This is a genomic window from Brevundimonas sp. VNH65 (assembly GCF_049445955.1).
In the GTDB taxonomy this organism is placed as follows: Bacteria; Pseudomonadota; Alphaproteobacteria; order Caulobacterales; family Caulobacteraceae; genus Brevundimonas.
Window position 1 is genome coordinate 164,640 of sequence record NZ_JBMSDX010000001.1, and the last position, 111,464, is coordinate 276,103.

Below are 111,464 nucleotides of genomic sequence, written 5' to 3' on the forward strand. Positions count from 1 at the left end.
CCGGTCGCAGAGGCGCACCTGACAGACGCCAGAAGCGGCTCGACCTGATATCGGCAAGCTCCATTGTCATTATGACAATGATACTTGACATTGCAGCGGCCTCGACCCAGTATTCCGGTCGTGGGGTTTGAGGAGCCTGTCGATGTCGCCGCGTGCGAGAAAACTGATCTTTCTGCTGGCGGCCAGTTTCGTCGGCATCCTGGGGCTCGGCTTCCTGGCCGGGATCGCCGCCGGTTTCTGGACCGCCCACACGGGCGGGTCCAAGGACATGGCGATGTTCTGGAGCATGGGCGTGTTCGTCGTCGCCGCCATGGTCATCGCCATGGTCGTCAGCGTCGTTTGGATGCGGTCGATCGACGAGGCCGCGCGCGAGGCCCACAAGGCGGCCTGGTTCTGGGGCGGCTCCGGCGGGATGTGCGTCGGCATGATCGCCCTGGTCCTGGCCTCGCTGCCGCCGGCCGAGACCTTCGTCTTCCCGTCCTGGTTCGACGGTCGCACGGACCCGGCCGCCTACGCCGCCACGGGCGCCTTCGGCATGCTGTTCCTGATGCTCATCGGCTACGCCATCGTCTGGGCGTGGTGGTGGCTGGCGCGGCGATAGGGGTGGCCGCATGAACAATCGTCTCAAGGTCCTGCGCGCCGAGCGCAACTGGAGCCAGGCCGAACTGGCCGAACACCTCGGCGTATCGCGCCAGACGGTCAATGCGCTGGAGACCGGCCGTTATGACCCGTCCCTGCCCCTGGCCTTCAAGATCGCCCGCGTCTTTGGCCAGCCCATCGAATCCATCTTCTCCGACGGAGAGTGAACATGAATTCCGACCTGAAATCCGCCCCGTCGCGCGGCTCCCTGCGCCTGTTGCGCTTCCTCGTGCCGGCGATCGTCGCCCTGCCGCTCGGCTATGGCTTCGGCGCCCTGATCGCGAAGTTCGGTCCCGATCTCGGTCCCCTCGACGCGGCGCTGGAAGGCGTGCGCTGGGCCGATGTCGTCGGTCTTTTGCTGGCCGCCGCCCTGGCCGTGGCCGCGCTGATCACCCTGTTCGCGTCACTCAGTCCCCGCCGCGCCGCACGCCTCGCCAATCTCGAGGGCGAGGCCGGCGCGGAGGACCTTTCGTCCCTGCGTCGCCAGTCGGCGGTCTGCGGGCTGTCGGCCGTGATCCTGACGCTGCCGGTGGTGCTGCCCGCCCTAGGCGTGAACCCCGTGGCGGCGATGCTGGCCGTCGGCGGCCTGCTGGTCCTCCATACGATGATGAACCTCGATCTGTGGCGTCGAAGCGACGAACTGATCCGGGCGGTGACGGTCGAGGCCGGGGCCGTGGTCTTCTGGCTGGGCCAGGGACTGCTGTTTCTCTGGGCCGCCGCCGAGCGACTCGGCGCAGCGCCCAGCCTGTCGGCCTGGGACGTCTATGTCGTGCTGATGGGCCTCTACCTCGTCGCCGCAGCCGTTGTGACAGCGCGTCGCGGCCTCGCCTGACCGCCATCCTGTAATGTCCATCCTCATGCATTCCCCGAAAGGTCCTGCCATGTCCCTCCGCCGTCTGGCTGCGTCCACCCGCCGCTTCTCCCTGACCGTCGCCGGCGTCGCCCTCGGGGCCGCCCTCGGCCTGTCGGCGATCGCCGCGCCGATCCAAGCCTTCGCCGCCGAGCCGCCCGTCGCGGCCGCGGCCGACGGTCCGGCGCTCTGGGTGATCCGTGATGCGGATTCGACCCTGTATCTGTTCGGCACTGTCCATGTGCTGAAGCCGTCCACCGAGTGGGACTCCGCCAAGGTGAACGCGGCGTTCGACAGCGCCTCGGACATCTGGTTCGAAATCTCCAATCCCGATGATCAGGCCGCGATCGTGCCTCTGATCCAGCAGCATGGGGTTTCGCCGCAGACGCCCCTGTCCAGCCTGCTGAGCGCCGAGGAGTTCGCCGACCTGGACCGTGCGGCCAAGACGATCGGCGCCTCCGGTCCGCAACTGGACGCCCTGCGGCCCTGGTTCGCCGGCCTGACCCTGGCCATGGCGCCGCTGGTCGCCGCCGGCTACGACCCTCAGTCGGGGGTGGAGCTCGTGCTGAAGGCGCGGGCTGAGGCCGGCGGCAAGTCGATCCATGGACTGGAGACGATCGACAAGCAGATCCGCATCCTGGCCGAGCTGCCGGAGGACCAGCAGCTCGAATTCCTCCGCTCCACGCTGAAGGAGTTCGACAACGCCGCTATCGAGCTGGACAAGATGGTCACCGCCTGGGCGACCGGCGATGTCGAGGGTCTGGATTCGGTGGCTGTCGCCAAGATGAAGGTCGAGGCGCCGCATATCCATGATGCCCTTCTGGTTCGGCGCAACACCGACTGGGCGAACCAGATCCAGACGATACTGGCCGGTTCCGGCGTCGGCTTCATCGCCGTCGGCGCCGCCCATCTGACGGGCGAGGACAGCGTTCAGGCCATTCTGGCCCAGCGCGGCGTGGTGGCCGAGCGGCAGTAGGGGCCGCTATCTTTGACTGCGTCCCGTCGGCCGGTACCAGCCGGGCGAAGCCGGCGGTGCGCAGTTCTGTTTCATGCCGAGCCCCTTGAGAAAGGCGCGGCGCAGTCGGCCGGCCTCGACCGCGTCCTGCACCTGTTTCGACCGCGCCTGTGCGCCGGTCAGGGCGCGGATCCAGCTGCGGTAGGGAATGAAGTCGGTGGTCGCATCGCGGATGGCGCGCAGGGCGGCCTCGGCGATCTCGTCCTGCATGCGCTCGTTCAGGGTAGAGCCGTTCGGCGCCGGCGGCTCGTCGCGATCGAGCCCCAGGGCGTCATCGAGGCGGCGCACCTCGGCGGCGATGGTCGAGCACCGGTTGAGGTTGCGCCCGTCATAGGGATTGGCCTGGGCCTGCAACAGGACGGTCGGGATCTGGTCGCGCCGGACGTTCAGATCGACCAGCGGCTGGGTCGCGGCGTCGGCGAAGCCCTCCCGCACCTGTCCCGCCGCCGAGCAACCGGCCAGGATCAGCAGCGCAGGCAGCGCGAAGGCGAGCTGACGGACGCGGGGCGAATGACGGATCATCCGCCCCTTGAAGCCCCTTCTGGGAAGGAAGGGAAGGGGCGTCAGCCCAGGCCCAGCACCGCCACCCGGTCCTTGGCCAGATAGGCCACGATATCGGCGGGGGTCGTCCTGGGATTGACGGTGTGAGGATAGGCGTGGGCCGTGCGCGCCTTCCGGTCGAACCAGATCTGGTCGGTGACCTCCGGCGGCCGGGTCGCGGCCACCCAGTCGATGGTGTCGCAGCCCTCGTCGGAATTGCGCAGCACCGAGGCCAGAACCTTGCGGAACTTGGGCAGGGAGGTCTTCACCCCATCGGTGTCCGCCCAGCCCGGATGGACGGCATAGGTGCGGACGCCGAGATCCTTCCAGGCCTCGCGCCAGTGCTCGCCCAGGCCGATCTGGGCGCGCTTGTGGGTGGAATAGGCCGCGAAGCCGTTGAAGTATTTTTCCGGCGCGTTCAGCGCCCGCGTATTCAGCGGCATGTTGTAGAGGCCGCCCGAGACCACGTTGATGATGGCCGAGCGCGGCTTCAGCATGCCGCGCGCCTGAAGGGCCTCGGTCAGCACATAGTGGCCCAGAAGATTGGTGGCGTAGGAGATCTCGAACCCCTCCGCCGTCTGGCCGAATTCGCGCATCAGCAGGCCGACATTGTTGACCAGGACGTCCAGCCGGATGTCGGCCATGTCCGGTCGGTCGGGCAGGGCGGCGACCGCCTTCATGGAGGACAGATCGCAGACGACGGGCACGACGGCGCCGCGCATGCGTGCGGTGTCTGATTTCAACTGCTCCAGAGCCGCGACGTTGCGACCGACCGCCAGCACCCTGGCGCCCTTGGCGACGGCGCGCAGAACCGTCGCGCGGCCGAGGCCGCCGGTCGCCCCCGTCACCAGCCAGGTCTGACCCGCATAGTCAGCGCGAACCGGCTTGAATGGCAGGCCGCGCGCGACATAGCCGATGCGGGTGAAGGACGGCGCGAACCGACCATAGAAGTTGATCGACTTCATCAGAGCCTGGAGCGGCGGCGGTTCGGCCATGGACGTGTCTCCTCGATCCGCCGGCGCGGTCGCTTGCGTAAGCACACTAAACACAATCTCGGTCGTGACAACCCGCTTGCGTTTCTGGACTGAAAGCGGGACGGTCTGAACTCGCAAGGGAGGGCGATGCGAGATGGGCGAACCCATTCGCGTGATTCAGTGGGCCACGGGATCCATGGGGAAAGCTTGCCTTCGGGCCGTGCTGGACGACCCCCGGTTTCGTCTCGTCGGCCTGTTCGTCTATGGCTCCGGCAAGGCGGGCCGGGACGCCGGGGACATCGCGCGTCGCCCGGCGACAGGCGTGATCGCGACGCGTGACATCGAAGAGATTCTGGCGCTGGACGCCGACGTGGTGCTGCATTGCCCCATGCTGGCGGCGCCCTATGACGGTCATGACGCCGATGTCCGTCGCCTGCTGGAGTCGGGCAAGAACGTCATTTCGATCAACAACTACTTCGAGCCGGCCGCGCTCGGGGCGGACCACGCGGCCGTGCTGGAGGCCAGCGCGCGCAGGGGCGGGGTGACCCTGGCCGGGACGGGCGTGAATCCGGGATGGATCGCCGAGCGAATGGCGGCCAATGCGGTCGCGCTTTGCCTTGAGCATCGCAACATCCTGACCCGGGAGATCATCGACTGCACCTCGGTTCCGAACCCTGACTATGTGTTCGGCGTCCTGGGATTCGGCGCCGACCCGGTGACGATCGATCTGCAAGACGGGGCATTGGCGAGGACGTTCAACGCCATGTTCAGCCAGGCGGCGGGTGGCCTGGCGGCGCGCATCGGCCTGAGCCTGGACGCGTTCGAGCCGGACCATGCGCTGCATCCTGCGCGCGAGGATCTGCAGGTGGCGGCGGGGCTGATCCCGGCGGGAACGGTGGCCGCGACCACCTGGCGCGTTCACGGTATCGCGGGCGGCGTCCGGCGGATCACCCATGAGGTCAACTGGATCATGGACCCGACCGATCCCGCCTTCGCCGGCAAGCCGCACTGGGAGATCGCCATAGACGGCCTGCCCGGACTTCGGATGTCGGCCGACCTGATCGACACGGCGCCGGAAGGCCTGCGCACCAAGCCCGAGCAGTTTGCGGTCGCCGCCATGGTCAGGGAGGCGATCCCGCGTGTCGTGGCCGGCGAACCGGGACTGATGAGGCTGTGACGCGGTTCGAACTTGCCCGCTAACGCAAGCCATGTCACTTTCGTTTAAAGACTAAAAGACGACCGGGGTGGAGGACGCCGATGGACGCTCGCGATCCCGAGCTTCAGGGCCTGCTGGACAAGAAGGCGATCGAGGAAGCCCTGCTGAGGTTTCTGCGCGGCTGCGACCGCGCCGACGCGGACCTGATCGAACGCACCTACTGGCCGGACGGCTGGGAGGACCACGGCGGCACCTTCGATGGCCCGGCCAGTGACTGGATCGCGACGATCAAGGCGCGTCTGCCGGCCGCCGGCCTGATGAACCATCTGCTGACCAATCTGCTGATCGAGTTGGAGGGGCCGAACCGGGCGACGGCGGAAAGCTACATCCTCACAGCGACCCGGCCGACCGTTGACGGTCAGACCTTCGAGAACCGCGTGCTGGCCCGCTGCGTCGATCAGATGGAGAAGCGCGGCGGCGAATGGCGCATCCTCCGCCGGACGATGTGCTGGGAATGGAACGAGACGCGCGAGGTTTCCGAGACCTGGGCGCGGGGCGCCATCGCGACCGACCCCTCGACCCTGCGTCGCGGGGCCAAGAAGCCGGACGACATCATCTACACCGCCCGCGCGGCGGCGAACTGAGGAGACGGCAATGGACGTCAAGGGATGCGTGGCCATCGTCACCGGCGGCAATCGAGGCATCGGCGAGGCTTTCGTCCGCGTGCTGATCGAACAGGGTGCGGCCAAGGTCTATGTGGGATCTCGGGCCAAGTCCGCCGCCGCCCATCTGGAGACGGAGTTTCCCGGCAAGGCGGTGGCGGTCGAGCTGGATGTGTCGAAGCCGGATCAGATCATCGCGGCGGCCGCCGCCTGTCCCGACGTGTCGGTGGTGGTGAACAACGCCGGCGCCTTCCACAATCAGTTGCTGATCGGGGCTGACGACATTTCCGCCGCACGGGACGAGATGGAGGTCAACTATTTCGGCCCACTGCAGATGGCGCGCGCCTTCGCACCCATCCTCAAGGCCAACGGGGGCGGGGCGATCCTGAACGTCCTGTCGGTCGGCGGCATCGTCGCCGTACCCAATATGGGCGGATACAGCCCGTCCAAGTTCGCAATGCGCGCGGCCGGAACCTGCATCCGGGCGGAACTGGCCGAACAGGGCACGACGGTGACCTCGCTGATCGTGGGGTCGGTCGACACACGGATGGCCTCGCACGTCGCGGGCGCCAAGGAGAAGCCCGAGGACATCGCACGCGCCGCCATGAAGGGCATCACCCGCGGCACGGACGAGATCGACACCGACATCTTCGCGGTCGAGAGCCGCGCCGCCCTGGCCCGCGATCCCAAGGGGATGGAGCGGGGCATGGCCAAGATGCTTCACGTCAAGAATCCATCCACCGGCCGCTAGACGCCGTACAGAACAAGACCTTCAGGGGGAAACCACACCATGCCGCCCATTCTCGACATCCTGCAGATACTGGCCATCAACTTCGGCCTCTGCATCGCTTCCTTCGTCCTGCTGTGGGCGCTGGGCGTGGCCATCAGGGACGTGACCTTCGTCGACGCCTGGTGGGCCCTGGGGCTGGCCTCCATGGGGGTCGCGACCTTCTTCCAGGCGGAAGGTTCGCCGCAGCGGATGCAGTTGATGCTGATCCTTGCGTGTATCTGGGGCGTGCGGCTGGGCGGCTACATGCTGTGGCGTTGGCGCGACCATGGCCCGGACCGGCGCTATGTGAAGATGCTGGATCGCGCTCAGGAAAAGGGCATGAGCTATCCCAAGGCGGCCTGGACCATGGTGTTCCAGCTGCAGGGACCGATCCTGTTCGTGGTCAGCCTGCCGGTGCAGATCGGTCAGATGTCGGCGACGCCGGCCATGGTGGGAACCATCGGCATGATCGGCGCCGGTCTGGCGATCTTTGGCATCCTGTTCGAGAGCACGGCCGACTGGCAGATGGTGCGGTTCAAGAAGAACCCCGCCAATCAGGGCAAGGTCATGGATCGGGGGCTGTGGCGCTACACCCAGCATCCGAACTATTTCGGCGACCTGTGCGTCTGGTTCGGTCTGTGGCTGATCGCCGCCGAGACCGGTCTGTGGGGCATGGCCTCGATCGTGGGGCCGCTGCTGCTGGTGGTGATGTTCATCAAGTACAGCGGCGGCGTCTCTTACGAAAAGCGGCTGAAGCACACGCGACCGGGCTATGCCGACTATATGGCCCGTACGAGCCCCATGATTCCCTGGTTCCCGAAGAAGGGCTGAGTTCGGAACATGACGCGCGTCCGCCGACCCCGCCTCATGTCCACGCCCGGGATCGCCATGGCCGATCCTCGGGCGGTCGGGGCCTTGTTGAACATTCATGCCGAACGTGATCCGGACCGGCCTGCGCTGACGTTCGAAGGCGTGACCCTGAGCCGGGGAGAACTGGCCGCGCGGGTCAACCGGCGCGCCAGAGCCCTGGCGCGGGCCGGCGTGGGAGAGGGGGACTTCGTCGCCATCGCCCTGCCCAACAGTCCGGCGTTCCTTGAGTTGGCCTACGCCGCCTGGGCTCTCGGGGCGACGCCGGCGCCGCTGTCGCACAGGCTGCCGGCGGCGGAACTGGCGGGCATCCTCGATCTGTTGCAGCCCAGGATCGTCGTTATCGAGGACGTCTCGCGGGCGACGGGGCGTGCGGTGATGACCGAGGCGGCGACCTATGACCCTGCCTTGGACCCCTCGCCCCTGCCCGCGATCTCCTCCCGGCATCTGAAAGCCATCGCCAGCGGCGGCAGCACCGGCCGGCCCAAGGTGATCGTGGACATGGCCCCGGCCATCGCCGATCCCATGGCGCCGCTGCTGGGCATGGAGGAGGGAGACGTCCTTCTGAACCCGGGTCCGCTGTATCATGCGGCGCCGTTCGGCATGACCTGTCTGGCCATGGGGTGGGGCCTGCACGTCGTGCTGATGCCGCGTTTCGACGCGGAGGAGACCCTGCGTCTGACCGACCGGCACAAGGTCAGCTGGCTGTTCCAGGTGCCGACAATGATGCACCGCATCTGGTCACTGCCCGAAGAGGTGAAGGCGCGATACGACATGGGGTCGATCGACGTCGTCATGCATATCGCCGCCGCGTGTCCGCCCTGGTTGAAGGAGAAGTGGATCGAGTGGGTCGGCGCCGAGACGGTGTGGGAGATCTACACCGGCACCGAGGCCCTGGGCGGCACGGGGATCCGGGGCGTGGAGTGGCTGACCAAGCGCGGCTCGGTCGGCAAGGTCCTGCCCGGATACGAGATGCGGATTCTGGACGGCGACGGCCGCGACTGTCCGCCGGATGTCGTGGGCGAAATCTTCTTCAAACCCTTGCGAGGGCAGGGCACGACCTACCGTTACCTCGGGGCTGAACCCAGGGCGCAGGGCGAGTTCGAGACGCTGGGCGATATGGGGTATGTCGACGAGGACGGGTATCTGTTCCTGGCCGACCGGCGCGTGGACATGATCGTGTCCGGCGGCGCCAACGTCTATCCGGCCGAGGTCGAGGCGGCGATCGACGCCTGGCCCGGAGTTCAGTGCAGCGTGGTGGTGGGCCTGCCTGATGCGGACCTTGGGCAGAGGGTGCACGCCATCGTCGAGACAGCGGACGGGGCTCTGGATCGGGAGGGCCTGATGGCCTTCCTCGCCGAGCGGATCGCCCGCTACAAACAGCCGCGCACGATCGAGGTCACCACCGAACGGCTGCGCGACGACGCCGGCAAGGTACGGCGCAGCGCCTTGCGTGAGGCGCGTATGGCCGCCGCCGCCTGACGTTCAGCGGCTCTCGACAGGCTGAGCCGAGGTCAGGCGGATTTGACCTCGGGTTTGGCGGGGGCGTGGACCTGGCTGGTGTCGTAGTAGTCGCGCATGCGGGCGATCTTCCCGTCGCGGATCTCGAACACCTGCACAAAGGGATTGTCGATCTTCACGCCGGTCGAGCGGTCCACGAGCACCTCCATGCCCTCGACGAAGAGCACGCCGCCCGTCTCGGCCGTGTGGCGGATGTTCCATTCCTGCTGGTCAAAGCCGGCCTCGTAGTTGGAGAGGAACTTCCGCATCTTCTCCTTGCCGACCGCCGGCCGCTTCGTGGGGTGCCAGTGGTATTCGATGTCGTCGGTCAGGGTGTCGATGAAGCCCTCGACGTCGCGTCGCTTCCAGGCCGCCATCATCGCTTCGACGACCTTCATGTTCTCGCCCATGGCGCTTCTCCCTGTTCCGACGGGGATGACGCTAGGTTCATAAGTCCGTTTATGCAAGCCGAAGGATCAGCTGATCGTATGGCCCTTGCCGGCCTTCAGCAGGACATCCTGCATGGTCAGTCGGCCGCGACAGGCCCCGCACGCGACCTGCGGTTCGACCGGCGCGCCGCACTTGTGGGTGATGACCACTTCCGGCCCAGCCTTGTCCCGCAACCAGCGATCGGCCCAGGCCAGGATGAGCAGGGCGTGAGGGTAGAGGTCCATCCCTTTTTTGGTCATCCGGTATTCATAGCGCGGCGGGCTGATCTCGTAGAGCCGGCGTTCGAAGATGCCGGACAGTTCGAGGGTGCGCAGGCGGTCGGTCAGGATGTTCGACGCGATGCCCAGCATGTTCTGCATCTCGTCGAACCGGTGGATGCCGAAATACTGGGTGGAGACGACCAGGCCGGTCCAGCGATCGCCGAGCAGGTCGACGAGTTCGATGGTGGGGTTCTCGCCGGTCGCACGCCGGCGATGCATGCGCTGGACGGGCAGCCGCTCCCACCCCTGACCCGGCCCCGGCGTGAAGGTGCAGGAATGCAGGGTCAGGGCTCCGCCGCAGGCGCCGCAGACCGGTTCCGGCAGCATCGGCTTGCCGCAGGTTTCATGCACGAACACGGTCGGCGCGCGTCGGCCCGACACGCCCCAGCGGACGCCCCAGGCCCACATGGCCAGTATGCTGTCGAACAGGTCGGCGCCGCGTGGGCTGAGATGATAGCTCATCCGGGCGCCGTCTTCGCGGTGCGGCTTCTTCTTCAGGATGCCGTGGCGTTCCAACGCCTGCAGGCGGCTGGAGAGGGTGCTGCGCGCTCCGCCCAGCCGTTCATGAAACTCCTCGAACCGCGTGGCGCCCAGAAAGGCCTCCTGGATCACCAGCAGGCTCCATCGATCGCCGAGCGCATTCAGCGCGCGGTTCAGCGAGCTCTTTGGAACCAGTCGGGTTTTCGGCGCGCCGCGAGATGCCATGTCCCCTCATAACGACGGTTCGGAAAACGGATCAAGCCGACGATAGTTTCGTCCGCTTCACCGTCAGTCCCGCAGTCTCGCGATCAAAGGTGTCTGCGGTGACGCCCTCGGCCCTGAGGCCGGTCTTCTGGATCTTGTTGGTCGGGGTCTTGGGAAGCTCGGCCTCGACCCGGACGAAGCGCGGCACCATGAAATGGGTCATGCGCGGGATCAGCCATTCGATCAACGCGCGTGGGTCGATCACGGCGCCGGGAACGGGCGAGACACAGACCATCACCTCCTGTTCGCCGCCCGGCATGTCGACGCCATAGGCGGCGGCTTCCCGAACGTCGGGATGGGCAGAGACCTCCAGTTCGATCTCGAGCGAGGACATGTTCTCGCCGCGGCGGCGGATGGCGTCCTTCTTGCGGTCGATGAAAAAGAAGTTCCCCTCCGCGTCGCGTCGCATCAGGTCGCCGGTGTGGAACCAGCCGTTGCGCCAGGCCCTGGCCGTCGCTTCGGCGTCGCCGAGATAGCCCGGCGTCAGCACCCAGGGATTGTCGGCGCGGAGCACCAGTTCGCCGGGTTCGCCATGGGGGACCTCATTGTCGTAATCATCGACGATGCGGGCCTCCATGCCGTCTCGCACGCGGCCGCAGCTTCTGAGAACCGTGTCGTTGACCGCGCAGATCAGCGGTCCCGAGGCCTCGGTCATGTTGAAGCCGGACAGGTAGTCGAAACCGAACCGGCGGGCCAACGGCGCGGTTTCCTCGGTGATCGGCGCCAAGGTCACCATCCGCAGTGGGTTGTCGGCGTCGTTCGGGCGGACCGGCTCCTTGGTCAGGAAGGTGGTCAGGGCGCCGATCAGGCCGCTGCAGACGGTCGAACCCGTCTCGCGCACCAGATCCCAGAACCGGCGCGTGTCGAAGGCGTCGAACAGGGCCACCGAGCCGCCGCACTGGACCGCGGCGGTGATCGCCGCGACGCCGCCGACATGGAACATCGGCAGGTTCACCAGCATGCGGTCGTCGGCGGTCATATAGCCGTAGGTGACCGCCGCCGTGGTCCATTCCTGGACGTGGGAGGTGATGACGGCCTTGGATGGTCCCGTCGTGCCGGAGGTGAAGATGATGACCGGGCAGTCCCACGGATCGCTGTCGACCTGGACATAGGCCGCGGCGTCGCCCGCCAGGGTCTCCGCGCCTTCGACCGGAACGTCAGGGAGCGGCGCATCCGCAGCGACGGGCCCCGTCACGATCAGCCGCTCGACCGCGCCGAGGGACAGACCGTCGAGGCGATCCAGCAGTTCGGGATGGATGATCAGAAGGCGCGCCGTGCTGGTTCGGATCGCATGCTCCAGCAGCTTGCCGCGGAAGCTGGTGTTCAGAGGCGCCAGGGCCGCGCCGGCGTAGTTGGCGCCGAACCAGGCGCGCAGCAGGGCCGGGCCGTTCGGGGCCCAGGCGGCGACGATATCCCCCTTCTTAACCCCTCGCGCCTGGAGGGCGGCGGCGGTTTGTCGTGACCGGTCTCGCGTCTCCGCCCAGGTCCAGGTCTCGCCGGTTTCGAACCGAATGAAGACCTTGTCCGGGTGAAGGGCGGCGTAGCGGTCGATGAGGCGGGGAATGACGCACTGATCGGCGGTGGGCGGCGCGGGGTCGAACCAGGGAATCGAACGCTTCTGCATGGATGAACTCACTTCAGGCCTTCCGGCGGCTGCCAGGCGTCGGCCTCTTCGATACTGGCGCGATAGGACGGCAAGGCCCGCGCCAGGACGATGACGGCGATGACGATCGACGCGCCGCTGACGATGCCGAGGGCCTGGCCGATATGGGTGGGTCCGCCCAGCAGCCGGTCGCTGAGCGCGGCCACGATCGTCGGGCCGAGGCCCAGTGAAATCAGGTTGCCGATCAGGAAATAGATGGCGGTCACCTGGGCGCGGAGCTGGTTCGGCGCCACCGCCTGCAGCGAGGTGGCCGGCAGGCTGTTCATCACGCCGGCGAAGAAGCTGAAAATCGCCAGGCCTGCCACGGCCAGTTCGGCGCTGGGGGCGAAGGGGGTGGCCAGGGCGAAGGGCGCGGCGAGGGCCAGGGCCAGAACGGCGGCGTACAGCGGTGCGTCGCGTCGTCCGCGCGCCGCCAGCTTGTCCGTCAGCCAGCCCCCGACCAAGACACCCGGCGTTGCGGCGCAGAGCAGGATCAGGCCGTAGGTGAACCCGACCTGGGGCGCCGTCCAGCCGTACTGCCGGATGAAGACGGCCGGCATCCAGGCCAGGTAGGAGATGCCGGCGATGCCGAACACCGAATAGCCCATGATCAGGGCGTAGTAGGTCGAGCGGCGGCTCCACATGTATCTGAGCACCCCGTCCTGAGCGGCGGCCCTGGCCACCCCATGCCGGGGCGGCTCGCGCACGATGAGGAACAGCAGGGCGATCAGCAGGCCGGGAGCGCCGACGAGGACGAAGGTCTGCTGCCAGGGCTCGAGATGGCCTAGGAGGGGCAGATCGGCGGCGCCGGACCGTGCGATCATGTCGATCACCCCGCCGCCGATCATCAGGGCCAGGCCGGCGCCGATGTACGGCCCCATCGAATAGACCGCCAGCGCCCGGGCGCGACGGCTGGGCGGGAAGTAGTCGGAGATCATCGAATAGGCGGCGGGCGACAGCGCCGCCTCGCCGATGCCGACGCCGATCCGGGCCGCGAACAGGGCCCAGAAACTGTTGGCCAGGCCGCAGGCCACGGTCATCAGACTCCAGACCACGATCCCGAAGAAGATGATCAGCCGGCGCGATCCCCTGTCGGCCAGCTTGGCCAGGGGCACGCCCATCAGGGTGTAGAAAAGGGAGAAGGCCAGGCCCGCCAGCAGGCTGAACTGGGTGTCGGTGATTCCAAGGTCAGCCCGGATCGGCTGAACCAGCAGGCTGAGAATCTGCCGGTCGATGAAGCTGGAGGTGTAGGCCACCATCAGGGCCGCCACGGCGAACCAGCCCCAGGCGGCGGACGGCCATAGTCGTGGCGCGACGGCGGTGGGCGGATCGAGCGGCGCGCTCATGGCAAGACCACCTCGTTTGATCTCAAGTTGAAAGTCACTTTGAGATCAAAGGGAAGCCGAATTTCACGCCTGTCTCTGGATACGACGGGCCTGTGACCTGTCGTCGCCGCCGTGAACGCGCTCGGTCGGATCATGGTGTCCGTTCTCCTACACAAGCCCGCCTGTGCGGGTCTTCATATGTAATCAGCGGTCACCCAGGAGGGGTCGAGACGGGCTTCGTTCCGCCTCCCGGAATCCCAAGGGCACACCCAAGCACAGATGTTGGTCTGATTACAAAAGCTATTTGACAGTCTCAATATGCCAGTGACATTGTGACGGTGAAGCACCTCGGCGAACGAGGGCTCATGGGAGGATACGAGGCATGACCGTCAAAGGTTCGATCAGTGTAACCGCATTGGTGTTCGCCGGCGTTCTCGGGGCGACGCCGGCCCTGGCACAGCAAGCCGATCCCGGCGCGACCCAGGTCGAAGACATCATCGTCACGGCCACCAAGCGCGAGGAGCGGTTGATCGACGTGCCTGTCGCCGTCACCGCGGTCGGTGGCGAACAGCTGGAAAATTCCGGCGTGACGGATATCCGCGAGCTGACGGGTCTGGCGCCGAGCGTTCAGTTCCAGACGCCGGGCGGCGGGTCCGACTCCTCGGTGCGCATTCGCGGCGTAGGCACGACCTCCACCAATCCAGGTCTGGAATCCTCTGTCGGCGTGGTGATCGACGGCGTCGCCCGGGCGCGGACCGGGGTCGCCCTGTCCGAGCTCGGCGATCTGGAGCGGATCGAGGTGCTGCGTGGCCCGCAAGGCACCCTGTTCGGCCGCAACACCTCATCGGGCCTCATCAACGTCGTGACGCGCGCGCCCGACCCTTCTGCGGCGGCGGGACGGATCGAGGCGACCTACGGGGCGTTCAACAACGTCCGCTTCGGCGGCTACTACAATCTGCCTCTGTCTGACGACGCGGCGCTTCGGATCGAGGCGAGCCGTGAGACGCGCGACGGCTTCTATTCGGACGCCAACAGCGATGAAACGTTGGACAACATCGATCGCAGCTTCATTCGCGGCAAGCTGCTCTACGCGCCGAGCGAAAACGTGCGTTGGCTGTTCAGCGCCGACTACACCAAGCGGGAAGAGAACTGCTGCGTCGCCTTGCTGGCGATCGCCGGGCCGACATTCAATCTCGTCAACAGCCTGGCCGCCGCGCGCGGCGGCGGCATCGGATATCCGTCAACCGATCCCTTTGACCGCCAGGCGTCGAAGAACAACAATCGTCGCAATCAGGAAGACGTCACCGACTATGGCGTCTCGGCCCAAGGCGACTTCAACCTCGGGTGGGCGCAGCTGACCAGCATCACGGCGTTCCGGAGCTGGGAGGCCTGGCGGTCGCAGGACTTCGATCACTCGGGCGTCGATCTGGGCTTCTTTGCGCCGAACGGCCTGCATCAGGGATTTGACGTCTTCACCCAGGAATTCCGCCTGGCCGGAACCGCCGGTTCGCTCGACTGGCTGGTCGGCGCCTATTACTCGGACGAGAAGGTGCTCAACGACTCCGCGTACCGGATCGGCGCCGACCTGCCGCTGATGTATGGCGCCGCCAGCTTCAAGCCGGCGACCCTGGCCGCCTTCACGCCCGGGGACGGCGCCCGCGGCATCGGCAACCAGGACGGAACCGATCTGTCGATCTTCACCCACAACATCTGGCGGGTAACGGACAAGCTCAGCCTGACGGCTGGTCTGCGGTACACCAACAACGAAAAGTCGATCACCTATCGTGGTGAGAACTTCAATCCGGCCTGCGGCGTGGCGGTCGCCGGCGCCGACGCCCTCGGGACGGCGATCTTCTGCGCGGCGTTCTGGGACACGCGATTCAACGTCGCCGGCGACAGCGACTCGCGCTCGGAATCGGCAGTCACCGGCACCTTCAACGCGGGCTACAAGTTCAACGAAACTCTGAACTCCTATTTCTCGTATTCGCGAGGCTACAAGTCCGGCGGCTATAATTTCGACCGCGCCGGCTTCACCACGCCGGCGACCCCCAACGCCCGCGACCTGGCGTTCGTCGAGGAGACGGTGGACGCCTATGAACTTGGACTGAAGGGGGAGTTCTTCGACCGCTCCCTGCGCGCCAACTTCGCCGTCTTCCATCAGACGTTCGAGGGCTTTCAGCTGATCGAATACACCGGCGTCAGCTTCGTGGTGCGGAGCCTGTCCGAGGTGATCTCCAAGGGGGCGGAGCTGGAGTTGACATGGCGTCCTGTCGAAGGGCTGACGCTGACCAACGGCACGACCTACACCGACGCCTACTATCCCAACGTCACGGGCAACCGCACCTATGCCGGCAAGGAGATGGAGCAGTCTCCGGACTGGGTGAACGTCTCGTCCGCCACATGGGAGTTTCCGATCGGCGCCAGTCTGACGGGGGTCGCGTACATCGACGCGAGATACTCGTCGGAGTTCTTCACGGGCGGGTTTGATCCCAACCGGATCCAGAAGGCCTTCACCACCGCCAATGCCCGCTTCTCCCTGCGGTCGGTCGATGGAGGCTGGCAGGTCGACGTCTGGGGCCGAAACATCACCGACGAGGGCTACTACCGGCGCGTCATTCCCGCGACCTTCCAGGCCGGGTCCTATTCCGCCTTCCTCGGGGATCCGCGCACCTATGGCGTGACGCTGCGCAAGAATTTCTGAGACCGCAAAGATCCGTTCCTGGATCCACCTGCCCCGTCGCGAAAGCGGCGGGGCCTTCTTTTTCCCGTGTGCGCCGCTGGAAAAGAAAAAGGGCCGCTCCGAAGAGCGGCCCTCAGTCGTCGGGGAAGAACCGAATTCAGAGACCCATCTGGCGTCCGGCCAAGTCGCGAAGGATCTCCTCCGACCCGCCGCCGATGACGAAGATGCGGGCCTCGCGATAGATGCGTTCGACGCGGTTGCCGCCGGTGTAGGCGCGACCGCCCAGCACCTGAAGGCTTTCGCGGGCGCAATGCTCGAGCGTGGTGGTGGCCTGGATCTTCAGCATGGCAAGGTCGGCGATGACGTTCTCGCCGCGCTCGAAGCGCCAGACCAGAATGTCGAGGAAGGCATAGGCCGCTTTCAACCGCTGGATCATGTCGACGATCTTGTGCCGCATGGCCTGGTGGTCGACCAGCCGCTTGCCGAAGGTGTGGCGCTCGCGGGCGAAGGCGATGGCTTCGGCGACGCAGGTGCGTGTCATGGCCAGGGTGGCCGAGATGCCGCTGAACCGCTCGATGTTGAACTGGCCGGCCAAGCCGGCGAACCCGCGGTTCTCCTCGCCGATCAGGTTGGTGACCGGGACCTCGACGTTCTCGAACTTCAGCCAGCCGTTGTTCTTGTTGTACCATTGCAGGCCGGGCAGGGGGCCGCGGGTGACGCCCGCCCGATCGGTCTCGATCAACAGCATCGACAGACCGCCCATGCCGGGGCCGCCGGTGCGGACGGCCGTCAGCAGATAGTCGGCCTTCATGGCCCCCGAAATCAGGGTCTTGCCGCCATTGACCACGAACACGTCGCCGCGTCGTTCGGCCGTGGTGGTGAAGTTGGAAACGTCGGACCCGCCGCCGGGCTCGGTGACGGCGAAGGCGATCTTCTTCTCGCCGGCGAGAACGGGCCGGGCGACGCGGTCCAGCATCTCGGCCGTCCCGCCGTTGATGATCGGCGGCAGGGCGATCCAGGGGGTGGCCAGGTCGGCGAACACCACGCCGGAGCCCAGGCGGAAGAATTCCTCGGCGAAGAGGATCCGCTCATAAAGTCCGATGTCCTCGCCCGTGCCGCCGAGGTCCTCGCGGAACCCCATGCCCAGGATCCCGTCCTGGGCCGCCTGGACATACAGGCTGTCGGGGAAATCGGAGGCGGTATCCCAGTCGTCGAGATGCGGGGCGATATGGGTGTCGACGAAGTCGCGCAGCTTGGCGCGCCACGCGTCATGGGCCGGCGTCAGGAAGGGGCTGGGCGGTCGAAGCGCATCAAAATCCAGTGTGGTCGGCGTTCTGTCAGCCATGATCTATCCCCTGAGCGTTCCCTGTGCCCGCCGCTAACCGGCGTGGCTTGCGAAATGATACTAAAACCTCTCGCCAAGGGCTGCAATAATGGTATTCTAACGCAACCCACTATTTCTGTGCCGTCACAACAAGGAGCCTGACATGGGTTTCGAACGCACGGGCGCTGATCGCGCCGCCTTCTCCGCCGGCGCCGCCGAGGCGCCGATCCGCTATACGCTGGAAGCCAGCGACCATCCGTATCTGAACGGGGCGTGGACGCCGCAGCATGAAGAGCACACCGCCGAGGACATGCCGGTGATCGGGACCGTCCCGACCGACATCGACGGCGTTTATGTGCGCAACACCGAAAACCCGGTCCACACGCCGCTGGGTCGTTATCACCCGTTCGACGGCGACGGCATGATCCACGCGATCAGCTTCCGGGACGGCAAGGCGGCCTATCGCAACCGCTTCGTCCGCACCAAGGGCTTCCAGGCCGAGCAGGAGGCGGGTCGAGCCCTGTGGTCGGGCCTGGCCGAGCAGCCGTCGCGTTCGGAGAAGCCGGGCTGGGGGGCGCACGGCGGCCTGAAGGATTCGTCATCGACCGACGTCATCATCCACGCGGGATCGATCCTCTCGACCTTCTACCAGTGCGGCGAGGCCTATCGGCTGGATCCCTATACGCTGGAGCCGCTGGGCACGGACGACTGGTGCCCGCCCGAAGGCGTGTCGGCCCATCCCAAGGTGGACGAGAAGACCGGCGAACTGCTGTTCTTCAACTATTCGAAGCAGGCCCCCTACATGCATTATGGCGTGGTCGGGCCGGACAACCAGTTGAAGCATTTCACGCCCATCCCCCTGCCGGGGGCGCGCCTGCCGCACGACATGGCCTTCACGACCAACTGGTCGATCCTGAACGACTTCCCCCTGTTCTGGGAGGAGGAGCTGTTGCCCAAGGGCTATCATGTCGCGCGCTTCCATCCGGAGATGAAGTCGCGCTTCGGCCTGATCCCGCGCTATGGCACGGCCGATCAGATCCGCTGGTTCGAGGCCGAGCCGACCTATGTGCTGCACTTCCTGAACGCCTGGGAAGAGGGCGACGAGGTCGTGCTGGACGGGTATTTCCAGGACAACCCGGTGCCCAAGACCAGCCCGGACGCCTGGCCCGCCTATGAGCGGATCATGACCTTCCTCGACCAGAACATGCTGCAGCCCAAACTGCACCGCTGGCGCTTCAACCTGAAGACCGGCGAGACGAAGGAAGAGCGGCTGGACGACCGGGTGCTGGAGTTCGGCGTCATCAACAACCAGGTCGGCGGCACGCCCTATCGCTATGCCTACAGCGCCGTGTCCAAGCCGGGCTGGTTCCTGTTCACGGGCCTGGTCAAGCATGACCTGAAGACGGGTGATAGCCAGACGGTCGAGTTCGGACCGGAACGCTATGGCTCCGAGCCCTGTTTCGCGCCGCGTATCGGGGCGACGGATGAGGACGACGGCTATCTGATCACCTTCGTCACCGACATGAACGAGGACCGGTCTGAGTGCGTCATCTATGATGCGCAGAAGGCCGGCGATGGGCCGGTGGCGCGCATTATCCTGCCGGGGCGCATCTCCAGCGGGACCCACGCCACCTGGTCGCAGGGACCGACCATCCGGGCGGCGCGCGACGCCTCTCGTCCCGACCGGAACGCGGCCTGAAAGGAACACGCATGACCACCTATATCCTGGGCGGCTGGCAGTCTGACTTCGGGCGCAACTGGGCGCGCGAAGGCAAGGAGATCATCGACGGCTTCGGCGAGGCGGTGAACGGGACGCTGGCGGCGACGAACCTCGATCCCGAGGACATCGATGTCGGCCATGTCGGCAACTTCGTGGCCGACCTGTTCGTCGGCCAGGGGCTGCTGGGCGGCTTCTTCGCCCAGGCCGAGCCGAGGTTCCGCGATCTGCCGACGTCCCGGCATGAGGGCGCCTGCGCCTCGGGCAGTCTGGCTCTGCTGGCGGCCATGGCGGATATCGAGGCGGGCTACTACGGCACGGCCATGGTCCTGGGCATCGAGATGATGCGGAACGTGCCCGGCCAGACCGGAGCCGAGTATCTGGGCGCCGCCGCCTGGACCGGCCATGAGTTCGGCGAGGCCACCTATGTCTGGCCGCGCGCCTTCTCCAACCTGACCGAGGAATACGACCGGCGCTATGGGATCGACGAGGCGCACCTGCGCCGTATCGCCCAGATCAACTTCGACAACGCCAAGCGCAATCCGAACGCTCAGACCCGCAACTACGTCTTCTCGAACGCCAGCTTCACCGACGACGACGAGGCCAATCCGGTCATCGAAGGCCGGGTGCGCAAGACCGACTGCGGCCAGGTGACGGACGGCGCGGCCGGCATCGTCCTGGCGTCAGAGGAACGGGCGGCGGAATACGCCAGGGCGCGCGGGATCGCTCTGGAAAGCCTGCCGCGCATCAAGGGCTGGGGGCACCGGTCGGCGCCGATCCAGTATGCGACCAAGATCGAGAACAGCGCCGGTCAGGACTATGTCTTCCCGCATGTGAAGCGAGCCATAGACGAGGCGCGGACGCGGGCGGGCGTCGGCCTGTCGGACGTGGATGCGGTGGAGACCCACGACTGTTTCTCAATGACCGAATACATGGCCATCGACCATCTGGGTCTGACGGCGGCCGGCGAGAGCTGGAAGGCGGTCGAGGCGGGGGACATCGCCATGGGCGGGCGCCTGCCCATCAATCCGTCCGGCGGCCTGATCGGCCTGGGCCATCCGGTCGGCGCCACCGGCGTGCGGATGGCGCTGGACGCCTTCAAGCAGACGACGGGAACGGCCGGCGACTATCAGGTCGAGGGAGCGAAGCACGTCCAGACCCTCAACATCGGGGGATCGACGACGACGACGGTGAGCCTGCTGGTAGGGGTGTAGTCGTCGATTTCACTGAGGTTGAGCGACGCCGGGGAATTCGGAGACGAAATTTCGGCGACTTCGGCTAGGTCGGCGACTTCGGCGACCGGATCGACAGGCCCACGACCCCCATGGCGGCGATGCGTCCATCGGGCAGCACGACCCTGACATCGACCACGGCCTTGCGGGCGTCGCTGTAGGTCACGCGCCCCTCGGACGTCAGCCGGGCGCAGTCGCCCGGCACGGCGTTCAGATAGCGCATGGTGATGTCGGTCGAGAGCAGGGTCTCGCCTGGCTTCAGAATGGTCATCACGGCGCCGCCGCCGGCCATGTCGATCATGGCGGCGGTGACCCCGCCGTGCACCAGGCCGACGAAGTTGGAGTGGCCGGGATCGATGTCGCACACGACCCTGATCCAGCCGTCCCCGGCCTCGGCCACCACGCAGGACAGCCGGGTCAGGAAGCCGCCGACCGACAGTCCCATCTCGCGCCACTGTTCGACCATGTGACGGCCCGAGCGGGTCGCGTCGATGCGGAAGGCGACGGGCGCCACGACGCCGCCGGAGGCTTCGGCGTCACTCATGCGGCGCGGCGGGCGGCCACATCGGCGCGGGCGGCGAAGCGATCGAGGGCCATCGCATATTCGCCTTCCAGTCGCGCAACGATGTCGGCGACCGGTTCGATCCCGCGGACGGCGCCCAGGCCCTGGCCGGCGGCCCAGATGTCCTTCCAGCGCTTCTGATTCTGGCCGCCCGAATAGTCGCGGACAGCCGGGCCGCCGAGGTCGTCGGGGTCGAGACCGGCGGCGCGCAGGCTGGGCTTGAGCCAGGAGGCCGGGGTCCCGGTGACCGCCGCCGAGACCGTCAGGTCGTCAGGCCCGGCGTCCACCACCATCTGCTTGTACTCGGCCTGGGCCAGGCTTTCGGCGGCCGCCAGGAAACGGGTGCCCATGTAGACGAAGTCGGCGCCCGCCGCGACCGCACCGGCCACGCCCGCGCCGTCGCCGACGCCGCCGCCGACGGCGACATAGCCGTCGAAAAAGTCTCGCACGGCCGAGATGAAGGCGAAGGGCGACAGGTGTCCGGTGTGGCCGCCGGCGCCGGCGCTGACGCAGGCCAGACCGTCAACGCCGGCCTCGGCCGCCTTGCGCGCCAGGGTCATGTTGACGACGTCGGCGAAGACCAGGCCGCCGTAGGCCTTGACCGTCTCCATGACGGGGCGGGGCGACCCAAGGGCGGTGATCACCACGGGCGGCTTGTACTCGGCGACCAGGCGCAGGTCCTCGGCCAGGCGGACGTTGGTCGAGTGGGTGATCATGTTGGCGATCCACGGCCCGTCGCCGGGTTTCAGCGCGCCGGTGATCGTGCCCATCCACTGGTCCAGGTCGGCGCTGGTCCGGCAGTTGGGGGTGGGGAAGGCGCCGGCGATGCCCGCGCGGCAGGCGGCGATGACCATGTCCGGCCCGGAGACCAGGAACATGGGCGCGGCGAAAACCGGCAGGCGGAGGGAGGCGAACGGGGAGGCGGAGGCGGTCATGCGGACTCGGTCGTCTGGAACGTCTGGCGCAGATCCCGTTTCAGGATCTTGCCGACAGGATTGCGGGGGAGGGCGTCGATCGGCTCCAGCCGCTCGATCTGTTTGTAGACGGCCACCTGGCGCTCGCCGGTGAGGAAGGCGTTGAGCTCAGCCAGGGTGGCGCTCTGGTCGGGGCGGAAGACGACGAAGGCCGCCAGACGCTCGCCCAGGGTCGGATCGGGGGCGCCGACGACGGCGACCTCGGCCACGGCGGGATGGGCGGTCAAATGGCTCTCGATCTCTTCGGAGGAGATGTTCATGCCGCCGCGGATGATGATGTCCTTCAGGCGTCCGACGAAGCGGATGTGCTGCAGGCGGTCGCCGGCGTATTCGAACAGGTCGCCGGTGCGGAACCAGCCGTCGGCGTCGAAGGCCCGGGCGTTGATCTCGGGCGCGCGCCAGTAGCCGGAGAAGATGGTCGCGCCCTTGACCCGCAGCTCGCCGACGCGGCCGCCCTCGGTGATCTCCTGTTCCGTCTCGGGATCGACCAGGCGGGTGAAGATGCGGTCGTGCAGCTTGCAGGCCCATTTGAAGCCCTCGCCCAGACGGGGGAACAGGCTGGCGCGGTCGGCCGCCTCGGGCAGGTCCTTGAGGGCGGACGGAAAGGAGGCGCCCTCGTTCGAGCCGAAGTAGTTGACGATCTGCACGCCGTATTTCTCGTGGAAGCCGCGCACCATCCATTCGGACAGGGGGGCGGAGCCGGAGCCGATCGACTTCAGCCGCTGGAAGTCGATGCCCTGCAACATGGCCTCGTTCTGCAGCAGCAGGTTCAGCACGGCCGGCGGGGCGACGGTATAGTCGATCCGCTCCTCGCGGAGTTGTTGCAGCAGCACCTTGAGATCGAACGGGTGGTGCTGGATCAGGGCGCCGCCCAGCAGCAGCCAGCCGATCAGGGCGGTGGAGATGCCGCCCATATTAACCATCGGGAAGGGGTTCAAGAGGCGTGCGCCTGGCGCCAGGTCTGCGGCGTCGATGACCCCGTCGCCCATGATGATCCATTCATTGTGGCTGCGCGGCACCCCCTTGGGCTGGGCCTCGGTGCCGGAGGTCCAGCAGATGGTGACGATGTCGTCGGCGGTGACGGCCGCCTTCTTCCGGGCCTTCTGCGCGGCCATATGCTGGTCGCGGGTCACGCGATCCATCAGGGGTTCGAGGTCCAGCCCTCCCTCGGGACAGGTCTCGCCCAGGACGAAGACGTGCTTCAGGCTGGGGCAGCGGGTCTTGAGCCCGACCAGCATGTCGCCGTGCTTCTGCTTGCCGATGCGGTCGACCGTGATGGCGGCCACGGCGTCGGTCCTGTCGATGATGTAGGCAAGCTCGTGCTCGCGGTACTGGACGGGCGCGGGGCTAGAGATGATCCCCAGGCGCTGGCAGGCCAGATAGGCGATCGTCAGTTCGGCGATGTTGGGCAGCTGGATCACCACCACATCGTCCTTGCGGACGCCGTGGGCGGTCAGGACGGCGGCCAGCTGGCTGACGGCATGGCCGGTCTGGCGCCAGGTCAGGCGCTCGGCTTCGCCGCCGGTGATCTCCGGCATGTTCGGAGGGTCGATCAGGGCCTCGGCGTCGGGATGCGCCTTGAGGTGCTTCTGGAACAGGTCCTCCAGGGTGACGTCGCCCCACCACCCCCTGGCCTTCATTTCCCGGATGCGCGACTGCGGAACGACGATCATGGACGGTTCTCCCTGAAGGCGACGGACGATGGGGTCGACTGGTCGGGGAGAACCAGATCACGGACCTGGGTCCGCACCACCTTGCCTACCGGATTGCGGGGCAGGGCGTCGAGCAGGTGCAGACGTTTGGGGGTGCGGACGGGGCCGATGGCCTCGCGCACGAAGGCGCGGATCGAGGCGTCGTCGGCGAAGCCGGGGGTGACGGCCACAGCCGCCTCCAGACGTTCGCCCCAGACCTCGTCCTCGACCGCGAAGGCGCAGGCCTCGCGCACGGCCGGGTGGCGGTTCAGCGCCGCCTCGACCTCGCCCGGATAGACGTTGTAGCCGCCGGTGATGATCAGGTCTTTCGAGCGGCCGATCAGGGTCAGCAGACCGTCGGACGACAGGCGGCCGATGTCGCCGGTCTTGAGCCAGTCGCCGTGGCGCGAGGCGGCGGTCAGTTCGGGGGCGCCGAGATATTCGGTGCGGGCCAGGTCGCCGGCGACCACGATCTCGCCCTCGCCGTGGTCGTGTACAACGCCGGAGGCGTCCAGAACCGCCACCCGCGTGCCAGGAAAGGTGCGGCCGACCGAGGCGCGCAGGGCCGGGTCGGCCATCTCGGAGGGCGACAGACCGGCGATGGTCATGGGCGCTTCGGTCTGGCCGAACAGGGTGGAGATGACCGGACCGAAACGGGCGATGGCCTCGGCGATCCGGTCGGGCGACATGGGCGCCGCCGAATAGGTGATGTGGCGCAGGGCCGGGAAGTCGTCGGGCGCGAAGCTCGCCTCGGCCATCAGGAGGGCGATCAGGGTCGGGGGCATGAAGGCGACGCTGACCCGGCGTTTCAGCTCGGCCAGGATCGCCGCCCGGTCAGGCTCGGCCAGCAGGACATGGGCGCCGCCCGCCGCCAGCACCGGCAGGACATAGTGGGACGAACCGTGGGTCAGGGGGGCGACGGCCAGGTTCACGTCCTCGGCGGTGAAGCCGTAGAAGCCCGCCATCGAGTCCAGGGCGGCCCGGCCGCTGGCCTGGCTCTGGACCACCCCCTTGGGCACGCCGGTGGAGCCGCCGGTGAACTTCAGGGCGAAAGGGGCGGCAGGATCGTCGTGGATCGGCGGCAGGTCGGCGGCCCCTTCATCGAGATTTGGGGGCAGGTCGGCCAGCCAGTGCTCGAGCGGCAGGGGGCGGGCGCACACCCCGGCCGACGCGACCGAGGCGGCGTCATGGAGGGTCAGCACCGGCCTGGCCCGGGCCTGGAAGTCCGAGTTCAGCTGTGCGCCGTTGCGGGGATTGAGCGGGGTCCAGACGGCGCCGGCGCGCAGGATGGCCAGATAGGCGACGATGTGATCGGCGCTGTTGGCGGCGCACAGGCTGATGCGGTCGCCCCGACGGACGCCGCGCTGGATCAGGTCGGCGGCGGCGGCCTCGACCCGGTCGATCAGGTCGGCGTGGGTGAGGGTGGTGTCGCCGTCGATCAGGGCGGGGCGATCGGCCTTGGCGGCAAGGTTTTCGTAGACGGCGTGGATGGGGTGGGTCATGCGGCCCGCTCCAGAACCGTGACCACGGTCGCCGCCTCTTCAACACCGAGGAAGCCGCCGCCGTTCTCGGCCACGGCGATGCGGGCGTTCTCGACCTGACGCGGACCCGCCTCGCCGCGCAGTTGGGTGGTCAGTTCGTAGAGTTGCGCCAGTCCGGTGGCGCCGACCGGGTGACCCTTGGCGACCAGACCGCCCGAGGGATTGACCGGAGTGCGGCCGCCCAGGGCGAAGTCGCCGGTCGCCGCGCGGGCGCCGACGGTTCCCGGTTCGGCGAGGCCGAGGTTCTCGATCTGCTGCAACTCCGCGTAGCTGGTGGCGTCATGAACTTCGGCGACGTCGATGTCGGCGGGTGTGATCCCGGCCTGCTCATAGGCGGCGAGGGCGGCGCGGCGGCCGATGTGGTTCCCGAGGTCGGCCGGGGCGCGGGCGCCGGCGCTGACGAGGGCGCATCCCCGCACGCGAACGGCGCGGCCCGCGGCGCCCAGCTTCGCCAGACCGGCGGCTGAACACAGCACAACAGCAGAGGCGCCGTCGCTGACCGGGGCGCACATGGCGCGGGTGAAGGGGAAGACGACAGGCTTGTCGGCCAGCACCTGATCGACCGTCATCGGGGTGCGGTATTGGCTCAGCGGATTGTCGCGGGCGGCGGTGTGGTTCTTGGCCGCCAGTCGGGCGAAGTCGGCCTGGGTCGTGCCGTGGCGGGCCATGTGGGCGCGGGCCTGGGCGGCGTAGAGGTCCATGAAGAGGCTGCGACCGGGCCCGGGGTCCTCGCCGCCCATGGCCTTGATATAGGCGAGGACGCCCTCGCGGTCGTGGACGTCGGTTCCGCCCGCGAAGGCGGCGGCCACCCGGTCGGGCCGGTCGGGGAAGACCATCTTCTCGGCCCCGACGACCAGGGCGATGTCGCCCGCCCCGGCGCGCAGCCAGTGGATCGACTGAAGCAGGGCGGTCGAACCGGAGGCGCAGGCGTTCTCGACATTGACGACGGGTATGCCGGTCAGGCCGAGGGGACGCAGGGCGATCTGGCCGCGCACCGTGTTCTGGCCCTCCAGCATCGGTTGGCGGGTGTTGGAGAACCAGGCGGCCTGTATGTCGGCGACGCCGGCCCCGGCGTCGGCCAGGGCCGCCGTCACGGCCTCGGCCGTCAGGGATTTGACGCTGTCGGCCGGCCGCTTGCCGAAGGCGGTCATGGAGACCCCGGCGATGAAGACGTCCTGGCTCACCGGATCGGCCGTCGTCGCTGGACGATGCGGAAGCGCGAGGCGACGAAGGCCAGGTCGGCCAGACAGGCGTTGCCCGCCGGGTTCAGGCCTGTCACGTGATAGTCGCTGTAGGCGGCGGCGAAGTTGATCCACATCGCCCCGGTCAGATTGATCGACAGATTGGCGCCCGCCACCTCATAGGCCGGGGCGGCGCGGTCGATGAAATCGTCATCGGTCGAATAGAGGTAGGAGGAGATGGAGCCCTGCGTCCTGGCCAGCCAGGTCGCCTCGGTCACCGCGTCGTCGGAAGAGCGGCGGACCAGATAGAGGACGGGGCCGAACCGTTCCTCGGCATAGAGTTCGTAGTGGCCGTCGCTCTCCACCGCGATCACCAGAGGGGTCAGGGTGCGGGCGTCGGGGAATTGGGGGTGGGCGTAGGGGGCGGCCTCGCGCAGAACGCGGACGCCGGACCTGCCCTCGACCTCGGCGCGGGCGTCGCGCACGACCTTCAGACTGACCTCGCCCTGGATGGCGCCCATGATGCCCGCGGCCTGCGCCGGGTCGGCGGCGATGGCGTCGATCTGATCCACGATGGCGGCGGATATGGGCGCGAACAGGTCCGGGGCGATGTAGATGACCTGCGGGCTGGTGCACATCTGGGCCGAGAACAGGCTGGATGAGCGGGCCACGGCGCGGGCGACGGGCTGGACCTCGGCGACGCTGTCGATGACGACGGTGTTGACGCCGGCGGTCTCGGTGAACAGCAGCTTGTTCGTCACCGTCCGCTCCAGATGACCGCCGTAGCGGGGGCTGCCGGTGAAGTCGATGATCTGGACATCCGGGTGATCGACCAGCGTCTGGGCGACGGGCTCGGCCAGGGTGTCCACGGCCAGGGTCACGAGGTTGGGGTCGAAGCCGTGATCGGCCAGAACCTGACGGCAGGTCTCGACCACGATGGCCATCGGCAGGACGGCGATCGGGTGGGGTTTGACGATGACCGGATTGCCCGTCCCCAGACTGGCGAACATGGCCGGATAGGCGTTCCAGGTCGGGAAGGAGGCGCAGCAGATGACCAGACCGACGCCGCGCGGGACCAGGGTGTAGGTCTTCTCCAGCGCCACCGCCTCGCCGCCGAAGTCGCGGTGATACTGCGCGGTCGGGGCCACGTCGCGCATGGCCTTGGCGGCGTAGGCCAGGGCCTCGACGCCGCGATCCAGGGCATTGGGGCCGGAGCCGCTGAAGGCCTGGGTGTAGCTTTGTCCCGCGACGTGCATCACGGTGTGGACCATCTCGAAATTGCGGTCGTAGAGCCGCTGGCTCATCTCCAGACACAGGGCGAGCCGCAGCTCGGGATCGGCGACGCGCCAGTCGGTCCAGGCGGCGAGGGCGGCGTCGACCAGGACGTTCGGATCGCTGACGGTATAGCGAACGCCGAGGGGCTTGCCGGTGAAGGGCGAGACCTCCTCGCCCACCTCTCCGACCACGCCGGGCTGGCTGAGATCGAACAGGGTGTTCAGTCGCGCCTCGAAGGCGGCCTTGCCCTGCACCGGCTTGTCCGGGCCGTGGATCTTGGTCGAGGGGCTGTCGCGCCAGGGCGACCAGCTCTTGCGGGTCCGGACCGCCTCGATGGCGGCGTTCAAGGTCGCGGCGTGGCGGGCGACGACGTCCCTGCGGTCGTCCAGCTTGGTCGCGGAGCCCTCCATCACAATCCTCCGCGCACCCCGGCGAAGGCCGGGGTCCAGAATGCGAACACCAAGTCTTCAGCAACGGCCGGCACGGCGACCTCCCTGCGGTCCAGACCCTTGAGCTGGATCCCGGCCTTCGCCGGGATGCTCGGAGAGGGGGAGGAGCGATCCATCAGCCGAGCCGTTCGACGATCATGGCGGCGCCGACGCCTTGTGCGCCCGCGGCCGCGACCAGCCCATAGCGACCCTCGCAGGCGTCCAGGGCGTCGAGCAGGGAGGACAGCAGGATGCCGCCTGAGGCGCCCATGGGGTGCCCCTTGGCCATGTGACCGCCGCCGACATTGACCTTGTCCGGATCGATGTCCCGCTCGCGCAGGAACTTGACGATGGTGACGGCGAAGGCCTCCATGAATTCGATCCGGTCCATGTCGGCGAGCGTCAGCCCGGCCGTGGCCAGGGCCTTATCCATGGCCTCGAACCCGGCGGTCAGGGAGGCGGCGGGGTCGCCGCCTGCCTCGGCATAGGCGACGATCCGGGCGCGGGCGCCGGCCGCCTCGCCGGAGATCAGGGCGAGCGAAGCGCCGTCGCACATGGGCGGGGCGTGGGCGACGGTGTGGCGATGGTCGATGACCCGGCCGCCCAGGGCCTCGGCATATTGTTCGCCCAAAGGCGCGAACGCGGCGGGCATGGCCGCGAGGCTCTCGGCGGTGGTCGAGGCGCGGGCGGGTTCTTCCTTGTCGAGACCATTCAGCGGGATCCGCGACTTGACCAGGGGCGTGCCCTCGGCGGCGGCGGCGCGCTGCTGCGACGTCAGGGCGGCGGCGTCCATCTCCTCGCGGGTGACGCCGATGTCCTCGGCCAGACGGTCGGCGGCGACGACGACGGGGATGTATCGGGTGCGGGTCGGGAAATCCGGGTCCTCATAATAGTCGGCCTTGTCGCCCATGAAGGGGACGCGCGACATCATCTCCACCCCGCCGGCCAGGGCCGTCTTGACCCCGCCCGCCTCGACCATGTTCGCGGCCTGGCCGATCGCGGTGAGGCTGGAGACGCAGTAGTTGTTCAGGCTGAAGGCGAAGGCGGCGTCGGGAAGGCCGGCATGCAGCTTGGACACCAGGGCGACATTGGCCCCCTGGGCGCCGACCTGACCCACGGCGCCCAGGATCAGGGCGTCGGCGCGATGGGCGGCGCCGTCGTTGCGGGCGTCGATGGCGTCGATCAGGCCCGACACCAGCTCATGCGGCTTCAGCGAGGCCAGACCGCCGTCGGGGCGGGCCTTGGCGCGCGGGGTGCGGACGGCGTCGAGGATATAGGCGGTCATCGGGGATCTCCTCAGGCGGCCGTGCGGATCTGGTCGCCGGGCGCCCAGGTCCCATGGAAGCCAGCGGGCACGCGGGCGGGCAGCGGAATGCGGGCGACGGGGCCCGCCTCGAAGTCCCGGGCGTTCAGGACCTGGACCTCCGACGTTCCCTCGGCGGCGTCGGTGACGAAGACGATGACGTAGCCGTCGTCCTCCTCCACGGCCCCGACGCGCGGGGCGAAGGCGGGTTCCGAGCCGCCCATGCCGGGGGCGAACCGATGGGTCTGGGTCGCCCCCGTTCCGAGGTCGTACTTGTACAGGCCGTCGAACCGCTGCAACTGCTCGGGGGCCATGGAGACGTGGTAGGACCAGCGGGTCTTGCGGCCGGTGTAGTCCAGATTGACCACCGGGAACTCGCCGATGCGGTCGTCGAGGATGCGTTTCTTCACCTCGCCCGTGACCATGTTCATCCGCCATTCGACGGGCACGGCGTTCAGGGCCAGGACGTTGACCATGGCGGCATAGGGGCCATAGGCCGGATTGGGCGCGAAGCCGTTCGGCGTCATCATGCAGGCGGTCATGACCACCTCGTCGCCGTCCTCCCAGGAATTGACGACGTGATAGATGTAGCAGGTCTCGGTCTCGAACCAGCGGATCTGATCGCCCCGGCCGTTTTTCGGCACGACGCCGAAGCGGGCGGGCTGGTCGGCGACCTTGATCTGCCACTGGCTGTTGCGCAGGCCGCCTTCGGTGAAGACCACCGGCAGGTCGTGCAGGATGATGTAGTTCTCGGTCAGACCCATGTCGTGCGGCAGGCGCGGTCCGGGCAGGTCGACCTTCTGGAAGTTGGTCAGCTGGTTGTGGGCGTCCACGACGCCGAAGGTCATCCACGGCTCGTAGAGCGAATAGTCGAAGAAGCAGAACTCGCCGGTCTTTGGATCGACCTTGCCGTGGGCCGAGACGTGGCGGGGCAGGGCGCGGCCGAAGCTCTCGTCGCCGATCGTTTCGAGCGTCCGGGCGTCCACGCGCACCGGCTTGCCCGAGATGTACCAGAGGGCCATCAGCGAGCCGTTGTGGAAGACCAGGTCGGTGTTGGCCGTATCCTTGTAGACCAGGTCGCCGCGCGTCGAGCCGGCGCGCGCGCGGGCCGAGGGCAGCAGGACGCCGCCGGCGCCGATGTCGCGCCCGGCCCGCTCGGCCTGCAGGTCCGCCGTGCCGACCCAGCGGTTGCGGTATTCGGCCTTGCCGTTCTCGAAATAGATCGCGTGCACCATGCCGTCGCCGTCGAACCAGTGATGCAGGCCTTCCGGCGACTGGGCGGGATTGGGGCCGTTGCGCACAAAGGCGCCGTGCAGGTCGCGGGGTATCTCGCCGATGACCGGCAGGTCGAGGGCGGTCGTCTCGGCCGACACGGGCGCATAGAGCCCCTGAAGGTAGGGGTTCATCTCATTGACCCCGATCAGGGTCGTGTTGGGCAGTCGGGAGGCGAGGGTCGCGTCGTCGGCCATGAGTTTTCTCCGTTCGAGCGAGGTCAGGACACCGCGACGAGGCGCGGCGGATTATCATGCAGGAAGGCGTCGAAGGACGAGGTGCCGTCGGGCGGCAAGGTCCAGCCGTCCAGCGACAGGATCGGCCCGATGGCGCGGTCCAGATCCTCGACGGCCAGGTCTTCGGGGCGGTCGAAGGCGACGCCGGGGCCTTCGATACGCACGGCGCGCCGCACCTTGCCGGCTCCGGCCACCAGGGTCTCGCCGTTCAGGGTGCAGGCCTCGCTCATCAGCCAGCTCACGACCGGCGCCACATGTTCGGGGGGCAGGGCGGCGCCGATCTCGGCGCTGACGTATTTTTCGGTCATCCCGGTCAGGGCGTAGGGCGCCAGGGCGTTGGCGTGGACGCCGCGCGAGGCGCCTTCCAGGGCGATCACCCGCGCCAGGCCGATCAGGGCGGCCTTGGACGAGGAATAGGCCGCCATGCCGTGCACGCCGTAGAGCCCGGCCGCCGAGGTGGTGATCAGGATCCGACCGGCGCCCTGTTCGCGCATGTGGCGGTAGATCGGCAGGGTGACGCTGACGGTGCCGAAGTAGTTGATCTCGAACACCGACCGGATTTCGGACAGGGTCTGTTTGTGCAGGGTCCTGGCCTCGGGCGCGCCGGCGTTGTTCACCAGGCCGTCGATCCGGCCGAAGCCGTCCAGCGCGGCCTGGAGCAGGCGATCCCCGGCGTCATCGGCCTCGACCGCCAGGGGGCAGGCGATCGCCCGTCCGCCCGCCGCCGTGATCTGGTCGACGACGCTTTCGGCCGACGCCGGGCCGCCCGACGCCCGTGGGCGCGTGTTCACCACGACGGACGCCCCGCGCGCCGCGAGGTCCAGCGCATAGGCCAGGCCCAGGCCCCGCCCGGCGCCGGTCACCACGATGACGCGCCCCTCAAGCGAGCGATCGCCCATGCCGTTTCTCCCACGCAACACCGCCATTCGGCTTTCGTAAAAAGACTTGCAGAAGTGGTCCGTTGGTGCAAGCTTCTCTTTGCAACGTCAAGTCCGGCCAACGGAAGACGGCGTCCCGGGGAGGGAAATCAGGAATGAAACGGATCCACGCCACAGCCGCGTCCGCAGCGACGCTCATGCTCGCCGCCGGCCTCGCCGCGCCGGCCCAGGCTCAACAGACGCCTCAGGATGACCCAGCGACCATGCTGGACGAGGTCATCGTCACGGCCCAAAGGCGCGAACAGTCGCTTCAGGAGGTGCCGGTGGCCATCACCGCCTTCGGGGCCGAGACCCTGGAGCGCACGGCCGCGACGGGTATTCAGGACATCGTCGGCAAGGCGCCCGGCGTGACCCTGACCCAGTTCAATATCGGCGAGCCGCAGGTCTATATCCGCGGCGTCGGCACCACGAGCGATTCGGCCGCCAGCGACCCCTCGATCGGCGTTTCCATCGACGAGGTTTCGATCGGCCGGGCGGGCGCCAGCGCCCTGGCCTTCCTCGACATCCAGCGCGTCGAGGTGCTGCGCGGGCCGCAGGGGACGCTGTACGGCCGCAACGCCTCGGGCGGGGCGCTGAACATCTACACCAACCGGCCAGCCTTCGAGGACACCACCAGCCTGACAGCCCGCGCCGGCAGCTTCGGCGAATACGGCGTCGAGGGCGTGATCAACCGGGTGATGGACGAGAACACGGCCGGGCGCCTGGCGTTCCGCTACACCACCAATGACGGTTATGCCGAACATGTGCCGACCGGCGAAGGTCTCGAGGGCGGAACGTCCTGGGGCTTGCGCGGGACGGTCCTGCATACGACCGGACCGTGGAAGTTCGTGGTGGGCCTCGATTATTCCGAGGACGACATGGACGGCCACGCCCGGATCCCGGTGACCACGGCGTCCACCGCCCCGGCGTTCGTCGCCCTGATCAACAGCCTGCGCAGCGGCCTGGACGTGCGCCAGAGCTATTCGTCGCCGGACAACTATCAGCGGCGCACCAACTACGGCGTCACGGCCCGTGTCGAGCGTGAGGCGGAGGCGTTCGATTTCACCTCCCTGACCTCCTATCGCGACAACAACTACAGCTGGCGTGACAACCTGGGCGGCCTGCCGTTCCCGGGCTTCCCCTTGATGATCGACGACCGCGCCAATGAGGAGGCCAGCCAGTTCAGCCAGGAGTTCCGCCTGACGTCCAAGCCGGGGTCGACCATCAACTGGGTCGCCGGGGTCTATGGCTTCAAGGAGAAGGTGCGGCGGGGCGAGCGTTTCATCGTCAACGCCGCCCTGCCGATCGCGCCGCCGAACTTCGGCGGGGACGTCGACTTCCTGCAGAACGGGACCAACACCAGCTACGCCGTGTTCGGCCAGGCAAACATCCCGTTCGCCCAGATCTGGGAGCTGACCCTCGGCGCCCGCTGGACCCACGACAGTCGCGAGATCACCCAGGTGGCGATCGACAACGACCGGGGCGCCAGTCCGCCCGCCGGCATTCCCCTTGGGCCGGGCGGCGCGCCGTACACCGCCGCGGGCGATGCGACGTTCGAGGAGCCGACCTGGAAGGTGGCCCTGGCGGTCGAGCCCCTGCCCGACGTGCGCCTCTACGCCAGCTATGATCGGGGCTACAAGGCCGGGTCGTTCGTCTCGACCGCCCAGAGCGCGCTGCAGGCCTCCACGCCGATCCGTTCCGAGCTGCTGGACAACTATGAGTTGGGTCTGAAGTCCACGGTTCTGGGCGGCCGGTTGCGGTTCAACGCGGCGGCCTTCTGGCTGGATTACCAGGATCTGCAGGTCTACGAACTGCTGGGCCTGAACCTGGTGACGTCCAACGCCTCGGCCGAGGTCAACGGCTTCGAGATCGAGACGGCCCTGGCCGTCAGCTCCAACATCACGATCGGCGGCTCCTATACGAGCCTGGACGCCAAATACACGTCCAACGCCGTGTCGGGGGCGCAGGTCCTGCCCTACAACGGTCTGACCCTGCCGCGGTCGCCGGACAGCCAGTACACCCTGTACATCGACAGCGAATGGGACGTCGCCGGGGGCGTTCTGGCGGCCCGCGCCGACTATCAGTGGCAGGACGACTTCTTCTTCGACCCGTCGAACAATCCGGAAGTCCTGTCGCCAGCCCACGGCCTGGCCAGCGCCTATCTGTCCTATGAGACGGCGGGCGGGCTGAAGCTGGCCGTCTACGGCAAGAACCTCGGCGACGAGGAGTACCAGACCCACATCATCAAGAATGTGGGGATCGGCTTCAGCGTGTTCGGCGCGCCCCGGTCGTTCGGGGTCAGCCTGTCGCAACGCTTCTGACGTCAGCCGGCCGGATCAGGCGGCGCCGGGTTCGCCCGGCGCCGTCGTCGATTCCACCTCCCAGCGGATGTCGCGCGGGTCCAGGGCGCGGCCCGTGGCGAGATCGCAGACGACGGCGCGGATCGGCTCGCCGGTTTCGGCGTCGATCAGGTGCAGCGGCGCGCCGTCCGGGCACAGCCAGCGCTCGCTCCAGCCGTGCATGGCCATGATGATCGGGAACAGGTCCAGTCCGGCGTCGGTCAGGCGGTATTCGAAGCGCGGCGGAGCCTTCTGGTACAACTCCTTGCGCAACACGCCGTGCAGCACGAGACGGTTCAGGCGATCGGCGAGAATATTGGTGGCGACGCCCAGGGCCTCGTGAATCTCGTCGAAGCGGCGCAGGCGGAAGAAGGCGGCCGCCAGCACCGCCCAGCTCCAGTAGTCGCCCATGATGTCCGTCGACCGGTCGATGATCGGGCGATCAGTCTCCACCGGCTGGGTGCGGCGACGACGGCTGGTCGGAGGCGGAATGGGCACGAGCCCTTCGTCCGCTTCCCAGCGGACGTGGCGGGGATCGACGGGGTGGCCGCGCTCATGATCGAAGATCGCCGGGGTGACCCGCTCGCCCGTCTTGCGGTCGAAGAAGGACAGCCGATACCGTTCCTGAAGCGGCGAGCGGGCCCATTTCCGTTCCCACTGACCCTGCATGACGGCGACGCCGAACATGTCCAGCCCCATCTCGGTCAGCCGGTATTCCATCCGCGTCGCCGATCCGGGAGCGCCGCGCTGTTCCAGAAGACCGGAGGAGACCAGGCGATTCAGCCGGTCGGTCAGGACGCTGCGGGGAATGCCCAGGCGCTCGCGCCACACCGAAAAGCGTCGTGCGCCGTAAAAGGCCTCGCGCAGGATCAACTGGGTCCAGGCGTCGCCGGTGATGGCGAAGGCGCGCGCCGTCGGATTGCCCATGATCAGGTCGCGGGTGGAGGGCGCTGCGGCGGCCGGGGTCGCCGATTCGGTCGGGGCGTCAGTCACCGACGCCTTTTACGGTCTTTTACAGCAAGGGGAAACCGAGGCCGTTCGGCGTCCGATAAATCCTGATTTGCAAGTTACGTGGGAAGGTCCTAGGCCGGTGGCGTAAGGGCGACCCATGGCTCAACTGGGAGAGGCGCATGACGCAGGCGGAGATGGACTGGCGCGCGGCGCCGTGCCGGCCCGTGCGTTTCGGGGACGTGGGTCTGGTGGTGACCGATCGGCCAGATGGATCACGGGTGTTGTCGGCCAGGGCGGCGCTCCAGCCCTATGAGCGGAACCTGCTGAAGACCTTCTGGCGATGGGCCGATCGCGACCCCGATCGCACCTGGATCGCGCGGCGCGAGCCGGACGGCGCGGGCGGGCGAGGCGACTGGGCGCGCCTGTCCTATGGCGAGGGGCGCAGCCGGGCGTCGTCCATCGCGGCCTGGCTGATCCGGAGGGGGGCGCGGCCGGAGCGTCCGGTGCTGATCCTGTCGGAGAATTCGCCCGCACACGCCTGCTGGCTGTTCGGGGCGATGGCGGCGGGCGTCCCGGTCTGTTCGGTCAGCGTGAACTACTCCACCCTCGGGGCGGGGGACGACTTCTCCCGACTTCGCCATGTGGTCGATCTGATCCGGCCGGGCGTCATCGTCGCCGAGCACGGCCACGTGTTCGCCGAGGCGATCCGCGCGGTGGCGCCTGCCGACGCCGTGATCGTGGCGGGCGACGCCGCCGCCGTCGGGCCGCACGCCGTCGAGTTTTCGGAGGTGCTGGATCGGCCGGACGTGGCCGGGATCGGCGCCCGCATCGACGAGCTCGATCCGACGGCGCCGGCCCGCTACCTGCTGACCTCCGGCTCGACCGGTCTGCCCAAGGCGGTGATCCACACCCAGGCCATGATGACCGGCAACACCGCCAGCGGGTTCCAGGCCATGGGCGACGCCTTCGCCTGGGACGGGGAGGTTCTGGACTGGCTGCCCTGGAGCCATATCGCCGGGTCGTCCCTACTGACCAACATCAGCCACCTGGGCGGGAGCCTCTATATCGACGACGGGCGGCCGACGGCCGAGGCCTTCGGCGAGACCCTGAGAAACCTGCGCGAGCTGCCGCTGCGGTTCTACGGCACCATGCCGCTGGGCTATTCGCTGCTGGCCGACGCGCTGGAGATGGATGAGGCGCTGCGCCGGGTCTTCTTCCGCGAACTGCGGGCCATGCTGTTCGGCGGCGCCGGCCTGCCGCAGGCCCTGCACGACCGCTTTCAGAAGCTGGCGGTCCAGACCACGGGCCAGAGGTTCGTCTTCGTCTCCGGCTATGGCTCGACCGAGACCGGCTCGGCGATCAGCTACACCTGGTGGGAGAGCGACAAGGTGGGGATCGGCCTGCCCGTGCCCGGCGCCGAGCTGAAGCTGGTTCCGGCGGGGCAGGCGTATGAGGTCCGGGTCAAGGCCGCCAGCGTGACCCCCGGCTATTTCAACGATCCCGCCCGCGACGCCGAGGCCTTCGACGAGGAAGGCTGGCTGAGGATGGGCGATCTGGCGGACTTTCACGACCGAGACGATCCGTTGCAGGGCCTGTATTTCGCCGGCCGAACGGGGGAGCAGTTCAAGTTGGGCAACGGGGCCTTCGTTTCGGGCGGGCGGGTGCGCGGTCTGATCCTGGCCGCCTGTCCGGGTCTGATCCGCGACCTTGTGGTGTGCGGGGACGGTCGCGAGCAGCTGGGTCTGCTGGTCTGGGCGGACGCCGCGGCGTGGACGCGACTGGGACCGGACGGCGTGTCGCGAGCCGTGCGCGAAGGCCTGGTCCGCCACAACGCGGACCATCCGGGCCAGACCGAACGCGTCGGGCGTCTGATGTTCCTCGAGGAGCCGCCCAGCGTCGCCGGACAGGAACTGTCGGACAAGGGCTCGATCAATCGATCCGCCGTCGTGCGCCGCCGCGCCGACGCGGTGGACCGCCTCTTCGCCCGGTCGGCGGGGCCTGAGGTGATCGTGGTCTGAGGGTCAGCCGAACAGGTGGGCGACCCAGCCGGCGACGGCCTGGACGATCTCGACCACCGTCTTCCAGATCAGGAACAGATAGGCCGCGGTGGCGGCGGTCCAGAAGGCCCCGATCAGCACCGAGACGCCGTCCTTCTGCATAACGCCCAGGGCGAAGAACAGCATCGCCAGTCCGGGCAGCATGTCCCCGAACGGCACCGGCAGGGCCATGACGGCGGCCAGGAGCACGCAGGCGGATCCCATCAGGATTTCAGGCCCGGGACCTGTCAGCATCGGCAGACGCGGCCGGGTCAGGTTCTCGACATAGCGGATCGGCTTCAGCACACGCGACACCGCCCGACGATAGGCGACCCGGCTCAGCGACGCCTTCAGCGCCCAGCGCGGCAGCCACACCTCATTGCGCTGGATCGCCAGTTCAAAGGCCAGCAGGATAATCGGCACGGCGAACACCGCCTTGCCGCCCGGCGGCCAGGGCAGGAGGGCCATCAGGGTCAGGACCAGGATCAGGGCGCCCAGGCCGCGATCACCGAAGGCCTCGACCACCTCATCCAGCGTCAGTTTCGGATCGTCGCCCTGGCCGAGCGACTCCAGCACCTCGGAAAAGGTCCGGTGCGAGGCGGCGGGCGAAGGGTGGATCAGGGACATGCGAAACGGGGGACCAGGGGGACCCATCTGGTCCGGCCGACACTTAGGATGCGACGCGCCGTGACGCCAGCGTCAGTTCCTGACGTGCTCGGGTTTTCCCGTGCGTTTGGTGTGGGCGAGCTCTTCCAGCTGCCTTTCGGTCATGGTTTCGGCCATCGACTTCGACGCGCCCTTCAGCTTCGACTTCGGCGTGTCGCCGCGCCTGGCCGAAAGAGCGGCGCCGGCGGCCTTTTGTTGTGCGGCGGATTTGGCGGGCATGGGCGGCTCCTTTGACCTACCCAATCCTTGAGACTCAGGTCGGGTTCCGGCGACCGACGCCGACCCGGCGTTCCAGATTGTCTCGCGCCCTGGCCTCGAAGGAAGCGCGGCCCCAATCGCTGAGATAGAGGTGCTCGCGTTTGAGGAAGCCCGCCAGGATTTTCCGCCGACCCATTTCGTAGAGCGGCCGGAGGACGTGGCGATATTCCTTGCGGATGGCGCGATCGTAGGCGTCGAACGCCGCTGACGAGGCGCCGAGGATCGACAGATCCATGTCCAGAAACTCGGCCAGGTCTGCTTGCTCTTGCGGCGCCAGGTCGTCGGGAATTCGGTGGGCCGCTGTGGCCTCCGTAAGGACGACTGCGCGGTCAATAGCATCCTGCTCCCAGCCGGGTAGAGCAGTCGCAGCCAACAGTCGTGCGCTCGCGGCCTCATTGTCCTTGGCCTTCGGGTCATAGATCGCGTCGTGAAACAGAACGGCGAGGAAGACAGCGTCGGCGTTGAACAGTCCCGCTGCGCGCTGGTCGAACCAGCCCAGCAAAGCGGCGATGTGGAGCCACGAGTGATAGTGACGCTGAGGCTCCGCATACCGGCGCTTCAGGTCGTCGAGAACGGCCCCTGGGATGCGGGAAAGCCGTTCCTGCGACGGCGTCATGACCCCAGCAGCTCCCGCCCGATGAGGAACCGCCTGATCTCATTGGTCCCCGCCCCGATGTCATAGAGCTTGGCGTCGCGGACCAGGCGTTCGACGGGCCATTCCTTCGTGTAGCCGGCGCCGCCGAGGGCCTGGACGGCCTCCAGCGACACCTTCACGGCGTTCTCCGAGGCCAGCAGGATCGCGCCCGCCGCGTCGTAGCGGGTGGTCTTGCCGGCGTCGCAGGCGCGGGCCACCGCATAGACATAGGTGCGGGCCGAGTTCAGGGCGACGTACATGTCGGCGACCTTGGCCTGCATCAGCTGGAAGGAGCCGATGGCCTTGCCGAACTGCTTGCGCTCGCGGACGTAGGGCAGGACGACGTCCAGCGCGGCCTGCATGATGCCCAGCGGCCCGCCCGACAGGACGGTGCGCTCATAGTCCAGGCCCGACATCAGGACGCCGGCGCCGCCGCCGACGGGACCCATGACGTTCTCTTCCGGGACCTCGCAGTCCTCGAACACCAGTTCGGCGGTGTCGGAGCCGCGCATGCCCATCTTGTCCAGCTTCTTCGAGACGCTGAAGCCCTTCATCCCCTTTTCGATCAGGAAGGTGGTGACGCCGCCGTTGCCGTCGCCGGTGCGGGCGTAGACGACCAGGGTGTCGGCGGTGGGGGAGTTGGTGATCCAGAACTTGGTGCCGTTCAGGACGTAGCGGTCGCCCTTCTTCTCGGCGCGGGTGCGCATGGACATGACGTCCGAGCCGGAGCCGGCCTCGGACATGGCCAGCGAGCCGAGATGTTCGCCGGAGATCAGCTTCGGCAGATACTTCTGCTTCTGCTCCGGGCTGCCCCAGCGGCGGATCTGATTGACGCAGAGGTTGGAGTGGGCGCCGTACGACAGGCCGATCGAGGCGGAGGCGCGCGAGACCTCCTCCATGGCCACGACGTGCTCCAGATAGCCCATGCCGAGGCCGCCGAACTCTTCCTCGACGGTGATTCCGTGCAGGCCGAGCTCGCCCATCTCGGGCCAGAGGTCGCGGGCGAACTGATTGGTCTCGTCGATCTTGGCGGCGCGCGGCGCCAGGCGGTCTGCGGCCCAGCGGGCGGTGGTCTCGCGGATCATGTCGGCGTTCTCGCCGAGGCCGAAATCCATCGATTGGGGGGCGAAGGGAATGCTCATGCCGCCGGGTTAGCACGAAGCCGCGCCGACCGGCGAGAGGGTCGCCCCCGACTGACCTCAGCGGTCGTCGGTGATCCGCTGATAGATGTTGTAGGCCGACACCCCGACGCAGGCCGCGCCGATCAGCGCCAGAACACCCGCAATGGCCAGGATGCCGCCGACGTCGGTGTTGGCCAGGGAGGCGCGTCGCAACGCCGCCATGGAAATGGCCAGCGACACCAGGCCGAACCCGCCCATCACCAGATAGGCCCAGACCTTGCGCCAGGCGAAGACATTGGGCTTCGGGTCGAACGGCTCCCCCCAGGCCGGACCGGCGCCGGACAGGTTCAGTTCGCCGCTGTCCTGTTCGAACAGGCCCGGCGCCGCAGCGACGGGCGCGGCCTCGTCGCGCGGCCAGACCAGGCGAGGCGTCGCCAGTCCGGCGCTGTCGGTCGGCCCGCCCAGGTCCTCGTTCAGGGCCGGCCAGACCAGCGGCGCCGGCGCGGGCGGCGGCGAGGTCAGGGTCGAACCCAGGGTCGAACTTTGGGGTGCATTGGCGAACGGATCGGCCCCCGGGGCCTCGGGCAGGACCAGCGGGGCCTGGACCGACGGCGCCGCCCAGGTCGGCGTCACGGGCGGAGCGAGCGGCTCCATGTCGCCGGCGGGGGTCTCGACTTCAGGCGCATCGACGGCGGGCGCATCGACAACTGGCGCTTCGAGCATGGGCGCATCGACCGCAGGCGTCTCCACCTCCGGCGCTTCCGCGGCGGGCGTCGGGGCTTCGGCTTCCACCTGAGGAAGGAGTTCGGCCTCGACGGAAACGGGTTCGGGCGCGGGCTCGACCTCGGTCGCGGCCTCGGCGGCCTCGGCGACGGGCAGCGCGTTCTCGACGGCCTCGATCACGGCCGGCTCGATTTCCGCAACCTGGGTCGTCGCGGCCTCGGGCGTGAGGTCGGCGTCGCCTTGCGGCGTGTCGTCGTTGGCCGTGGGCAAGGGACCGAAGTTCGTGCCGGAATAGGCCATGTAGCGCGGCGAGAAGACCGGAGTGACCGGCGCCGGCTCCACGATGTCGGTCACCGCTGCGGCGGCCTCGACCGACGCTTCCACGGGCGTGTCGGCGAGGGGAGGGGGGGTGTCGGCCTCGGCCGCCGGCTCCGGGTCAGGCGACACGGCGGCTGCCTCGGGCGATTCCGTCATCGAGGCGCCGTCTTCGGCGTCTTCGGTCGAGACGGCGGGCGCGTCTGCGGCGGCCGGTTGGGACACGTCATCGGACGGGGGCGCCGTCTCCACCGCGCTCTCGGCATCGGCGGCCGAACCGTCGACCTTCGCGTCTGCGTCTGCGTCTGCGTCTGCGGTAGCGAGGGCCGCCTCTGACGGGGCTTCGATCCCTCCCTCAACCGGAGCCGGTTCGACCGCGTCGGCGTCGTTGGGTGCAGCGTCCGCCAGGACCGGCGCCTCAGGGGTCGTCGGCTCCGGCGCGACGGGAATCGGCAGGGGCGCGGCCAGCAGGTCGGCCAGGGCCACGGGCTGGGCCGGGTCGGCGAGGAACAGAGCCCGTTCGGCCGCGCGACGGCGCAGGCCGACATCGCGACGAACCGGTTCCGGCCAGCCGGCCAGGGCCTCTGCGGTCGCGGCGTCGTCGCCGGCGTTGAACCGCGTCAGGACGTCGGAAAAGCGGAAGGTGTCAGGGCCGACCGAGAAGGCGAAGCTGGCCAGGGCGTCGTACTGATGCTGGTTCACTTCACGGGTTAGGCCCTGGGACAGGGCGGCCTGGACCGGCATCAGATCGTATTGCAGCAGCAGTTCGGCCTCGGCCTCGCTGACCGACGCCCCCTCGCGAGCCGACGCCCGGTGCCCGTAGCCGATGATCCAGCCGCCGTCAGGGCCGGCGACGGCGCGCGACCGAAAGCCCTCGAAGCTCTTGATCAGCAGAACCCCCTCGCGGGAGATCTTCATCCGGGGACTGGCGGCGTCGGACACGGCAATTGACCCAAATCGGCACAGGCGGGGTCGCCCGTCACGGGAACACGCAACTCCCGCGCCGTCCTTTTACAGCAGGACGATCGTCGCGAGACCGAGGAAGATCAGGAAGCCGAAGAAATCGGTCGTCGCCGTGACGAACACCGCCGAGGACACGGCCGGGTCGAACTTCAGGCGCGACAGGGTCAGCGGCGTCAGCATGCCCACCGAGGCCGCCACCAGCAGGTTCAGCACCATGGCGCCGGCGATGACCAGGCCGATGCGCCAGTCCTCGTCCCGGAACCACAGGGCGGCCGCCACGCCGATGAGGGGCGCCAGGACCAGGCCGTTGGCCATGCCGACCATCAGCTCGCGCACGAAGGTCCGCATGGCGTTGGCCGAGTTCAGCTCGCGCGTGGCCAGGGCGCGCACCGTCACTGTCATGGCCTGGGTGCCGGCGTTTCCGCCGATGGCCGAGACGATGGGCATCAGCACGGCCAGGGCGACGATCTGCTGGATCGTGCCCTCGAACAGGCCGATGACGCTGGCGCCCAGGGCGGCGGTGATCAGGTTGACCGTCAGCCAGGGCACGCGGCCGCGCACGATCTCGGGCACGGACGAGCCGCGATCCTCGTCGGCGACGCCGGCCAGGCGCAGGATGTCCTCGCGGTTCTCTTCCTGGATGATGTTGACGATGTCGTCGACGGTGATCTGGCCGACCAGTCGCCCGCCCGCGTCGACGACGGGCGCCGAGATCAGGTGATACTTCTCGAAGATGTAGGCGACCTCTTCCTGGTCCTGATCGACGGCGATCTCGTTGATCGGCTCCATCAGGTCGCTGAGCAGGGTCGCCCTCGGCGCCCGCAACAGCTGGCTGATCGCCACCCCCCCGACCGGGCGGTTGACAGGATCCACGACATAGATGTCGAAGAACAGCTCCGGCAGGTCCTCGCTCTGGGAGCGGACGTGGTCGATGGTGTCGCCGACGGTCCAGAACTGCGGCGCGGCCATCACCTCGCGCTGCATCAGGCGGCCGGCCGATTCCTCGTCATAGGCCAGGGAGGTCTCGATGGCGGCGCGATCGGGCGCCGGCATGGCCGACAGCACCTTCTCGCGCTGGTCGTCCTCCATCTCCTCCACGACGGCGGCGGCGTCGTCGGAATCCAGCTCCTGCAGCGCCTCGGCCAGGGTGCCGTGCGGAACCCGCTCCAGCACCTCCTCGCGAATGCCGTCATCCAGCTCGGGCAGGGTTTCGGCCAGCAGTTCCGGCGGCAGCCACAGCACCACGACCGCGCGATGCTCGGCCGTCAGGAAACCCATCAGGTCGGCGACGTCGGCGGGGTGCAGGTCTTCCAGCAGCGAACGCAGCCGCATGCCGTCGCCGTCGTCGGCCGCGTCCACGACCTTTTCGACGAACCCCGGCGTCAGGACATAGTCCTCGTCCAGCGCGGCGTGATCTTCGATGACGTCAAGGTCGAGAGTGGCTGTCTGGTCGCTCACGCGGTCGCCTCCCTCTCGATATGTCCAGCCTGGTAGGAGCCGAAATCTATCCCTGATTCTGCCTCGATCCCGGTCAAAATCTGAAACGTGTCCGGCGAGGCCGGTCAGGACCGATTTTGACTTGGCGATGGTGCGGTCGAGAAGACTCGAACTTCCACGGGTTGCCCCACAGCGACCTCAACGCTGCGCGTCTACCAATTCCGCCACGACCGCTCGCATCGGAGGCGGGGCGATAGCGCAGGTCGTGAGGAAAGAAAAGAGGAAAGCGGCGCGGCGGGGTCAGGCCTGACCGGCGGCGAAGTCGTAGACGTCGGCGGGCCGGGTCACCGTGATGGCGATCCGGTCGTCGCGGATCTCGATCTGGCCGCGCGCCACCGGATGGTTGTTGGCCAGAATCCAGACCTCGTCGTTCTCCGACGCGTCCAGCGGAATGACGGCGCCGCGACCCATCTTCAACAGCTGCGCCATCGGCAGGACCGAACGGCCCAACACGACGGAAATCTCGACATTGACGGCGTTGATCTGGCTCAAGACGGGCTCTGGCTTGGTCGGGCGTCGATAAGGACTGTTGCGCGCCGCGATCCGCCCCCACATTGAGGCCGCATGATTGCCGACCCGTTAAACATCCCGGAGGGGTCCACCCTGTTTCGGCTCGACGACGCGCCGGTGGAATGGGTCGTGGCGCCGGCGCCCGTCGCCTATGAGGACGCGGTGGCCGAGATGGAGGCGCGGGTCGCCGCCATCGCCGAGGGCCGTGCGCCGGAGCGGATCTGGCTGCTGGAGCATCCGCCGCTCTACACGGCCGGGGTGTCGGCCCGGGACGACGACCTGCTGGCCCCCGGCCGGTTCCCGGTTCACCGCACCGGGAGAGGCGGCCGGTTCACCTATCACGGGCCCGGCCAGCGGGTGGCCTATGTGATGCTGGACCTCAATGCGCGGGGCCGCGACGTGCGTCGGCTGGTGCGCGGGCTGGAGCAGTGGCTGATCCTGGCGCTGGACGCCTTCGGCGTGGAGGCCGGCGTGCGTGACGGCCGGGTCGGGGTCTGGGTCGAGCGCAAGGGTCCGGCCGATCCGCAAGGTCCGGGCGCCGGCGGTCTGTGGCGGCGCGAGGACAAGATCGCCGCCATCGGGGTCAAGGTCCGTCGCTGGGTCACCTTTCACGGGATCAGCCTGAACGTCGAGCCGGAGCTGGAGCATTTCACCGGCATCGTGCCCTGCGGCATCGCCGAGCATGGGGTGACCAGCCTGGTCGACCTGGGCGTGCCGGCGACGATGGACGAGGCGGATGCGGCCCTGAAGTCGGCCTTCCAGAAGATTTTCGGCCCTGTCGTAAAATCGGTCGCGCCCGAAATACGCGCTTAACAACCACGGTTTACGCTCGCAGCTCAGGTTGGCGTTCCAATGTGGGGTTGGCGATGGGTGCGATGACGGCGGCTGCCGCGGCGGTTCCACGCCAGGCCGATCCGTCTGTCGATCTGACCACCTTTTTCGACGTGTCGCTGGACATGCTGGTCATCCGCGACATGGACGGGCTGGTTCTCAAGGCCAGCAAGTCCTGGGAGACCGTCCTGGGCTGGCGCGCCGACGAACTCGAGGGCTTCCCCCTTCTGCGGCTGGTGCATCCCGACGACCTCGCCGCGACGCTGGACAGCGTCGTCGAGGTCGAGACCCGGCGACCCGGCGGCCCGGTTCACGGCCAGATCAACCGCTACCGCCACCGGGACGGCTCCTATCGCACGCTGGAATGGCGGGCGCATCGCTTCGGTGACCGCATCTATGGCGTCGCGCGGGACGTCACCGACCGCGTGGCCGCCGAACGCGCCCTGGTCGAGGCCAAGGCTGCGGCCGAGGCGGCCAGTCGCGCCAAGAGCGATTTCCTCGCCAATATGAGCCACGAGATCCGCACCCCGCTGAACGGCGTGCTGGGCCTCGCCGGTCTGCTGGCCGGTCAGGACATGCCGGACGAGCAGCGACGCCTGGTCGGCATGATCTGCCAGTCCGGCGCCACTCTCGAGCGGCTGGTGTCCGATCTGCTGGACATGGCCAAGATCGAGGCCGGGCGCATGACCGTCGAGGCCGCGCCTTTCCGGCTGGCGGACACGGTGATGGCGGCCGTGGCCCCGCACGAGGTTCAGGCCCGGGCCAAGGGACTAAGCCTTGATCTGACCGTCGCCGATCGGGTGGCCGACGCCAGATTGCTGGGCGACAGCACGCGCCTGGGCCAGATTCTGACCAACCTCCTGTCCAACGCGGTCAAGTTCACCGACGCCGGTCGCGTGTCGATCGCCGTCGATCTCGTTGCGGACGGCGACATGGAGCGACTGACGTTCGAGGTGGCCGACACCGGCGTCGGGTTCGATCCGGCCTTCATGGCGCAGCTGTTCGAGCGGTTCACCCAGGCGGACGAGAGCATCACGCGCCGCTTCGGCGGCACGGGCCTGGGCCTGTCCATCTGTCGCGCCCTGGCCGATCTGATGGGCGGTGCGATCGAGGCGGAGTCACGCCCGAGCGGCGGCAGCCGCTTCACCTTCACCCTGTCGCTGCCCCGCGATGACAGCGTGACCAGCGGCGGCCCGCGCCCGGCCGCCGTCGTGCCGACGGGGCTGCGGGTGCTGCTGGCCGAGGATCATCCGGTGAACCAGCAGGTCGTGCAGTTGATCCTGGCGGCCGTCGACGCCGAGGTTGAAACCGTGGAGGACGGCGCCGCCGCCGTGAAAGCCTTCGAGGCCGGGGCGTTCGATGTCGTGCTGATGGACATGCAGATGCCGGTCATGGACGGTCTGGCGGCGACGCGTGAAATCCGGCGCCGGGAGACCGAGGCCGGGGCGCGGCCGACGCCGATCATCATGCTGACCGCGAATGCGATGGGCCGGCACCGCAGCGACGCCCGTCTGGCCGGCGCCGATCTGCATCTCGCCAAGCCGGTGACGCCGGAGCGGTTGCTGGACGGAATCGGTCAGGTGATCGCCGCCGAATCTGCCTGATCGGACGACGCCGGGTCCGATTCCGGACGGGAGAGATTGTCGCACGGTCAGCTTTCGCCGGTCGCCAGGGGTTGGCAAGCGGGGTCGAGAAAGGTTTAACGCAAGCCTTCTTCCCGCGACCGATTATCTGGAGCGCTCCCCGTGTTGTCTCGCCTGCTCGCCGCCTCGACGGCCGTTCTCGCCCTGACCGTGTCCGCCGGAGCCGTCCAGGCTCAGGACTTCCGCGCGCTCGCCCGCCAGGATCTGCAAGCCGCCCATGACGCCCTCCAGGCCAACCACCCGGCGGCGGTCGTGCAGGGGCAGGCCAGCGCCCCGTTCCGCAGCTGGATCGACACGGGTCTGGCCGACGCCATGGCCAAGGCCGGTCAGGTCAACAGCGGCGACAGCCACGCCTATCTGATGCGCTACTATGCGGGCGGATTCCGCGACTCGAACATCTCGATGACGCCGAGCTTCGAGGGGCTGAGCCCCTATTTCGCTATCGGCTGGCCGGGCTTCACCACGGGTTGGCGCGACGGCAAATACGTCGTGACCTACGTCAAGCCGGGCGTTCGCAGCACGCCGCCGGTCGGCGCGGAACTGGTCGATTGCGCCGGCAAGTCCGCCGAGGATCTGGCGCAGGAGAAGCTGGACCAGTGGGAGGCCGACCTGACGTCCGAGGCCGGCCGCGTGCGCAGCGCGCCCTTCCTGCTGTGGAACCGCAACAACCCGTTCACGGCCGGCATGCCGATGGCGTGCAATTTCCGCATCAACAACAGCCGTCGGGCGCGCGAATTCCGCCTGACCAACCAGCCGGTCCAGATCGCCGATCTGGAAGCGGCCTATCGCGCCACCGTCTATGTCGCGCCGGCCCAGCCGCTGGCCATCGAGAGCGTCAACGGCCGCCCGTGGATCCATGCCCATTCGTTCGCCGACGCCGCCGGCTGGGACGCCTTCAACGCCCAGGTCGAGGCCCAGGCCGCGACCCTGCGCGCCCAGGGCTTCGTGCTGGACCTGCGCGGCGCGCGCGGCCAGTCCTACAACTCCACCACGCGCGGCTATGGCCTGGCCAACCGCATCTGGACCCCCGAATTCACCGTCAGCCGCCAGCCGGCCGCCGGCGAGATCACCTATCGCGCCACCGCCGGCAACCGCCAGTGGTACGCCGAGACCCTGGGCCGGATGGAGGCCGATCCCCGCTTCGTCCAGGAATCGATGCCGGTGATCGAAGAGACCCGCGCCATCATCGCGGCCATGGACGCCGCCATGGCCTCGGGTCAGCGGACCTTCACTCTGACCGGCCGCCCGCCGGTGGCCGACACGGGCGCGCCCAATCCGGTGCAGGGACAGGTGGTCGTTCTGGTCGACGCCGGGTGCGCCGGCGGCTGCCTGGACACGCTGGACCTGCTGCAGCGCCTGCCCAACGTCCGCATCGCCGGCTCGGAAACCTCGACCGACTCGATCTTCATCGAACAGACCACCCAGCGTCTGCCGTCGAACTATTCGGACCTCAGCTACGGCCACAAGGCCTGGACCTCGCGCCAGCGTCCGTCCAACACCGGCTTCAAGCCCGCTCAGGGCCTGGCCTACACGGGCAACCCGGCGGACGAAGCCGCCGTCCGGACCTGGGTCGGCACCCTGTTCCAGTAAGGAAAAGGGGCGCTATCGCTCGCGGCTTCAGCGCCGTGTTCGGGGGGCGCTACCGCTCCTGACGCGGTCATTCGCTGCTTGAGCGCCTATCTGGATTTGGGCCGGACGGGGTGGAACCCTCGTCCGGCCCTTCCTATTTCACGACCATGACCGCGCCCCAGACCGACCCCGTCCGTTCCGCCTCCGGATATGACCTGACCCCGCCCAGCGAGGGCCAGCGGGTCGCGCTGGAAGCCGACCTGAATCCCGAGGAGGCGCGCGTCCTGCTGTCGCACGGCACTGAGGCGCCGTTCTGCGGCGTGCTGCTGGGCGAAAAGCGGGCCGGCGTCTTCTGCTGTCGACAGTGCGGCCTGCCCCTGTTCCGCGCGGGAACCAAGTTCGAGAGCGGCACCGGCTGGCCGAGCTTCACCGAGCCGGTCGATCCGGATCACGTCGTCGCCATTCGCGACACCAGCTACGGCATGGTTCGCACCGAGACCGTCTGCGCCCGCTGCGGCGGGCACCAGGGGCACGTCTTCCCCGACGGGCCGCCGCCGACCGGCCTGCGCTACTGCATCAACTCCGTCGCCCTGAGCTTCGTGCCGGAAGGGCAAGCCTTGCCCGATCCGTTACGGCGTGGAGACGGCGTGGCCTGAACCTCGCCGCATTCGACCGCCACGGTGCGGCTGCGGGATTGATCTCGGGGTCGGGCCGCAGGAGACTTCGCCCATGCTGATCGCCCAGACCCTGGCCCAGACCCTGGCCCTGACCGCCCTGGCCCTTGTCGCTGGCTCCGACGATCCGGACGCGGTGGTGACGACGGCGCCGACGGGCGTGCAGTCGGTGGCTGTGGGCGCCGTGGCCCCGACCGCCGAGGCGTCGCCCAGCGTGTCGCTGGACTCCCAGACCCCGCACGGCCTGACCACGGCTCAGCAGATCGAACGCTGGGTCGCGGCGGGGGAGGCGGTGCGCCGCCCGGCCGACGCCGCGCGCGATCCCTTCGCCTTCGACGACCGCAAGATGCACGGCGAGGTCTTCGCCGGCATCGGCACCGGCGACCACACGGCCTTCGGCGCGCGGGTCTCCCTGCCGATCGGCGAGACCGGGCGGCTGGATCTCAGCTACAGCGAGTCGAAGAACAGTCCGTACGGCTATGGATACGGCTATGGCTTCAACGGCCGCGCCGCCTACGATCCGCGCTTCGGCTCCAGCTATCGCGGCCACTACGATCCGGAATTCTTCGGCGAGGGCGTCGTCTGGCCGGGCCGCACCTTCCGCCCCTGGCGCGAGCGCGAAGAGGCCTATCCCGAACGCGAGGCCAGGACGACGGCGACGGATTGAGGCCGTCCTTCCAAGCCGATCGACGCCTTATGCTGGTGAACGGCGTCGGTGTGAGCGATGGACCCTGACCTCGTGAGCGCGGCAGCAGGTCAGCCCGTCAGTCGTCGGCCGGAGCGCGGTTCATCAGGGCGGCGACGGCTTCAGCCTGGGCGTTGGCGTGGCTGCGGCGTGAGCGGGAATTGTACAGCGCCCATAGATAGGAGCGGTCCCATTCGCTGAGGCCGGCGATCTGGTCCGGCTGGCTGAACAGATTCAGCACCGTGTCGAACGCCGCCGTATCCGCCTGCGGGTCGATCTGGGCCAGGGTCACCATCGCCAGATAATCGCCCAGCTGGTCGGCGCCGAGGCCGATCACGTCATCGATGTCCACGATCACGATCGACTTGTAGATCTGGTCGACGACCTGGGAGTTCAGGCGCGACGACACGTTGGTCTGGACGATGGGTGCAACGGCGCAATCCGCCGGCTGGTCGCATCCCAGAACAGCGGCGATGCGCGGCGGCATCGGCCCGCCGGTCGGGTCGCCCGGCGCCCTTACGGCGCGTCGCCCGGTGTCGCTGTTGATCGGAATGCTCAGAGTCCACCAACGAACCGGCCGATCGGTGTCCTGAAAATCTCTCAGGGCGGCTGCGCCTCGGTCCGTCCCGCTCGTCCCTGGCCGGAATACGTCCGGATCGGCCCGGACCAAGGCTTGTGCGACACTGCGCGCGTCTGCGGAAAAGATCACGATCAGATTGGCGTCGCAGCCGGGACCCTCGACCTTGATTCCGAGGTCCACGGCGCGATTGCCCAGTCGGTCGGCGATCGGTTGGGCCACGTCTCGATGCAAATTCGCCACGGCGGCGCAAACGCTTCGCCAGCGCGCGAGCCCCCGACGCGGCGCCGGCGCCGCGACGCGGCTGACGAAGCGACGGGCGGTGTCGACATTGCGTTGTGCGGTCACCGTGACATCCGGCAGCTGCGTCGGCGGGCTCTGCTCAGCCTCTTGCACGACCAGCGATGCGGCTAAGAGAAGGGCGAGCATGTTCATGACGCGAGCTCATATGACTGACGGCGAGGACGGCGGCCCGTCGTGTGCGGAGGGCCGCTTTCCCCCAAACATATCCTACACGAAATAACGCGGATCAGCGAACTTCGGGCCAGCCTGGAGGTTTGCAACCATGGCCGTGTTGGCCCATCCGTGCCCATGATGGGTCATTGCGCGGAAAACGAAGAAGGCCCGGTCGGGAGACCGGGCCTTCTGTCTGTGGTGGTGCCGCCGGGGGGAATCGAACCCACGACCTCAGCCTTACCAAGGATGCGCTCTACCACTGAGCTACGGCGGCGAAATCTGAGGAAGCGGCCGTATAGCCAAAGGTCCGGCGGGGGGAAAGCCTTAAATGCGGCTTGGCGCGGAAAGTTTTTGCGGGCTTGATGCGGCCATGGCCGACCGTCCCGACATCCCCGCCGCAGACCCCGTTGAGGCGGGCGCGCCCGAAGCCCCGCCGCCCGCCGCGCCGCGCCGTTCGCCGGAGCAGAACCAGCGGGCGGAGCGGTTGGCCAAGGCGTTGCGGGACAATCTGCGCCGCCGAAAGGCGCCGCGCGCCCCGGCGGCTCGCCCGGAAAACTGACACGACGGGGGACCGTTCCCGCGCGACGAAGGCGGCAACCGAAAGTCATCCGTTGCCGGCGCCGTCCCCCTTTCGCAGGACCCGGCTGGGGCGCTAGATAGCCGGCTCGCCGCCTCCACCATCGGACGCGGCGCCAGGATCGACATGGACAGTATTGCGGTTCGGGGCAACGGCCCCCTCCACGGCGACATTCCCGTCAGCGGCGCCAAGAATTCGGCGATCAAGCTGATGGCCGCCTCGATCCTGACGGACCAGCCGCTGCGGCTGACCAATATGCCGCGCCTGGCCGACACCAAATTCCTGGGCCAACTGCTGCGCCAGTTCGGGGTCCAGGTGATCGAGAGCGACGGCGCGGCCGAGGCCGGCGTGAACGGCCAGCAGACCCTGTTCCACGCGGCCGAGATCACCTCGACCTTCGCCCCCTATGATCTGGTGCGCCAGATGCGGGCCAGCTTCAACGTGCTGGGACCGCTGCTGGCGCGCACGGGGCACGCCAAGGTCTCCCTGCCCGGCGGCTGCACCATCGGGGCGCGGCCGGTCGATCTGCATCTGGACGCCCTGTCGCGGCTTGGCGCGGTGATCGAACTGGAGGAGGGCTATGTCTCGGCCGTGGCGCCGAAGGGGCTGAAGGGCGCGGAGATCGAGTTTCCGTTCGTTTCGGTCGGGGCGACCGAGCACACCCTAATGGCGGCGGTCCTGGCCGAGGGGACGACGGTCCTGCGGCGCGCGGCGCGCGAGCCGGAGATCGGCGATCTGGTCCGCTGCCTGACCGCCATGGGCGCGAAGATCGAGGGTGTGGACACCGACGTCCTGACCATCACCGGCGTGTCGTCCCTGTCGGGCGCGGACTGGGCGGTGATTCCCGACCGGATCGAGATGGGCTCCTATGCCTGCGCCGCCGCCATGGCGGGGGGCGAGGTGCGGCTGACGAACGCGCGCGCGGATCTGATCCAGGCCCTGACGGACAAGATGGTCCAGGCCGGGGTTGAGGTGACGCCGACCGACGACGGCGTGGTCGTGAAGCGCGATCCTGCCGTGCGGCTGAGGGCGGTCGATGTCGCCACCGAGGTCTATCCGGGCTTCGCCACCGACCTGCAGGCCCAGTTCATGACCCTGATGACCACCGCGGAGGGCGAGAGCGTCATCCACGAGAACATCTTCGAGAACCGCTTCATGCATGCGCCGGAACTGGGCCGGCTGGGGGCGGATATTTCGGTTCACGCCGGCGAGGCCCGGGTGCGCGGCGTGGACGGGCTCAAGGGCGCGCCGGTCATGGCGACCGACCTGCGCGCCTCGGTCAGCCTGGTGATCGCCGGTCTGGTCGCCGAGGGCGAGACCACCATCGGGCGCGTCTATCACCTGGACCGCGGTTTCGAGCGGCTGGAGGAAAAACTCGGACGGTGCGGCGCCCAGATCCGCCGAATCCATGGCCCGCCCGTCGAAAGTCCGGCCGATGAGCACTGACGCTTCGACCCCCGACAGCGCGCGCGCCAGCGAACCCCTGCGGCTGCTGGCCGAGGACGGCGAGGACCTGGCCATCATCTCGGCGGCCCTCCAGGACGCCATCCTGCGCCCCGCCGACATCGTCTGGGAAAAGGCGGCGCGTCGCCTGACCATCGAGTTCAGCCGCTTCTGCTGGGAGTGCGGCGGCACGCGCGTGCGGTCGGCCATGCAGTTCGGCGACGTGCAGGCGGTCCAGAGCCGGGGTCTGCCCCGCCTGCCGGACACCCATCTGGAGCTTCTGGCGCTGGATTTCGCGCCGGGCGATCTGCCGGGCGGCTGGGTCACCCTGATGTTCGCGGGCGGGGGCGATCTGAGGCTGGAGGTGGAGTGCCTGGACGCCGTGGTGGTCGACATCTCGGATCGCTGGCCCGCGCGCGCGGCGCCGCGTCACCCCGAGGACGAGCCGGCCCCCGTCGCCGCCGAGGAGGGCGCATGAGCGAGCACAGGCTGCAATCGGTCGAACTGGACGCCGCGACCCTGCCGTCCGCGACCGCCGAAATCGAGCACGAACGCCGGGTCGCCATCTTCGATCTGGTCGAGAAGAACAGCTTCCGCCCGCTGGAGGACGCCGAGGACCAGGGCCCCTATGACCTGAAGCTGTCGCTGCAGGACAACCGGCTGGTCTTCGACATCGTCGCGGCCAAGGGCTTCGCCCGCACCTACGCCCTGTCGCTGACGCCGCTCAAGACAGTGCTCAAGGACTACGTCCTGATCTGCGACAGCTACTACGAGGCTCTGCGCGGCTCCTCGGCGACCCAGATCGAGGCCGTGGACATGGGCCGGCGCGGCCTGCACAACGAAGGGGCCGAGGCGCTCAAAGCGCGGCTGGACGGCAAGGTCGAGCTGGATCACGAGACGGCCCGTCGTCTCTTCACCCTGGTCTGCGCCCTGTATCGACGCGGCTGATCGGGTCCGGCCTCGACCGCACCTGGGATTTCGTGTAAGCGGCGCGCCTTCATTCCGCGCTCCGCCCGGCGCGGCCCTGAATCGTATCCGACGGGCGAGAGAGGCCGCATGGCTAAGGAAGAACTTCTCGAGTTTCCCGGCACCGTCAGCGAACTGCTGCCGAACGCCACCTTCCGCGTGACGCTGGAGAACGATCACGAGATCATCGCCCACACCGCCGGCAAGATGCGCAAGAACCGCATCCGCGTGCTGGCCGGCGACAAGGTCCTGGTCGAAATGACGCCCTATGATCTGACCAAGGGCCGGATCACCTATCGCTTCAAGTAAGGGCGGGGTGAGCCCCCGTCCGCCCCTGGTGCTGGCTTCGGCCAGCCCGCGCCGCATCGAACTGCTGGCGCAGATCGGGATCGTTCCCGATCGCATCGAACCCGCCGATATCGACGAAACGCCCCGCCGCGACGAGACCCCGCCGCGCCTGGCCGCGCGGCTGGCCGTCTCCAAGGCCCAGGCGATCGCCGAGCGGGATCCGCACGCCGTGGTCGTGGCCGCCGACACCGTCGTGGCCGTCGGGCGTCGGCTGCTGGAGAAGGCCGCCGACGAGGCGGAGGCGACGCGGTTCCTGAAACTGCTGTCGGGGCGCAATCACCGGGTCTTCACCGGAGTGGCGGTGGCCCATGCGGGCCGGACGTCGCACCGGGTGGTCGAGACGCGCGTCACCTTCAAGCCGCTGTCGGACGCTGAGATCGCCGCCTATGTCGCGGGCGGGGACTGGCGCGGCAAGGCGGGCGGATACGGCATCCAGGGCCCGGCCGGCGCCTTCGTCGTCCGCATCGTCGGCAGCCACCCGGCCGTGATGGGTCTGCCCCTGCACGAGACGGCGAATCTGCTGGGCGGCGTCGGCTGGCGGGCGGACGCCGCCGCGTCGTGACCGACGAGATCGAGCTTTTCCACGACGATACGCCGGGCGAGCAGCGCGGCCTGGTCGTCCGGAACGGCCGTTTCGAACAACTTCTGATCCATCGCGAGGGTGATCCCAAGGCCGCACGGCTGGGCGCTCGATCTGTCGGCCGGGTTGTGGCGGTGGAGCCGGGCCTGTCCGGCGCCTTCGTCGATCTGGGCGTCGATCCGCCCCATGCCTTTCTGCCGTTCGAGCGTGGCCGTCAGCTGCTGGTCGGTCAGGTCCTCGAAGTGGTGGTCACCGCAGAGGCGCGCGAGCTGAAGGGGCCGGTCGTGCGCCGAGTGGCGGACGGGCAGGGGGCGCCGCGCCTGCTGGCCCCCGCGCCAGAACTGAAGACCGCCCTGGCCGCCGTCGCGCCCGGCGTCGAGATCCAGACCGGCGTCGCCGCCATCCAGGCCGTCTGGGACTCCGAGGAGGAGGCGCTGGGCCAGGGCGATCTGTTCGCCGAGTTCGGTCTGGACCTGGCGGTGCAGCGGACACGCGCCCTGATCGCGGTGGACATCGACTACGCCCCCCTGCCGGGACGTGACGCGCGCAGGGGCCGCGCCCTCGCGAATCGCGAGGGGCTGAAACAGGCGGCGCGTCTGATCCGTCTGAACCGCTGGGGCGGTCTGGTGGCGGTCGATCTGGTGGGCGCGGCCCTGGACGGCGCGGCCGTCACGGCCCTGGCGCGAGAGGCCTTCGCCTGGCAGCCGGCCGCCGCCTTCGGCCCGGTCAGCCGTTTCGGTCTGCTGCAACTGACCCTGCCGTGGCGCGAGACGCCGCTGGAGGATCATCTCGGACGGCCCGGATCCGAGCGTGCGTCCCAGACCCAGGCGATCGACCTGACGCGACGTCTGCGACATGCGTGCCTGAGCGACACCGCCGTGCCGCGCCTGGTCGCCCGATGCCGTCCGCACGTCGCCCGGCGGGCGGCGCCCCTGGTGGCGCGGCTGGGGCCGAGGGCCGGACTGGTCGTCGATCCTGCGGTCCGCCCCGGCGCCGAACCGATAGACGAGGCCTGACATGGCGACCTGTCCGATCTGCCGCAAAAACCCCTCCGCGCCCGAATACCGGCCGTTCTGCTCGAAACGCTGCGCCGATGTGGACCTCCAGCGTTGGTTCACGGGCGCCTACGCCATCCCGGTGCGTGACGAAGACAGGCCGGACGAAGAAGACGCGTCCGAGGATTGAACGCCTCTGGACACCCCGATGCGGCTCGCCTATAGACCCCGCTCTCGCGTCGGGAGCCCCGTTGGGGACCCCGAGATTGCGCCGGGGCCTGGATAGCTCAGTTGGTAGAGCAGCGGATTGAAAATCCGCGTGTCGGTGGTTCGAATCCGCCTCCAGGCACCATCTTTCCCTCCCGCCAGATCGTCGCAGGACGCCGCTTTCACATAGCGGTGTTGGCGCAGCGCGCATGGCGTGTGCGGCCGTTGTTCGGAACGGAACGTGCGGCCGTTTCGTCGCTTCTTGAAAGCTTGTTGTTCGCGATCTGCTGAAACCCGGCGGTTCCTGCCCTGATCTCGCCGAATGAAAGAAATTTGCGTCGAAATCAGACAAAATGTCGGATGACACCGGTTTCTATCCCGGTGCGACGGCATGGCGCATGTTCTCTGCCCCTGTGGCGCGAAATCCGGAATTGCGCCCTTGACGCTCCCGACACCCTTCGCCAAAGACGCTTGACCGCTGTCCTCGGGCATCGGTCAACGAACGGCGCGTGGGGGGAATCCGCCACGATCGCCCGATCAATCCGCGCGGCGGCTTCCCCAAGGGTTGCCTAAGCGTTAACATATAGGCGTCCGGGCGGCTCTCAGAGGGGGAGCCCGGACAGAAACGATTTCACAGGAGGGGCAGGCGTTCCCACGTCCCGCCCCTTCAGGGTCACAAGAGTCAGACCGAAAAGCAGGAACCGGCGACACATGCTCGACAGCAAAAAGACGAATATCCTTCTTGCCATGGCCGGCGCCGCCGTCCTGATGGCGGGAGCCCCCGCCCTGGCGCAAGCCCCGGCTGAGCCGACCCCGGCCGCCGCGCCTGCCGCCGCTCCGGCCGCCGACGCCGCCGCTGCTCCGGCCGCTGAAGAAGAAGCCGCCGGCGGTCACGGCGACATCACCCCGATCTCCATGTTCATGGAAGCGACCCCGGTCGTTAAGGTCGTGATGATCGGCCTGCTGCTGGCCTCGGTTTTCTCCTGGACCCTGCTGATCATCAAGCTGATCGAGTTCGGCGGTCTGAACCGCAAGTCGGACAACTTCCTGGAAGCCTTCCGCGGCACCCGCACCATCGCGGACATGCACAAGGTCGCCACCTCGGAAGAGTTCGAGGGCAACCCGCTGGCCGACATGGCCGCCGCCGCCACCGAAGAAGTCGAACTGTCGCGTCAGGCCGGCCTGAGCGTCACCGGCGATCACCGCGACTCGGCCCTGGGCCGCGCCCAGCACGCCGTTTCGGCCGTGCAGTCCGGTCTGGCGGCTCGCCTCTCCGGCGGCCAGCAGTTCCAGGCCTCGGTCGGTTCGACCGGCCCGTTCGTCGGTCTGTTCGGCACCGTGTACGGCATCATGAACTCGTTCATCGGCATCGTGCAGTCGAACACCACCAACCTGGCCGCCGTGGCCCCCGGTATCGCCGAGGCCCTGCTGGCCACGGGTATCGGTCTGTTCGCCGCTATCCCGGCGGTGGTCTTCTACAACTACTTCAACACCCGCATCTCGGCCTTCGGCACCCGCTCGGACGGCTTCGCCGCTGAACTGCTGAACGCCATCTCGCGCCAGCTCGACAAGGGGGCGTAATCTAGATGGCAGCCAAACTCGGAGGCGGGGGCGGCGGGAAGTATAACGTCGAGCAGAACGCCGATATCAATGTCACGCCCTTCGTGGACGTCATGTTGGTTCTGCTGATCATCTTCATGGTGGCGTCTGCGGTCGCCACCCCGGGGGTGCAAGTCACGCTTCCCATCGCCGTCGCCGATCCCAAGGAAAGCCCGCCGAAGCCCATCTTCATCTCGATCCAAAGCGACGGACGGGTGTTTATCGGGGACGGTGAGACGACCTATGACGGCCTGGGCGCTGATCTGACGGAACAGATCGGCCGCCGGGATCCTACGAAGGAGCGGATCTACATCCGCGCTGACCAGGGCACCCGGTATGGCGATTTCATGCAGGCCATGAACTCGCTCCAGGACAGCGGCTTCTACAGCGTCGCGCTGGTCGGCGAAGACAAAGTGCAGTGAGGCGGGAGATCACATGACCGATACACCCGTTGAATATCACCGCAGTCGCTATGACGCCCCTCGCAAGAAGGGCTTCATGGGGGTCTCGACCGGCGTCTGGGCGATCGCTCTCGGCGTGGTCTGCATCATGTTCGCGGCTCTGATCTTCTGGGTTCAGAAGACCAAGTTCGAGATGAAGCAGATGGAGTACACGGATGAGGCTGTGACGGTGGATATCATTCCGCCGCCGCCTCCCCCGCCGCCTCCGCCGCCGCCGCCGCCGGACACTCCGCCGCCGCCGAAGCTGCAGATCCGTCCGCCGGCCGTGGTGCCGAACGCGCCGCCGCCGCCGATCACCCTTCCGATCGAACCGACCAAGAAGGAAGATCGCGTCGAATACACCGGCCCGCCGGTGATCGTCCCCGGACCTCCGCCGCCGCCGGCTCCGCCTGCTCCGCCGCGTCCGCCGGTCATCACCAACCCGCAGTGGTCGCAACAGCCGCGCATCGAGTTCCCGCAACGGGCGCAAGATCGTGGCATCGAGAATGGCCGGGTTGAGGTCGAGTGCACGGTTCTGCCCAGCGGCGCCGTCAGCGACTGCACCATCCTGTCCGAGACGCCGACCGGCGCCGGATTCGGTCAGGCTGCTCTGGCCGGCGCCCGACGCGCCCGTCTGTCACCTCGTTCGGTGGACGGTGTGGCTGTGGGCGGCAAGGTCCGGTTCTCGGTTCCGTTCCGCCTGCAATAGGGACTTCGGTTCCAGACAAGACGCCCCGGGGTTCGCTCCGGGGCGTTTTTTGTTTGCCTAGGAACTGGAAATTTTGCCGTAACGTGGGTATTTGAAGTGCTGGCCAACTAGGACATGAGGCCAACCTATTGAATTCTGGAGGGGCAAAAATGAAATTTTCAAAGTCGATGGTGCTGGCTGCGTTGCTTCTCCTGTCGGCAGTTGGCTCCAGCACTGTCGAAGCGCAGGATCAACAACAGTCGCTGTGCCCGAACGGTGAACCCCAGGTATGGCTCTGCACCTACCGCCGCGATGCACAGGGCAACATTGTGCTCGACAGATGCGAGTGGGCGTGTCCGTGACGGGGGTCGACCTCTGAGTAAAGCAACGAGGCTGTGTGATCGCCTCAGAAGGCACTAACTAATCATTCCCACAGTCAGTAATTTCCCCCGGGGTTCGCTCCGGGGCGTTTTTCTTTGTACGGCGAGATGCGAGCGACGCTTCCCGCTTGATCGCGTTCGGCCTCGCCGCTAAACAACCCGCCTCGCACGGGGCCAGGCCTCGTATGTGCCGCCTTAGCTCAGTTGGTTAGAGCGCCGGTTTGTGGAGCCGGAGGTCCTCAGTTCAAGCCTGAGAGGCGGTACCATTCCTCCCCGCGCACGCGGGGACGAACGCCGGCTGCGGCGCTCCTCACAAGACCACGAAACGGTCCGCCTCGACGCGGTTTCAGCGCGAGGTTTGGCTGCGTCTTGATGCCCTGTCAGGCCTTCACGGCCTCGGCCATCTCGCCCGGCGTCGCCTGTACTTTGCGCTTGCGCAGCGTCTCCCCCGGCCCGTCCAGGGCGGCGAGGGCGGCCAGGGCGGCGGCGTGTCCCGCCGCCACGGTGGGCTCATAGACCTTCCAGTCGCGGATATCCGCCCCGCCCGGATGCGGCAGGATCAGCAGGTCCGTCTCACGTCGCGACCGCTCCAGTTCGGCGTCCGTGGTGATGGTCGCGGCCCGCATCAGCACCGAGACGATCGGCGGTCCCTTCTTCCAGGCGCCCGATGCGATCCAGCGCCACCAGGATGGAGGGTTCGACAGCGCCTGGGGGTCCACGCCGCGCACCTGCGACATGTCCGACCCGATCACCGGCCCGCTGTTCAGCTGGCGCATGACGTCGGTCGGAAAGTTGCTGACCACGGCGCCGTCCACCAGCACCTGTCCGTCGATGACCACCGGCGGCATGACGCCGGGAATGGCGATTGAGGCCCGCATGGCCCGGCGCAGCAGGCCGCGCCGATGCACCTCCAGCCGGCCGGTCGTCAGGTTCGACGACACGGCGAAGAAGGGGCGGGGCATGTCGGCGATGTCGATGTCGCCATAGGCCTCGTGCAGCAGGCGCGCGACCTTGCCCGCCCGGGTCATGGCCACGATCGGCAGGGCGATGTCGGACAGGGGGTCGGACTTGACGAAGGCGTGGCGGATGCGGGCGTCCAGCTGGTCGTCGGACCATTCCAGGGCCGGTCCCGCCGCGACCACCGCTCCCATCGAGGCCCCGCCCAGAAAATCCAGCGGCACGCCCATCTCGCGCAGCGCCCGCACCACGCCGATATGGGCATAGGCCCGCGCCCCGCCGCCGGACAGCACCAGGCCGACCGAGGTTCCGGTGACCAGCCGGGCGATCCGGGCCGAATCGCCCTCGTCGCCTTCGCGCACATGGAACCAGCGGCCGGGCGACACGGCGTCCAGCCAGACCGCCGTATTGGCCGGCCGGGTCATGCGGGCGTCGCGCAGCAGGATCAGGTCCGTGAACTGACGCCTCAGCCCCTCCAGATCACGGGCCGGCGCAACGGCCGGGGGCGGGGTCAGGGCGTCGCCGACGACGAACAGACGGTCCACCTGTCGCGCGCACAGGGCGGCCCAGGCCGGTTGATCGGCCTCGGCGACATACAGGACATAGTCGTGGCTGTCCTCGACCCGGGAAAACCAGTCCGCCGCCGACCTCAGCGCGGTTTCGTCGATCACCTGAACCGTGTGGCCCATGGCCGCCACGGCCGCCGCCACCCGTTCGACAAAGGCCCGTATCGGCCGGGGGCGGGCGCCGACGAAGCCGAACACCGCGGGCTCGGCCGCTCCGGTCGACTGGTCCCGCGCCCGCGCCAGCATCAGGCGCGACAGATGGATCATCACCTCCGGCTCGGTCCGCGCCACCTCGAAGAAGGCCTCGCGCGGCAGGGCCAGGATTTCGGAGTCCCGCAGGGCGACGACGTCGGCCGAATGCGGACTGCCCGCGATCAGGGCCATCTCGCCGACCGGTTCGCCGGGCCGGATGACGCCCAGCATCTGCGGCGGTTGTCCCTCAAGCCGACGGAACACTCCCAGCCGCCCCGAACGCAGCAGATACAGGTGATCGGCCTCGGCGCCCGCGGCGAACAGCGGCTCGCCTCCGGTCAGGGCGAACCAGCTGGCCTTGCTGGCGCGGTGATCGAACACCCGCGCCAGGGCCGCTTCCAGCGTGTCGGGGGAGGGGGCGGCGCGCCGTTTCGACATGGCGGGGGATCATGGCGATTTTCCCGCCGGGGGCCAGAGAGAAATCGGCCGGGGCTTACCAGCGCCCGGTCAGCGACTTCGCCCGGTTCAGCACGCAGCGGATCGATCCCGTCTGCCCCTGGGCGTTCAGGGGCTTGAACAGGGTGGCGCCTTCGCGGCGATAGCGCGTGCCCCGCAACGGTCCCGACGTCATCGTCAGCACATTGCCGCTGAGACTGAAGGCGCCGCGTCCGCCGTTGAAGTCACGATAGGCGCCGGGTCCGGTCACGCCGAAGAACAGGCCGGTCTGCGGCGATCCCATCACCATGCCCCCGACGTTGATCGGGGCGTCGCATTCATAGACCCCGGTCTGGACCGGCCCGAAGCCGGCGGGTCCCGCCTGACCGTTCGCCGGCCGGGCTCCGTTCGCCCCCGCGCCTGCTCCCGTCCCGCCGGCCAGCGGCGTCATCAGTTCCATCGTCAGCCAGATCGTCGCGCCCGTGTCCTCCCGCCGCCAGCGGCAGCCCAGGGTGTCGTCATAGGCTCCGCCCAGCGAGACCACGACGAAGGCGCCGGTGATGTTGTTCCGGCGGAAACGCGCGCCGGCCGGCGGACACTGGGTCTGGGGCGCGGCCGCCGTCGCCAGGGGGGCGGGCGCGCCGGTCAGAAGAAACGCGGCGATCAGGGCGTCGATCATGTTGAGTCCTCCATCTCGGCGACGGCATTCGGCGCGCGGCGCCGGACGTCCGCAATCCCTTCACGACGAAGACGCCGGGCGGGACGACGGAACTCCGGCTTTCACGATCTGTTACAGCGCCTCTCGCCTTCGCAGACGCAGCACGTTACTCATGCCGCGCAGGAGCGGGACGAACCCGCCAACGACGAATCCAGCTCAGGGGTATGCGGATGACCAAGTGGGTGTACGGCTTCGGCGGCGGGACCGCCGACGGCGACGCGTCGATGAAGAACCTGCTGGGCGGCAAGGGCGCCAACCTGGCGGAGATGTCGTCGCTCGGCCTGCCGGTGCCGCCCGGCTTCACCGTCACCACCGAGGTCTGCACCTGGTACTACGCCAATGGCGAGACCTATCCTGCGGACCTGGCCGCCCAGGTCGCCGAGGGCCTGAAGACCGTCGAGGGGATCGTCGGCAAGCGGTTCGGCGATCCGGCCAACCCCTTGCTGGTGTCGGTCCGTTCCGGCGCCCGCGCCTCGATGCCGGGCATGATGGACACCGTCCTGAACCTGGGCCTGAACGACCAGACCGTCGAGGGCCTGGCCGCCCTGTCCGGGGACCGTCGCTTCGCCTTCGACAGCTATCGCCGCTTCATCACCATGTATTCGAACGTGGTGCTGGGTCTCGGCCATGACGAGTTCGAGGGCGTGCTGGACGACCACAAGGACCGCCTGGGCGTCTCGGTCGACACCGAGCTGACCGCCGCCGACTGGGAAAAGGTCGTCGCCGACTACAAGGCCGTCGTTGAGCGCGAGCTCGGCCACCCCTTCCCGCAGGACCCGAACGACCAGCTGTGGGGCGCCGTCGGGGCGGTCTTCGAAAGCTGGATGAACGACCGCGCCAAATTCTACCGCCGCATGCACGACATTCCCGAAAGCTGGGGCACGGCGGTCAATGTCCAGTCGATGGTGTTCGGCAATATGGGCGAGACCTCGGCGACGGGCGTGGCCTTCACCCGCAACCCCTCGACCGGCGAGGCCCGGCTTTACGGGGAGTTCCTGATCAACGCCCAGGGCGAGGATGTCGTCGCCGGCATCCGCACGCCCCAGTCCCTGACCCGGGCCGGCCGCGAGGAGATGGGCGAGACCGCCCCCTCGATGGAGGAGGCCATGCCCGAGGTCTTCGCCCAGTTCGTCGACGTGGTCGGCCGGCTGGAAAGCCACTATCGCGACATGCAGGACATCGAGTTCACGGTCGAGCAGGGCCGGCTCTGGATGCTGCAGACCCGCAACGGCAAGCGGACGGCCAAGTCGGCGCTCAAGATCGCCGTGGACCTGGCGTCCGAGGGCGTGATCTCGCAGGAGGAGGCCGTCAGCCGCGTCGAGCCCGGCGCCCTGGATCAGTTGCTGCACCCCACCCTCGACCCCCAGGCCGAACGCAGGGTGGTCGCGCAAGGGCTGCCGGCCAGCCCCGGCGCGGCGACCGGCAAGATCGTCTTCGACGCCGACGAGGCCGAACGCATGGCCCAGCTCGGCGACGCGGTCATCCTGGTGCGCGAGGAGACCTCGCCGGAGGACATTCACGGCATGCACGCGGCGCGCGGCATCGTCACGGCGCGCGGCGGCATGACCAGCCACGCGGCCGTGGTGGCGCGCGGCATGGGCCGTCCCTGCGTCTCGGGCGCCGGCGAAATCCATATCGACGAGAAGGCCCGGACCTTCACCGTGCGCGGCCGCACCTTCAAGGCGGGCGAGGTCATCACCATCGACGGCGGCAAGGGCGAGGTGCTGGACGGCGCCGTAGCCATGATCGAGCCGGAACTGACCGGCGATTTCCAGACCCTGATGGCCTGGGCCGACGGGGTGCGCCGCCTCAAGGTCCGAGCCAACGCGGAGACCCCGCTGGACGCCAAGACCGCGCGCGGCTTCGGCGCCGAGGGCATCGGCCTGTGCCGCACCGAGCACATGTTCTTCGACGATGCGCGGATCGCCGCCGTGCGCGAGATGATCCTGGCCGACGACGAACAGGGCCGCCGCACGGCCCTGGCCAAGATCGAGCCGTTCCAGAAGGCCGACTTCGTCGAGCTGTTCACCATCATGGCCGGACTGCCGGTCACGGTGCGCCTGCTCGACCCGCCGCTGCACGAGTTCATCCCCCACACCGAAGCCGAAATCGACGCTCTGGCCGCCTCCTCCGGCCTGGACGCCGCCAAGCTGAAGCGGCGGGCGAAGGATCTGCAGGAAACCAACCCCATGCTCGGTCACCGCGGCTGCCGTCTCGGCGTCGCCTATCCCGAAATCTACGAGATGCAGGTTCGGGCGGTTCTGGAAGCCGCGCTTGAGGTCAAGGCGACCTCCGGCGTCGCCCCGATCCCGGAGATCATGCATCCCCTCGTCGCCCTGGGCCTGGAGATGAAATACCTGCGCGAACTGACCGACAGGACGGCGAAGGCGGTGTTCGAGAAGGCCGGCGACAGCGTCGAATACCTGGTCGGCACCATGATCGAGCTCCCTCGCGCCGCCCTGCGAGCCGGGGACCTGGCCGAGCATGCCGAGTTCTTCTCCTTCGGCACCAACGACCTGACCCAGACCACCTTCGGCATCAGCCGCGACGATTCCGGCCGCTTCCTGCAGGCCTATATGGACAAGGGCATCTTCGAGACCGATCCCTTCGTCCGTCTGGATCAGGACGGCGTGGGCGACCTGATCCGCATCGCCGCCGAGCGGGGCGGGGCGGCCCGTCCCGACATCAAGATGGGCATTTGCGGCGAACACGGCGGCGACCCGGCGTCCATCGCCTTCTGCGAGGAGGTGGGCCTGGCCTATGTCAGCTGCTCGCCCTACCGCGTGCCGATCGCCCGCCTGGCGGCGGCCCAGGCCGCCTTGGTCACGCGGGGCGGCGAAGCGCGCGAGAAGGATCGTTGATGCTCATTCCTCCCCCCTCGGGGGAGGGGGACCGCGAAGCGGTGGAGGGGGCCAGCCTCGGACACCGTCTCTGGATCGGGCCCCCTCCGCCTCGGCGCAAGCGCGCCGATCCACCTCCCCCGACGGGGGAGGAATGATGTCCCAGTCCCTTTCCATCGCCGTGATCGGTCCCGGCGCCATCGGCGGAACCGTGGCGGCGTGGCTGTCGCGTAATGCGGCGATAGACGACCTGATCCTTTGCGCCCGTTCTCCGCTGGACCGGCTGAGCGTTGAGACGCCGAACGGCGGGCGGATCGAAGCGACGCCGCGCGTGCTCACCTCGCCGGATCAGGTCGAGGCGGCGGCGGACTGGGTGCTGATTGCCACCAAGACCTATGACGTCGAGGGCGCGGCCGCCTGGTTGAAGCCGCTGATGGGACCGCACAGCCGTCTCGCCGTGCTGCAGAACGGGGTGGAGCATGTCGAGCGGTTCACGCCCTATGTCGCGCCGGACCGCATCCTGCCTGTCATCGTCGACCTGCCCGCCGAGCGCGAGGGGCCGGGCCAGATCCGCCATCGGCGTGACGGCACCCTGACCGTGCCCGACAGCGAGACCGGACGGGCGTTCGCCGCCCTGTTTCAGGACGAGTCGCTGAAGCCGGTTCTTACCGACGACTTCCTGACCGCCGCCTGGACGAAGCTGGCGCTGAACTGCGCGGGGGCGGTCTGCGCCCTGACCGGTCGGCCTTCCGGCGTCGTGCACGAACCGGGCATGGCGGAGCTTATGCGGGCGATGGCGGCCGAGTGTGTGGTGGTGGGCCAGGCGCTGGGCGCTGACCTGCCCGACGATCTGCCGGATTGGGTGGTGGAGCGGACCTTCGCTTCCCAGCCGGACTCGGTGAACTCCCTGCTCGGCGACCGGCTGGCGGGACGTCCGATGGAGTGGGACGCGCGCAACGCGGTCATCCCTCGTCTCGGCGCGCCGCACGGGATCGCGGCGCCGCTGAACCAGATGGCCGCGACCCTTCTGGCGGCCCTCGAAGCCCGCTGACAGACATCGCGCGTGCCTGGGCAATCCGCATAACGGCGTGTGCGTCAGTACGGCTACAGTTTCGGTTCTGTAATCTGACGGCCATGGAACGGACAAGTCGAGTACCCATTTCCGAACTCGCTGGATGGGGCCGATGACGTCATGTCATCGACATCTAGGAGTTAAAAAGAAATGCGTAACATCATTCTCTCTGCACTGGCTGTCTCTGCGATTTCGGCGCCCGCTTTTGCTCAGTCGATCAGTGATCCGCAGATCTATACCTCGGGCGGCTACACGCATCTGGACTCAGAGGCGGGTGATCTCGGCGCGTTGACCGGTCGGGTCGGCGCGAAACTGACGCCCTATTTCGGGGTCGAGGGCGAGGGATCGATCGGCGTGCGCAGCGAGCGCCGCAACGTCGGCGACGTCTCGACCAAGTTCGAGCACCGCTGGGACGCCGCCGCCTATGGCGTGGCGACCCTGCCGGTTCAGCCCAACCTCGATCTCTTCGCTCGCGCCGGCTACGGCGTGACCGAGTTCAAGGCCAAGGCCCTGGGCGAAAGCGCCAGCGACCACATGGACAGCTTCAACTACGGCGCGGGCGCCGAGTATCGCCTGGACGGCCAGAACGGCATCCGCGCCGACTGGACGCGCCGTGATTTCCGCGACGGCGACGGTAAGGCCGACGCCTATACGCTGAGCTTCGTGCGTCGCTTCTGACGGGACTGTATCCCAGCCAAAGGAAAGGGCGCGCTCCGCATGGGGCGCGCCCTTTTCCTGTCGTCAGCGCGGGTTCAGACCGGGTCGGCGATCAGGGCCCAGCGCATGGAGCCTTCGCCGAAGGGGCGGGTGAACCATTGGTTATAGGTCTCGAACGCCTGGACGATGGCGTGGCGCAGGTCCTGACCGACGGGCTCGCCGCGGTTGCGCTTCATGGCCGCCACACAGTCGATGACCACGTTCTGATGCGCCGAGCCGCCAAGCCGTTTCAGGACCAGGGCGACATCGCGCGCCAGGCCTTCCATAAAGGTTCGGGCGGTTTGCGCCGCAGCTTCGATCCCGGTGTCCGCCATTCGGATGGCCCCCACGCGTTGGTCTAGGTCGCTGGGCGCGAACAAAAACAAACTCGCGCTTGAGAATCAACCGCTGCGGCGGCTGCGATGCGACAATTTCGCCTGCGACGACGTTCAGCCCCGCTTGCGGACAAAGACCGTGCCCGCCGAATAGCCGGCGCCGAACGAGCAGATCAGACCCGTCTCGCCCGGCTCGAAGCCATCCTGATGCAGATGGAAGGCGATGACCGATCCAGCGGACGAGGTGTTGGCGTAGCGGTCCAGCACGATCACGTTTTCTTCCGGCGACGGCTCGCGGCCCAGCACCTTGCGGCCGATCAGCACGTTCATGTTGATGTTGGCCTGATGCAGCCACAGACGCTTCAGGGCGTCGGTGTTCACAGCCAGGTCGCGGGCATGGTCGATGATCATGTCCGACACCATCGGCACGACCTCCTTGAACACCTTGCGGCCCTGCTGGACGAACAGCTTGTCGACCTGGCCGATGCCCTCGGGCGCGGCGTTGTTCAGAAAGCCGAAATTGTTGCGGATGTTGTTCGAGAACTGGGTCTGCAGCCGGGTTCCCAGAATATCCCAACCGCCCGGCCCGGCCTGGTCTTCAGCCTCGATGATCACGGCCGTGCAGACGTCGCCGAAGATGAAGTGGCTGTCGCGGTCGCGGAAGTTCAGATGCGCCGAACAGACCTCGGGATTGACCATCAGCACGGCCTTGACCGAGCCGGAGCCGATGAAGTCGCTGGCCGTCTTGATCCCGAAGGTGGCGGACGAACAGGCCACGTTCATGTCGAAGGCGAAGCCTTCGATGCCCAGGGCCTGCTGCACCTCGATGGCCAGGGCCGGATAGGGGCGCGGCATGTTGGAGGCGGCGCACAGCACCGCGCCGATCTGCGAAACGTCCTTGCCCCAGGCGGCGATGGCCTGACGTGCGGCGGCCACCGCCATCTCGGCCATGGTCGACAACTCGTCGTTCCCGCGTTCCGGAATGTTCGGCGTCATCCGGCCGGGGTCCAGCACGCCGGACTTGTCCAGCACGAACCGGCTCTGGATGCCGGAGGCCTTCTCGATGAACTCGACCGACGAATGGGTCAGGGGCGCCAGGTCGCCCTCGGCGATCTGGGCGGCGTTCTCCGCATTCCAGCGATCGGCGTAGGCGTTGTAGGCGGCGACCAGCTCTTCGTTCGAGATCGCCTGGTCGGGCGTGAACAGGCCGGTGGCGGCGATGATGGAGTTGATCAAGGGCCTTGGTCCCTATCGCTCGGCTCGCGGAGCCTCGCTGCTTGAGGGACGCGAACCGGGATATTCTGAGCGCGCGACATTCGCGCCGGATATGTTTCTGCGCCTTCAATAGGACGGGGGCGGCGTCCGGTCGAGAGACGCCGTCAGTCCGCGCCACCACCGATTCAGGCGTCCGCGCGGCGCAGCGGGCAGGGGCGCATCCTTCTGGGCGATCAGACGCGCGACCAGATCCTCGGCCTCGCAGGGCCAGCCCTCCGGCGTGACATAGATCGGATAGGCGATCAGGGCGGCGTGAACCAGGTCGTCCAGGGTCGCCGATCGCGTGCGGCGGGGGAAGGGACCGGTCCGGTCGTCGGTCAGGCCCCACCCGGCGTAGAAGGGGCGGCCATAGACGCTGACCGGCTTGCCCCGCATCAGGGCCTCGAAGCCCGACAGGGACGTCAGGGTCGCCAGCCGGTCGCAGGCGTTCAGGCAGTCGATGATGTCCAGATCGTCGGCCACCGCGTCCACAGCCTCGATCGCCGTCGCATCCAGCAGCCCGGGTCGATTGCCGGACGTCACGTCCGGGTGGTTGCGATAGATCAGGAAGGCGTCCGGAAAATCCCGCCGCGCCGCCTCGACCAGGCCGGAGTTGGTGCGGATGTCGGTGCAGCCGAACTGGATCGACTTGTCGTTCTCCACCTGACCGACGACCAGCAGCTTCATGCGGTCCGCCGGCCAGCCGACAGGGGGCGCGCCCTTCAGATTGTATTTCGACAGGCCAGCCGCCACGACGCGGCGGCGCAGGGCGGCGGCGCGGTCACGGTCGCGGTCGTCACGCTCACCCGTCTCGATCAGGGTCTCCAGACGGCTCGGCCGCGTCGCGTCGTAGTAGACCCCGAGGTCGTCCAGGGCCACCGACAGGGCGCCGAAGAAGTCAGACCCCAGGCCGCGTGAGCGGATGAAACCGTCCTCCATCCGTACGGTCGGCGCGGAGGTCGCGGCGGCGGCCGTGCGGATCGGCTCGCTCTCCTTGCCCGCCCACCAGATCAGCCGTCCTTCACCGGCTTCCGCGTCGCGCGCGGCGGCGGCGGCGCTCCAGTGATAGCGGACCCGGCCCTTGGGCGAGTTCAGCAGGCGGCGCACCGGCGGGCGTTTGGCGGGGGCGAAACCGGCGGCGGACCACAGACCCGACAGCCGGTCGGCCCGGTCGCGCAGCGAGATCAGCCGTTCCAGCGCCTCTTCCGCCGTGCAGCGTCGACCGGCGACCGGATCGAAGTAGCGGCTGTAGGCGATCAGGGCGGCGGCCGCGACGGTCTCGATATCACGCGCCACGCCCCGGCGCCCGGTGTTCACCGTGTCTGTCGTCAGGCCCCATCCGGAATAGAAGGGCGCCCCGAAACACCGTACCGGCAGGCCCCGCAGCAGGGCCTCGAATCCCAAGGCCGAGGTCACGCACCAGACCTCGTCCACCGCGGCCAGCAGGTCGGCGGGCCGCAAGTCGGTGTCGATCAGGGTGACACCGGTCAGCTCCGAGGTCGGTATGCAGCCCTGCTTGCGTCCCGCCGCCACGGCCGGATGCCGCTTGACAATCAACTGGGCGTCCGGCGCCCCGGCGCGGGCGGTCCGGATCATGTCTGTGAATGACGCCGTGGAGGCCATTCCATAACCGATCGAGGCGTCGCCCAGAGTCTGGTCCACGATCAGGATGCGGCGACCGGGTTTCAGGACCGTCGGATCCAGAGCACCGCCCATATTGGTCTTGGACACGCCGCTCTCGACGATGCGATCGATCAGGGCGCGCGCGCGACCCTTCATCCCGGCGTCACACCAGTCGGGCGCGGTCGTGATCAGCTGTTCCAGCCGGCTCGCCCGGGTCGCGTCATAATAGACGCCGAGGTCATCGACGATCAGGCTGAGGCTCGTCGCCCCCCTCTCGCCCAGCCCCACGGAGCGCAGGAATCCGTCCTCCAGCGCCACATAGGGCACGCCCCTGGCCGCCGCCCAGCGCCGTCCGGCCGCGGCGGTCGGCTTCATGCCCCAGCCCAGAACCGCCGTCGCTTCGGCGCCCGGCGCCGCCCTCAGCTGATATTCCGGAAGCAAGGCCGCCAGATTGGGCACGCGCAGGACGCCGGGGGCGCAGACCCAGGCCGGGACGGGGGGAGGCGGCGTGGTCTCAGGTGAAGGGGCGGGGGTGTTCACACGGCCGTCCTACACGTCCTTGCGCCTCAGGGGTATCGGCCCCGATCCGCCGTCGTCGCCTCAGGGGTTCAGCACCCCATTGGCGAACAGGGGACGCACATAGACCCAGGCGGCGGCATCGGGGTCCAGCCGCCCGCCGGTCCAGCGCGGCAGGTCGGGCGCGGCGTTGATGGTTTCGGCCACCATCTGGGCGGCGACGGCGGGATCGACCGGCCGCATGGTCCCATCGGCGACGGCGTCGGCGATCAGGCCCGCATAGTGTTCGGTCTGACGCTCCATCGCCTCGCGCAACTCGCCTCGGACCTCGGCGTGGGCCGCCGCCACGGCCATGTGGCGCAACAGCGGATCGCCGCCCAACTGCCGGCGAACCAGGGCGTCGGTGATCGCCGTCAGCCGGTCCCAGGCCGACAGTTCGGCCCTCAGCGCGGCGCCCTGCGCCTCCCGCACGGCGCCGAAACTGCGCTCGAAGCAGCTGAGCACCAGATCGTCCTTGGCCGAGACGTGATGATAGAAGGCGCCCTTGGTGACGTTCAGCCGCGCCGCGATCGCATCGACCGAGGCCCCGTGATAGCCGAAGTCGTTGATGGTCTCCGTCGCGGCCCGCAGGAAGTCGGCGCGCGACAGGCCGAGGCCGGGCGTGGTCTCCACCGGCAGATCCAGCGTCGGCGGCGCCCACGCCCGCCCAGGCGCCAGGCCGTGAACGAGGATGTCCGACAGGCGCCGCCCGACGCGGGGATAATCCATCGGATCATAGCGCATGGCCCAGGTGCGGGCCCACAGGATCATCGACAGCGCCAGGTGGACGCGGGCGTTCTCCTCCGGCTGGGCGAAGGCGGGCGTCTGCGGCTCCGGCCGCATCAGGCCGCGCAGGGCCCGGAACATGTCGGCGAAGGCCGAAAACGCCGGCTCGATCGCCGCTCCGGTCAGCGAGCGGATGTCGAAGAAGTTCATCAGCGCCGGCCCGCGTCCGGTCGCGATATCGGCCAGCAGGGCGAAATAGCCGTCGATGAAGGCCGTCAGTCGATCCGCCGGCGTCGCCTCGGCCGCCGCCTCCACGATCAGCGCCTGATAGGCCGCGATGGTCCGCATCAGACAGGCGGCCGCCAGGTCGTCCTTGCGCCGGTAGTAGTAGGTCACGCTGGTGGTGATCAGGCCGACGGCCGCCGCCACCTCCGCCAGGGTCGTTCCGCCCAGACCCTTCTGATTGAACAGGGGGGCGGCGGCGTCGAGGATCTGCTGGCGCCGATCGTTGAACCGATCGCTACGCCTTCGGGCGGTCGTCTGCATGGGGCAGGCTTACCATGGGTAAGCCTTTGAGCAAGCCGGAAAACCGCTTGATTAGAATAAAGGGTATGGCCATGATCCCATCCATAGGGATTGCGTCAACATCGTTAGAATGTGCGCCATGGAAACTCAGGAGCAGGTGATCGCCTCGGCGATACACGGCGGCGTGGCCGTGCTGACGGTGGACAGTCCACCGGTCAACGCCCTGTCGGCGGCGGTTCGCGGCGCGATCCTGAAGGGCGTCGAGGTGGCCGAGGCGGACCCGGCCGTGCGCGCCGTCGTCCTGATCTGCGCCGGACGCACCTTCTTCGCCGGGGCCGACATCACTGAATTCGGCCGCGCGCCGGTCTCGCCCTCCCTGCCTGAACTGGTCGACCGTATCGAGGCCGCGACCAAGCCGGTCGTGGCCGCCATCCATGGCACGGCTCTGGGCGGCGGGCTGGAGATCGCCCTGGCCTGTCACGGCCGTATCGCCGTCCCGTCCGCGAAACTCGGTCTGCCCGAGGTCAAGCTGGGCCTGCTGCCGGGGGCGGGCGGGACGCAGCGCCTGCCGCGCCTGGTCGGGGTCGCCCGGGCGCTGGACATGGTGGTCGGCGGCGATCCGGCGCCGGCGGGAACGGCGCTGGAGACCGGCCTGATCGACCGGCTTGCGGCCGAGGGATCGCTTCGGGACGACGCGATCGCCCTGGCGCTCGAGATGGCGGGGAACGGCGCCCTGCGTCGCGTCTCCGAACTGGCCGTGCCGGGCGATACGGGGGCTGACGTCTTCCAGACCTTCCAGGCGGCCAATGCGCGGCGGACCGCCGGTCAGGATGCGGCTGTCGCCTGTGTCGAGGCCGTTCGCGCGGCGGTCGAGCTGCCCTTCGCCGAGGGCTGCCGGCTGGAACGCGCCCTGTTCCTGAAACTGGTCACGGGCGAACAGTCGGCCGCCCTGCGCCATCTGTTCTTCGCCGAACGCAAGGCGGCGGACATCCCCGACGTGCCGCGCGACACGCCGCTGCGCCCGATCGGCAAGGTGGGGATCATCGGGGCAGGGACCATGGGCGGCGGCATCGCCATGAATTTCCTCAACGCCGGCCTGCCGGTGACCCTGGTCGAGATGAAGGCCGAGGCCCTGGATCGCGGCGTCGCCACCATCCGGAAGAACTACGACGCCAGCGCCGCCAAGGGCCGGATGACGCCAGAGGCGGTAGAGGCGCGCATGGCCCTGCTGACGCCCGTGCTGGACTATGACGCCCTGGCCGAATGCGACCTGATCATCGAGGCGGTGTTCGAGGAGATGGCGGTCAAGCAGACGGTCTTCGCCCGCATCGACGCGGTGGCCAGGCCCGGCGCCATCCTGTCGACCAACACCTCCTATCTGGACGTGAACCGCATCGCCGCCGCCACGGCGCGACCACAGGACGTCATCGGCCTGCATTTCTTCTCGCCCGCCAATGTCATGAAGCTGCTGGAGGTGGTGCGGGGCGAGGCGACCGCGCCCGACGTGATCGCCACGGCCATGGCCCTGGGCAAGACCATCGGCAAGGTCGCGGTGCTGGTCGGGGTGGCGCACGGCTTCGTCGGCAACCGGATGCTGGCCGAGCGCCAGCGCGAGGCGGGCAAGCTGATCCTGGAAGGCGCGACGCCCTGGCAGGTCGATCGCGTGCATCAGGCGTTCGGCCTGCCGATGGGGCCGTTCCAGATGGCCGATCTGGCCGGGCTTGATCTGGGCTGGAGCCGGGAGACCTCGCGCGGCGAAACGATCCGCGACCGCCTCTGCGAGATCGACCGGCGCGGCCAGAAGACCGGCGCGGGCTTCTATGACTATGACGCGGCCCGCAAGGCGTCGCCGTCGCCCATGGTCGAGAAGATGATCGCCGATCTGGCCGCCGAAAAGGGCGTCGTCCGCCGCGAGGTCTCCGATCAGGAGATCATCGAGCGCTGCCTCTATCCGATGGTCAACGAGGGCGCGCGAATTCTGGAAGAGAAGAAGGCCTCGCGCGCCTCGGACATCGATGTGGTCTGGGCCTATGGCTACGGCTGGCCGCGCTGGCGCGGCGGGCCGATGATCTGGGCCGACACGATCGGGCTGCCGACGGTGGTCGAGGGCCTGCGCCGACATGCCGAGCGCTTCGGCGCTGATCTGACGATTTCACCCCTGCTGGACCGACTGGCGCGCGAGGGAGGGCGGCTGTCGGAGATCTGATTTCACCCCTTCTGTAACCCAAACCAAGGCGCTGCGATCAACGTGGCCATTGTCGAGGAAGCCGCCCCTATGACCCAGACCGCGAACCGGACGCCGTCTCCCGAACACCCCGCCTGGCCCGTGCTCAGCCTGGCGCACGCCCACGCGGCCCTGACGGCGACGGGCGCGCCCTTCGAGATCGAGACGATCCAGATCGACGGGCGGCCGGTCAAATGGTGGAAGAACGCCCCGCCGACCCTGCGCCACACCTTCATGGCGGCCAAGGCGCACGGCCAGAAGACTTTCATCGTCTATGAGGACGACCGGGTCAGCTTCGACGCCTTCATGCGCGCCAGCCTGGCCCTGGCTGCCGAGCTTCAGGCGGCGGGGGTCCAGCCGGGCGACCGGGTGGCCCTGGCCATGCGCAACCTGCCGGAATGGCCGGTCGCCTTCTTCGCAGGGGTGCTGACCGGTGCGGTGGTCGTCGCCCTGAACGCCTGGTGGAGCGGGCCGGAGCTGCTTTACGGTCTGACCGATTCTGGCTCGACCGTGGCCATCATGGATCCGGAGCGGCTGGCGCGGGTCGAGCCCCTTCTTGGCGGAGCGCCGGACGTGGCGCGCCTCTATGTCTGCCGCGCCGAGGCCGAGCCGGCCGATCCCCGCATCCGGACGCTGGAAAGCGTCATCGGCCGTCCCGCCGACTGGGCGTCCCTGCCCGAAGGCGCCCTGCCGCCGGTCGCCATCGACCCCGAGGACCCGGCGGTCCTGTTCTACACCTCGGGCACAAGCGGCGTGCCCAAGGGCGCCCTGGGCACCCATCGCAACGCGGGCTGCAGCCTGATGGCCGCCCAGTTCAGCCTGGTCCGGTCAATGATCCGGCGCGGCGAGGCTGTTCCGACCCCCGATCCGGACGCGCCCCAGCGGGTGGGCCTGGTCTCCATTCCCTTCTTCCACACCACGGGCTGCAACGCCGTCCTGCTGCCGGCCGTGGCCCTGGGTCAGAAGCTGGTCTGCCAGCGCCGGTTCGAGCCGGCCGAGGCCTGCGCCCTGATCGAGCGCGAAGGGATCCAGACCATCGGCGGCGTGCCGGCGGTGGCCATCGCCGTCCTCAGCTGCCCGGAACGCGCCAACCACGACCTGTCCTCGCTGGAGATCGTCGCCTATGGCGGGGCCCCGGCGCCCGAGACCCTGGTCAGGAAGATCGCCGCCGACATGAAGGCCGCGCCCGGCTCGGGCTGGGGCATGACCGAGACCAGCGCCACCCACACCCACCATCTGGCCGAGGACTATCTGCACCGGCCCCTGTCCTGCGGCCCGGCCATGCCGGTCAGCGAGGTCAAGGTGGTCGACGAGGCCGGGAACGCCCTGCCGACCGGCGAGGTCGGCGAGTTGATGGCCTATGGGCCGAATATCGTGAAGGGCTACTGGAACAAGCCGAAGGAGACGGCCGAGACCTTCGTCGACGGCTGGGTCAAGACAGGCGACATCGCCCGCATCGACGAAGAAGGCTTCGTCTTCATCGTCGACCGCAAGAAGGACGTCATCATCCGCGGCGGCGAGAACATCTACTGCCAGGAGGTCGAGGACGTCCTCTACGCCCACCCGGCGGTGGTCGAGGCCGCCCTGGTGTCCCGACCACATCCCTTGCTGGGCGAGGAGGCCGTGGCCTTCGTCTCCCTGCTGCCCGGCCAGAGGGTCGGGGCCGAAGCCCTGCGCGCCTTCGTCGCCGAACGGCTGGCGGCCTTCAAGGTCCCGGCGGAGGTGCGGATTTCGTCCGGCATGCTGCCCCGCAACGCCGCAGGCAAGATCGTCAAGCCGGACCTGAAGGCGGCGCTGGCCAGAGAGACTGCGCAATGAATCTCGACTTCTCGCCCGAGGATATCGCCTTTCGCGACGCCGTCCGCGCCTTCATCGCTTCGGAGTATCCGCCCGAGCTGCGGGCGCGCCAGAAGGCTGGAGAGCATCCGGGCCGCGAGGACTATCTGTCCTGGCATCGGGCCCTGGCGAAGGCGGGATGGATCGCGCCGGGCTGGCCGGTCGAATATGGCGGTCCGGGCCTGACGCCGACGCAGAAACACCTGCTGGCCAATGAACTGGCCGCCGCCGACACCATCCGCCTGCCGCCGTTCGGCATCAGCATGGTCGGGCCGGTGATCTACACCTTCGGCACGGCCGAGCAGAAGGCGCGCTTCCTGCCTCCGACCCTGTCTGGCGACATCTGGTGGTGCCAGGGCTATTCGGAGCCCGGCGCGGGCTCCGACCTGGCCAGCCTGACGACGCGGGCGGTGAGGGATGGCGACCACTATGTCGTCAACGGCCAGAAGACCTGGACGACCCTGGCGCAATACGCCGACTGGGGCTTCTTCCTCGTCCGCACCGATCCCGACGCCAAGGCGCAGGAGGGGATCAGCTTCCTGCTGATCGACATGAAGTCTCCGGGCGTCACCGTGCGGCCGATCATCACCCTGGACGGCGCTCATGAGGTCAATGAGGTCTGGCTGGAGGACGTCCGCGTCCCGGTCGAGAACCGCATCTATGAGGAAAACAAGGGCTGGACCTGCGCCAAGTTCCTGCTGGCCCACGAGCGGACCAATATCGCCGGGGTCGCGGCCTCCAAGAACGCCCTGAACAAGCTGCGCGCCGTCGCCGAGGCCGAGGGTCTGGCCGATGATCCGGTCTATCAGCGCAAGCTGGCGGATCTGGAGATCGACCTCCTGGCGCTGGAATACACCGAGCTGCGCACCCTGGCGCGCGAAAGCGCCGGCAAGGGGCCGGGGCCGGAATCCTCCCTGCTCAAGATCAAGGGCACGGAGGTGCAGCAGCGGCTGACCGAACTGATGGTTGAGGCCGTCGGCGCCTATGCCCTGCCGGACGCGCGGGCCATCCGATCCGGCAATCTGGGCCCTGTGGGGCCGGTCTGGGCCGGTCGCGCGGCGCCGACCTATTTCAACATGCGCAAGACCTCGATCTTCGGCGGCTCGAACGAGATCCAGCGCAACATCATCGCCAAGATGGTTCTGGGGCTCTGACGGATGGATTTCGAGTTTTCCGAGGAACAGACCCTGCTGGCCGATGCGGTGAACGGCTATCTGACGGGCGCCTATGACCTGGAGGCGCGCCGTCGCGCCGTGGCTTCGGACGCCGGCTGGCGGCCCGAGGTCTGGAAGGCCCTGGCCGAGGAGCTCGGCGTCCTCGGCGCCCTTGTTCCGGAAGAGGCCGGGGGGCTGGGCGGCGGCGGGGTGGAGGCGATGATCGTCATGCGCGCCATCGGCCGCGCGCTGGCGCTGGAGCCGTATCTGGAGACGGCGGTGCTGGGCGTCGGCCTGCTGAAACGGGCGGGCGGCGCACAGGCTGAGGCCCTGATGGCCACCATCGCCGAGGGTCAGGCCATCGTCGCCTTCGCCCATGAGGAGGCGGCGGGACGCCACGCCCTGCTGAGGGTCGAGACCACGGCGCGGCGCGAGGGCGACGGCTGGCGGCTGGACGGCGCCAAGGCGGTGGTGTCGGCGGCGCCGTGGGCCAGCCACCTGATCGTTTCGGCCCGGACCTCGGGCGCCGCGACCGACGAGGCGGGCATCGGCCTGTTCCTGATCGATGTCGCGTCGGCGGGGGAGGGCCTTTCGATCCGCGCCTATCCGACTGTCGACGGCCGACGCGCGGCGGAGGTGGCCTTCGATGGGCTGGTCCTCCCCGCCGATGCGCTCCTGGGCGAGGACGCCTTCGACGGCGTCATCGCCCCGGCGCTGGACGAGGCCGTCGCCGGCCAGTGCGCGGAGGCGGTCGGGGTGCTGTCGCAGCTCCATGACCAGACCCTGGACTATGTGAAGCAGAGGAAGCAGTTCGGCCGACCCATCGGCCAGTTCCAGGTGCTGCAGCACCGGTTGGCGGACACCTTCGCCGCCGTCGAGCTGGCCACGTCTCTGACCTATATGGCCACGCTCCATCTGGACGCCCCGGCGGCCCAGCGGGCCCGCGCCGTCTCGGCGGCCAAGGTCGGGGTCGCGCGCGCCCTGCGTTTCGTCAGCCAGGCGGCGGTCCAGACCCACGGCGGCATCGGCATGACCGACGAACTGGCGCTCAGCCACTATTTCAAACGCGCCTCGGTCATCGAACAGCAGCTGGGCGGGATCGAGCCGCACCTGCGCCGCTTCATCTCCCTTACTCCGGCCTCCACCGCCGACCTGGATGGAGGTCTGGTCGATGCCTGACTTCCGGGCCTCGGACGGCGTGCGCCTGAACTATTTCGTCTGGGGCGAGGCGGGCGAGCGGCCGCCGGTCTTACTGCACCACGGCTTCGCCGCCAGCGCCCTGCTGAACTGGCACGGGACGGGGGTGGTCCAGGCGCTCCTTGATGGCGGCCGGCAGGTCATCGCCATCGACGCGCGGGGACACGGGACTTCGGACGCCCCGACCGATCCGGCCCTCTATGGCGAGGTTCGACTGGCCAGGGATGTCGGTGAACTGCTCGATCATCTGGGCGTCAAACAGGTCGATCTTGCGGGATATTCGATGGGCGCGGTCACCGCCCTGATCTTCGCGTCGGGCGATGACCGGGTGCGGCGTCTTTGGATCGGCGGCGTCGGCGAGGCGGTCATCGATCTGGGCGGCGTCGAGACCCGGCTTTTGCCGCCCGGCGCGCTGATCGCGGCGCTGGAGGCCGATCAGCGGCCCGCCGACATGCATCCGGGCGTGGCCGAGTTCCGCATCTTCGCCGAGCGCACCGGCGGTCATCTGAAGGCGCTGGCGGCCCAGGCTCGGTCGCTGCACGCCGCCCCCATCGCCCTGGACAAGGTTCGCATGCCGACACGCCTCGTCGCTGGCGATCAGGACCCGCTGGCGCGCCATCCGCAGCGTCTCGCCGACGCCTTGCCGGACGCCGAACTCATCATCCTGCCGGGCACGCATCTGGGCGTGTGCGGCATCCCCGAATTCGCGGAGTCGATCGTCGCCTTCGTGAACTGACCGCCTCCCGAGGAAGGGCGGCCAGAGACTTCCAGTACCTGCGTAACCACACAACAGCGGATCAACCGCACAGAGGGAGGAAGACCATCATGAGGACCCATCAACGGCTTCGGACCGGCGCATCGCTCGCCGCCTTCGCCATCGCCACACTGGCCGCCGGCGGCGCCGTCGCCCAGCAGGACCAGCCCACTTCGGTCGACGACGTCATCGTCACCGCCAACAAGCGCGAACAGAGCCTGCAGGACGTTCCGTCGGTGGTCACCGCCATCAGCGAACAGCTGCTGACCGACGCCGGCGTGAAGGACATCAGGACCTGCAGATCCTGACTCCCGGCCTGACGGTGACCTCGACCTCGAACGAGGCGATCACGACAGCCCGCGTCCGCGGCGTCGGCACCGTCGGCGACAACCCCGGCCTCGAAAGCTCGGTGCTCGTGACGATCGACGGCGTCTATCGCCCGCGCAACGGCGTCGGCTTCGGCGACCTGGGCGAGATGGAGCGCATCGAGGTGCTGAAGGGGCCCCAGGGCACCATCTTCGGCAAGAACGCCTCCGCGGGCGTCATCAACATCCTGACCCAGCGTCCGTCCTTCACCTTCGGCGGCAATGCGGAGCTGACCTTCGGCAACTACGGGGCGATGGGCGGCTCGGCCTCCGTCACCGGCCCGATCATCGGCGACAGCCTGGCCGGTCGCTTCTATGTCGCGCGGCGCACCCGTGACGGCTTCATGGACGTCTCCACCGGTCCGGGGCCGCGCACCCTCACCGAGGACAACGATCAGGACTTCTGGACCGGACGCGGCCAGCTGCTGTGGCTGCCCAGCGACAACGTCTCGGCCCGGCTGATCGTCGACTATTCCAAGCGGGAAGAGAACTGCTGCGCCGCGACCCAGCTGTTCGTCGGTCAGGCCGCCAACTCGCGCGCCAATCTGATCAACGCGGTCCGGCCGGACTCGGTCGATACGACGGCGACGCCGTTCGATCGGCGCGCCCGTAGCAACCGCGACACCCTGCAGGACATCGAGGACAAGGGCGTCTCCCTGCAACTGGACATCGACCTGTCGCCGGAGGTCTCCCTGACCTCGATCACAGCGGCGCGGTCCTGGAACATCATCAGCGGCCAGGACAGCGACTTCACCTCGGCCGACCTGGTCTATCGTCCCAGCGACGGGTCCAACTTCACCGACTTCGGCCAGTTCTCGCAGGAACTGCGTCTGGCCGGAAACTCCGGCCCGATCGACTGGCTGCTGGGCGCCTTCTACGCCACCGAGGATTTGGAGAGCGGCTCGGCCCTGCTCTACGGCAGCGACTACTACGCCTATTTCGCCGGCCGGGTGCTGGGCGGGGTGCCGGGCTTGATCGGCCTGACGCCGGCGGCCATCTTCCAGCCGGGCAACGGATCGCGCGACAGCTATGATCAGACCGGCGACACCTTCGCCGTCTTCGCCGACATCAATGCGGCCCTGACGTCCAAGCTGACCCTGAACATCGGCGCCCGCTGGACGGTCGACGACAAGTCTCTGACCTCGACCTACACCTCGACCGGCACGTCCTGCGATCAGGCCGAGGGCGCCTTCCTTCCGCTCGCCGGTCTGCTGGGCTCCGCCACCGCCCAGACCATCGTCGGCGGCCTGTGCCTGAACAGCCAGAACAACGACTTCGACGCCCTGGGGACCTTCACCCAGGAACGATCCGAGGACGCCGTCACCGGCACGATGAAGCTGAAGTACGACTTCACCGAAGGGGCCATGGCCTACGCCTCCTATTCGCGGGGCTTCAAGGCCGGGGGCTTCAACCTGGATCGTGAGCAGGCGATCCTGATCACCGCCACGGGGCCGAACTTCACGGCCGATCCCAACACCGCCTTCCGCGGCGAATATGTGGATTCCTATGAGGTCGGGACCAAGCTGAGGCTGTTCGACGGCGCCATGTCGCTGAACGGCGCCTGGTTCCACCAGACCTATGAGGACTTCCAGCTCAACACCTTCGTGGGCACGGCCTTCATCGTCGAGACCCTGCCCGAGGTGATCTCCAAGGGCTTCGATCTGGATCTGATGTGGTTCCCGCCGATCGAGGGCCTGACCCTGCAGGGCGGCCTGACCAACGCCGAGACCACCATCAGCCCCTTCGTCGCTGCGGACCTGCTGGTGCCCAGCCGCTTCAACAGCCTGCGCCGCCTGCCGGGCGCCCAGCTGTCGTTCGCGCCGGAATGGTCGGGCTCGCTGGCGGCCACCTATGAGCGGTCGATCGGCTCGGGTCTGAAGTTCCGCGGCAATGTCTCGGCCAAATACATGGGCGACTACAACACCGGGTCGGACCTGCATCCCTCCAAGTTCCAGGAGGCCTACACCCTGGTGAACGCCCGCATCGCCATCGGCTCCGAGGACGAACGCTGGACGCTGGAAGCCTGGGCCCAGAACCTGACCGACCAGGACTATCTGCAGGTCGGCTTCAACGGCCCGTTCCAGGTGGACGAGAACAACGACGCCATCAGCGTCTACAACGCCTTCCTGGGCGCCCCGCGCACCTACGGCCTGACCCTGCGCAGCCGTTTCTGACGCAAAGGGCCCGGCGGGATATTTCCGCCGGGCCGCTTCGCCACATCGTCTTCGTCAGGTCTGGACGGCGCGACCTTGCACGCCGCTCGCTGACGTTCGTCCCACCCCCGGCTCCGGCGTCGGGGGCGACTGGCCGGGGGCGCGACCGCGCCTCCGGTCCCTCTTTTCGCGTTTCAGGCGGCGAAGCGTCCGCCCTTGCGTGCGTAGGCCTGGGTGCCGCGGGTGAAGACCCGATCGGTCGCCAGGATCGTCTCGGGATCGTGCTCCCCGTCCTGGTCCAGCGCCGCATAGACCGGCCCGAAATCGCGCAGCGTCACGGCCTTCAACTCCTCGACCGAGGGGATGACGAAATAGGTCTGCTGGAAATCGTCGATCCGGTACCGGGTCCGCATCACCCGCAACAGGTCGAAGCCGAGCCGGTTGGGCGATGGGTCTTCCAGGGCGAAGACGCTCTCGGTGGCCGAGGACACGATCCCCGCGCCGAACAGCCGGACGCCGCCCGCCTCCTCGATCAGTCCGAACTCGACCGTGTACCAGTACAGCCTCGCCAGATTGTCCAGCTTGCCCAGGGACGCCGCCCGCTGACCGCCCCGGCCATAGGCCTGCATGTAGTCGGCGAAATCGGGATCGGTCAGCATCGGCACATGGCCGAAGACGTCGTGAAAGATGTCCGGCTCCTGGAGGTAGTCCAACTGGTCGCGACGACGGATGAATTGGCCCGAAACGAACCTCTTGTTGGCCAGGTGGTCGAAGAAGACGGCGTCCGGCACCAGGCCGGGCACGCACACCACCTCCCAGCCGGTCAGGGCCTTGAGCCTGGGGTTCAGCAGCGACAGATCGGGAATGCCGCCCCCGCCCAGATCCAGCGCCCTCGTGCCCTTCAGGAAGGCCTCACAGGCGCGGCCGGGCAGGATCTCCATCTGACGGGCGTAGAGGATGTCCCAGGTCTGGTGCTCCTCCTCGGTATAGGCGCGCCAGTTCTGGCTGATGGTCCAGTCGGCGGCGGCGCCGGGCGGGGGGGTGTCGAACACGTGCTCGAAATCGGACATGGCGAGCCTCCTGTGAGCGCCTTTCTAGGCCCGTGGCCGGTTACGATCTAGTGGATGGGCATGTGCGGCGGCGCATGGTGGCCCTGCGCGTCGACGCTGAGCCAGCGCGCCGCGTCTTCCTGCGACAGGCGGTCTTCGTCGGGATCAGCCTCCAGGATGCGCTCGGCGGCGTAGACCAGGAACCCCGCCTCCTCGCCCATGGCCAGGACACGATAGAAGGGCTGCAGCCGGTCGGCCGGCTGGGGCGCATCGGGCGCGCCGGCGTATTCGGCGTCCACGTCGATCACGAGGCCGCGAAAGGCCTGCTCGCGGTGGCGAACGATCTGACCGATGGCGAAACGGGCTGTGCTGATGCGGGTCATGCGCCGATCCTGCACCATTGAAAATGACCCTGGCCGGAAGGCGCCGTTCATGTGGGGGTCATCCTTCGCTTGCCTGAACGGCGCCAGCGACTAGTCTGTATGCTGACGGGCGCCGCCACGGTGCGCCCACAACGAAAGTTCGGCCCATGCCGGAACGAGACGCCGCGCCGGGGAGGCGCGACGATCGGTCCCCGCGCCGCCGATCCGGACCCCGCGCCGCTTCCAGCACAGGGCAGGCGTCGTCCGAGTCTTCGTCGGCGCCGGCCTCGACGTCGGGCGCGCCCATTTACGGCGCCCTGGATCTGGGGACCAACAACTGTCGGCTGCTGATGGCGCGGCCGAACCGCGACGGCTTCCGCGTCGTCGACAGTTTCAGCCGCATCGTGCGTCTGGGCGAAGGCCTGTCGCGCACCGGGCGGCTGGACTCGGCCGCCATGGACCGCACCTATGACGCCCTGGCCCATTGCGCCGAGCGGATTCGCCGTAAAGGGGTCGACCCCTCGCGCCTGAGCGCCGTCGCCACCCAGGCGTGCCGGGCCGCGGAAAACGGCGCCGAGTTCGTCGCTCGGGTTCGCGACGGCACCGGTCTGGATCTGCGCATCATCGGCGCGGAAGAAGAGGCGCGCCTGTCGGTTCAGGGGTGCCTGAACCTGTTCGATCCCCGCGCACGGGCGGTCCTTGTGATCGACGTCGGCGGCGGCTCGACCGAACTGTCCTGGCTGAGGCGCGACGGTCGCGACATGCGCACCCTGGCCTGGATGTCGGCGCCCGTGGGCGTCGTCAGCCTGGCCGAACGCCATCCGGAAGCCGAGGCGGCCGACGCCGACGCCTGGTTCGAGGCCATGGTCGCCGACATGACCTCGGCGCTGAAGGCCGGCGGCGCCTTTCGGGAGGATTTGGACGCCCTGCGGCGATCCGGCCCCAGTCATCTGGTCGGCACGTCCGGGGCCATCACCAGCCTGGCCGGAATCCACCTGAACCTCGAGCGGTATCAGCGGGACCGCGTCGACGGCCTTTGGATGACCCGGACCGAGTGCGACGCCGCGACCCGGCGACTGCGCGATCTCGGCGCCGAGGGCCGGGCGGCCGAGGCCTGCATCGGTCCGAACCGCGCCGACCTGGTGCTGGCGGGCGCGGCGATCCTCGAGGCCGTCCAGCGGGCCTGGCCATGCGAGCGGGTGCGGGTGGCCGATCGCGGGCTGCGCGAGGGTCTGCTGCTGGAGCGGATGCGCGCCGATCGGGGGCCGCGCCGCCGCCGCCGCCGACCGGGGTCCTGATCGGATCTAGCCGCCCGACGGCGTTCCGCCCGTCACCTGAACCGGCAAGGTCACGTCACAGGCCGAGAAATCCGCCCCACGGGCCTCACGCGCCTGTCGCACCAGGTCGCGGAACCGGGGCGAGGCTGGATCGAGCACCTGCGCCACGGGCCGTTCGGCCTCCGCCAGATCGGCCGCGACCCTGACGCGCGTCATCAGGTCGGGCTGGGCCACCAGGCCGGAGGCGTCGGTGCCGAAATTCAGCGTCCGCACCACGTCGAGCCCGGCCACGGCCACGCCCCAGACGGTGTAGCGCTTGTCCAGCGACGGATAGGCCTGACGCATGATGAAGAACTGGCTGTTGGCGGAATCCGGATTGTCGTCCCGCGCCATGCCCGCCACGCCCGGACAGTACAGACCCCAGCCGTGCACCTTGCCGTCTCCGGTCTGGGCCATCAGCGCGTCGGGCTGGGTCTGGACCGGCAGGGCGTGCAGAAAGCCCACCAGGGCCCCGGCCGGCGCCGCCGTCGGCTGGAACGGGGTCTCGGGGCCGCGCCGGAAGGTGAATTCGGCCTTCAGGTCGGGCCAGGCGCTCTGGCCGTCGCCCGTTCCCAGCGGGTCGCCGGTCTGGGCCATGAAATAGTCGATGACCCGATGCCATTTCAGATTGTCGAAGAAGGCGGCCCGCGCCAGCAGCCGCATCCGCTCCACATGTCCGGGGGCGATCTCGGGGATCATCTCCACCAGGATGCGGCCCTTGGTCGTGTCGATGACCAGCAGGTTCTCCGGCGGCACCGTGCGCCACTCGGACGCCGGCGCGCCGGCCGGGGGCGGGGTTTCAGCGGCCTGTGACCAGGCCGAGGAGGCGGCCGCCAGCAGCGTCCCCGCGGCCATCGCCGCCAGGGGTGTCCGTGTCGTCATCGTCGTCGCTCCCGAATCGCGACGCGCGTGATCAGCCGCCCGTCACCTCTGCGGGAACTTCGACCGTGCAGGGATCGAAGGTCAATGCCGGGCCGCTGCGCGCCGCGTTCACGCGCGCGACGAAGGTAGGGCTGCGCGGGTCCATGATCCGGGCGGTCGGGCGTTCGCCGACCGGCAGGTCCGACGCCAGTCGAACCCGCGTCATCACATCGGGATTGGCCACCGTGCCGTTGTTCGCCTCTGACCCGGCGTTCAGGGCGCGGACCCTCTCGAGGCCCGACAGCACGCGGCCGAAGGCGGTGTACTGGCCGAACAGGACGTCCGAGCGGCCGGTCATCAGGAAGAACTGGCTGTTGGCGCTGTCCGGCGAACCGGCGCGCGCCATGCCCGCCACGCCGGGACAGAAGACGGCGTTGGCCGGGACCTTCATGTCTGCCGTCACGAACATCTGGGCGTCGGGCTGGGTCAGAACGGCGACGCCGTCGAAATAACCCATATGGCCGGGACCGGCTCCTGCCGTGGGCTGGAAGGCACCGTCGCGACCGCGCCGGAACCGGAACTCTCCCGCCACGTCAGGCAGTTCGCTGCCGCCCTGGCCGGTGCCCTGGGGATCGCCGGTCTGGGCCATGAAGCCGGCGATGACGCGATGGAATTTCAGACCGTCGTAGAAGTTCTGGCGCGCCAGGGTCTGGATGCGGTCGACATGGGCGGGGGCCATGCGCCGATCGAGGGCGACGGTGATCCGCCCCTTGGAGGTGTCGATGACCAGCAGATCCTCCGGCGCCACCGTGCGCCATTGGTCGGACGCCAGAAGCGGCGTCGTCGGGGCGCCTGGCGTGGACTGGGCCAAGGCGGACCCGGCGATGGCGGACAGGGCGGCGGAGCAGGCGAGGGCGGACGCGAGGCGACGGATCATGGGGCGGGCTTGACCTTCTGGCGGACCCGCTCGGCGACGGCCGGGGGCACGAAACTGTCGATCCGTCCATCCAGACGGGCGATTTCCTTGACGAGACGCGAGGCGATCGCCTGATGGCGCGGATCGGCCATCAGGAACACGGTCTCGATGTCCTGATTGAGGCGCTGGTTCATCGCTGTCATCTGGAACTCGTATTCGAAGTCGGCGACGGCGCGCAGGCCGCGCACGATCACGGCGGCGTCCAGTTCCTCGGCGAAATGCATCAGCAGGCTGGCGAAGGGCCGCACCTGGATGTCGGCGCCGAAGCCGGCCACCTCGGACTGCAGCATCTCGACACGCTCGGCGGTCGAGAACAGCGGGCCCTTGTCGTCGTTCTGGGCCACGCCGACCACCAGCCGATCGACCAGCTTCACGGCCCGGCCGATGATGTCCAGATGTCCGTTGGTGACCGGGTCGAAGGTCCCCGGATACAGCCCGATGCGCATGGCGCCGCCTCCCCGCCGTTTGCGGCTAGTTAGCAGGTGCGAAAGACGCGGCCTAGCCCGTCAAGCCGCCGCCATGACGCTCTGGAACAGGACGGCGCCGTCGGCCGAGCCGAGCTCCGCCTCGAAGGCGCGGTCAGGGTGGGGCATCATGCCCAGCACGTTTCCGCGCGCGTTCTGGATGCCGGCGATGTCGGCGACCGAGCCGTTCGGGTTGTCGACATAGCGGAACACGACCTGGCCCTCGCCCTCGATCCGGGCCAGGGTCTCGGCGTCGGCGAAATAGTTTCCGTCGCCGTTGCCCTGGGTCATCACCACCTCGCGCTGGCCCTGATAGCCGGAGGTGAACCGGGTCTGGCCGTTGGCGACCGTCAGGCTGATGGGCTTGCAGACGTATTTCAGGCCCGCATTTCTAAGCAGGGCGCCCGGCAGCATCCCGGCCTCGCACAGGATCTGGAAGCCGTTGCAGATGCCGACCACCGCGACCCCGTCGTCCGCCGCCTTCTTCACCGCCTGCATGATCGGGGCCTGGGCCGCCATGGCGCCGCAGCGCAGATAGTCGCCGTAGGAGAAGCCGCCCGGCAGGACGATCAGATCAAGACCCGAAGGCAGTTCGGTCTCGGCGTGCCAGACCATCTCGACCCGCTCGCCGGTGGAGCGTTCGACGGCGACCTTGCAGTCGCGGTCGCAGTTGGAACCAGGGAAGACGATGACGGCGGCGCTCATGGCGCGGGCCTGTAGCAGGATTCCATCCGACTGTCAGTCAGGAGGCGACGTGGTGCGATCGCCGTCCAACCAGCGCCGCCCAGACCCAGATGGCCAGCCCACCCAGCGTCAGGGCCACAGCGACCCAGCCCGTCGCGCCCCAGCCCAGTCCCGCCGCCACCGCCATGCCCGCCAGCAACGGCCCAAGCGCATTGGCGGTGTTGAAGGCCGAATGGTTCAGCGCCGCCGCCAGGGTCTGGGCCTCGCCCGCCACATCCATCAGCCGGGTCTGGAGGATCGAGCCCAGTCCGCCGCCCGCGCCGATGGCCAGGACAACGGGGAACAGGGTCCAGAGGCTGTGCGACGCGGCCGGATAGAGGGCCAGGGCGACCGCGCTCCAGATCAGCAGGAATGCGGCCGCCTTGAAGCCGAACCGGTCTCCGGCCCAGGCGCCGAGCAGATTGCCGGTGAACATGCCGACGCCGAAGATGGCGAAGACCCAGGCGGCGACCTCGGGGCCCACGCCCGTCACCTCGCGCAGGGTCGAGGCCAGATAGGCGTAGACGGCGAACATGCCGCCGAAGCCGATAGCGCTGACGCCCAGGGTCAGCCAGACCTGACGGTTCTTCAGCGCGGCCAGCTCGCGCAGGGCGCCGGCTCCGGGCCGGGCCGCATCACGCGGGGCGAAGGCGGCGACCAGGGCCATGGTGAGGACCGCGAGAACCGAAACGATAACGAAGGTCGATCTCCACCCCCAGACCTGGCTGAGCAGGGTCGCGACCGGCACGCCGATGACGGTGGCGATGGTCAGGCCCATCAGGACGGTGGAGACGGCGCGCGTGCGGATCTCGCGCGGCACGATGGAGGCGGCGACCAGGGCCGCCACGCCGAAATAGGCGCCGTGCGGCAGGCCGCTCAGGAAACGGAACACCAGCATCCACTCGAAGCTCGGCGACAGGGCGCTGAGGCCGTTGCCGACGGCGAACAGGCCCATGAAGACGATCAGCAGCAGCCAGCGCGGCGCCTTGGCGCCCAGCACCGCCAGCAGCGGCGCCCCGACCACGACACCGGCGGCATAGGCGCTGATCGCATGGCCGCCGGTCGGTTCATCGACGCCCAGGCCTCGCGCGAAGTCGGGCAGGACGCTCATGGCCGCGAACTCGGTCACCCCGATGGCGAACCCGCCCATGGCCAGGGCGATCAGGGTCAGGACCACGGCCCGCGTCGAGGGCAGGGCGGGTTCGAGACGCGCGAGATCGGTGTCGGCGCAGACGCCGCAGTCGGTGGGGGCCATGGGAGGGATCCGGGGAGGAGCGGATGTTGCACCGCAAGATAGGCCGCCGCGCCGCCCCTTCAACGCCTCATGACTTATCGGCGATCACTTATGATTGCGACCGAGCGGCCAATCAGCCCTGGTTCTCGTAGGTCGCGGTGATCGACGCCTTGGCCAGGGTGTGGAAATGCAGGTTGAAGCCGAAGATCGCCCCGGAGTTGTCGGTCGTCACGTCCAGCTTTTCGACATCGACCGCGAAGACGGTGAAGACATAGCGGTGCGGGCCGTGACCCGGAGGCGGAGCCGCTCCGCCGAACGCGGCCGGGCCATAGTCGGTGCGTCCCTCGACCGATCCTGCGGGCATGGCGTTCGGCGAGGCGCCGGTCGCCAGTTCGGTCACATCCGCCGGGATGTTGGCGACCGTCCAGTGCCAGAAACCCGACCCGGTCGGAGCGTCCGGATCATAGCAGGTGACGGCGTAGGATTTCACGCCCTCCGGCGCGCCCGACCATTTCAGATGTGGGGACGTATCCCCCAGCGCCTTGACCTGGGCGTCCGGCAGGACGCCGCCATCGGTGATGTCGTTCGAGGTCAGGGTGAAGCTCATGGGTGTCTCCGCCGAAAGGGTCGAGATTGAACGCCTGAACGCCTCATCCGTGTCAGCTCAGACCACTTCGATCCGGTAGCTTTCAATCACGGTGTTGGCGAGCAGCTGTTCGCACATCTTCTTCGCCTCGGCGGCGGGATCGTCCACCCCGTCCAGATCGAACTCGATCAGCTTGCCGACGCGGGCGTCGGAAACGCCGGCCCAGCCCAGACCCTTCAGGGCGCCCTCGACGGCCTTGCCCTGAACGTCCAGCACGCCGGGCTTCAGGAACACATGAGCCTTGACCTTGGCCATCAGTGCAGCCCCCCCTGAATCACGGTCGGCATGTCCTTCATGATGCCCAGGCGGCGGGCCACCTCGGCGTAGGATTCGATCACATTGCCCATGTCGCGACGGAACCGGTCCTTGTCCAGCTTCTCGCCCGTCGTGGAATCCCACAGGCGGCAGCTGTCCGGGCTGATCTCGTCGGCCAGGATGACGCGGCTGAAATCGCCTTCCCAGACGCGGCCGAATTCGATCTTGAAGTCCACCAGGGTGATGCCGACCCCGTTGAACAGGCCGCACAGATAGTCGTTCACCCGCTGGGTGGTGGCCAGGATGTCGTCGATCTCCGGCGTCGTCGCCCAGTTGAAGGCGGTGATGTGCTCTTCGGTGACCATCGGGTCGTTGAGCTCATCCTTCTTGTAGTAGAATTCGATGATCGAGCGGGGCAGGGGCGTGCCCTCGGCCTGGCCCAGCCGCGTCGCCAGGCTGCCGGCCACGACGTTGCGGCAGACGACCTCCAGCGGGATGATCTCGACCTCGCGGATCAGCTGCTCGCGCAGGTTCAGGCGCTTGATAAAGTGGTTCGTCACCCCGATGCCGTTCAGGCGCGACATCACGAACTCGCTGATGCGGTTGTTGATGACGCCCTTGCCCTCCAGCGTCGCCTTCTTCTGGGCGTTGAACGCCGTGGCGTCGTCCTTGAAATACTGGATCAGGGTGCCGGGCTCGGGTCCTTCGTACAGGATCTTGGCCTTGCCCTCGTAGAGCTTCTTGCGCTTGGTGTTCATCGCGGCGTCCCGATCGGGAAAGTTGGCCCGGCGCCGGAAACAAAAAACGCGCGGCCGGACCGGGGTCCAGACGGCGCGACTTTGGAATCGGGCGTTCGGGAAATGATTTCGCCTCAGTCTAGCGGAACCGGGGTCCGGATACAAACCTCGGCGGCGTTCGAACCGGGGCGGAGCCTGCGACGCCTGGGACGCCGTGTTCACGCGGTTCCGTGTTGCCTTGGCCGATCCGGGCCCTATAGACCTGTCCGGTCGCCCGGCATTTGGGCGTCGTGTGGAGCATATGGTCGCTCAATGACGACTTTCGACGATCGGGAACGCGGCTTCGAGGCCAAGTTCGCCCTGGACGAGGAGCAGGAATTCCGCGCCATCGCCCGCCGGAACAAGCTGCTGGGCCTCTGGGCCGCCGAGAAGATGGGCCTGTCGCCGGAAAGCGCCGAGGACTACGCCAGGGCCGTTGTGCGCGCCGACTTTGAACAGCCCGGCGACGAGGATGTGTTCCGCAAGGTGGCCGGCGATTTCAAGGGTTCGGGCCTGACGGTGTCCGAAGGCGAGATCCGCTCCAAGATGGACGAACTGGCCTCCGTCGCCCGCGACCAGATCCGCGCGGGCGAATAAGACCGAACGCGCGTCGGCCTTCGTCGCCGACGCCGGAAGGTTTCAGGAAAAGCGAAGGGCCGCACCCGGGGGAAGTGCGGCCCTTCTTTCGTCGGGGGCTTCGGGGGAAAGCCTCACCCGATATCTGCGTCTTGCGCCCTCATCAAATGCGGGGGGCGCAAGAAGGTTTCATCGAAAAGTTCAGCTCGGCATCACCACCGTGTCGATGACGTGCACCACGCCGTTCGACTGCATGACGTCGGCCTGGGTGACGCGCGACATGCCGCCCTTGGCGTCGGTCAGGGTCACCGAGCCGTCGGCGTTGACGGTCGCCGTCAGCTTGCCGCCCTGGACGGTGTCCAGATCGACCTTGCCGCCGTTCGTCTGGGCCCGGGCGGCCAGATCGGCGGCGGTCACGCGGCCCGCCACCACGTGATAGGTCAGGATCTTGGCCAGGTCGGCCTTCATCGCCGGCGTCATCAGGGCCTCGCGGGTCGCGGCCGGGATCTTCTCGAACGCGGCGTTGTCCGGCGCGAAGACCGTGAAGGGTCCGGCGCCGCTCAGCGTCGCGCCCAGATCGGCGGCCTGAACCGCACTGACCAGGGTCGAGAGGTTGGGGGCCTTGGCGGCGTTGGCGACGATGGTGTCGTTCGGGCTCATGGCGACGCCGCCGACCATGGGATCGGTCGTGGCGGGGGCCATCGGCGCGGCATCCGCCGGGGCGGCGGTCTTTTCGGCTTCACTGTTGCAGGCCGACAGGCCAAGCAGGGCGGCGGCGGACACAGCGGCCGCGAGGGTCATCTTGGTGATCACTGGGGTCTCTCCACACAACACCGCATCTCATGGCGGTTGTGCGGGAATTACGAACCGCAGCCGGTTTGGATGCAGGACGGCGTCGAATTCAACGGACGCCGGACTGCGACAAATAGGCCGACAGAACCGCCCAGCTTTCGGCCTTGCGCTCCAGCGGCATCGTATGGGCCGGGCTCGAAGACGGCAGGTCGATCAGGGCGGGGCCGTCTCCTTGGCCCAGTATCCGTCGCCCGATCCGCGCGGCCGTCCCACCGTTGAAGCCGACCGCGCGAAGATCGGGCAGGGTCGCGATCAGGCCCTTGAGATCAGCTTGTTCAACGTCGCGGATGGCGCTGTCCAGACTGCCGCTCCGTCGCGCCGACGCCACGACGTCCCACAGGCCGACGCCGGTCTCCCGCAACGCCGCCAACCGGGCCTCGTAGGGCAGGGCGGCCAGGTCCCTGCCGATCACGCCGCCGACCAGGCGCCAAAAGCCGTTCTGGGGGTGCGCATAGTATTGCGCCGCCCTCAGCGACGCCTCACCCGGCAGGCTGCCCAGGATCAGGACGCGGGTCCCGGTGTCGGCGACGGGCGCGAAGTGGCGCTTGTCCGGCATCAGCCTCCGAACACGCGCTGGAACACCGTGTCCACGTGCTTGGTGTGGTAGCCGAGGTCGAACAGGGCCTCCAGGTCGGCGTCCGGCAGGGTGACCCGCGCGTCGGCCTTCAGGAAATCGATGAACCGGCCCTCGCCGCGCCACACCTTCATGGCGTTCTCCTGAACCGCGGCATAGGCGTTCTCGCGGCTGATGCCCGCCTGCGTCAGGGCCAGCATCACGCGCTGGGAGAAGACCAGTCCGCCCAGACGGTCGAGGTTTTTCTGCATGTTCTCGGGATAGATGTTCAGCCGCTCGACCACGCCCGCCAGGCGGTGCAGGGCGAAGTCGAGATGGATCGTCGCGTCCGGGCCGATGCCGCGCTCGACCGAGGAGTGGCTGATGTCCCGCTCGTGCCACAGGGCGACATTCTCCATCGCCGGGGTCACCGCCGACCGCACCAGGCGGGCCAGGCCGGTCAGGTTCTCGGTCAGGATCGGGTTGCGCTTGTGCGGCATGGCCGACGAGCCCTTCTGGCCCTTGTCGAAGAACTCCTCGGCTTCGAGGACTTCGGTGCGCTGCAGGTGGCGGATCTCGGTGGCCAGACGCTCTATCGACGAGGCGACGACGCCCAGGGCGGCGAAATAGGCGGCGTGCCGGTCGCGCGGGATCACCTGGGTCGAGACGGGCTCGACAGCCAGACCCATCTGTTCGGCGACATAGACCTCCACCGCGGGATCGACGTTGGCGAAGGTGCCGACCGCGCCGGAAATGGCGCAGGTGGCGATTTCCTCGCGCGCCGTGACCAGGCGTTTGCGCGCCCGCTGGAACTCGGCGTGATAGCCGGCCAGCTTCAGGCCGAAGGTCACCGGCTCGGCGTGGATGCCGTGGCTGCGGCCGACGGTGACGGTGTATTTGTGCTCCTTGGCCCGCGTCTCCAGCGCCGCCAGCACCCGGTCGACGCCGCCCAGCAGCAGGTCGGTGGCGCGCGCCAGCTGCACCGCGAAACAGGTGTCCAGCACGTCCGAGGACGTCATGCCCTGGTGCAGGAAGCGGGCTTCCTCGCCGACGGTCTCCGACACATGGGTCAGGAAGGCGATGACGTCATGTTTGGTGGTGCGTTCGATTTCGTCGATGCGGTCGGCGTTCCACACCACGTCCTTGCCCTTGGCCCACAGGGTCTCGGCCGCCTGCACCGGGATGACGCCCAGTTCGGCCATCTTGGTGGCGGCGTGGGCCTCGATCTCGAACCAGATCGAATATTTGGTCTCCTGGGACCAGATGGCGACGGCTTCGGGGCGGGAATAGCGGCTGATCATGGGCGCGGGGTGTCGGTCCAGACACCCCGGGAGTCAAGGCGAAGCGCCCGCCGTCCGCGCTTTTCAGTAGCCGCCGAAGCTGCCTGCCGCGCCGGGGAAGACGATCGGGCTTTCGGTCCCGTCCGTCGCCACGGCCGCCACGCCGAAGAACCAGTTGTCGATGATGGTGTTCTCCAGGGTGAACTCCGTGACGTCGCCGACCCAGCGGCTGTGCGTCCACTGCGGCTCCGTGGTCAGTCGCCAATAGATCCGATAGCCCGCCAGATTCGGGGCCTGGGCGGCCGGGGGACGGGACCATTTCAGCGTCGTGTCGGCCGACACCGCGCCGCTGATCGTCACCTCGGCGGGGGGCGGCGGGGCCGACGCCAGGGCGGCCAGGCTGACCACGTTCAGGGCCGTGACCTTGGCGGCGTAGGGAAAGTCGACGCCCTCGATCACGTCGCCATAGGGTCGGCCGTTCTCGGTCCGCAGATCCTGATGCTGACGGTCATAGTGTTCCAGGGTCTCGACGATCCGCACGCCGGGGAAGCCGGCGTCGTTGAACGCCCGGTGATCGCCGCCCCGCCCGAACCGGTCCAGCCGGTAGATCATCATGACGTCCAGGTTCGGGATGTAGCGATCCGCGATCCGGTCGATGTAGCGGGCCAGATTGCGGTTCGGGCCGTCCACCTCTCCGCCCGTCAGGCGACGCTGGCGGGCCTCGGCCTCGGTCTCGGTCTGGCGCAGGGCGTCGGAGAAGACGCGCACCGTGCCGTTGTCCGTCTGGCCGCCGATGCCGCGGGTGTTGCCGATCATGTCGTTGTTCAGCACCCCGACCAGCCGCCAGTTCTCGTCCTTCGCCTTCTTCGCCACGATCTGGGCGCCGACCAGACCCTGTTCCTCTCCGGCGAAGGCGACATAGACGATGGAGCCGGGGAATTTGCGCTGGCTCAGGATGCGAGCGGCCTCGATCGTCCCCACCACGCCGGATCCGTCGTCATTGGACCCCGGCGCATCGGCCGTGGCGTTCATGACGTCCGACACCCGGCTGTCCAGATGGCCGCCCATCAGGACATAGCGGTTGGGATCGGTCGTGCCCCGCTGGATGGCCACGACGCTGACCACTTCCGACGGCGTCGGCACGCGCGCGCCGGTATAGGTGTCGCCGACGTACATGACCTCCAGACAGCCGCCGCACGCGGCCGAGATCTTCTCGAACTCGGCATGGACCCAGCGGCGGGCGGCCCCGATGCCGCGCGTGGCGCTCTCGGTCTCGGACAGGGTGTGGCGCGTGCCGAAACCCACCAGGGTCCGCAGGTCCGCCTCCATCCGCGCCGCAGAGGGCGCCCCAGCCAGGTCATGCAGGAACGGCGTCTCGCCGGGCGGCGGCGCCGTCTGGGCCGCGCTCAGGGCCGAGTCTGTCTGGGCCTGAGCGGCGTCGGCGACGCCCGCGGCGGACAGGGTCAACAGGGCGGCGAGAGCAACGAGGCGCATGACGGACTTCCCACAAACGAGGCGTCGGACCTTATCGCCCCCTCGCGATGCCGCAAGGCGCTGGACGCTGGTCATCGCGGCCCTTGTCATCGGCGGGGACTCGGGTCGAGGGTGCGGCGTCGCTTTCAGAGGAGCCGCCGCATGAACCGTCGCGAGATGATCGCCGCTGCAGCCGCCACGGCGGGCGCCTCCGCCCTGCCGGCTTCAGGGTGGACCGCGACCTCCGCCAATGCGCGACCGAAGATCGGCATCATCGGCGTGGGGATGCGCGGTCGGGTGCATCTGGCCGAACTGCTCAAGCGCGACGACGTCGAGGTGGCGGCCATATGCGACGTCGATCCCTGGTCCCTCAATGCGGCCCAGGCGGCCTTCGACACGGCGGGCAAGCCGCGCCCGCGCGTCTTCGAGGGGCAGAATCAGGACGACGACGCGGGCTGGAGGGAGATGCTGGCCCAGGCGGGGCTGGACGCCGTCTTCATCGTCACTCCGTGGGAACAGCATGCGCCCCAGGGCATCGCGGCGATGGAGGCGGGGATCGCCGTCGGCTGCGAGGTCGTGGCCGGGATCACGCTTCAGGATCACTGGGACGTGCTGAACGTCCAGAAACGCACTCGCGTCCCCTATATGCTGCTGGAGAACGTCTGTTACCGCCGCGACGTCCTGGCGGCGCTGAACATGGTCCGCCAGGGGGTGTTCGGCGACATCCTGCACCTGGAGGGCGGCTATCAGCACGATCTGCGCGAGGTGAAGTTCAACGCCGGTGTGCCCGGTCAGGCCTATGGCGGCGGCGTCGAGTTCGGCCCGATGAAGGATGGAAGAGGAGGCTGGTCCGAGGCGCGCTGGCGCACCGAACATTCCGTCCACCGCAACGGCGACCTCTATCCCAGCCACGGGATCGGGCCGTGCGCCATGGCGATCGACATTCACCGGGGCAACCGTTTCACCCGCCTGACCTCCTATGCGACCCCGGCACGCGGCCTGCATAATCACATCGTGGCCAAGGGCGGGGCGGATCACCCCAACGCCCGCGTGCGCTTCGCCCTGGGCGACGTCGTCACCACGATGATCGGTTGTCATGGCGGCCAGACGATCCTGCTCAGCCACGACACCAGCCTGCCGCGCCCCTATTCCCTGGGCTTCCGGCTGCAGGGCGAGAAGGGCCTGTGGATGGACATCAACAAGTCGGTCCACATCGAAGGCGTCAGCGCGCCCCACCGCTGGGACGCGGCCCAGGACTGGTTCGACCGCTACGACCACCCGCTGTGGCAGGCCCACGCCGAAAAGGCCGAGGGGGCAGGGCACGGCGGTATGGACTTCTTCGTCGTCCACGCCTTCATCGAGGCGTTGAAGGCCGGGGCGCCGATGCCGATCGACATCTATGACGCCGTGGCCTGGAGCGCGATCACACCCCTGTCGGAGGCGTCGATCGCGGGCGGAAACGTCACCGTCGACTTCCCTGACTTCACCGACGGCGCCTGGGAAAACCGGTCGCCGATCTTCGCCCTGGACGGACGCTATTGATGGCCGAGCTGAAACTGATCGTCGGACCCCGCCGGTTCTCGACCTGGTCGCTGCGTCCCTGGCTGGTCCTGAAACGGGCCGGCGCGGATTTCGAAGCCGTCGAGATCGACTTCACCACGCCACAGGGTCACGCCGAGCTGAAGGCCGTCTCGCCCAGCGGCCTGGTGCCCCTGCTGCAGGTCGACGGGGAGACGATCTGGGACAGTCTCGCCATCTCGGAATGGGCGGCCGAACGCTTCCCCGAGGCCCGGCTGTGGCCTGCCGACCCGACCGCGCGCGCCCTGGCCCGTTCGGCCACGGCCGAGATGCACGGCGGCTTCATCCAGTTGCGTACGGCCCTGACCATGAACGGCGGTCATCTGATGGTCGGCGACTCCCGGTCGGAGGCGCCCAGCCATGTCGCGGCCGAGGACGACATCCGTCGTCTGATCAGCCTGTGGCGCGAAATGCGGGGTCGGTTCGGCGCTGACGGGCCCTGGCTGTTCGGCGACTGGTCGATCGCCGACGCCTTCTTCACCCCTGTCGCGACGCGGTTCCGGCACTATGGCGTCGATCTCGCCGCCCTCGGCGATGACGGAACGGCGGTCGCCTACGCCGCAGCCCTGCTGGCCGACGCGGATTTCCGCGCGTGGGAAGCCGAGGCCTTGCGGAACCTCTGAAGACTAAAGGCCGCCGGGCGTCGCCGGGACCGAAGCCATGTCCACCACCGGCGCCGGAGCGGGCGGCGGCGGGGTGTAGTCCAGCATGATCGAGATGTGCGGCTGGCCGGCGGCGACAGCATCGAGGGTGTTCAGTTTGCCGCCGAACATGCGCTGATAGATCCAGTAGGCGGCCACGACCTTCTCGACATACTCGCGGGCCTGGGGCACGTCGATGGTTTCGATCAGCAGCAGCGGATCGGGACTCGGGCCCAGTTTGCGCAGCGCCGTCAGCATCGGTCCGGGCCCGGCGTTGTAGGAGGCGACGGTCCGCAGCAGATCACCCTGGAACTCCGGCCGCTGGAACATCCGGGTCAGATAGGTCTGACCGAGACGCAGGTTCAGCGCGGGCTCATACAGCTGGTCCGGCTTGCGGATCAGGGTGCGATCGCCGGTCATCTCCGCCGCCGTGGTCGGCATCACCTGCATCATGCCGTAGGCGCCTGCGCCCGAGCGGGCCCGGGCGTTGAAATCCGTTTCCTTGCGCGCCACGGCGTAGACCAGGGCCGGCTCGACGACGAAGCCGCCCTCCGGCGCCAGGACCGGCGTGGCGTAGCGGGCCGCGTCAACGCGGGTGACGTCCTCCCCGCCACGGCCCATCAAGGGCGCGACGGCGGACACCAGGCCCAGCCACATGCGGTGTGCGGCGTCGCCCGGCGCCGTGCGCAGCCCGGCCTTCAGCTCGCTCTCGGCCTCGGCGCGACGGCCGACCTCCATCAGGGCCACGGCGCGACGGGCGCGTTCGTCGGTGCGGATGAAGGCGTTCAGGTCGGTATTCGAGACCTGGATGAACTCCGCCCCGGCGGCCTGATAGGCGGGGGCGTAGGGGCGGGGACCGCCGGAAGCGCCCTCGACCGTGACGTCCTCGCCCAGCTGTCGCAGGGCGATCTGTCCGTAGAAGGTGGCCGGCCAGCGTGAGGCCAGGCGCAGATAGGACGCCACCTGATCCTGCCGCCCGGCGGCCAGGGCGGCGCGGGACGCCCACACGCCGGCCCCGGCGCGCACCCAGGGATCTTCGGTCGGATCCAGGGCGACCCGCTCGAAGGCGGCGAGGGACTCGGAAAACCGGTTCAGCCGCCAGGCCGCCAGCCCGGCCGTCCACCAATCGCCGATCTGGACGCCCAACGTATAGGCGCCGCTCAGGTCGTCGTTGTTCAGGGCCACCCGCGCCGCTTTGGCCGGGTCGTCCACCGTGCCGCGCGCCGCGGCGGCGACCGAGCCCCAGGTCCGAAGCCCCTGGCCGCCGGGCCGACGGGGCTCTGCCGCGCCGTCCGGCCGCCGACGCAGGGCCAGGTCATAGACGCGTTCCGCCATCGGCAGGTCCGCATAGTCGTCCAGCCAGGCGCTCAGTTCTTCATAGCTGGCGGTGTGATCGCGGTGAAACAGCCGCTCGAACTCGACCTGACCCAGCAGGACGCGGTCGTCGGCCTGGCGCGCCGAAGCGCGGGCGGCCTCCAGATCGCCGCGCCGCAGGGCGTCGAAGGCGGTGGTGTAGCTCAGCCGGTCGGCGGCGCTGAGGGCGAAGGGACGGTCATTGCTTTCGGCGACGGCCAGCACCGAGCCCGCCGCCTCGCGCGCCTGCGCGGCCCCCGCGGCGACCGCCAGGGAAAGGGCGAGGGCCGGGACCAGCCCGGCGCGACGGAAAGCAAACATGGGCGGCGGCCCCCTCGGCCAGGCGTCTCCCGTCTCGATTCAGGATCGGCGCGTTGGTTCTCGATGGTCGTCAGCGGCTTTTATGCCGCAAGGCGGCATGTGGCTCAAGTTCACTATGTTTCTGGAATCGGGCGGGATTGCGGACAAAAGCGTTAACGCCGAAGCGGCGCCGGACCGCGTTTCTCAGGCCGTCAGGACCGCTCGCTCTCCAGCTTCTCGGCCAGCGACAGCAGGTCCGCCCAGACCTGCCGTTTGGCGTGCGGCTGACGCAGCAGGAAGGCCGGGTGCAGCGTCGGCAGGGCAGGGGCCGCGATCTCGCCGTCCGGTCCCGCCTCGGCCAGCCGCCAGTCGCGCCACTGTCCGCGCAACTTCATGATGCCCTCGTCCGTCCGCAGCACGCTCCTGGACGCCGCCGCGCCCAGCAGCAGCACCGCCCTGGGCCGCAGCAGGGCGAAGGCCCGCTCCACGAAGGGCGCGCAGACCGCCTGTTCCTCCGGCGTCGGCGTCCGGTTGCCGGGCGGCCGCCAGAAGACGGTGTTGGTGATGAAGGCGCGCTCGTGCAGATTCGCCGCCTGCAGCATCCGGTCCAGCAACTGGCCCGCCTTGCCGACGAACGGCTGACCGCGCGCATCCTCCTCGGCGCCGGGGCCTTCGCCGATGACCAGAAGATCGCCCTCGGGATTGCCGCGACAGAAGACCGCCTGCTTCGCCCCCATGCCTCGCAGCGGGCAGCCATTGAAGGCGGCGATAGCCTGTCCCAGCGCGTCCAGACTGTCCGCGCCGGCGGCGAGTCTGCGGGCCTCGGCGATCACATCGGCGCTCATGGTCGGGGCGACAGGTGCAGCGACGGCGGCCGTCGCCCGCGCCACGGCCTTCAGCGCGGGCGGCGCCACAAAGGTGCGATCGACCGGCGCCTCGTCATAGCAGGCCTCGACCCCCGCTTCGGCCCAGAAGGCGAGCAGGCTTTCGGCGGCGGCGCGGTCGAGGGACTGGGGCGACATATCTACCGCAGGGTAGATACGCCTTGACCTCCCTCGCGTCACGTCCCGATAAACGCCGTAACCACGCCGGAAGCAGGGACTTAGGGAAAATGGCCGAGGAAGCGATCGAGGGCGGCGCGACGAATGCGCGCCAGGAGGCCATTCTGGACAATCTGCCGCCGCTGGAAGCCCTGGCCGGGGTCGAGCGCGAGGTGATGGAATATGATGTGGTCGTCGTCGGCGGCGGCCCCGCCGGCCTGTCGGCCGCCATCCGCCTGAAGCAGCGCGCCGAGGCCGAGGGCAAGGAGATCTCGGTCGCGGTCCTGGAGAAGTCGGCCGAGCTGGGCGGCCATATCCTGTCGGGCGCCGTCATCGATCCGAAGGCGCTGAACGAGCTGTTCCCCGACTGGAAGGAACGCGGCGCCCCGCTGGAGACGCCGGTCGAGAAGGATCGCTTCCTGCTGCTGGGGCCGGCCGGTCAGGCCGACATCCCGATGCCGCTTCTGCCGTCGCTGATGCACAACCACGGCTGCTACATCGCCTCCCTGGGCAATCTGACGCGCTGGCTGGGCGAGCAGGCCGAGGCTTTGGGCGTGGAGGTCTATCCGGGCATGGCCGCCAGCCACGTCGTCTGGGAAGAGGCGACCGGCCGGGTCAAGGGCGTGGTCGCCGGGGTCTTCGGCATCGACCGTCACGGCGAACCGACCGGCGAGTTCCAGCCGGGCATCGAGCTGCACGGCAAATACGTCTTCATCGCCGAGGGCGTCCGGGGATCTCTCGCCAAGACCATCATCGCCCGCCACGGCCTGGCCAAGGGCCGCGACCCGCAGAAGTTCGGCATCGGCCTGAAGGAGCTGTGGCAGATCCCGGCCGAAAAGCATCGCCCCGGTCTGGTCCAGCACACCACCGGCTGGCCCCTGGACGAACACACCGGCGGCGGCAGCTTCCTGTATCACTTCGGCGATCGCTATGTGGCGATCGGCTTCGTGGTTCACCTGAACTACAAGAACCCCTTCCTGTCGCCGTTCGACGAGTTCCAGCGGTTCAAGCACCACCCGGCCATCGCCGAGCATCTGGAAGGCGGGACCCGCATCTCCTACGGCGCGCGCGCCATCACCGAGGGCGGCTGGCAGTCAGTGCCGAAGCTGACCTTCCCCGGCGGCGCCCTGATCGGCTGTTCGGCGGGCTTCGTGAACGTGCCGCGCATCAAGGGCAGCCACAACGCCATGAAGACCGGCATGCTGGCCGCCGACGCCGCCTATGAGGCCGTGCAGGCCGGGCGCGAGGGCGACGAACTCGCCGCCTATGAAGCCGCCTATCAGCGCAGCTGGGTGGCCAGGGAGCTCAAGCAGGTCCGCAACGCCAAACCCTATCTGTCGAAGTTCGGCACGACCCTCGGCGGCGCCCTGGGCCTGGCCGACATGTGGTTCTCGTCGATCTTCCGGGTCAATGTCCCGTGGACCATGAAGCACGGCAAGACGGACGCCGCATCGACCGAACCGGCCGTGAAGCACAAGGCGCCCGCCTATCCCAGGCCGGACGGCAAGCTGTCGTTCGACAAGCTGTCGTCGGTGTTCATCTCCAACACCAACCACGCGGAAGAGCAGCCCGCGCACCTCAAGCTGATCGACCCCTCGATCCCCATTCAGGTCAATCTGCCCAAATACGGCGAGCCGGCGCGGCTCTACTGCCCGGCCGGGGTCTATGAGGTGCTGTACGACGAGGACGGCAAGTCCAATCCGCGCTTCCAGATCAACGCCCAGAACTGCGTCCACTGCAAGACGTGCGACATCAAGGACCCATCCCAGAACATCGTCTGGACCACGCCGGAAGGCGGCGGCGGGCCCAACTATCCGAACATGTGACGCCCCGTCAGGTCTCGCCCTCTTGCGGGGCGAGGCCAAAGCGGGGAGGTTCGAAGACATGATCTCCGCTTCGCTTCGCCTCCTGATGTCTTCCGCCGGAGCGGCCCTGCTCGCCGCCGCCGCCGCGCCCGCCCTGGGTCAGGAACAGGCTCAGCCTCAGGTTTTTCCTCCGGTGACGGTCCCGGCGCAGGACCAGAGCAAGCCGCCGCCCTTGATCGCGCCCGACAGCGGCCCCCGGCCGACGCGCGGCCCGGAGATCATCGACGCGCCGGAAGACGAGGGCGAGGACGGCGAGGCCCCGGGAACCGAGGTCCCCAGCGACATGCCCGAACCGCCCGAGGCCGACGCCGACGAGGTCGAGACGGCGGCAGCTGCGGAACCGCCGCTGGTCCCCATTCCCGCCGAATGGTCCCCCGCGCCGCGCGACGCCGAAGGCCGCACGGCCTATGGCCTGTACCTGGGCGGCCGCTACCTGTCGGCCCACGGCATGGAGCAGGAGGGCGAGGCCCGCGCCGGCGCCGAGGCCCTGGTCCAGGCCCTGGCCCTGACGCCGGAACAGCCGACGGTCGCCGAACAGGCCTTCGTGTCCGCCCTTCTATCCGGGGATCTGGCCGGGGCCGTCGCTTCCGCGCCCCAGGGCGACGACGTCTCGCCGACCCTGACCGGCGCGGCGCGCCTGGTCGAGGCGGTGCTGCGGTTCGAGCGCGGCCGGGCACGCGAGGCGGCCGAGTTGTTGAAGGCCCAGCCGATCGCCCCGCCGCACGCCAACGCCGCCCTTCTGGTCCAGCCCTGGATCGCGGCGGCGGCGCGCGACTGGGAGCTCGCCCTCCTCACGCCGCCCCAGGGCGAGCAGACCCTGTTCAAGGTGATGCGTCTGCAACGCGCCCAGATCCTGGAGATGCGGCGGCGCTACGACGACGCCGAGAGCGAGTACAAGGCCCTGGTCGAGGCGCCCAACAGCCAGATCGCCTTCCGCGTCGCCTATGGCGAATTCCTGGAACGCCGCCGCCGCAGGGACGAGGCTGTGGCCCTTTACGCCGCCGCGCCTCCGGGCGAGGCGGCCAGCCCCATGCTGGTGGGCGCCCGCGCCCGCGCGGCCAGCGGCGGACGGGCGCCGCGTCTGCCCACGGCGCGTCAGGGCGCCTCGCGCGCCCTGCTGCTGGCCTCCAATCTGGCGCGTGATCTGCGCGCGCCCCAGTTCGCGGCCGTCTACAGCCGTCTGGCGCTGGAGATCAGCCCCGACGACGACCATCGGCTTCAGTACGCCGACGCCCTGATGCGGGCGCGGCTCGAAGGCGCGGCGCGCGAGGAACTGGCCAGGGTCAGTCCGGATCGGCCGGCGCTCTACACCGCCGCTCAGGCCCAGCTCGGCGACAGCCTGGCCCGCGCCGAACGGCAGGACGAGGCGCTGGAGGCCTACCGCCGCGCCCTGGCGGCCTCGCCCCAGTCCTCTGCGGCGACCCTCGCCCTCGCCAGCCAACTGGTCAGCGTGAAACGGAACCAGGAGGCGCTGGACCTGATCGACGGGCCGGTGCTCGGCGCCGGCGCCCGAACCGGCTTCGTCCACTTCCTCCGGGGCGCGGCGCTTGAAGGCCTGGGCCGCGACGCCGAGGCGGAGGTCGCGCTGAAGGCGGCCGTCGAGGCCCAGCCGGATCAGCCCATGTACCTCAACTTCCTCGGCTATCTGTGGGTCGACAACGGCACGCGGGTGGACGAGGGCGCGGCCATGATCGCCCGCGCCTTCAGCGCCCAGCCCAACGACGGCAATATCCAGGACTCCCTCGGCTGGGCCCAGTACCGCCAGGGCCGGTTCGAGGAGGCGGTGGCCACTCTGGAGCAGGCCGTCGAGAAACAGCCGGCCAACGCCGAGATCAACGACCATCTGGGCGACGCCTACTGGCGCGTCGGTCGCCGTCGCGAGGCCGGCTTCCAGTGGAGCCGCGTCCTGACCCTGGATCCCGACGCCGACCGCAAGGCCGAGGTCGAGCGCAAGCTCGCCGAGGGACTGGGTCCCGTCGAAACCCCGGCTCCGGCCCCGGCCTCGGCCCCGTCGGCGGCCGAGGCCGTCGAAACGATCGCGGGCGCCGACGCGACATGACGACCGTCTCGGCCCTGGCCCCGGCCAAGGTCAATCTGTTCCTGCATGTGGGTCCGGTGGATGCGGCCGGATACCATCCGATCTGCAGCCTGGTCGCCTTCGCCGACGTCGGCGACCGCCTCGCCGCGCGGCGATCGGACCGCCTGTCCCTGACGCTCGACGGCCCCTTCGCCGAGGGTCTGCGCGCCGACGGCGATGACAATCTGGTGCTGCGCGCCCTGCGCGGCCTGGCGGATGCGGAGGGAGCGCCCCGGCTCGATCTGACGCTGGAGAAGCGGCTGCCGATCGCGGCCGGCCTGGGCGGAGGGTCGTCGGACGCCGGGGCGGCGTTGCGGCTGGCCGCCGCCCTCTGGGCCGGACGATGGTCGGACGCCGACCTCGATCGCGCCGCCGCCGCCGTCGGCGCGGACGGACCGATGTGCCTCAGGGCCGTCTCAGCCTGGGCGGAGAGCCGGGGCGAACGGCTGACGCCAGAGCCGCGTCTGCCGCCGCTGCACGCCGTGCTCGCCAACCCCCGCGCGCCGTCGTCCACCGGCGCCGTCTATCGCGCCTATGACGCGGGGCCGGTCGGCGCCGCCGATCGTCCGGCGCCTCCGGACGACTGGTCCGCGCCCGCCGTGATCCGCTGGCTGGCGCGACAGCGCAACGACCTGGAGGCGCCGGCCCTGGCGCTGCAGCCGGCGATCGCGCCGGTCATCGACGCCCTGGCCGCGACCGAGGCGGTCGGTCTGACGCGCATGTCGGGGTCGGGCGCGACCGTCTTCGCTCTCTATGACCAGCCCGAGGCCGCCGACGCCGCCCGCGACCGCCTGGGCCGAGACCATGGCGACTGGTGGGTCGCTCGGACGGTTCTGGGCGAAACCTCGATCCCCGGCCTCTGATTTCGGCGCAAATGCGGCGTCGAAGTGTCCAGCGTCACAGTAAGACCCAAGCATTGCCCGAGGTCTTCAGCTTGCCTGATAAATATTCGCATCCAGATGGAACGGGTCGGCCTCGCGCCGGTTCTTTGGTCTCGTAACCGTTCGTAACGAGCCGTGAGTTCTACGGCTCAGCTCCCCGAGACTCTATTCAAGGAAAGGATGCCGATATGCTTCGCACTCGCCTTCTGACCGCCGCCGCCGCTGTCGCCCTGCTGGGCGCTCCGGCCGCTTTCGCCCAGGACATGCCGGCCCAGGAGCCGGTCACTCCGATGCCGACCCAACCGGCCCCGACGACGCCGGCCACGACCGACACCTCGGCTGAGCCCGCGGCTCAGGCCCAGGCGGAGACGCCCGCCGCCGCCAACACGATCGTCGATACGCTGAAGGCCCAGGGCCAGTTCTCGACGCTGCTGAGCGCTCTTGACCAGGCCCAGCTGACCGAGACGCTGAAGGCCCAGCCGGCGGTGTCGATCTTCGCCCCGACCGATGCGGCCTTCGCCGCCCTGCCGGAAGCGGACCGCACCCGTCTGATGGATCCGGCCAACGCCAATGAGCTGCGCCAGCTGCTGCTCTATCACGTCGTCGTCGCCGACGTGAACTCCAGCCAGATCAAGGGCACCAAGGGCGGGGTCGAAACCGCCGCCCGCACCCAGGTGCAGCTGGACGGCACCGGCGACGCCATCAAGGTCGATGACGCCACCGTCACCATGGCCGATATCGACGCCGGCAACGGCGCCGTCTTCGCCATCGACAAGGTGCTGAACCCCGCCGCCTCGAACGTCGCCTCGGGTGACGCGGAAGAGGCGGCTCCGGCTCCGGCGGCCCCTCCGGCGCCCACGCCGGCTCCGACGGCCAGCCCCGACCCGGTGACCACGCCGGACCCGAACGCGGCCGCCGAACCGACCCCGACGCCGACTCCGCCGGTCACCCAGCCGGACCCGGCTTCGGAGCCGACGCCTGAACCGGTCGATCCGGCCACCCCGCCGACCGAGCCCCAGGCTTGACGGCGACAATGACGGCGCATTCCGCGCCGAGCTGAGTTGAGTTAGAGGGCGGCGGGCCGCCGCCCGAAATCGGCCCGGTCGGACTTGTCCGGCCGGGCTTAGATTTCGGGCAACGCGGGGTTCTGGACGATTTTTTGGATTCAGGTCTGCTCGACCTGAAGCAAAAATCGTCTAGGGTCCGCCGCCCTTCTCATGCCTCCCCAAAGCCCGACCGTGCCCCACGCCCCGACCGAACCTCTCGCCTTCCAGGACCTGATCCTGACGCTCCAGAAGTACTGGGGCGACAAGGGCTGCGCCCTGCTCCAGCCCTATGACGTCGAGGTGGGAGCGGGGACCCTGCATCCCGCGACGGTGCTGCGGGCCCTCGGCACGAAGCCGTGGCGGGCCGCCTATGTCCAGCCCAGCCGCCGCCCGGGCGACGGTCGCTATGGCGAAAACCCCAACCGGCTCCAGCACTACTACCAGTTTCAGGTGATCCTGAAGCCCAACCCCGACGACCTGCAGGAGCTGTATCTCGGCTCCCTGCGCGCCATCGGCATCGACCCGGCCCTGCACGACATCCGCTTCGTCGAGGACGACTGGGAAAACCCCACCGTCGGCGCCTGGGGTCTGGGCTGGGAGGTCTGGTGCGACGGCATGGAGGTGACCCAGTTCACCTATTTCCAAGGCGTCGGCGGCATCGAGGTCGACGTGGTGTCCGGCGAGCTGACCTACGGGCTGGAGCGTCTGGCCATGTACGTGCAGGGCGTCGACAACGTCTATGACCTGAAGTTCAACAAGGACGGACTGACGTACGGCGAGGTCTTCCTCGAGAACGAGCGCCAGCAGTCCGAGGCCAACTTCCACGGCTATGACGTCGACGGGCTGAAGCGCCGGTTCGAGGACATGGTGGCCGAGGTCTCGCGTCTCCTCGCCATGACCGGTCCTCAGGGCCAGCAACTGGTCCTGCCCGCCTATGATCAGGTGCTGAAGGCCAGCCACCTGTTCAACCTGATGGACGCCCGCGGCGCCATCGCCGTGGCGGAGCGGCAGAGCTACATCGGCCGCATTCGCGATCTGTGTAAGGCGTGTGCCCTGGCGTATGTCGAAGAAGAGCGGAAAACGGCGTGAACGTCATCAACGACGGCGCTCCCTTCCCCCTTGATGGGGGAAGGGCTGGGGATGGGGGTGAAACCCCGTCCCGCAGGCTCCGCCATCTCGGCGGCGCCGTCGAGCGCGCGCGTCGTCTGCGGCGTGAGCAGACCTATCCCGAGAAGCTGCTCTGGGCAGACCTCAGGAAGCTCGAGGCCAACATCCGGCGTCAGTGTCCGATCGGCCGCTTCATCGTGGACTTCGTTCATCACGAAAGCCGTCTGGTCATCGAGGTCGACGGCCCTCATCATGAAACGCCCGAGGCCGTCGCCTATGACGCGGCCCGAACCGCATGGCTGGAAGGCCAGGGCTTTCGCGTCACGCGCTTCTCGACCCGACAGGTCACCGACGACCGCGAAGCCGTGATGACGGCGATCAAGGCGGACATGCTTTCACCCCCATCCCAACCCTTCCCCCATCAAGGGGGAAGGGCTCTTTGGCGCGCCCGCGATCAGTGGGTCCGCGACGATTCCGGCGAATACTGATGCCCCAACTCCTCCTCGAAATCTTCTCCGAAGAAATCCCCGCACGCATGCAGCAGGGCGCCGCGCGCGATCTGGAGCGTATGGCCTCTGATCGGCTGAAGGCGGCCGGCCTGACGTGGGACGCCCTGACCACCTGGGCCGGGCCGCGTCGTCTGACCCTGGTGATCGAGGGCCTGCCGACGGCCACGCCCGACCGCGAGGAAGAGGTGAAGGGTCCCAAGACCTCGGCCCCGGAACAGGCGCTGGAGGGCTTCCTGCGCAAGACCGGCCTGACCAAGGAGCAACTGGTCGAGCGCGACGGTGTCCTGTTCGCCGTCCTCAGCCAGAAGGGCCGCCAGACCACCGAGGTGATCGCCGAGACGGTGGACGCCGTCATCCGCGCCTTCCCCTGGCCCAAGTCGATGCGCTGGGGCGACGCGACCCTGCGCTGGGTGCGGCCGATCAAGCGCATCCTGTGCCTGTTCGACGGGGCGGTGGTTCCGTTCACGATCGCGGACGGCAGTCCCGACATCGGAGGAAGGGTCCAGGGCATCGAGAGCGGCGACGCGACCGAGGGCCACCGCTTCATGGGGACCAAGCGCCCGCTGAAGATCCGCGACTTCGCCGACTACCGGAAGCAACTGGCCGACAACTACGTGTTGCTCGACGTCGCCGACCGCAAGCTGAAGATTCTGGAGGCGGCGAAGAAGGTTTGCGCCGACAGGGGTCTGGCCCTGGTCGATGACGACGGCCTGCTGGACGAGGTGGCGGGGCTGGCCGAATGGCCGACGCCGATCCTGGGCGACATGGACCCCCAGTTCCTCGACCTGCCGCCCGAGGTGGTGCAGCTGTCGATGAAGACGCACCAGAAGTATTTCGCCGTACGGGATCCGTCGAAGCAGGGTCTCGCCCCGAACTTCGTCGTCGTCGCCAATGTCGAGGCCTCCGACGGCGGCCTGGCGCTCGCCGCCGGCAACAGCCGCGTCCTGTCCGCCCGCCTGAACGACGCCCGCTTCTTCTGGGACGAGGACCGGAAGGTCGGCTTCGACGCCTGGAACAAGAAGCTGGCCGGCGTCACCTTCCACGCCAAACTGGGCACCCTGGCCGAGCGCGTCGACCGCATCGCCGCCCTGGCCCGCGAAATCGCCCCCCTGGTCGGCGCCGACCCGGACGAGGCCTATCAGGCCGCCCGCCTGTCCAAGGCCGATCTGGCGTCCGGCATGGTCGGGGAATTCCCCGAACTGCAGGGGATCATGGGCGGGTATTACGTTGATGCACTCGCTCAGGAACCCTTCCCCCTTGATGGGGGAAGGGCAGGGATGGGGGTGAAGGCGTCTGGAGTGGGCGGTGACATCTCAGCTCCCACCGCAGTCACCTCCAACCCCAGCCCTTCCCCCATCAAGGGGGAAGGGAGCCCCGGCGGAATTGCGGCGGCCGTCCGCGACCACTACAAGCCGCAGGGTCCGAACGACACCGTCCCCACCGCGCCCCTGACCGTCGCCGTGGCCCTGGCCGACAAGCTGGACACCCTGGTCGGCTTCTTCGCCATCGACGAAAAGCCCACGGGCTCGAAGGACCCGTTCGCCCTGCGCCGCGCGGCGCTGGGGGTGATCCGGTTGGTGCTGGAGAATGGGGTGCGGATCGGTTTGTCGTCGGGGTCTATCAATCCGGCTCTGGCTGGACTGGCAGGACCGAACGTCCAACGCGCGCTCGACAAGCTTTCGGTCGAAGGCGAAGTTCTCGCCTTCTTCGCCGATCGCCTGAAAGTCCTGCTCCGCGACCAGGGCAAGCGGCACGATCTCGTGGACGCCGTGTTCGCCCTCGGCGACGACGACCTCGTCCGCATCGTGCGTCGGGTGGAGGCGCTGGACGCCTTCCTGGCCACGGACGACGGCGCCAACCTCCTGGCCGGCTACAAGCGCGCCTCCAACATCCTCAAGGCCGAGGAGAAGAAGGGCCCCCTGCCCACCGGCATGGTCCAGACCGGCCTGCCGAACCAGCCGCCGGAAGAGACCGCCCTGGCCTTCGCCGCCGCCGCCGCCGCGACCGCCGTGGACGCCGCGCTGGAGACCGAGGACTTCGCCGCCGCCATGACGGCCCTGGCCGCCTTGCGCGCGCCGGTGGACGCCTTCTTCACCGCCGTCATGGTCAATTCCGAGGTGGCCGAGGAACGCGAGAACCGGCTGAAGCTGCTGGGTCAGGTCCGCGCGGTCATGGGTCGGGTCGCCGACTTCGGCCAGATCGCCGGCTGATCGGGAGGGGCGGGGCGATGCGGCCGTTCGAGACCGTCAAGGTCGCCGTGCGGCGCCGCATCAACCACATCTTCAACGACTATGAGGCGGGCGAGCGTCCGGCCCTGCGCCGGGCCGACGCCCTGTTCCCGACCTCGTCGGTCGCCTGGCGGGTCAACGGCGACATCGTCACCATGATGATCGGCGGGGTCTCGGGCCTGCTGTTGCAGATGCTGCATCCCAAGGTGCTGGCCGGGGTCTGGGACCATTCCGACTTCCGCGCCGACATGCACGGGCGGCTGCGGCGCACGGCCAAGTTCATCGCCGTGACCACCTATGACCACGCGGCGGCGGGCCGGGCGGCGATCGACAAGGTCAACCGCATCCACGCCAGACTGGGCGGCGAACTGCCGGACGGCACGCCCTATCGCGTCACCGATCCCGACCTCCTGGCCTGGGTGCATGTGACCGAGACGATCAGCTTCCTGAACGCCTGGATCAGCTATCAGCAGCCGGACATGAGCGCGGCCGACCAGGACGCCTATTTCGACGAGATGGCCCGCATCGGTCTGGCCCTCGGCGCCGACCCTGTGCCGCGCACCCGTGCGGACGCCGAGGCCCTGATCCAGTCGTTTCGGCCGCAACTGAAAGCCGACGACCGCACCACCGAGGTCGCCGCCCTGGTCATGCGCCAGAAGGTCGGCGGCCTGGCCGAGGACGCGGCGGCGGGGGTCATCATGCAGGCCGGCGCCGACCTCCTGCCCGACTGGGCGCGGGCCATGCACGGCTTGCCCGGGGCCTCGCCCCTGACCCGCCGCGCGGCCGGAACCATGGCCCGTTCGCTGGACTGGGTCTACACCGGCTCGCCCAACCGCCAGGTCTGGCCCGAAGAGGTCAAGGCCTGGCCGGACCAGCTGTGATCCCTCCCTTCCGAACCTGACGCGGAGCCGGGGCCGGCTTGCCGATCCCCCCGGCCTGGGCGACCGTCGGATCATGAAACGCGCCCTGATCCTCGCGGCCGTGGCCGCCCCGCTCATGATGTCGCCGATCGCCGCCCCTTTGGCGGCCCAGACCCCGACCGCGCGCCCGGCGCCGTCCGACACTCCGCCGCCGGGTCTGCGGATCACCGCGATCAAGGCCTGCGGCTACCGCTCCGGCTCCCGGACCCTGATCTTTCCGCAGCGCTACAGCAGCGCCGAGGGTCGTTACACGGCCTTTGTCGAGCACCAGGGGCGGCCCGCGAACTGGGCCTCGCTGGGCTTCTCCGACGCGCGCCAGCGGCCCTGGTACGTCAACAATGAGGAGATCACCTTCCGCGGCGCCCGCTACAGCAAATACGGCCTGCCGCGCGTCCCCTCGACGACCGACATCGTCTTCGCCGGCGAGCACGACGGCCAGGCCATCGTCACCGAAATGGGCGCCGAGGACGCGCAGCTCATCTACGTCATGGCCAATGGGCTGGAGTGCGAGTTCCAGCCCTATTGGCGCAAGGGGAGCTGAGGCGATGGCCATGACCCGTTTCACCCCGCTCGCCGCCGTCCTGCTGGCTTCCGCCGTGGCCCAGCCGGTCGCCGCCCAGACGCCGCTGAACCCCAACCGCACCACCAACGGCGAGCTGACGGCCACGGACGCGCCCATGCCCTACGGGACCGGGCGGATGGACTGCTATGTGTTCAACGTGCCGGCCGGGCGGTACCGCATCAATCTGGACTCCGACGCCTTCCACCCCTTCGTCATTTCCGGACCGGGCCGCAGCTGCGCCGGCGATCTGGAACGGGGCTCCTTCGGGTCTGACGGACGCTCGGCCGAGATTCGCGTGAATGTCGTGCGCGGTCCCTGGTTCGTCCGGGTCGCCGCCAAGGAATACGGCCTCGGTACCTACCGCCTTCGCCTGACGCCCGCCGACCAGCCCCGGACCTCGGCTCCGTCCGCGCCCCAGATACCGCCCGGCCTGGAGCTGACGCGCAACATGGCTTGTGGCTACCGCCCCGGCTCGCGCGAGCTTCTGCCCTTGAGAGCCTATCGCCAGCCTGACGTCCCCGGCTCCAACTATGTCCAGTATGAAGGCCGGGCCGCCGCCTGGACCTCTCTCGGCTTCGCCGAGGCGCGTCAACTGCCCTGGTACATCAACGGCGACCCGATCACCTTTCAGGGTCGTCGGTACGAAAAGTACGGCCTTCCGCGCATCCTCTCGCCGTCCGAAGTGCAGTTCGGCGGCGAGTACGAAGGCCAGGGGGTCATGGTCGATCCGACGACGACCGAGCACTATGTCGTCTATCTGATCGTCAACGGCAGAGACTGCGAGTTCCAGCCCTATCAGCGCGTGGACTGACGCCGGGGATCAGATCCGCCCGGTCAGATTCGCCCAGATGAGACGCAGCCGCTTGCCGCCCTCGCCCTGAGCCGGATCGCGCAGGGCGGCGGCCGCCACGGCCGGAAAGGCGGCGGTCGGGAGACCCTTCAGGGCGCGATTGGCTTCTGACCTCAGGGCGCGGGCCTCATCGAAACGTCCGGTCTGCGACAGGCCCCGCACGCGCGCGGCCCGGGCGACCCGGTCGTCTTGTCCCGCTCCGGCCAATATCTGCGCCGCGGCCTGCATCGGCCCGACGTAGAAGGCGTCCAGGTCATGCGGCTCGCCGTGGACACGACCGATATGGGCCTCGATCAGGGCGTCGAACGGCGCGCGGGGCAGGGCGTGTCGCGTCACCGCCGCCGTCAGGGCCTCCAGGACCGGATGGCCGACGCGCGGCGCGTTCGAGAACACCCCGTCCATCTGCTCCGACCACCAGACATAGCGCATCTCGGCCAGCATCGGCTGGGCCGCCCGTGTCGGTATGGCCATCAGCTCCGCCTCGAAGGCGTACAGGGCGACCAGATCCGCGCGCAGGTCGGCGTCCGACACGAAGCG

Annotated in this window: 104 protein-coding genes and 4 tRNA genes (2 of these 108 cut by a window edge); 57 read left to right on the forward strand and 51 right to left on the reverse strand. The window is 68.6% G+C overall.

Translation table 11 applies throughout. The annotated features are described in order from the left end of the window. The 5 genes from ACO2Q1_RS00810 to ACO2Q1_RS00830 form a co-directional block, all read left to right on the forward strand. On the forward strand, positions 1-48 hold the 3' end of the coding sequence (locus ACO2Q1_RS00810) for a DNA recombination protein RmuC (RefSeq protein ID WP_423327642.1). 1,215 nt of this gene lie to the left of the window's left edge; only the last 48 of its 1,263 coding nucleotides appear in the window; its start codon lies off the left edge, out of view; its stop codon occupies positions 46-48. 94 nt (positions 49-142) lie between these two features. Further along, positions 143-601, forward strand: coding sequence for a hypothetical protein (locus ACO2Q1_RS00815; RefSeq protein ID WP_423327643.1), 459 nt, complete (start codon positions 143-145; stop codon positions 599-601). 10 nt (positions 602-611) lie between these two features. After that, positions 612-806 (forward strand): helix-turn-helix transcriptional regulator, encoded by a 195-nt coding sequence (locus ACO2Q1_RS00820; protein ID WP_423327644.1) that lies wholly within the window; start codon positions 612-614, stop codon positions 804-806. 2 nt (positions 807-808) lie between these two features. Continuing rightward, on the forward strand, positions 809-1,471 hold the full coding sequence (locus ACO2Q1_RS00825) for a hypothetical protein (RefSeq protein ID WP_423327645.1): 663 nt from the start codon (positions 809-811) through the stop codon (positions 1,469-1,471). Positions 1,472-1,520: 49 nt separating this feature from the next. Beyond that, on the forward strand, positions 1,521-2,465 hold the full coding sequence (locus tag ACO2Q1_RS00830) for a TraB/GumN family protein (protein ID WP_423327646.1): 945 nt from the start codon (positions 1,521-1,523) through the stop codon (positions 2,463-2,465). Between the two features lie 6 nt (positions 2,466-2,471). Here the strand turns inward: ACO2Q1_RS00830 and ACO2Q1_RS00835 are convergent, their stop codons facing one another. Next, positions 2,472-3,026 (reverse strand): hypothetical protein, encoded by a 555-nt coding sequence (locus ACO2Q1_RS00835; RefSeq protein ID WP_423327647.1) that lies wholly within the window; start codon positions 3,024-3,026, stop codon positions 2,472-2,474. A 41-nt stretch (positions 3,027-3,067) separates the two neighbouring features. Then, entirely contained in the window at positions 3,068-4,039 is a 972-nt protein-coding gene (locus ACO2Q1_RS00840; protein ID WP_423327648.1) for an SDR family NAD(P)-dependent oxidoreductase, read from the reverse strand. Positions 4,040-4,214: 175 nt separating this feature from the next. Here ACO2Q1_RS00840 and ACO2Q1_RS00845 point away from each other — a divergent pair, with 175 nt between their 5' ends. From ACO2Q1_RS00845 to ACO2Q1_RS00865, 5 genes are all read left to right on the forward strand, one after another. After that, positions 4,215-5,195 carry a hypothetical protein gene (locus ACO2Q1_RS00845; RefSeq protein WP_423327649.1) on the forward strand — a complete coding sequence of 327 codons (981 nt, stop codon included), beginning with the start codon at positions 4,215-4,217 and terminating at the stop codon, positions 5,193-5,195. Positions 5,196-5,275: 80 nt separating this feature from the next. Further along, positions 5,276-5,818, forward strand: coding sequence for a nuclear transport factor 2 family protein (locus ACO2Q1_RS00850; protein ID WP_423327650.1), 543 nt, complete (start codon positions 5,276-5,278; stop codon positions 5,816-5,818). Between the two features lie 10 nt (positions 5,819-5,828). Continuing rightward, a complete protein-coding gene (locus ACO2Q1_RS00855; protein ID WP_423327651.1) occupies positions 5,829-6,587 on the forward strand; it encodes an SDR family oxidoreductase in 759 nt (252 codons plus the stop codon). A gap of 39 nt (positions 6,588-6,626) precedes the next feature. Continuing rightward, positions 6,627-7,436, forward strand: a complete 810-nt coding sequence (locus tag ACO2Q1_RS00860) for a DUF1295 domain-containing protein (RefSeq protein WP_423327652.1) — start codon at positions 6,627-6,629, stop codon at positions 7,434-7,436. Between the two features lie 36 nt (positions 7,437-7,472). Beyond that, positions 7,473-8,954 (forward strand): AMP-binding protein, encoded by a 1,482-nt coding sequence (locus ACO2Q1_RS00865; RefSeq protein ID WP_423327653.1) that lies wholly within the window; start codon positions 7,473-7,475, stop codon positions 8,952-8,954. Between the two features lie 32 nt (positions 8,955-8,986). Here ACO2Q1_RS00865 and ACO2Q1_RS00870 read toward each other — a convergent pair whose 3' ends face one another. The 4 genes from ACO2Q1_RS00870 to ACO2Q1_RS00885 form a co-directional block, all read right to left on the reverse strand. After that, positions 8,987-9,382, reverse strand: coding sequence for a nuclear transport factor 2 family protein (locus tag ACO2Q1_RS00870; RefSeq protein ID WP_423327654.1), 396 nt, complete (start codon positions 9,380-9,382; stop codon positions 8,987-8,989). 66 nt (positions 9,383-9,448) lie between these two features. After that, positions 9,449-10,387: a winged helix-turn-helix transcriptional regulator gene (locus ACO2Q1_RS00875; RefSeq protein ID WP_423327655.1), complete on the reverse strand. Its 939-nt coding sequence runs from the start codon at positions 10,385-10,387 to the stop codon at positions 9,449-9,451. A 31-nt stretch (positions 10,388-10,418) separates the two neighbouring features. Then, on the reverse strand, positions 10,419-12,050 hold the full coding sequence (locus ACO2Q1_RS00880) for an AMP-binding protein (RefSeq protein WP_423327656.1): 1,632 nt from the start codon (positions 12,048-12,050) through the stop codon (positions 10,419-10,421). An 8-nt stretch (positions 12,051-12,058) separates the two neighbouring features. After that, positions 12,059-13,414, reverse strand: a complete 1,356-nt coding sequence (locus ACO2Q1_RS00885) for a spinster family MFS transporter (protein WP_423327657.1) — start codon at positions 13,412-13,414, stop codon at positions 12,059-12,061. A 361-nt stretch (positions 13,415-13,775) separates the two neighbouring features. Between ACO2Q1_RS00885 and ACO2Q1_RS00890 the strand changes: the two genes are divergently transcribed. Then, positions 13,776-16,094 carry a TonB-dependent receptor gene (locus ACO2Q1_RS00890; protein WP_423327658.1) on the forward strand — a complete coding sequence of 773 codons (2,319 nt, stop codon included), beginning with the start codon at positions 13,776-13,778 and terminating at the stop codon, positions 16,092-16,094. A 136-nt stretch (positions 16,095-16,230) separates the two neighbouring features. On the opposite strand, the gene ACO2Q1_RS00895 is transcribed toward ACO2Q1_RS00890, so the two are convergent. Further along, positions 16,231-17,418, reverse strand: a complete 1,188-nt coding sequence (locus tag ACO2Q1_RS00895; RefSeq protein ID WP_423327659.1) for an acyl-CoA dehydrogenase family protein — start codon at positions 17,416-17,418, stop codon at positions 16,231-16,233. Positions 17,419-17,560: 142 nt separating this feature from the next. On the opposite strand from ACO2Q1_RS00895, the gene ACO2Q1_RS00900 reads away from it, so the two are divergent. After that, positions 17,561-19,096, forward strand: a complete 1,536-nt coding sequence (locus ACO2Q1_RS00900) for a carotenoid oxygenase family protein (protein WP_423327660.1) — start codon at positions 17,561-17,563, stop codon at positions 19,094-19,096. An 11-nt stretch (positions 19,097-19,107) separates the two neighbouring features. Continuing rightward, on the forward strand, positions 19,108-20,328 hold the full coding sequence (locus tag ACO2Q1_RS00905) for an acetyl-CoA acetyltransferase (protein ID WP_423327661.1): 1,221 nt from the start codon (positions 19,108-19,110) through the stop codon (positions 20,326-20,328). Positions 20,329-20,392: 64 nt separating this feature from the next. On the opposite strand, the gene ACO2Q1_RS00910 is transcribed toward ACO2Q1_RS00905, so the two are convergent. From ACO2Q1_RS00910 to ACO2Q1_RS00955, 10 genes are read right to left on the reverse strand one after another with little or no spacing between them, the layout of a single operon-like run. Further along, positions 20,393-20,890 carry a PaaI family thioesterase gene (locus ACO2Q1_RS00910; protein ID WP_423327662.1) on the reverse strand — a complete coding sequence of 166 codons (498 nt, stop codon included), beginning with the start codon at positions 20,888-20,890 and terminating at the stop codon, positions 20,393-20,395. Beyond that, complete coding sequence (locus ACO2Q1_RS00915) at positions 20,887-21,843, reverse strand: NAD(P)H-dependent flavin oxidoreductase (RefSeq protein ID WP_423327663.1); 957 nt, start codon at positions 21,841-21,843, stop codon at positions 20,887-20,889. The genes ACO2Q1_RS00910 and ACO2Q1_RS00915 overlap by 4 nt, the downstream gene beginning before the upstream one ends. Next, entirely contained in the window at positions 21,840-23,555 is a 1,716-nt protein-coding gene (locus ACO2Q1_RS00920; RefSeq protein ID WP_423327664.1) for a class I adenylate-forming enzyme family protein, read from the reverse strand. The genes ACO2Q1_RS00915 and ACO2Q1_RS00920 overlap by 4 nt, the downstream gene beginning before the upstream one ends. Further along, positions 23,552-25,075 (reverse strand): class I adenylate-forming enzyme family protein, encoded by a 1,524-nt coding sequence (locus ACO2Q1_RS00925; RefSeq protein WP_423327665.1) that lies wholly within the window; start codon positions 25,073-25,075, stop codon positions 23,552-23,554. The genes ACO2Q1_RS00920 and ACO2Q1_RS00925 overlap by 4 nt, the downstream gene beginning before the upstream one ends. Continuing rightward, positions 25,072-26,298, reverse strand: coding sequence for a thiolase family protein (locus tag ACO2Q1_RS00930; RefSeq protein WP_423327666.1), 1,227 nt, complete (start codon positions 26,296-26,298; stop codon positions 25,072-25,074). Before ACO2Q1_RS00930 ends, ACO2Q1_RS00925 begins: the two co-directional genes overlap by 4 nt. Continuing rightward, the gene (locus ACO2Q1_RS00935; protein WP_423327667.1) at positions 26,295-27,980 is read right to left on the reverse strand and encodes an aldehyde dehydrogenase family protein; all 1,686 of its coding nucleotides are present in this window, start codon (positions 27,978-27,980) and stop codon (positions 26,295-26,297) included. Before ACO2Q1_RS00935 ends, ACO2Q1_RS00930 begins: the two co-directional genes overlap by 4 nt. Beyond that, positions 27,980-28,135 carry a hypothetical protein gene (locus ACO2Q1_RS00940; RefSeq protein WP_423327668.1) on the reverse strand — a complete coding sequence of 52 codons (156 nt, stop codon included), beginning with the start codon at positions 28,133-28,135 and terminating at the stop codon, positions 27,980-27,982. The genes ACO2Q1_RS00935 and ACO2Q1_RS00940 overlap by 1 nt, the downstream gene beginning before the upstream one ends. Further along, positions 28,135-29,283, reverse strand: a complete 1,149-nt coding sequence (locus ACO2Q1_RS00945) for an acetyl-CoA C-acyltransferase (protein WP_423327669.1) — start codon at positions 29,281-29,283, stop codon at positions 28,135-28,137. The genes ACO2Q1_RS00940 and ACO2Q1_RS00945 overlap by 1 nt, the downstream gene beginning before the upstream one ends. An 11-nt stretch (positions 29,284-29,294) precedes the next feature. Beyond that, positions 29,295-30,770 carry a carotenoid oxygenase family protein gene (locus ACO2Q1_RS00950; RefSeq protein ID WP_423327670.1) on the reverse strand — a complete coding sequence of 492 codons (1,476 nt, stop codon included), beginning with the start codon at positions 30,768-30,770 and terminating at the stop codon, positions 29,295-29,297. 23 nt (positions 30,771-30,793) lie between these two features. Further along, positions 30,794-31,708 carry an SDR family NAD(P)-dependent oxidoreductase gene (locus ACO2Q1_RS00955; RefSeq protein ID WP_423327671.1) on the reverse strand — a complete coding sequence of 305 codons (915 nt, stop codon included), beginning with the start codon at positions 31,706-31,708 and terminating at the stop codon, positions 30,794-30,796. A 134-nt stretch (positions 31,709-31,842) separates the two neighbouring features. Here ACO2Q1_RS00955 and ACO2Q1_RS00960 point away from each other — a divergent pair, with 134 nt between their 5' ends. Next, entirely contained in the window at positions 31,843-34,047 is a 2,205-nt protein-coding gene (locus ACO2Q1_RS00960) for a TonB-dependent receptor (protein WP_423327672.1), read from the forward strand. A gap of 15 nt (positions 34,048-34,062) precedes the next feature. On the opposite strand, the gene ACO2Q1_RS00965 is transcribed toward ACO2Q1_RS00960, so the two are convergent. Then, complete coding sequence (locus ACO2Q1_RS00965) at positions 34,063-35,058, reverse strand: winged helix-turn-helix transcriptional regulator (RefSeq protein WP_423327673.1); 996 nt, start codon at positions 35,056-35,058, stop codon at positions 34,063-34,065. A 137-nt stretch (positions 35,059-35,195) separates the two neighbouring features. On the opposite strand from ACO2Q1_RS00965, the gene ACO2Q1_RS00970 reads away from it, so the two are divergent. Next, positions 35,196-37,034, forward strand: coding sequence for an AMP-binding protein (locus ACO2Q1_RS00970; RefSeq protein ID WP_423327674.1), 1,839 nt, complete (start codon positions 35,196-35,198; stop codon positions 37,032-37,034). Positions 37,035-37,037: 3 nt separating this feature from the next. On the opposite strand, the gene ACO2Q1_RS00975 is transcribed toward ACO2Q1_RS00970, so the two are convergent. The 8 genes from ACO2Q1_RS00975 to ACO2Q1_RS01010 form a co-directional block, all read right to left on the reverse strand. Next, the gene (locus ACO2Q1_RS00975; RefSeq protein WP_423327675.1) at positions 37,038-37,679 is read right to left on the reverse strand and encodes an exopolysaccharide biosynthesis protein; all 642 of its coding nucleotides are present in this window, start codon (positions 37,677-37,679) and stop codon (positions 37,038-37,040) included. A gap of 72 nt (positions 37,680-37,751) precedes the next feature. Then, complete coding sequence (locus ACO2Q1_RS00980; RefSeq protein WP_423327676.1) at positions 37,752-37,937, reverse strand: DUF3008 family protein; 186 nt, start codon at positions 37,935-37,937, stop codon at positions 37,752-37,754. Positions 37,938-37,971: 34 nt separating this feature from the next. Then, the gene (locus tag ACO2Q1_RS00985) at positions 37,972-38,592 is read right to left on the reverse strand and encodes a hypothetical protein (RefSeq protein ID WP_423327677.1); all 621 of its coding nucleotides are present in this window, start codon (positions 38,590-38,592) and stop codon (positions 37,972-37,974) included. Beyond that, positions 38,589-39,752, reverse strand: coding sequence for an isovaleryl-CoA dehydrogenase (locus ACO2Q1_RS00990; RefSeq protein WP_423327678.1), 1,164 nt, complete (start codon positions 39,750-39,752; stop codon positions 38,589-38,591). Before ACO2Q1_RS00990 ends, ACO2Q1_RS00985 begins: the two co-directional genes overlap by 4 nt. A gap of 57 nt (positions 39,753-39,809) precedes the next feature. Beyond that, positions 39,810-41,711 (reverse strand): glycoside hydrolase family protein, encoded by a 1,902-nt coding sequence (locus ACO2Q1_RS00995; RefSeq protein WP_423327679.1) that lies wholly within the window; start codon positions 41,709-41,711, stop codon positions 39,810-39,812. 69 nt (positions 41,712-41,780) lie between these two features. Next, complete coding sequence (gene mgtE / locus ACO2Q1_RS01000; protein ID WP_423327680.1) at positions 41,781-43,190, reverse strand: magnesium transporter; 1,410 nt, start codon at positions 43,188-43,190, stop codon at positions 41,781-41,783. Positions 43,191-43,318: 128 nt separating this feature from the next. Beyond that, positions 43,319-43,403: transfer RNA gene (locus tag ACO2Q1_RS01005), tRNA-Leu, on the reverse strand. Between the two features lie 66 nt (positions 43,404-43,469). Then, positions 43,470-43,721 carry a FliM/FliN family flagellar motor switch protein gene (locus tag ACO2Q1_RS01010; protein WP_423327681.1) on the reverse strand — a complete coding sequence of 84 codons (252 nt, stop codon included), beginning with the start codon at positions 43,719-43,721 and terminating at the stop codon, positions 43,470-43,472. 72 nt (positions 43,722-43,793) lie between these two features. On the opposite strand from ACO2Q1_RS01010, the gene lipB reads away from it, so the two are divergent. From lipB to ACO2Q1_RS01035, 5 genes are all read left to right on the forward strand, one after another. After that, on the forward strand, positions 43,794-44,552 hold the full coding sequence (lipB, locus tag ACO2Q1_RS01015) for a lipoyl(octanoyl) transferase LipB (protein ID WP_423327682.1): 759 nt from the start codon (positions 43,794-43,796) through the stop codon (positions 44,550-44,552). Between the two features lie 62 nt (positions 44,553-44,614). Next, the gene (locus ACO2Q1_RS01020) at positions 44,615-46,174 is read left to right on the forward strand and encodes an ATP-binding protein (protein WP_423327683.1); all 1,560 of its coding nucleotides are present in this window, start codon (positions 44,615-44,617) and stop codon (positions 46,172-46,174) included. A gap of 141 nt (positions 46,175-46,315) precedes the next feature. Then, on the forward strand, positions 46,316-47,803 hold the full coding sequence (locus ACO2Q1_RS01025; protein ID WP_423327684.1) for a hypothetical protein: 1,488 nt from the start codon (positions 46,316-46,318) through the stop codon (positions 47,801-47,803). 146 nt (positions 47,804-47,949) lie between these two features. After that, positions 47,950-48,438, forward strand: a complete 489-nt coding sequence (gene msrB, locus ACO2Q1_RS01030; protein WP_423327685.1) for a peptide-methionine (R)-S-oxide reductase MsrB — start codon at positions 47,950-47,952, stop codon at positions 48,436-48,438. Positions 48,439-48,511: 73 nt separating this feature from the next. Beyond that, positions 48,512-49,123, forward strand: a complete 612-nt coding sequence (locus ACO2Q1_RS01035) for a hypothetical protein (protein WP_423327686.1) — start codon at positions 48,512-48,514, stop codon at positions 49,121-49,123. A gap of 97 nt (positions 49,124-49,220) precedes the next feature. On the opposite strand, the gene ACO2Q1_RS01040 is transcribed toward ACO2Q1_RS01035, so the two are convergent. Then, positions 49,221-50,153: a hypothetical protein gene (locus ACO2Q1_RS01040; protein ID WP_423327687.1), complete on the reverse strand. Its 933-nt coding sequence runs from the start codon at positions 50,151-50,153 to the stop codon at positions 49,221-49,223. A 220-nt stretch (positions 50,154-50,373) separates the two neighbouring features. Then, positions 50,374-50,448, reverse strand: a tRNA-Thr gene (locus ACO2Q1_RS01045). Positions 50,449-50,544: 96 nt separating this feature from the next. On the opposite strand from ACO2Q1_RS01045, the gene ACO2Q1_RS01050 reads away from it, so the two are divergent. The 13 genes from ACO2Q1_RS01050 (at position 50,545) to ACO2Q1_RS01110 (ending at position 58,663) form a co-directional block, all read left to right on the forward strand. After that, positions 50,545-50,733 (forward strand): hypothetical protein, encoded by a 189-nt coding sequence (locus ACO2Q1_RS01050; RefSeq protein ID WP_423327688.1) that lies wholly within the window; start codon positions 50,545-50,547, stop codon positions 50,731-50,733. 144 nt (positions 50,734-50,877) lie between these two features. Then, positions 50,878-52,197 carry a UDP-N-acetylglucosamine 1-carboxyvinyltransferase gene (murA, locus tag ACO2Q1_RS01055; protein WP_423327689.1) on the forward strand — a complete coding sequence of 440 codons (1,320 nt, stop codon included), beginning with the start codon at positions 50,878-50,880 and terminating at the stop codon, positions 52,195-52,197. After that, entirely contained in the window at positions 52,187-52,672 is a 486-nt protein-coding gene (locus ACO2Q1_RS01060; protein WP_423327690.1) for a DUF2948 family protein, read from the forward strand. Before murA ends, ACO2Q1_RS01060 begins: the two co-directional genes overlap by 11 nt. Next, positions 52,669-53,142 carry a UPF0262 family protein gene (locus ACO2Q1_RS01065; protein ID WP_423327691.1) on the forward strand — a complete coding sequence of 158 codons (474 nt, stop codon included), beginning with the start codon at positions 52,669-52,671 and terminating at the stop codon, positions 53,140-53,142. The genes ACO2Q1_RS01060 and ACO2Q1_RS01065 overlap by 4 nt, the downstream gene beginning before the upstream one ends. Before the next feature lie 108 nt (positions 53,143-53,250). After that, complete coding sequence (gene infA, locus ACO2Q1_RS01070; RefSeq protein ID WP_008261544.1) at positions 53,251-53,469, forward strand: translation initiation factor IF-1; 219 nt, start codon at positions 53,251-53,253, stop codon at positions 53,467-53,469. 7 nt (positions 53,470-53,476) lie between these two features. Beyond that, complete coding sequence (locus ACO2Q1_RS01075; RefSeq protein WP_423327692.1) at positions 53,477-54,070, forward strand: Maf family protein; 594 nt, start codon at positions 53,477-53,479, stop codon at positions 54,068-54,070. Beyond that, a complete protein-coding gene (locus ACO2Q1_RS01080; protein ID WP_423327693.1) occupies positions 54,067-55,104 on the forward strand; it encodes an RNA-binding protein in 1,038 nt (345 codons plus the stop codon). The genes ACO2Q1_RS01075 and ACO2Q1_RS01080 overlap by 4 nt, the downstream gene beginning before the upstream one ends. Before the next feature lies 1 nt (position 55,105). Then, the gene (locus tag ACO2Q1_RS01085; protein WP_423327694.1) at positions 55,106-55,273 is read left to right on the forward strand and encodes a DNA gyrase inhibitor YacG; all 168 of its coding nucleotides are present in this window, start codon (positions 55,106-55,108) and stop codon (positions 55,271-55,273) included. An 86-nt stretch (positions 55,274-55,359) separates the two neighbouring features. After that, positions 55,360-55,435: transfer RNA gene (locus tag ACO2Q1_RS01090), tRNA-Phe, on the forward strand. Positions 55,436-56,001: 566 nt separating this feature from the next. Continuing rightward, positions 56,002-56,871 (forward strand): MotA/TolQ/ExbB proton channel family protein, encoded by an 870-nt coding sequence (locus ACO2Q1_RS01095; protein ID WP_423327695.1) that lies wholly within the window; start codon positions 56,002-56,004, stop codon positions 56,869-56,871. A 5-nt stretch (positions 56,872-56,876) separates the two neighbouring features. Next, positions 56,877-57,311: a biopolymer transporter ExbD gene (locus tag ACO2Q1_RS01100; protein WP_423327696.1), complete on the forward strand. Its 435-nt coding sequence runs from the start codon at positions 56,877-56,879 to the stop codon at positions 57,309-57,311. Positions 57,312-57,324: 13 nt separating this feature from the next. Then, positions 57,325-58,038, forward strand: a complete 714-nt coding sequence (locus tag ACO2Q1_RS01105) for a TonB family protein (protein WP_423327697.1) — start codon at positions 57,325-57,327, stop codon at positions 58,036-58,038. Positions 58,039-58,586: 548 nt separating this feature from the next. After that, positions 58,587-58,663 (forward strand) — tRNA-His (locus ACO2Q1_RS01110). Between the two features lie 114 nt (positions 58,664-58,777). Here the strand turns inward: ACO2Q1_RS01110 and ACO2Q1_RS01115 are convergent. Both ACO2Q1_RS01115 and ACO2Q1_RS01120 read right to left on the reverse strand, forming a co-directional pair. After that, positions 58,778-60,550, reverse strand: a complete 1,773-nt coding sequence (locus ACO2Q1_RS01115) for a patatin-like phospholipase family protein (RefSeq protein WP_423327698.1) — start codon at positions 60,548-60,550, stop codon at positions 58,778-58,780. A gap of 55 nt (positions 60,551-60,605) precedes the next feature. Beyond that, positions 60,606-61,226 (reverse strand): hypothetical protein, encoded by a 621-nt coding sequence (locus ACO2Q1_RS01120; protein WP_423327699.1) that lies wholly within the window; start codon positions 61,224-61,226, stop codon positions 60,606-60,608. A 203-nt stretch (positions 61,227-61,429) separates the two neighbouring features. On the opposite strand from ACO2Q1_RS01120, the gene ppdK reads away from it, so the two are divergent. The 3 genes from ppdK to ACO2Q1_RS01135 all read left to right on the forward strand — a co-directional run bounded on the left by ppdK (position 61,430) and on the right by ACO2Q1_RS01135 (position 65,855). Next, positions 61,430-64,126, forward strand: a complete 2,697-nt coding sequence (ppdK, locus tag ACO2Q1_RS01125; RefSeq protein WP_423327700.1) for a pyruvate, phosphate dikinase — start codon at positions 61,430-61,432, stop codon at positions 64,124-64,126. Positions 64,127-64,262: 136 nt separating this feature from the next. Then, the gene (locus ACO2Q1_RS01130; protein ID WP_423327701.1) at positions 64,263-65,156 is read left to right on the forward strand and encodes a 2-dehydropantoate 2-reductase; all 894 of its coding nucleotides are present in this window, start codon (positions 64,263-64,265) and stop codon (positions 65,154-65,156) included. A 171-nt stretch (positions 65,157-65,327) separates the two neighbouring features. Beyond that, the gene (locus ACO2Q1_RS01135; protein ID WP_423327702.1) at positions 65,328-65,855 is read left to right on the forward strand and encodes a porin family protein; all 528 of its coding nucleotides are present in this window, start codon (positions 65,328-65,330) and stop codon (positions 65,853-65,855) included. A gap of 74 nt (positions 65,856-65,929) precedes the next feature. On the opposite strand, the gene ACO2Q1_RS01140 is transcribed toward ACO2Q1_RS01135, so the two are convergent. The 4 genes from ACO2Q1_RS01140 to ACO2Q1_RS01155 all read right to left on the reverse strand — a co-directional run bounded on the left by ACO2Q1_RS01140 (position 65,930) and on the right by ACO2Q1_RS01155 (position 70,912). Beyond that, a complete protein-coding gene (locus ACO2Q1_RS01140) occupies positions 65,930-66,208 on the reverse strand; it encodes a hypothetical protein (protein ID WP_423327703.1) in 279 nt (92 codons plus the stop codon). A 114-nt stretch (positions 66,209-66,322) separates the two neighbouring features. Beyond that, a complete protein-coding gene (locus tag ACO2Q1_RS01145; protein ID WP_423327704.1) occupies positions 66,323-67,444 on the reverse strand; it encodes a beta-ketoacyl-ACP synthase III in 1,122 nt (373 codons plus the stop codon). 105 nt (positions 67,445-67,549) lie between these two features. After that, positions 67,550-69,625, reverse strand: coding sequence for a capsular polysaccharide biosynthesis protein (locus ACO2Q1_RS01150; RefSeq protein WP_423327705.1), 2,076 nt, complete (start codon positions 69,623-69,625; stop codon positions 67,550-67,552). Positions 69,626-69,685: 60 nt separating this feature from the next. After that, positions 69,686-70,912 (reverse strand): TetR/AcrR family transcriptional regulator, encoded by a 1,227-nt coding sequence (locus tag ACO2Q1_RS01155; protein ID WP_423327706.1) that lies wholly within the window; start codon positions 70,910-70,912, stop codon positions 69,686-69,688. Between the two features lie 118 nt (positions 70,913-71,030). Here ACO2Q1_RS01155 and ACO2Q1_RS01160 point away from each other — a divergent pair, with 118 nt between their 5' ends. The 7 genes from ACO2Q1_RS01160 (at position 71,031) to ACO2Q1_RS01190 (ending at position 80,595) form a co-directional block, all read left to right on the forward strand. Then, positions 71,031-73,097 carry a 3-hydroxyacyl-CoA dehydrogenase NAD-binding domain-containing protein gene (locus ACO2Q1_RS01160; protein ID WP_423327707.1) on the forward strand — a complete coding sequence of 689 codons (2,067 nt, stop codon included), beginning with the start codon at positions 71,031-71,033 and terminating at the stop codon, positions 73,095-73,097. Positions 73,098-73,166: 69 nt separating this feature from the next. Beyond that, positions 73,167-74,933, forward strand: a complete 1,767-nt coding sequence (locus ACO2Q1_RS01165) for a class I adenylate-forming enzyme family protein (RefSeq protein WP_423327708.1) — start codon at positions 73,167-73,169, stop codon at positions 74,931-74,933. Next, positions 74,930-76,105 (forward strand): acyl-CoA dehydrogenase family protein, encoded by a 1,176-nt coding sequence (locus ACO2Q1_RS01170; protein WP_423327709.1) that lies wholly within the window; start codon positions 74,930-74,932, stop codon positions 76,103-76,105. The genes ACO2Q1_RS01165 and ACO2Q1_RS01170 overlap by 4 nt, the downstream gene beginning before the upstream one ends. Positions 76,106-76,108: 3 nt before the next feature. After that, positions 76,109-77,284 (forward strand): acyl-CoA dehydrogenase family protein, encoded by a 1,176-nt coding sequence (locus ACO2Q1_RS01175; protein WP_423327710.1) that lies wholly within the window; start codon positions 76,109-76,111, stop codon positions 77,282-77,284. Then, the gene (locus tag ACO2Q1_RS01180) at positions 77,277-78,038 is read left to right on the forward strand and encodes an alpha/beta fold hydrolase (protein WP_423327711.1); all 762 of its coding nucleotides are present in this window, start codon (positions 77,277-77,279) and stop codon (positions 78,036-78,038) included. The genes ACO2Q1_RS01175 and ACO2Q1_RS01180 overlap by 8 nt, the downstream gene beginning before the upstream one ends. 89 nt (positions 78,039-78,127) lie before the next feature. Then, on the forward strand, positions 78,128-78,364 hold the full coding sequence (locus ACO2Q1_RS01185) for a hypothetical protein (protein ID WP_423327712.1): 237 nt from the start codon (positions 78,128-78,130) through the stop codon (positions 78,362-78,364). 14 nt (positions 78,365-78,378) lie between these two features. Next, entirely contained in the window at positions 78,379-80,595 is a 2,217-nt protein-coding gene (locus tag ACO2Q1_RS01190) for a TonB-dependent receptor (RefSeq protein ID WP_423327713.1), read from the forward strand. Positions 80,596-80,768: 173 nt separating this feature from the next. Here ACO2Q1_RS01190 and phhA read toward each other — a convergent pair whose 3' ends face one another. Continuing rightward, positions 80,769-81,644, reverse strand: a complete 876-nt coding sequence (gene phhA, locus ACO2Q1_RS01195; RefSeq protein ID WP_423327714.1) for a phenylalanine 4-monooxygenase — start codon at positions 81,642-81,644, stop codon at positions 80,769-80,771. A 47-nt stretch (positions 81,645-81,691) separates the two neighbouring features. Continuing rightward, positions 81,692-82,006, reverse strand: coding sequence for a heat shock protein HspQ (gene hspQ / locus ACO2Q1_RS01200; RefSeq protein WP_423327715.1), 315 nt, complete (start codon positions 82,004-82,006; stop codon positions 81,692-81,694). Positions 82,007-82,152: 146 nt separating this feature from the next. Here hspQ and ACO2Q1_RS01205 point away from each other — a divergent pair, with 146 nt between their 5' ends. Then, entirely contained in the window at positions 82,153-83,283 is a 1,131-nt protein-coding gene (locus ACO2Q1_RS01205) for a Ppx/GppA phosphatase family protein (RefSeq protein ID WP_423327716.1), read from the forward strand. Between the two features lie 6 nt (positions 83,284-83,289). On the opposite strand, the gene ACO2Q1_RS01210 is transcribed toward ACO2Q1_RS01205, so the two are convergent. The 8 genes from ACO2Q1_RS01210 to purC form a co-directional block, all read right to left on the reverse strand. After that, positions 83,290-84,183 carry a peptidylprolyl isomerase gene (locus ACO2Q1_RS01210; protein WP_423327717.1) on the reverse strand — a complete coding sequence of 298 codons (894 nt, stop codon included), beginning with the start codon at positions 84,181-84,183 and terminating at the stop codon, positions 83,290-83,292. A 31-nt stretch (positions 84,184-84,214) separates the two neighbouring features. Continuing rightward, positions 84,215-85,099 carry a peptidylprolyl isomerase gene (locus tag ACO2Q1_RS01215; protein WP_423327718.1) on the reverse strand — a complete coding sequence of 295 codons (885 nt, stop codon included), beginning with the start codon at positions 85,097-85,099 and terminating at the stop codon, positions 84,215-84,217. After that, complete coding sequence (gene coaD / locus ACO2Q1_RS01220) at positions 85,096-85,584, reverse strand: pantetheine-phosphate adenylyltransferase (protein ID WP_423327719.1); 489 nt, start codon at positions 85,582-85,584, stop codon at positions 85,096-85,098. Before coaD ends, ACO2Q1_RS01215 begins: the two co-directional genes overlap by 4 nt. 60 nt (positions 85,585-85,644) lie before the next feature. Continuing rightward, a complete protein-coding gene (gene purQ, locus ACO2Q1_RS01225) occupies positions 85,645-86,307 on the reverse strand; it encodes a phosphoribosylformylglycinamidine synthase subunit PurQ (protein WP_423327720.1) in 663 nt (220 codons plus the stop codon). Positions 86,308-86,344: 37 nt separating this feature from the next. Beyond that, complete coding sequence (locus ACO2Q1_RS01230) at positions 86,345-87,580, reverse strand: MFS transporter (protein WP_423327721.1); 1,236 nt, start codon at positions 87,578-87,580, stop codon at positions 86,345-86,347. Positions 87,581-87,692: 112 nt separating this feature from the next. After that, positions 87,693-88,166: a YbhB/YbcL family Raf kinase inhibitor-like protein gene (locus tag ACO2Q1_RS01235; RefSeq protein WP_423327722.1), complete on the reverse strand. Its 474-nt coding sequence runs from the start codon at positions 88,164-88,166 to the stop codon at positions 87,693-87,695. A 57-nt stretch (positions 88,167-88,223) separates the two neighbouring features. Continuing rightward, complete coding sequence (purS, locus tag ACO2Q1_RS01240; RefSeq protein ID WP_423327723.1) at positions 88,224-88,460, reverse strand: phosphoribosylformylglycinamidine synthase subunit PurS; 237 nt, start codon at positions 88,458-88,460, stop codon at positions 88,224-88,226. Then, entirely contained in the window at positions 88,460-89,218 is a 759-nt protein-coding gene (gene purC, locus ACO2Q1_RS01245) for a phosphoribosylaminoimidazolesuccinocarboxamide synthase (RefSeq protein WP_423327724.1), read from the reverse strand. Before purC ends, purS begins: the two co-directional genes overlap by 1 nt. Positions 89,219-89,509: 291 nt before the next feature. Between purC and ACO2Q1_RS01250 the strand changes: the two genes are divergently transcribed. Beyond that, positions 89,510-89,833 carry a DUF1476 domain-containing protein gene (locus tag ACO2Q1_RS01250; RefSeq protein WP_423327725.1) on the forward strand — a complete coding sequence of 108 codons (324 nt, stop codon included), beginning with the start codon at positions 89,510-89,512 and terminating at the stop codon, positions 89,831-89,833. A gap of 180 nt (positions 89,834-90,013) precedes the next feature. On the opposite strand, the gene ACO2Q1_RS01255 is transcribed toward ACO2Q1_RS01250, so the two are convergent. From ACO2Q1_RS01255 to ACO2Q1_RS01270, 4 genes are all read right to left on the reverse strand, one after another. Beyond that, a complete protein-coding gene (locus ACO2Q1_RS01255) occupies positions 90,014-90,625 on the reverse strand; it encodes a fasciclin domain-containing protein (protein WP_423327726.1) in 612 nt (203 codons plus the stop codon). Positions 90,626-90,713: 88 nt separating this feature from the next. Then, positions 90,714-91,220, reverse strand: coding sequence for a DNA-deoxyinosine glycosylase (locus ACO2Q1_RS01260; RefSeq protein WP_423327727.1), 507 nt, complete (start codon positions 91,218-91,220; stop codon positions 90,714-90,716). After that, positions 91,220-92,518 (reverse strand): adenylosuccinate lyase, encoded by a 1,299-nt coding sequence (gene purB, locus ACO2Q1_RS01265; RefSeq protein WP_423327728.1) that lies wholly within the window; start codon positions 92,516-92,518, stop codon positions 91,220-91,222. Before purB ends, ACO2Q1_RS01260 begins: the two co-directional genes overlap by 1 nt. Positions 92,519-92,581: 63 nt before the next feature. Further along, complete coding sequence (locus tag ACO2Q1_RS01270; RefSeq protein ID WP_423327729.1) at positions 92,582-93,991, reverse strand: M28 family metallopeptidase; 1,410 nt, start codon at positions 93,989-93,991, stop codon at positions 92,582-92,584. 141 nt (positions 93,992-94,132) lie between these two features. Here ACO2Q1_RS01270 and ACO2Q1_RS01275 point away from each other — a divergent pair, with 141 nt between their 5' ends. Together ACO2Q1_RS01275 and ACO2Q1_RS01280 are read left to right on the forward strand one after the other, a co-directional pair. Next, a complete protein-coding gene (locus ACO2Q1_RS01275) occupies positions 94,133-95,512 on the forward strand; it encodes a Gfo/Idh/MocA family protein (protein WP_423327730.1) in 1,380 nt (459 codons plus the stop codon). Beyond that, the gene (locus tag ACO2Q1_RS01280) at positions 95,512-96,171 is read left to right on the forward strand and encodes a glutathione S-transferase (protein ID WP_423327731.1); all 660 of its coding nucleotides are present in this window, start codon (positions 95,512-95,514) and stop codon (positions 96,169-96,171) included. The genes ACO2Q1_RS01275 and ACO2Q1_RS01280 overlap by 1 nt, the downstream gene beginning before the upstream one ends. 3 nt (positions 96,172-96,174) lie before the next feature. On the opposite strand, the gene ACO2Q1_RS01285 is transcribed toward ACO2Q1_RS01280, so the two are convergent. Together ACO2Q1_RS01285 and ACO2Q1_RS01290 are read right to left on the reverse strand one after the other, a co-directional pair. Then, positions 96,175-97,863, reverse strand: a complete 1,689-nt coding sequence (locus tag ACO2Q1_RS01285; RefSeq protein ID WP_423327732.1) for a transglycosylase SLT domain-containing protein — start codon at positions 97,861-97,863, stop codon at positions 96,175-96,177. Between the two features lie 191 nt (positions 97,864-98,054). Further along, positions 98,055-98,864, reverse strand: a complete 810-nt coding sequence (locus tag ACO2Q1_RS01290) for a uracil-DNA glycosylase (RefSeq protein ID WP_423327733.1) — start codon at positions 98,862-98,864, stop codon at positions 98,055-98,057. Between the two features lie 194 nt (positions 98,865-99,058). Here ACO2Q1_RS01290 and ACO2Q1_RS01295 point away from each other — a divergent pair, with 194 nt between their 5' ends. The 10 genes from ACO2Q1_RS01295 (at position 99,059) to ACO2Q1_RS01340 (ending at position 110,888) form a co-directional block, all read left to right on the forward strand. After that, the gene (locus ACO2Q1_RS01295) at positions 99,059-100,708 is read left to right on the forward strand and encodes an electron transfer flavoprotein-ubiquinone oxidoreductase (RefSeq protein WP_423328231.1); all 1,650 of its coding nucleotides are present in this window, start codon (positions 99,059-99,061) and stop codon (positions 100,706-100,708) included. A gap of 58 nt (positions 100,709-100,766) precedes the next feature. Continuing rightward, positions 100,767-102,806, forward strand: coding sequence for a tetratricopeptide repeat protein (locus ACO2Q1_RS01300; protein ID WP_423327734.1), 2,040 nt, complete (start codon positions 100,767-100,769; stop codon positions 102,804-102,806). Then, positions 102,803-103,687, forward strand: a complete 885-nt coding sequence (locus tag ACO2Q1_RS01305) for a 4-(cytidine 5'-diphospho)-2-C-methyl-D-erythritol kinase (protein WP_423327735.1) — start codon at positions 102,803-102,805, stop codon at positions 103,685-103,687. Before ACO2Q1_RS01300 ends, ACO2Q1_RS01305 begins: the two co-directional genes overlap by 4 nt. Positions 103,688-103,893: 206 nt before the next feature. Then, entirely contained in the window at positions 103,894-104,730 is an 837-nt protein-coding gene (locus ACO2Q1_RS01310) for a fasciclin domain-containing protein (RefSeq protein WP_423327736.1), read from the forward strand. 192 nt (positions 104,731-104,922) lie between these two features. Next, positions 104,923-105,840 carry a glycine--tRNA ligase subunit alpha gene (locus ACO2Q1_RS01315; RefSeq protein WP_423327737.1) on the forward strand — a complete coding sequence of 306 codons (918 nt, stop codon included), beginning with the start codon at positions 104,923-104,925 and terminating at the stop codon, positions 105,838-105,840. Beyond that, positions 105,837-106,346 carry an endonuclease domain-containing protein gene (locus ACO2Q1_RS01320; protein ID WP_423327738.1) on the forward strand — a complete coding sequence of 170 codons (510 nt, stop codon included), beginning with the start codon at positions 105,837-105,839 and terminating at the stop codon, positions 106,344-106,346. The genes ACO2Q1_RS01315 and ACO2Q1_RS01320 overlap by 4 nt, the downstream gene beginning before the upstream one ends. Then, positions 106,346-108,577, forward strand: a complete 2,232-nt coding sequence (gene glyS / locus ACO2Q1_RS01325) for a glycine--tRNA ligase subunit beta (protein WP_423327739.1) — start codon at positions 106,346-106,348, stop codon at positions 108,575-108,577. The genes ACO2Q1_RS01320 and glyS overlap by 1 nt, the downstream gene beginning before the upstream one ends. A 17-nt stretch (positions 108,578-108,594) precedes the next feature. Continuing rightward, a complete protein-coding gene (locus ACO2Q1_RS01330) occupies positions 108,595-109,476 on the forward strand; it encodes an oxygenase MpaB family protein (protein WP_423327740.1) in 882 nt (293 codons plus the stop codon). Positions 109,477-109,549: 73 nt separating this feature from the next. Further along, a complete protein-coding gene (locus ACO2Q1_RS01335) occupies positions 109,550-110,056 on the forward strand; it encodes a hypothetical protein (RefSeq protein ID WP_423327741.1) in 507 nt (168 codons plus the stop codon). Positions 110,057-110,066: 10 nt separating this feature from the next. Further along, complete coding sequence (locus ACO2Q1_RS01340; RefSeq protein ID WP_423327742.1) at positions 110,067-110,888, forward strand: hypothetical protein; 822 nt, start codon at positions 110,067-110,069, stop codon at positions 110,886-110,888. 9 nt (positions 110,889-110,897) lie between these two features. On the opposite strand, the gene ACO2Q1_RS01345 is transcribed toward ACO2Q1_RS01340, so the two are convergent. After that, positions 110,898-111,464, reverse strand: partial view of a squalene/phytoene synthase family protein gene (locus ACO2Q1_RS01345; protein ID WP_423327743.1) — the 3' portion only. Its footprint extends 63 nt past the window's final position; only the last 567 of its 630 coding nucleotides appear in the window; the start codon falls outside the window, past its right edge — the gene reads right to left on this strand; it ends in the stop codon at positions 110,898-110,900.

What these genes read in the sequence shown, in the direction of transcription:
- ACO2Q1_RS01280 (WP_423327731.1), top strand. Translation starts at nt 95,512, where the DNA reads ATGGCCGAGCTGAAACTGATCGTCGGACCCCGCCGGTTCTCGACCTGG.
- ACO2Q1_RS00990 (WP_423327678.1), bottom strand. Translation starts at nt 39,752, where the DNA reads ATGAGCATTCCCTTCGCCCCCCAATCGATGGATTTCGGCCTCGGCGAG.
- ACO2Q1_RS01310 (WP_423327736.1), top strand. Translation starts at nt 103,894, where the DNA reads ATGCTTCGCACTCGCCTTCTGACCGCCGCCGCCGCTGTCGCCCTGCTG.
- lipB (WP_423327682.1), top strand. Translation starts at nt 43,794, where the DNA reads ATGATTGCCGACCCGTTAAACATCCCGGAGGGGTCCACCCTGTTTCGG.
- ACO2Q1_RS01175 (WP_423327710.1), top strand. Translation starts at nt 76,109, where the DNA reads ATGGATTTCGAGTTTTCCGAGGAACAGACCCTGCTGGCCGATGCGGTG.
- ACO2Q1_RS00905 (WP_423327661.1), top strand. Translation starts at nt 19,108, where the DNA reads ATGACCACCTATATCCTGGGCGGCTGGCAGTCTGACTTCGGGCGCAAC.
- ACO2Q1_RS00900 (WP_423327660.1), top strand. Translation starts at nt 17,561, where the DNA reads ATGGGTTTCGAACGCACGGGCGCTGATCGCGCCGCCTTCTCCGCCGGC.
- ACO2Q1_RS01330 (WP_423327740.1), top strand. Translation starts at nt 108,595, where the DNA reads ATGCGGCCGTTCGAGACCGTCAAGGTCGCCGTGCGGCGCCGCATCAAC.
- coaD (WP_423327719.1), bottom strand. Translation starts at nt 85,584, where the DNA reads ATGCGCATCGGGCTGTATCCGGGGACCTTCGACCCGGTCACCAACGGA.
- ACO2Q1_RS00970 (WP_423327674.1), top strand. Translation starts at nt 35,196, where the DNA reads ATGACGCAGGCGGAGATGGACTGGCGCGCGGCGCCGTGCCGGCCCGTG.
- ACO2Q1_RS01215 (WP_423327718.1), bottom strand. Translation starts at nt 85,099, where the DNA reads ATGATCCGTCGCCTCGCGTCCGCCCTCGCCTGCTCCGCCGCCCTGTCC.
- ACO2Q1_RS00835 (WP_423327647.1), bottom strand. Translation starts at nt 3,026, where the DNA reads ATGATCCGTCATTCGCCCCGCGTCCGTCAGCTCGCCTTCGCGCTGCCT.
- ACO2Q1_RS01335 (WP_423327741.1), top strand. Translation starts at nt 109,550, where the DNA reads ATGAAACGCGCCCTGATCCTCGCGGCCGTGGCCGCCCCGCTCATGATG.
- ACO2Q1_RS01035 (WP_423327686.1), top strand. Translation starts at nt 48,512, where the DNA reads ATGCTGATCGCCCAGACCCTGGCCCAGACCCTGGCCCTGACCGCCCTG.
- purQ (WP_423327720.1), bottom strand. Translation starts at nt 86,307, where the DNA reads ATGAGCGCCGCCGTCATCGTCTTCCCTGGTTCCAACTGCGACCGCGAC.
- ACO2Q1_RS01205 (WP_423327716.1), top strand. Translation starts at nt 82,153, where the DNA reads ATGCCGGAACGAGACGCCGCGCCGGGGAGGCGCGACGATCGGTCCCCG.
- ACO2Q1_RS01065 (WP_423327691.1), top strand. Translation starts at nt 52,669, where the DNA reads ATGAGCGAGCACAGGCTGCAATCGGTCGAACTGGACGCCGCGACCCTG.
- ppdK (WP_423327700.1), top strand. Translation starts at nt 61,430, where the DNA reads ATGCGGATGACCAAGTGGGTGTACGGCTTCGGCGGCGGGACCGCCGAC.
- ACO2Q1_RS01135 (WP_423327702.1), top strand. Translation starts at nt 65,328, where the DNA reads ATGCGTAACATCATTCTCTCTGCACTGGCTGTCTCTGCGATTTCGGCG.
- ACO2Q1_RS00825 (WP_423327645.1), top strand. Translation starts at nt 809, where the DNA reads ATGAATTCCGACCTGAAATCCGCCCCGTCGCGCGGCTCCCTGCGCCTG.
- ACO2Q1_RS00985 (WP_423327677.1), bottom strand. Translation starts at nt 38,592, where the DNA reads ATGACGCCGTCGCAGGAACGGCTTTCCCGCATCCCAGGGGCCGTTCTC.
- ACO2Q1_RS01295 (WP_423328231.1), top strand. Translation starts at nt 99,059, where the DNA reads ATGGAATATGATGTGGTCGTCGTCGGCGGCGGCCCCGCCGGCCTGTCG.
- ACO2Q1_RS00855 (WP_423327651.1), top strand. Translation starts at nt 5,829, where the DNA reads ATGGACGTCAAGGGATGCGTGGCCATCGTCACCGGCGGCAATCGAGGC.
- ACO2Q1_RS00875 (WP_423327655.1), bottom strand. Translation starts at nt 10,387, where the DNA reads ATGGCATCTCGCGGCGCGCCGAAAACCCGACTGGTTCCAAAGAGCTCG.
- ACO2Q1_RS00815 (WP_423327643.1), top strand. Translation starts at nt 143, where the DNA reads ATGTCGCCGCGTGCGAGAAAACTGATCTTTCTGCTGGCGGCCAGTTTC.
- ACO2Q1_RS00945 (WP_423327669.1), bottom strand. Translation starts at nt 29,283, where the DNA reads ATGACCGCCTATATCCTCGACGCCGTCCGCACCCCGCGCGCCAAGGCC.
- ACO2Q1_RS01250 (WP_423327725.1), top strand. Translation starts at nt 89,510, where the DNA reads ATGACGACTTTCGACGATCGGGAACGCGGCTTCGAGGCCAAGTTCGCC.
- ACO2Q1_RS01270 (WP_423327729.1), bottom strand. Translation starts at nt 93,991, where the DNA reads ATGCGCCTCGTTGCTCTCGCCGCCCTGTTGACCCTGTCCGCCGCGGGC.
- ACO2Q1_RS00870 (WP_423327654.1), bottom strand. Translation starts at nt 9,382, where the DNA reads ATGGGCGAGAACATGAAGGTCGTCGAAGCGATGATGGCGGCCTGGAAG.
- ACO2Q1_RS01040 (WP_423327687.1), bottom strand. Translation starts at nt 50,153, where the DNA reads ATGAACATGCTCGCCCTTCTCTTAGCCGCATCGCTGGTCGTGCAAGAG.
- murA (WP_423327689.1), top strand. Translation starts at nt 50,878, where the DNA reads ATGGACAGTATTGCGGTTCGGGGCAACGGCCCCCTCCACGGCGACATT.
- ACO2Q1_RS01155 (WP_423327706.1), bottom strand. Translation starts at nt 70,912, where the DNA reads ATGCAGACGACCGCCCGAAGGCGTAGCGATCGGTTCAACGATCGGCGC.
- ACO2Q1_RS00845 (WP_423327649.1), top strand. Translation starts at nt 4,215, where the DNA reads ATGGGGAAAGCTTGCCTTCGGGCCGTGCTGGACGACCCCCGGTTTCGT.
- ACO2Q1_RS01230 (WP_423327721.1), bottom strand. Translation starts at nt 87,580, where the DNA reads ATGGCCCCCACCGACTGCGGCGTCTGCGCCGACACCGATCTCGCGCGT.
- ACO2Q1_RS01180 (WP_423327711.1), top strand. Translation starts at nt 77,277, where the DNA reads ATGCCTGACTTCCGGGCCTCGGACGGCGTGCGCCTGAACTATTTCGTC.
- ACO2Q1_RS00885 (WP_423327657.1), bottom strand. Translation starts at nt 13,414, where the DNA reads ATGAGCGCGCCGCTCGATCCGCCCACCGCCGTCGCGCCACGACTATGG.
- msrB (WP_423327685.1), top strand. Translation starts at nt 47,950, where the DNA reads ATGACCGCGCCCCAGACCGACCCCGTCCGTTCCGCCTCCGGATATGAC.
- ACO2Q1_RS01140 (WP_423327703.1), bottom strand. Translation starts at nt 66,208, where the DNA reads ATGGCGGACACCGGGATCGAAGCTGCGGCGCAAACCGCCCGAACCTTT.
- ACO2Q1_RS01285 (WP_423327732.1), bottom strand. Translation starts at nt 97,863, where the DNA reads ATGTTTGCTTTCCGTCGCGCCGGGCTGGTCCCGGCCCTCGCCCTTTCC.
- ACO2Q1_RS00955 (WP_423327671.1), bottom strand. Translation starts at nt 31,708, where the DNA reads ATGGGCGATCGCTCGCTTGAGGGGCGCGTCATCGTGGTGACCGGCGCC.
- ACO2Q1_RS01300 (WP_423327734.1), top strand. Translation starts at nt 100,767, where the DNA reads ATGATCTCCGCTTCGCTTCGCCTCCTGATGTCTTCCGCCGGAGCGGCC.
- ACO2Q1_RS00860 (WP_423327652.1), top strand. Translation starts at nt 6,627, where the DNA reads ATGCCGCCCATTCTCGACATCCTGCAGATACTGGCCATCAACTTCGGC.
- ACO2Q1_RS00910 (WP_423327662.1), bottom strand. Translation starts at nt 20,890, where the DNA reads ATGAGTGACGCCGAAGCCTCCGGCGGCGTCGTGGCGCCCGTCGCCTTC.
- ACO2Q1_RS01315 (WP_423327737.1), top strand. Translation starts at nt 104,923, where the DNA reads ATGCCTCCCCAAAGCCCGACCGTGCCCCACGCCCCGACCGAACCTCTC.
- ACO2Q1_RS01020 (WP_423327683.1), top strand. Translation starts at nt 44,615, where the DNA reads ATGACGGCGGCTGCCGCGGCGGTTCCACGCCAGGCCGATCCGTCTGTC.
- ACO2Q1_RS01275 (WP_423327730.1), top strand. Translation starts at nt 94,133, where the DNA reads ATGAACCGTCGCGAGATGATCGCCGCTGCAGCCGCCACGGCGGGCGCC.
- glyS (WP_423327739.1), top strand. Translation starts at nt 106,346, where the DNA reads ATGCCCCAACTCCTCCTCGAAATCTTCTCCGAAGAAATCCCCGCACGC.
- ACO2Q1_RS01060 (WP_423327690.1), top strand. Translation starts at nt 52,187, where the DNA reads ATGAGCACTGACGCTTCGACCCCCGACAGCGCGCGCGCCAGCGAACCC.
- ACO2Q1_RS01115 (WP_423327698.1), bottom strand. Translation starts at nt 60,550, where the DNA reads ATGTCGAAACGGCGCGCCGCCCCCTCCCCCGACACGCTGGAAGCGGCC.
- ACO2Q1_RS01105 (WP_423327697.1), top strand. Translation starts at nt 57,325, where the DNA reads ATGACCGATACACCCGTTGAATATCACCGCAGTCGCTATGACGCCCCT.
- ACO2Q1_RS00950 (WP_423327670.1), bottom strand. Translation starts at nt 30,770, where the DNA reads ATGGCCGACGACGCGACCCTCGCCTCCCGACTGCCCAACACGACCCTG.
- ACO2Q1_RS00895 (WP_423327659.1), bottom strand. Translation starts at nt 17,418, where the DNA reads ATGGCTGACAGAACGCCGACCACACTGGATTTTGATGCGCTTCGACCG.
- ACO2Q1_RS00915 (WP_423327663.1), bottom strand. Translation starts at nt 21,843, where the DNA reads ATGACCGCCTCCGCCTCCCCGTTCGCCTCCCTCCGCCTGCCGGTTTTC.
- ACO2Q1_RS01185 (WP_423327712.1), top strand. Translation starts at nt 78,128, where the DNA reads ATGAGGACCCATCAACGGCTTCGGACCGGCGCATCGCTCGCCGCCTTC.
- ACO2Q1_RS00935 (WP_423327667.1), bottom strand. Translation starts at nt 27,980, where the DNA reads ATGGAGGGCTCCGCGACCAAGCTGGACGACCGCAGGGACGTCGTCGCC.
- ACO2Q1_RS00840 (WP_423327648.1), bottom strand. Translation starts at nt 4,039, where the DNA reads ATGGCCGAACCGCCGCCGCTCCAGGCTCTGATGAAGTCGATCAACTTC.
- purB (WP_423327728.1), bottom strand. Translation starts at nt 92,518, where the DNA reads ATGATCAGCCGCTATTCCCGCCCCGAAGCCGTCGCCATCTGGTCCCAG.
- ACO2Q1_RS00940 (WP_423327668.1), bottom strand. Translation starts at nt 28,135, where the DNA reads ATGGATCGCTCCTCCCCCTCTCCGAGCATCCCGGCGAAGGCCGGGATC.
- ACO2Q1_RS00880 (WP_423327656.1), bottom strand. Translation starts at nt 12,050, where the DNA reads ATGCAGAAGCGTTCGATTCCCTGGTTCGACCCCGCGCCGCCCACCGCC.
- ACO2Q1_RS01085 (WP_423327694.1), top strand. Translation starts at nt 55,106, where the DNA reads ATGGCGACCTGTCCGATCTGCCGCAAAAACCCCTCCGCGCCCGAATAC.
- ACO2Q1_RS01165 (WP_423327708.1), top strand. Translation starts at nt 73,167, where the DNA reads ATGACCCAGACCGCGAACCGGACGCCGTCTCCCGAACACCCCGCCTGG.
- ACO2Q1_RS00925 (WP_423327665.1), bottom strand. Translation starts at nt 25,075, where the DNA reads ATGACCCACCCCATCCACGCCGTCTACGAAAACCTTGCCGCCAAGGCC.
- ACO2Q1_RS00980 (WP_423327676.1), bottom strand. Translation starts at nt 37,937, where the DNA reads ATGCCCGCCAAATCCGCCGCACAACAAAAGGCCGCCGGCGCCGCTCTT.
- ACO2Q1_RS01170 (WP_423327709.1), top strand. Translation starts at nt 74,930, where the DNA reads ATGAATCTCGACTTCTCGCCCGAGGATATCGCCTTTCGCGACGCCGTC.
- ACO2Q1_RS00850 (WP_423327650.1), top strand. Translation starts at nt 5,276, where the DNA reads ATGGACGCTCGCGATCCCGAGCTTCAGGGCCTGCTGGACAAGAAGGCG.
- ACO2Q1_RS01260 (WP_423327727.1), bottom strand. Translation starts at nt 91,220, where the DNA reads ATGCCGGACAAGCGCCACTTCGCGCCCGTCGCCGACACCGGGACCCGC.
- hspQ (WP_423327715.1), bottom strand. Translation starts at nt 82,006, where the DNA reads ATGACCCGCATCAGCACAGCCCGTTTCGCCATCGGTCAGATCGTTCGC.
- ACO2Q1_RS01120 (WP_423327699.1), bottom strand. Translation starts at nt 61,226, where the DNA reads ATGATCGACGCCCTGATCGCCGCGTTTCTTCTGACCGGCGCGCCCGCC.
- ACO2Q1_RS00890 (WP_423327658.1), top strand. Translation starts at nt 13,776, where the DNA reads ATGACCGTCAAAGGTTCGATCAGTGTAACCGCATTGGTGTTCGCCGGC.
- purS (WP_423327723.1), bottom strand. Translation starts at nt 88,460, where the DNA reads ATGGCCAAGGTCAAGGCTCATGTGTTCCTGAAGCCCGGCGTGCTGGAC.
- ACO2Q1_RS01095 (WP_423327695.1), top strand. Translation starts at nt 56,002, where the DNA reads ATGCTCGACAGCAAAAAGACGAATATCCTTCTTGCCATGGCCGGCGCC.
- ACO2Q1_RS01235 (WP_423327722.1), bottom strand. Translation starts at nt 88,166, where the DNA reads ATGAGCTTCACCCTGACCTCGAACGACATCACCGATGGCGGCGTCCTG.
- ACO2Q1_RS00820 (WP_423327644.1), top strand. Translation starts at nt 612, where the DNA reads ATGAACAATCGTCTCAAGGTCCTGCGCGCCGAGCGCAACTGGAGCCAG.
- phhA (WP_423327714.1), bottom strand. Translation starts at nt 81,644, where the DNA reads ATGTCCGATTTCGAGCACGTGTTCGACACCCCCCCGCCCGGCGCCGCC.
- ACO2Q1_RS01305 (WP_423327735.1), top strand. Translation starts at nt 102,803, where the DNA reads ATGACGACCGTCTCGGCCCTGGCCCCGGCCAAGGTCAATCTGTTCCTG.
- infA (WP_008261544.1), top strand. Translation starts at nt 53,251, where the DNA reads ATGGCTAAGGAAGAACTTCTCGAGTTTCCCGGCACCGTCAGCGAACTG.
- purC (WP_423327724.1), bottom strand. Translation starts at nt 89,218, where the DNA reads ATGAACACCAAGCGCAAGAAGCTCTACGAGGGCAAGGCCAAGATCCTG.
- ACO2Q1_RS01100 (WP_423327696.1), top strand. Translation starts at nt 56,877, where the DNA reads ATGGCAGCCAAACTCGGAGGCGGGGGCGGCGGGAAGTATAACGTCGAG.
- ACO2Q1_RS00960 (WP_423327672.1), top strand. Translation starts at nt 31,843, where the DNA reads ATGAAACGGATCCACGCCACAGCCGCGTCCGCAGCGACGCTCATGCTC.
- ACO2Q1_RS00975 (WP_423327675.1), bottom strand. Translation starts at nt 37,679, where the DNA reads ATGTCCCTGATCCACCCTTCGCCCGCCGCCTCGCACCGGACCTTTTCC.
- ACO2Q1_RS01340 (WP_423327742.1), top strand. Translation starts at nt 110,067, where the DNA reads ATGACCCGTTTCACCCCGCTCGCCGCCGTCCTGCTGGCTTCCGCCGTG.
- ACO2Q1_RS01050 (WP_423327688.1), top strand. Translation starts at nt 50,545, where the DNA reads ATGGCCGACCGTCCCGACATCCCCGCCGCAGACCCCGTTGAGGCGGGC.
- ACO2Q1_RS01130 (WP_423327701.1), top strand. Translation starts at nt 64,263, where the DNA reads ATGTCCCAGTCCCTTTCCATCGCCGTGATCGGTCCCGGCGCCATCGGC.
- ACO2Q1_RS01210 (WP_423327717.1), bottom strand. Translation starts at nt 84,183, where the DNA reads ATGACGACACGGACACCCCTGGCGGCGATGGCCGCGGGGACGCTGCTG.
- ACO2Q1_RS00920 (WP_423327664.1), bottom strand. Translation starts at nt 23,555, where the DNA reads ATGATCGTCGTTCCGCAGTCGCGCATCCGGGAAATGAAGGCCAGGGGG.
- ACO2Q1_RS00830 (WP_423327646.1), top strand. Translation starts at nt 1,521, where the DNA reads ATGTCCCTCCGCCGTCTGGCTGCGTCCACCCGCCGCTTCTCCCTGACC.
- ACO2Q1_RS01290 (WP_423327733.1), bottom strand. Translation starts at nt 98,864, where the DNA reads ATGTCGCCCCAGTCCCTCGACCGCGCCGCCGCCGAAAGCCTGCTCGCC.
- ACO2Q1_RS00865 (WP_423327653.1), top strand. Translation starts at nt 7,473, where the DNA reads ATGTCCACGCCCGGGATCGCCATGGCCGATCCTCGGGCGGTCGGGGCC.
- ACO2Q1_RS01160 (WP_423327707.1), top strand. Translation starts at nt 71,031, where the DNA reads ATGGAAACTCAGGAGCAGGTGATCGCCTCGGCGATACACGGCGGCGTG.